This window comes from Geodermatophilus sp. URMC 60 (assembly GCF_053502585.1).
The window spans coordinates 3249621-3364167 of the sequence record NZ_CP199958.1; the positions used below are offsets into that span (position 1 = coordinate 3249621).

Annotated in this window: 101 protein-coding genes, 1 tRNA gene and 7 pseudogenes (2 of these 109 only partly in view); 78 read left to right on the top strand and 31 right to left on the bottom strand. The window is 72.2% G+C overall.

The features are described from left to right. Both scpB and ACWIX3_RS15430 read left to right on the top strand, forming a co-directional pair. On the top strand, positions 1-454 hold the 3' portion of the coding sequence (gene scpB, locus ACWIX3_RS15425) for an SMC-Scp complex subunit ScpB (protein WP_448608230.1). 380 nt of this gene lie to the left of the window's left edge; the window shows 454 of its 834 coding nt (coding positions 381-834); the start codon falls outside the window, past its left edge; its stop codon occupies positions 452-454. Positions 455-704: 250 nt separating this feature from the next. Beyond that, entirely contained in the window at positions 705-1547 is an 843-nt protein-coding gene (locus ACWIX3_RS15430; protein WP_448608231.1) for a pseudouridine synthase, read from the top strand. Here the strand turns inward: ACWIX3_RS15430 and ACWIX3_RS15435 are convergent. Continuing rightward, positions 1544-2728, bottom strand: coding sequence for an ROK family protein (locus ACWIX3_RS15435; protein WP_448608232.1), 1185 nt, complete (start codon positions 2726-2728; stop codon positions 1544-1546). The two genes, ACWIX3_RS15430 and ACWIX3_RS15435, sit on opposite strands and share 4 nt — an antisense overlap. A 67-nt stretch (positions 2729-2795) precedes the next feature. On the opposite strand from ACWIX3_RS15435, the gene xylA reads away from it, so the two are divergent. The 11 genes and pseudogenes from xylA (at position 2796) to ACWIX3_RS15490 (ending at position 15211) form a co-directional block, all read left to right on the top strand. Continuing rightward, on the top strand, positions 2796-3986 hold the full coding sequence (gene xylA / locus ACWIX3_RS15440; RefSeq protein ID WP_448608233.1) for a xylose isomerase: 1191 nt from the start codon (positions 2796-2798) through the stop codon (positions 3984-3986). Further along, positions 3986-5446 carry a xylulokinase gene (locus tag ACWIX3_RS15445; RefSeq protein WP_448608234.1) on the top strand — a complete coding sequence of 487 codons (1461 nt, stop codon included), beginning with the start codon at positions 3986-3988 and terminating at the stop codon, positions 5444-5446. Before xylA ends, ACWIX3_RS15445 begins: the two co-directional genes overlap by 1 nt. 170 nt (positions 5447-5616) lie before the next feature. Then, positions 5617-5979, top strand: a complete 363-nt coding sequence (aroH, locus tag ACWIX3_RS15450; RefSeq protein ID WP_448608235.1) for a chorismate mutase — start codon at positions 5617-5619, stop codon at positions 5977-5979. Positions 5980-6053: 74 nt separating this feature from the next. Beyond that, positions 6054-6788, top strand: coding sequence for a (d)CMP kinase (cmk, locus tag ACWIX3_RS15455; RefSeq protein ID WP_448608236.1), 735 nt, complete (start codon positions 6054-6056; stop codon positions 6786-6788). Positions 6789-6834: 46 nt separating this feature from the next. Further along, positions 6835-8205: pseudogene (gene der / locus ACWIX3_RS15460) on the top strand (ribosome biogenesis GTPase Der); the annotation flags it as partial. 179 nt (positions 8206-8384) lie between these two features. Further along, positions 8385-9809: a cytochrome ubiquinol oxidase subunit I gene (locus ACWIX3_RS15465; RefSeq protein WP_448608237.1), complete on the top strand. Its 1425-nt coding sequence runs from the start codon at positions 8385-8387 to the stop codon at positions 9807-9809. 2 nt (positions 9810-9811) lie between these two features. Next, positions 9812-10846, top strand: coding sequence for a cytochrome d ubiquinol oxidase subunit II (gene cydB, locus ACWIX3_RS15470; protein ID WP_448608238.1), 1035 nt, complete (start codon positions 9812-9814; stop codon positions 10844-10846). 16 nt (positions 10847-10862) lie between these two features. Further along, the gene (gene cydD, locus ACWIX3_RS15475) at positions 10863-12521 is read left to right on the top strand and encodes a thiol reductant ABC exporter subunit CydD (RefSeq protein WP_448608239.1); all 1659 of its coding nucleotides are present in this window, start codon (positions 10863-10865) and stop codon (positions 12519-12521) included. After that, positions 12518-14140 carry a thiol reductant ABC exporter subunit CydC gene (gene cydC, locus ACWIX3_RS15480; protein ID WP_448608240.1) on the top strand — a complete coding sequence of 541 codons (1623 nt, stop codon included), beginning with the start codon at positions 12518-12520 and terminating at the stop codon, positions 14138-14140. Before cydD ends, cydC begins: the two co-directional genes overlap by 4 nt. Positions 14141-14169: 29 nt before the next feature. Then, entirely contained in the window at positions 14170-15060 is an 891-nt protein-coding gene (locus tag ACWIX3_RS15485; protein ID WP_448608241.1) for an alpha/beta fold hydrolase, read from the top strand. 77 nt (positions 15061-15137) lie between these two features. Beyond that, positions 15138-15211 (top strand) — tRNA-Pro (locus ACWIX3_RS15490). A 106-nt stretch (positions 15212-15317) separates the two neighbouring features. Here the strand turns inward: ACWIX3_RS15490 and ACWIX3_RS15495 are convergent. Next, a complete protein-coding gene (locus tag ACWIX3_RS15495) occupies positions 15318-16364 on the bottom strand; it encodes a tyrosine-type recombinase/integrase (protein WP_448608242.1) in 1047 nt (348 codons plus the stop codon). 201 nt (positions 16365-16565) lie between these two features. Beyond that, the gene (locus ACWIX3_RS15500) at positions 16566-16946 is read right to left on the bottom strand and encodes a helix-turn-helix domain-containing protein (RefSeq protein ID WP_448608243.1); all 381 of its coding nucleotides are present in this window, start codon (positions 16944-16946) and stop codon (positions 16566-16568) included. A gap of 1686 nt (positions 16947-18632) precedes the next feature. Here ACWIX3_RS15500 and ACWIX3_RS15505 point away from each other — a divergent pair. The 6 genes from ACWIX3_RS15505 (at position 18633) to ACWIX3_RS15530 (ending at position 25946) form a co-directional block, all read left to right on the top strand. Further along, entirely contained in the window at positions 18633-19058 is a 426-nt protein-coding gene (locus ACWIX3_RS15505) for an SRPBCC family protein (RefSeq protein ID WP_448608244.1), read from the top strand. 1531 nt (positions 19059-20589) lie between these two features. After that, complete coding sequence (locus ACWIX3_RS15510; RefSeq protein ID WP_448608245.1) at positions 20590-22776, top strand: MMPL family transporter; 2187 nt, start codon at positions 20590-20592, stop codon at positions 22774-22776. Positions 22777-22866: 90 nt separating this feature from the next. Beyond that, positions 22867-23130 carry a hypothetical protein gene (locus tag ACWIX3_RS15515; protein WP_448608246.1) on the top strand — a complete coding sequence of 88 codons (264 nt, stop codon included), beginning with the start codon at positions 22867-22869 and terminating at the stop codon, positions 23128-23130. 436 nt (positions 23131-23566) lie between these two features. Continuing rightward, positions 23567-24748: a sensor histidine kinase gene (locus ACWIX3_RS15520; RefSeq protein WP_448608247.1), complete on the top strand. Its 1182-nt coding sequence runs from the start codon at positions 23567-23569 to the stop codon at positions 24746-24748. Beyond that, on the top strand, positions 24745-25407 hold the full coding sequence (locus ACWIX3_RS15525; protein ID WP_448608248.1) for a response regulator: 663 nt from the start codon (positions 24745-24747) through the stop codon (positions 25405-25407). Before ACWIX3_RS15520 ends, ACWIX3_RS15525 begins: the two co-directional genes overlap by 4 nt. An 83-nt stretch (positions 25408-25490) precedes the next feature. Beyond that, complete coding sequence (locus ACWIX3_RS15530; protein ID WP_448608249.1) at positions 25491-25946, top strand: GtrA family protein; 456 nt, start codon at positions 25491-25493, stop codon at positions 25944-25946. A gap of 17 nt (positions 25947-25963) precedes the next feature. Here ACWIX3_RS15530 and ACWIX3_RS15535 read toward each other — a convergent pair whose 3' ends face one another. Beyond that, on the bottom strand, positions 25964-26332 hold the full coding sequence (locus ACWIX3_RS15535; protein WP_448608250.1) for a hypothetical protein: 369 nt from the start codon (positions 26330-26332) through the stop codon (positions 25964-25966). Here ACWIX3_RS15535 and ACWIX3_RS15540 point away from each other — a divergent pair. After that, positions 26328-27050: pseudogene (locus tag ACWIX3_RS15540) on the top strand (IS256 family transposase); the annotation flags it as partial. The gene ACWIX3_RS15535 and the pseudogene ACWIX3_RS15540 sit on opposite strands and share 5 nt — an antisense overlap. 145 nt (positions 27051-27195) lie before the next feature. On the opposite strand, the pseudogene ACWIX3_RS15545 reads toward ACWIX3_RS15540, so the two are convergent. From ACWIX3_RS15545 to ACWIX3_RS15555, 3 genes and pseudogenes are all read right to left on the bottom strand, one after another. Beyond that, a pseudogene (locus tag ACWIX3_RS15545) lies at positions 27196-27690 on the bottom strand (helix-turn-helix domain-containing protein); the annotation flags it as partial. A 106-nt stretch (positions 27691-27796) separates the two neighbouring features. Next, entirely contained in the window at positions 27797-28675 is an 879-nt protein-coding gene (gene ygiD, locus ACWIX3_RS15550; protein WP_448608251.1) for a 4,5-DOPA-extradiol-dioxygenase, read from the bottom strand. A 595-nt stretch (positions 28676-29270) separates the two neighbouring features. Next, a complete protein-coding gene (locus ACWIX3_RS15555) occupies positions 29271-29867 on the bottom strand; it encodes a hypothetical protein (RefSeq protein WP_448608252.1) in 597 nt (198 codons plus the stop codon). 1086 nt (positions 29868-30953) lie between these two features. Between ACWIX3_RS15555 and ACWIX3_RS15560 the strand changes: the two genes are divergently transcribed. The 4 genes from ACWIX3_RS15560 to ACWIX3_RS15575 all read left to right on the top strand — a co-directional run bounded on the left by ACWIX3_RS15560 (position 30954) and on the right by ACWIX3_RS15575 (position 34383). After that, positions 30954-32216, top strand: coding sequence for a diacylglycerol/lipid kinase family protein (locus ACWIX3_RS15560; protein ID WP_448608253.1), 1263 nt, complete (start codon positions 30954-30956; stop codon positions 32214-32216). Between the two features lie 500 nt (positions 32217-32716). Next, positions 32717-33172, top strand: a complete 456-nt coding sequence (locus ACWIX3_RS15565; protein WP_448608254.1) for a GtrA family protein — start codon at positions 32717-32719, stop codon at positions 33170-33172. 95 nt (positions 33173-33267) lie between these two features. Continuing rightward, on the top strand, positions 33268-33726 hold the full coding sequence (locus ACWIX3_RS15570; RefSeq protein WP_448608255.1) for a DUF6069 family protein: 459 nt from the start codon (positions 33268-33270) through the stop codon (positions 33724-33726). A 153-nt stretch (positions 33727-33879) separates the two neighbouring features. Further along, complete coding sequence (locus tag ACWIX3_RS15575; RefSeq protein WP_448608256.1) at positions 33880-34383, top strand: MarR family winged helix-turn-helix transcriptional regulator; 504 nt, start codon at positions 33880-33882, stop codon at positions 34381-34383. Between the two features lie 284 nt (positions 34384-34667). Here ACWIX3_RS15575 and ACWIX3_RS15580 read toward each other — a convergent pair whose 3' ends face one another. The 3 genes from ACWIX3_RS15580 to ACWIX3_RS15590 all read right to left on the bottom strand — a co-directional run bounded on the left by ACWIX3_RS15580 (position 34668) and on the right by ACWIX3_RS15590 (position 38353). After that, positions 34668-35618: an alpha/beta hydrolase gene (locus ACWIX3_RS15580; RefSeq protein ID WP_448608257.1), complete on the bottom strand. Its 951-nt coding sequence runs from the start codon at positions 35616-35618 to the stop codon at positions 34668-34670. Between the two features lie 131 nt (positions 35619-35749). After that, positions 35750-37375, bottom strand: coding sequence for an FAD-binding oxidoreductase (locus tag ACWIX3_RS15585; protein WP_446765962.1), 1626 nt, complete (start codon positions 37373-37375; stop codon positions 35750-35752). Positions 37376-37537: 162 nt separating this feature from the next. Beyond that, positions 37538-38353: an SDR family NAD(P)-dependent oxidoreductase gene (locus ACWIX3_RS15590; protein ID WP_448612475.1), complete on the bottom strand. Its 816-nt coding sequence runs from the start codon at positions 38351-38353 to the stop codon at positions 37538-37540. 283 nt (positions 38354-38636) lie between these two features. Here ACWIX3_RS15590 and ACWIX3_RS15595 point away from each other — a divergent pair, with 283 nt between their 5' ends. From ACWIX3_RS15595 to ACWIX3_RS15615, 5 genes are all read left to right on the top strand, one after another. After that, entirely contained in the window at positions 38637-39848 is a 1212-nt protein-coding gene (locus tag ACWIX3_RS15595) for an FAD-dependent oxidoreductase (protein WP_448608258.1), read from the top strand. A 45-nt stretch (positions 39849-39893) separates the two neighbouring features. Beyond that, positions 39894-40913 carry an alpha/beta fold hydrolase gene (locus tag ACWIX3_RS15600; protein WP_448608259.1) on the top strand — a complete coding sequence of 340 codons (1020 nt, stop codon included), beginning with the start codon at positions 39894-39896 and terminating at the stop codon, positions 40911-40913. Between the two features lie 115 nt (positions 40914-41028). Continuing rightward, on the top strand, positions 41029-42354 hold the full coding sequence (locus ACWIX3_RS15605; protein ID WP_448608260.1) for a cytochrome P450: 1326 nt from the start codon (positions 41029-41031) through the stop codon (positions 42352-42354). 26 nt (positions 42355-42380) lie between these two features. After that, positions 42381-43343 carry a PDR/VanB family oxidoreductase gene (locus ACWIX3_RS15610; RefSeq protein WP_448608261.1) on the top strand — a complete coding sequence of 321 codons (963 nt, stop codon included), beginning with the start codon at positions 42381-42383 and terminating at the stop codon, positions 43341-43343. Between the two features lie 502 nt (positions 43344-43845). Further along, entirely contained in the window at positions 43846-44847 is a 1002-nt protein-coding gene (locus tag ACWIX3_RS15615; RefSeq protein ID WP_448608262.1) for a helix-turn-helix domain-containing protein, read from the top strand. 68 nt (positions 44848-44915) lie between these two features. Here ACWIX3_RS15615 and ACWIX3_RS15620 read toward each other — a convergent pair whose 3' ends face one another. From ACWIX3_RS15620 to ACWIX3_RS15640, 5 genes are read right to left on the bottom strand one after another with little or no spacing between them, the layout of a single operon-like run. Beyond that, positions 44916-45770: an SDR family NAD(P)-dependent oxidoreductase gene (locus ACWIX3_RS15620; RefSeq protein ID WP_448608263.1), complete on the bottom strand. Its 855-nt coding sequence runs from the start codon at positions 45768-45770 to the stop codon at positions 44916-44918. A 22-nt stretch (positions 45771-45792) separates the two neighbouring features. Next, complete coding sequence (locus tag ACWIX3_RS15625) at positions 45793-46647, bottom strand: HpcH/HpaI aldolase/citrate lyase family protein (protein ID WP_448608264.1); 855 nt, start codon at positions 46645-46647, stop codon at positions 45793-45795. Further along, positions 46644-47426, bottom strand: a complete 783-nt coding sequence (locus ACWIX3_RS15630) for an SDR family NAD(P)-dependent oxidoreductase (protein WP_448608265.1) — start codon at positions 47424-47426, stop codon at positions 46644-46646. Before ACWIX3_RS15630 ends, ACWIX3_RS15625 begins: the two co-directional genes overlap by 4 nt. A 12-nt stretch (positions 47427-47438) precedes the next feature. Beyond that, on the bottom strand, positions 47439-48650 hold the full coding sequence (locus ACWIX3_RS15635; RefSeq protein WP_448608266.1) for an FAD-dependent oxidoreductase: 1212 nt from the start codon (positions 48648-48650) through the stop codon (positions 47439-47441). Further along, positions 48647-50029 carry an MmgE/PrpD family protein gene (locus ACWIX3_RS15640; RefSeq protein WP_448608267.1) on the bottom strand — a complete coding sequence of 461 codons (1383 nt, stop codon included), beginning with the start codon at positions 50027-50029 and terminating at the stop codon, positions 48647-48649. Before ACWIX3_RS15640 ends, ACWIX3_RS15635 begins: the two co-directional genes overlap by 4 nt. Positions 50030-50436: 407 nt before the next feature. Between ACWIX3_RS15640 and ACWIX3_RS15645 the strand changes: the two genes are divergently transcribed. From ACWIX3_RS15645 to ACWIX3_RS15665, 5 genes are all read left to right on the top strand, one after another. Next, positions 50437-50850, top strand: a complete 414-nt coding sequence (locus tag ACWIX3_RS15645; protein WP_448608268.1) for a nuclear transport factor 2 family protein — start codon at positions 50437-50439, stop codon at positions 50848-50850. A gap of 64 nt (positions 50851-50914) precedes the next feature. Beyond that, the gene (locus ACWIX3_RS15650) at positions 50915-52240 is read left to right on the top strand and encodes a cytochrome P450 (RefSeq protein ID WP_448608269.1); all 1326 of its coding nucleotides are present in this window, start codon (positions 50915-50917) and stop codon (positions 52238-52240) included. A gap of 42 nt (positions 52241-52282) precedes the next feature. After that, positions 52283-53281 carry an SDR family NAD(P)-dependent oxidoreductase gene (locus ACWIX3_RS15655; RefSeq protein ID WP_448608270.1) on the top strand — a complete coding sequence of 333 codons (999 nt, stop codon included), beginning with the start codon at positions 52283-52285 and terminating at the stop codon, positions 53279-53281. Between the two features lie 249 nt (positions 53282-53530). Continuing rightward, a complete protein-coding gene (locus ACWIX3_RS15660; protein ID WP_448608271.1) occupies positions 53531-55939 on the top strand; it encodes a hydantoinase B/oxoprolinase family protein in 2409 nt (802 codons plus the stop codon). Beyond that, on the top strand, positions 55936-58041 hold the full coding sequence (locus ACWIX3_RS15665; protein WP_448608272.1) for a hydantoinase/oxoprolinase family protein: 2106 nt from the start codon (positions 55936-55938) through the stop codon (positions 58039-58041). Before ACWIX3_RS15660 ends, ACWIX3_RS15665 begins: the two co-directional genes overlap by 4 nt. Before the next feature lie 77 nt (positions 58042-58118). Here the strand turns inward: ACWIX3_RS15665 and ACWIX3_RS15670 are convergent, their stop codons facing one another. Next, positions 58119-58931 carry an IclR family transcriptional regulator domain-containing protein gene (locus tag ACWIX3_RS15670; RefSeq protein WP_448608273.1) on the bottom strand — a complete coding sequence of 271 codons (813 nt, stop codon included), beginning with the start codon at positions 58929-58931 and terminating at the stop codon, positions 58119-58121. A gap of 237 nt (positions 58932-59168) precedes the next feature. Here ACWIX3_RS15670 and ACWIX3_RS15675 point away from each other — a divergent pair, with 237 nt between their 5' ends. The 3 genes from ACWIX3_RS15675 to ACWIX3_RS15685 all read left to right on the top strand — a co-directional run bounded on the left by ACWIX3_RS15675 (position 59169) and on the right by ACWIX3_RS15685 (position 62279). Beyond that, positions 59169-59708 (top strand): MaoC family dehydratase, encoded by a 540-nt coding sequence (locus ACWIX3_RS15675; protein WP_448608274.1) that lies wholly within the window; start codon positions 59169-59171, stop codon positions 59706-59708. A gap of 96 nt (positions 59709-59804) precedes the next feature. After that, positions 59805-61115, top strand: a complete 1311-nt coding sequence (locus tag ACWIX3_RS15680) for a CaiB/BaiF CoA transferase family protein (RefSeq protein ID WP_448608275.1) — start codon at positions 59805-59807, stop codon at positions 61113-61115. A 3-nt stretch (positions 61116-61118) separates the two neighbouring features. After that, positions 61119-62279, top strand: coding sequence for an acyl-CoA dehydrogenase family protein (locus ACWIX3_RS15685; RefSeq protein ID WP_448608276.1), 1161 nt, complete (start codon positions 61119-61121; stop codon positions 62277-62279). Positions 62280-62762: 483 nt separating this feature from the next. On the opposite strand, the gene ACWIX3_RS15690 is transcribed toward ACWIX3_RS15685, so the two are convergent. Beyond that, a complete protein-coding gene (locus tag ACWIX3_RS15690; protein WP_448608277.1) occupies positions 62763-63575 on the bottom strand; it encodes an IclR family transcriptional regulator domain-containing protein in 813 nt (270 codons plus the stop codon). Between the two features lie 658 nt (positions 63576-64233). On the opposite strand from ACWIX3_RS15690, the gene ACWIX3_RS15695 reads away from it, so the two are divergent. The 6 genes from ACWIX3_RS15695 (at position 64234) to ACWIX3_RS15720 (ending at position 71468) form a co-directional block, all read left to right on the top strand. Continuing rightward, a complete protein-coding gene (locus ACWIX3_RS15695) occupies positions 64234-65802 on the top strand; it encodes an FAD-binding oxidoreductase (protein WP_448608278.1) in 1569 nt (522 codons plus the stop codon). Positions 65803-65948: 146 nt separating this feature from the next. After that, complete coding sequence (locus tag ACWIX3_RS15700; RefSeq protein ID WP_448608279.1) at positions 65949-67724, top strand: FAD-dependent oxidoreductase; 1776 nt, start codon at positions 65949-65951, stop codon at positions 67722-67724. Further along, a complete protein-coding gene (locus ACWIX3_RS15705) occupies positions 67721-68659 on the top strand; it encodes an intradiol ring-cleavage dioxygenase (protein ID WP_448608280.1) in 939 nt (312 codons plus the stop codon). The genes ACWIX3_RS15700 and ACWIX3_RS15705 overlap by 4 nt, the downstream gene beginning before the upstream one ends. Next, entirely contained in the window at positions 68656-69732 is a 1077-nt protein-coding gene (locus ACWIX3_RS15710; RefSeq protein ID WP_448608281.1) for a maleylacetate reductase, read from the top strand. The genes ACWIX3_RS15705 and ACWIX3_RS15710 overlap by 4 nt, the downstream gene beginning before the upstream one ends. A gap of 44 nt (positions 69733-69776) precedes the next feature. Next, a complete protein-coding gene (locus ACWIX3_RS15715; RefSeq protein ID WP_448608282.1) occupies positions 69777-70349 on the top strand; it encodes a DoxX family protein in 573 nt (190 codons plus the stop codon). A gap of 174 nt (positions 70350-70523) precedes the next feature. Next, entirely contained in the window at positions 70524-71468 is a 945-nt protein-coding gene (locus ACWIX3_RS15720; RefSeq protein ID WP_448608283.1) for a sulfotransferase domain-containing protein, read from the top strand. Between the two features lie 172 nt (positions 71469-71640). Here ACWIX3_RS15720 and ACWIX3_RS15725 read toward each other — a convergent pair whose 3' ends face one another. Beyond that, positions 71641-72399 (bottom strand): SDR family NAD(P)-dependent oxidoreductase, encoded by a 759-nt coding sequence (locus ACWIX3_RS15725; RefSeq protein ID WP_325749369.1) that lies wholly within the window; start codon positions 72397-72399, stop codon positions 71641-71643. A 30-nt stretch (positions 72400-72429) separates the two neighbouring features. Next, entirely contained in the window at positions 72430-73596 is a 1167-nt protein-coding gene (locus tag ACWIX3_RS15730) for a serine hydrolase domain-containing protein (RefSeq protein WP_448608284.1), read from the bottom strand. 420 nt (positions 73597-74016) lie between these two features. On the opposite strand from ACWIX3_RS15730, the gene ACWIX3_RS15735 reads away from it, so the two are divergent. After that, on the top strand, positions 74017-74475 hold the full coding sequence (locus tag ACWIX3_RS15735; RefSeq protein ID WP_448608285.1) for a hypothetical protein: 459 nt from the start codon (positions 74017-74019) through the stop codon (positions 74473-74475). Between the two features lie 96 nt (positions 74476-74571). On the opposite strand, the gene ACWIX3_RS15740 is transcribed toward ACWIX3_RS15735, so the two are convergent. Next, on the bottom strand, positions 74572-75075 hold the full coding sequence (locus ACWIX3_RS15740) for a MarR family winged helix-turn-helix transcriptional regulator (RefSeq protein WP_448608286.1): 504 nt from the start codon (positions 75073-75075) through the stop codon (positions 74572-74574). Between the two features lie 118 nt (positions 75076-75193). On the opposite strand from ACWIX3_RS15740, the gene ACWIX3_RS15745 reads away from it, so the two are divergent. The 5 genes from ACWIX3_RS15745 to ACWIX3_RS15765 all read left to right on the top strand — a co-directional run bounded on the left by ACWIX3_RS15745 (position 75194) and on the right by ACWIX3_RS15765 (position 78055). After that, a complete protein-coding gene (locus tag ACWIX3_RS15745) occupies positions 75194-75568 on the top strand; it encodes a DoxX family protein (protein WP_446765994.1) in 375 nt (124 codons plus the stop codon). A gap of 112 nt (positions 75569-75680) precedes the next feature. Continuing rightward, positions 75681-76631, top strand: coding sequence for an NADP-dependent oxidoreductase (locus tag ACWIX3_RS15750; RefSeq protein WP_448608287.1), 951 nt, complete (start codon positions 75681-75683; stop codon positions 76629-76631). Positions 76632-76745: 114 nt separating this feature from the next. After that, a complete protein-coding gene (locus tag ACWIX3_RS15755; RefSeq protein ID WP_448612476.1) occupies positions 76746-77240 on the top strand; it encodes a DODA-type extradiol aromatic ring-opening family dioxygenase in 495 nt (164 codons plus the stop codon). A gap of 40 nt (positions 77241-77280) precedes the next feature. Further along, the gene (locus ACWIX3_RS15760) at positions 77281-77580 is read left to right on the top strand and encodes a DUF2218 domain-containing protein (RefSeq protein WP_448608288.1); all 300 of its coding nucleotides are present in this window, start codon (positions 77281-77283) and stop codon (positions 77578-77580) included. 94 nt (positions 77581-77674) lie between these two features. Further along, a complete protein-coding gene (locus ACWIX3_RS15765) occupies positions 77675-78055 on the top strand; it encodes a VOC family protein (RefSeq protein WP_448608289.1) in 381 nt (126 codons plus the stop codon). On the opposite strand, the gene ACWIX3_RS15770 is transcribed toward ACWIX3_RS15765, so the two are convergent. Together ACWIX3_RS15770 and ACWIX3_RS15775 are read right to left on the bottom strand one after the other, a co-directional pair. Continuing rightward, on the bottom strand, positions 78027-79592 hold the full coding sequence (locus ACWIX3_RS15770; protein ID WP_448608290.1) for a glycoside hydrolase family 15 protein: 1566 nt from the start codon (positions 79590-79592) through the stop codon (positions 78027-78029). The two genes, ACWIX3_RS15765 and ACWIX3_RS15770, sit on opposite strands and share 29 nt — an antisense overlap. Continuing rightward, positions 79540-80142, bottom strand: a complete 603-nt coding sequence (locus tag ACWIX3_RS15775; protein ID WP_448608291.1) for a trehalase-like domain-containing protein — start codon at positions 80140-80142, stop codon at positions 79540-79542. The genes ACWIX3_RS15770 and ACWIX3_RS15775 overlap by 53 nt, the downstream gene beginning before the upstream one ends. On the opposite strand from ACWIX3_RS15775, the gene ACWIX3_RS15780 reads away from it, so the two are divergent. The 8 genes from ACWIX3_RS15780 to ACWIX3_RS15815 all read left to right on the top strand — a co-directional run bounded on the left by ACWIX3_RS15780 (position 80096) and on the right by ACWIX3_RS15815 (position 87637). Continuing rightward, complete coding sequence (locus tag ACWIX3_RS15780; RefSeq protein WP_448608292.1) at positions 80096-80998, top strand: DODA-type extradiol aromatic ring-opening family dioxygenase; 903 nt, start codon at positions 80096-80098, stop codon at positions 80996-80998. The two genes, ACWIX3_RS15775 and ACWIX3_RS15780, sit on opposite strands and share 47 nt — an antisense overlap. 41 nt (positions 80999-81039) lie before the next feature. Then, positions 81040-81900, top strand: a complete 861-nt coding sequence (locus ACWIX3_RS15785; RefSeq protein WP_448608293.1) for an SDR family oxidoreductase — start codon at positions 81040-81042, stop codon at positions 81898-81900. Between the two features lie 91 nt (positions 81901-81991). Continuing rightward, complete coding sequence (locus tag ACWIX3_RS15790; RefSeq protein WP_448608294.1) at positions 81992-83155, top strand: sensor histidine kinase; 1164 nt, start codon at positions 81992-81994, stop codon at positions 83153-83155. After that, positions 83152-83850, top strand: a complete 699-nt coding sequence (locus ACWIX3_RS15795; RefSeq protein WP_448608295.1) for a response regulator — start codon at positions 83152-83154, stop codon at positions 83848-83850. The genes ACWIX3_RS15790 and ACWIX3_RS15795 overlap by 4 nt, the downstream gene beginning before the upstream one ends. Before the next feature lie 133 nt (positions 83851-83983). Continuing rightward, the gene (locus ACWIX3_RS15800; protein ID WP_448608296.1) at positions 83984-84925 is read left to right on the top strand and encodes an ABC transporter ATP-binding protein; all 942 of its coding nucleotides are present in this window, start codon (positions 83984-83986) and stop codon (positions 84923-84925) included. Next, positions 84922-85854, top strand: a complete 933-nt coding sequence (locus tag ACWIX3_RS15805; RefSeq protein WP_448608297.1) for a hypothetical protein — start codon at positions 84922-84924, stop codon at positions 85852-85854. Before ACWIX3_RS15800 ends, ACWIX3_RS15805 begins: the two co-directional genes overlap by 4 nt. 301 nt (positions 85855-86155) lie before the next feature. Next, the gene (locus ACWIX3_RS15810; RefSeq protein WP_012948146.1) at positions 86156-86590 is read left to right on the top strand and encodes a DUF6069 family protein; all 435 of its coding nucleotides are present in this window, start codon (positions 86156-86158) and stop codon (positions 86588-86590) included. A 99-nt stretch (positions 86591-86689) separates the two neighbouring features. Beyond that, positions 86690-87637, top strand: coding sequence for a PP2C family protein-serine/threonine phosphatase (locus ACWIX3_RS15815; RefSeq protein ID WP_448608298.1), 948 nt, complete (start codon positions 86690-86692; stop codon positions 87635-87637). Positions 87638-87942: 305 nt separating this feature from the next. Here the strand turns inward: ACWIX3_RS15815 and ACWIX3_RS15820 are convergent. Next, positions 87943-88770: pseudogene (locus tag ACWIX3_RS15820) on the bottom strand (IS5 family transposase). A 259-nt stretch (positions 88771-89029) separates the two neighbouring features. Between ACWIX3_RS15820 and ACWIX3_RS15825 the strand changes: the two are divergent. Then, a pseudogene (locus ACWIX3_RS15825) lies at positions 89030-89170 on the top strand (peptide-methionine (S)-S-oxide reductase); the annotation flags it as partial. 138 nt (positions 89171-89308) lie between these two features. Beyond that, positions 89309-89485, top strand: coding sequence for a hypothetical protein (locus ACWIX3_RS15830; protein ID WP_448608299.1), 177 nt, complete (start codon positions 89309-89311; stop codon positions 89483-89485). On the opposite strand, the pseudogene ACWIX3_RS15835 reads toward ACWIX3_RS15830, so the two are convergent. Beyond that, positions 89482-89892 (bottom strand): annotated as a pseudogene (locus tag ACWIX3_RS15835) (nitroreductase/quinone reductase family protein); the annotation flags it as partial. The gene ACWIX3_RS15830 and the pseudogene ACWIX3_RS15835 overlap by 4 nt on opposite strands. A 467-nt stretch (positions 89893-90359) precedes the next feature. Here ACWIX3_RS15835 and ACWIX3_RS15840 point away from each other — a divergent pair. The 4 genes and pseudogenes from ACWIX3_RS15840 to ACWIX3_RS15855 all read left to right on the top strand — a co-directional run bounded on the left by ACWIX3_RS15840 (position 90360) and on the right by ACWIX3_RS15855 (position 94198). After that, the gene (locus ACWIX3_RS15840) at positions 90360-90866 is read left to right on the top strand and encodes a SixA phosphatase family protein (protein ID WP_448608300.1); all 507 of its coding nucleotides are present in this window, start codon (positions 90360-90362) and stop codon (positions 90864-90866) included. 462 nt (positions 90867-91328) lie between these two features. Then, positions 91329-91469, top strand: a pseudogene (locus ACWIX3_RS15845) (IS3 family transposase); the annotation flags it as partial. A 213-nt stretch (positions 91470-91682) separates the two neighbouring features. Then, complete coding sequence (locus ACWIX3_RS15850) at positions 91683-93332, top strand: flavin-containing monooxygenase (protein WP_448608301.1); 1650 nt, start codon at positions 91683-91685, stop codon at positions 93330-93332. 422 nt (positions 93333-93754) lie between these two features. Then, positions 93755-94198 (top strand): nuclear transport factor 2 family protein, encoded by a 444-nt coding sequence (locus ACWIX3_RS15855; protein WP_448608302.1) that lies wholly within the window; start codon positions 93755-93757, stop codon positions 94196-94198. 456 nt (positions 94199-94654) lie between these two features. Here the strand turns inward: ACWIX3_RS15855 and ACWIX3_RS15860 are convergent, their stop codons facing one another. Beyond that, positions 94655-95011: a tyrosine-type recombinase/integrase gene (locus tag ACWIX3_RS15860; protein ID WP_448612477.1), complete on the bottom strand. Its 357-nt coding sequence runs from the start codon at positions 95009-95011 to the stop codon at positions 94655-94657. A 133-nt stretch (positions 95012-95144) separates the two neighbouring features. On the opposite strand from ACWIX3_RS15860, the gene ACWIX3_RS15865 reads away from it, so the two are divergent. Further along, positions 95145-95540 (top strand): hypothetical protein, encoded by a 396-nt coding sequence (locus tag ACWIX3_RS15865; protein ID WP_448608303.1) that lies wholly within the window; start codon positions 95145-95147, stop codon positions 95538-95540. Positions 95541-95674: 134 nt separating this feature from the next. On the opposite strand, the gene ACWIX3_RS15870 is transcribed toward ACWIX3_RS15865, so the two are convergent. Genes ACWIX3_RS15870 through ACWIX3_RS15880 form a run of 3 tightly spaced genes read right to left on the bottom strand, consistent with a single transcriptional unit; the run spans position 95675 to position 98297 of the window. Next, positions 95675-97069 carry a helix-turn-helix domain-containing protein gene (locus ACWIX3_RS15870; protein WP_448608304.1) on the bottom strand — a complete coding sequence of 465 codons (1395 nt, stop codon included), beginning with the start codon at positions 97067-97069 and terminating at the stop codon, positions 95675-95677. An 11-nt stretch (positions 97070-97080) separates the two neighbouring features. Next, a complete protein-coding gene (locus ACWIX3_RS15875; RefSeq protein ID WP_448608305.1) occupies positions 97081-97542 on the bottom strand; it encodes a CBS domain-containing protein in 462 nt (153 codons plus the stop codon). Further along, positions 97539-98297, bottom strand: coding sequence for an SDR family oxidoreductase (locus ACWIX3_RS15880; RefSeq protein ID WP_448608306.1), 759 nt, complete (start codon positions 98295-98297; stop codon positions 97539-97541). The genes ACWIX3_RS15875 and ACWIX3_RS15880 overlap by 4 nt, the downstream gene beginning before the upstream one ends. 184 nt (positions 98298-98481) lie before the next feature. Here ACWIX3_RS15880 and ACWIX3_RS15885 point away from each other — a divergent pair, with 184 nt between their 5' ends. From ACWIX3_RS15885 to ACWIX3_RS15915, 7 genes are all read left to right on the top strand, one after another. Further along, entirely contained in the window at positions 98482-101325 is a 2844-nt protein-coding gene (locus ACWIX3_RS15885; RefSeq protein ID WP_448608307.1) for an ATP-binding protein, read from the top strand. A gap of 788 nt (positions 101326-102113) precedes the next feature. After that, positions 102114-102845 (top strand): alpha/beta fold hydrolase, encoded by a 732-nt coding sequence (locus ACWIX3_RS15890; protein ID WP_448608308.1) that lies wholly within the window; start codon positions 102114-102116, stop codon positions 102843-102845. 159 nt (positions 102846-103004) lie between these two features. Continuing rightward, on the top strand, positions 103005-103631 hold the full coding sequence (locus tag ACWIX3_RS15895) for a TMEM175 family protein (RefSeq protein ID WP_448608309.1): 627 nt from the start codon (positions 103005-103007) through the stop codon (positions 103629-103631). Between the two features lie 142 nt (positions 103632-103773). Next, positions 103774-103968 (top strand): hypothetical protein, encoded by a 195-nt coding sequence (locus ACWIX3_RS15900; protein WP_448608310.1) that lies wholly within the window; start codon positions 103774-103776, stop codon positions 103966-103968. A 949-nt stretch (positions 103969-104917) separates the two neighbouring features. Continuing rightward, positions 104918-106336 carry an amidase gene (locus ACWIX3_RS15905; protein WP_448608311.1) on the top strand — a complete coding sequence of 473 codons (1419 nt, stop codon included), beginning with the start codon at positions 104918-104920 and terminating at the stop codon, positions 106334-106336. An 89-nt stretch (positions 106337-106425) separates the two neighbouring features. Then, positions 106426-106605 carry a hypothetical protein gene (locus ACWIX3_RS15910; protein ID WP_448608312.1) on the top strand — a complete coding sequence of 60 codons (180 nt, stop codon included), beginning with the start codon at positions 106426-106428 and terminating at the stop codon, positions 106603-106605. A 34-nt stretch (positions 106606-106639) separates the two neighbouring features. Further along, on the top strand, positions 106640-106906 hold the full coding sequence (locus ACWIX3_RS15915; RefSeq protein WP_448612478.1) for an Lsr2 family DNA-binding protein: 267 nt from the start codon (positions 106640-106642) through the stop codon (positions 106904-106906). Positions 106907-107741: 835 nt separating this feature from the next. Here ACWIX3_RS15915 and ACWIX3_RS15920 read toward each other — a convergent pair. After that, positions 107742-108038: a hypothetical protein gene (locus ACWIX3_RS15920; protein ID WP_448608313.1), complete on the bottom strand. Its 297-nt coding sequence runs from the start codon at positions 108036-108038 to the stop codon at positions 107742-107744. Positions 108039-108281: 243 nt separating this feature from the next. Here ACWIX3_RS15920 and ACWIX3_RS15925 point away from each other — a divergent pair, with 243 nt between their 5' ends. The 3 genes from ACWIX3_RS15925 to ACWIX3_RS15935 all read left to right on the top strand — a co-directional run bounded on the left by ACWIX3_RS15925 (position 108282) and on the right by ACWIX3_RS15935 (position 109680). After that, positions 108282-108440, top strand: a complete 159-nt coding sequence (locus tag ACWIX3_RS15925; protein WP_448608314.1) for a hypothetical protein — start codon at positions 108282-108284, stop codon at positions 108438-108440. A gap of 275 nt (positions 108441-108715) precedes the next feature. Continuing rightward, positions 108716-109048 carry a TraR/DksA family transcriptional regulator gene (locus ACWIX3_RS15930; protein ID WP_448608315.1) on the top strand — a complete coding sequence of 111 codons (333 nt, stop codon included), beginning with the start codon at positions 108716-108718 and terminating at the stop codon, positions 109046-109048. 179 nt (positions 109049-109227) lie between these two features. Further along, positions 109228-109680: an STAS domain-containing protein gene (locus tag ACWIX3_RS15935; protein ID WP_448608316.1), complete on the top strand. Its 453-nt coding sequence runs from the start codon at positions 109228-109230 to the stop codon at positions 109678-109680. A 43-nt stretch (positions 109681-109723) separates the two neighbouring features. Here ACWIX3_RS15935 and ACWIX3_RS15940 read toward each other — a convergent pair whose 3' ends face one another. After that, a complete protein-coding gene (locus ACWIX3_RS15940; protein WP_448608317.1) occupies positions 109724-110077 on the bottom strand; it encodes a hypothetical protein in 354 nt (117 codons plus the stop codon). 213 nt (positions 110078-110290) lie between these two features. Here ACWIX3_RS15940 and ACWIX3_RS15945 point away from each other — a divergent pair, with 213 nt between their 5' ends. Together ACWIX3_RS15945 and ACWIX3_RS15950 are read left to right on the top strand one after the other, a co-directional pair. Continuing rightward, positions 110291-111427: a PucR family transcriptional regulator gene (locus tag ACWIX3_RS15945; protein WP_448608318.1), complete on the top strand. Its 1137-nt coding sequence runs from the start codon at positions 110291-110293 to the stop codon at positions 111425-111427. 435 nt (positions 111428-111862) lie between these two features. After that, positions 111863-112198 (top strand): hypothetical protein, encoded by a 336-nt coding sequence (locus ACWIX3_RS15950; RefSeq protein ID WP_448608319.1) that lies wholly within the window; start codon positions 111863-111865, stop codon positions 112196-112198. 661 nt (positions 112199-112859) lie between these two features. Here the strand turns inward: ACWIX3_RS15950 and ACWIX3_RS15955 are convergent. Continuing rightward, on the bottom strand, positions 112860-113063 hold the full coding sequence (locus tag ACWIX3_RS15955) for a zinc-ribbon domain-containing protein (protein WP_448608320.1): 204 nt from the start codon (positions 113061-113063) through the stop codon (positions 112860-112862). A gap of 683 nt (positions 113064-113746) precedes the next feature. Here ACWIX3_RS15955 and ACWIX3_RS15960 point away from each other — a divergent pair. Next, the gene (locus tag ACWIX3_RS15960; protein ID WP_448608321.1) at positions 113747-114067 is read left to right on the top strand and encodes a hypothetical protein; all 321 of its coding nucleotides are present in this window, start codon (positions 113747-113749) and stop codon (positions 114065-114067) included. 74 nt (positions 114068-114141) lie between these two features. Continuing rightward, positions 114142-114547, top strand: the 5' portion of a protein-coding gene (locus tag ACWIX3_RS15965) for a DoxX family protein (protein ID WP_448608322.1). The gene runs 164 nt beyond the window's last position; 406 of the gene's 570 nt are visible here — the first part of the coding sequence; its start codon is at positions 114142-114144; its stop codon lies beyond the right edge, outside the window.

Consider the following 114547-nt stretch of genomic DNA (forward strand, 5'->3'; position numbering starts at 1 on the left):
GGTGCCGCAGGTGCGGACCCTCCTGACCGAGCTCGCCGAGGACTACGACCGCCGTGGCGCCGGCATCACGCTGCGCCGGGTGGGGGAGGGCTGGCGGCTCTACAGCCGCGAGCAGCACGCCGGCGTCGTCGAGCGCTACCTCGTCGACGGGCAGCGCAGCCGGCTCACCCAGGCGGCGCTGGAGACCCTCGCCGTCATCGCCTACCGGCAGCCGGTGACCCGCGCACGGGTGTCGGCGATCCGCGGGGTCGGGGTGGACGGCGTCATGCGCACGCTCGTCTCCCGCGGCCTGGTCTCCGAGGTCGGCACCGACCCCGACAGCGGCGGCGGGCTGTACGCGACCACCCCGCTGTTCCTCGAGCGGCTGGGGCTGGAGAGCCTCGACGAGCTCCCGGAGCTCGGGCCGCTGCTGCCCGAGACGTCGTCCGTGCTGGACGAGCACCCCGACGCCTGAGGAAGGACCCTCTGCCCCGCCACTCGCAGGCTCGCGGCGGGCCCCGGGACGGGGCCGGGCACCGGCAGACCGCCGGCGGACCCGGCAATCCCGGACCCTCGCGCGGGTCCCGGCGTCCTCGCGCCGCTGCGCCGGCGCGAGGACGGCAGGAACGGCGCGGGAGTCGGCCTGAGCGCCTGCCGGGCGACCCTCGGGGCGACGTCCGCCCGCCCGGGGGGACGACGGGACGCCGGGTGGGAGACTGGCGGCGATGGACACCGCCCCGCACGACGACACGACCCCCGGCCCCGGCGAGGGGTGGTCGGAGGACATGGAGCTCGCCCCCGCCCACCCCGGCGACCGCGGCCGCGCCCGCACCGACGCCGCGGCGGAGGGTGAGCGGCTGCAGAAGGTCCTCGCGCGCGCCGGGGTCGGCTCCCGCCGCGTCGTGGAGAACATGGTCGACCAGGGCCGGATCAGCGTGAACGGCAAGACGGTCACCGTGCAGGGCATGCGGGTCGACCCGGAGCGGGACAAGATCGCCGTCGACGGCGTCCGCATCGAGCTGCGCGACGACCGGGTCACCTACGCGCTGAACAAGCCCGCCGGCGTCATCACCGCGATGAGCGACGACCGCAACCGCCCGACCGTCGGCGACATGGTCGGCGACCTGGCGCCCGGTCTGGTGCACGTCGGCCGGCTGGACCAGGACACCGAGGGCCTGCTGCTGGTCACCAACGACGGCGAGCTCGCCCACCGGCTGGCGCACCCGTCCTACGAGGTCAAGAAGACCTACCTGGCGCAGGTGTCGGGCTCGATCCCGCGCGACATGGCTCGCCGGCTGCGCGCCGGGGTGGAGCTCGAGGACGGCCCGGTCAAGGTCGACTCGTTCCGCGTCGTCGACACCCACGCCGGCCAGTCGGTCGTCGAGGTGGTGCTGCACGAGGGCCGCAAGCACATCGTGCGGCGGCTGCTGGCGCACGTCGGGCTGCCGGTGTCCCGGCTGACCCGCACCGCCGTCGGGCCGGTCAAGCTCGAGCGCATGCGCAGCGGGTCGATCCGCCGGCTCAGCCGCGCCGAGGTGGGCGCGCTCGAGGAGGCCGTGGGCCTCTAGGCCAGCCGGCGCACCGGGTCGGCCAGCACGTCGCCCAGCGCCCGCAGCGCCGCACCGGTCGCGCCCGCGGCCGGCGTACCGGGAACGGCCTCGACCACCGGACGGCGCCAGCGCGCCGACAGCACCCGCCGTCCGAGCAGCTCCTCCAGCCGGGGGCGCAGTGGCTCGGCCAGCGCGGCCAGGTGCCCCCCGAGGACGACGGCCGGCAGGTCCAGCACGTTGAGGACGCCGGCCAGCGCCACGCCCAGCGCGCGGGCTGCGGCGTCCAGGGCGCGCCGCACGTCGGCGTCCTCGGCGCGGTCGACGACCTCGGCCGGCGGGGTGTCCAGCGGCAGCCCGGCGGCGGCGAGCAGGGCGTGCCGCCCGGCGTACCGCTCCAGGCACCCGGTGGAGCCGCAACGGCAGGCCGGCCCCTCGGGGTCCACGCAGACGTGCCCCACCTCGCCGGCCCAGCCGGCGCTGCCGGCCACCACCCGCCCGCCGAGGACGGCGGCACCGCCGATGCCGATCTGCCCGGAGACGTAGAGGAAGTCGCGCAGCGGCCCGGGGCGCCCCGGCGCGGTCTCGGCCACGGTCCGCGCGGCCAGGTCGGCCTCGTTGCCGAGCGCCGGGCGCAGCCCGCCGGGCAGGTGCGGGGCCAGCAGGTCGACGGCGGGGACGTCGGACCAGCCGAGGTTCGGCGCGCGCAGGAGCACCTCGCCGTCCACCAGGCCGGACAGCGCCAGCCCGGCACCGGCCAGCCGCAGCTCCCCGGCCGGACCGTCGAGCAGCGCGCCGGTGAGCGCCCCCAGCCGGGCCAGCGTGCGCGCCGGGTCGCTGCCAACCAGGTCGGCGTCCTCGACGTGCTCGGCCACCACCCGGCCGCGCAGGTCGAGCACCCGCGCGGCGAGCAGCCCGGCGTCGACCTGCAGGCCCAGGGCGCCGATCCGGGCGCCGGGGAGCAGCGGGGTCGCGGGGCGGCCACGCCGGGGGAGCGCCAGCCGCTCGCCCTCGTCGAGCAACCCTCCGGCGACCAGCTCGTCGACCAGCCGGGCGGCGGTCGCCCGCGTCGTCCCGGTGCGGACGGCGACGTCCGCCCGCGACAGCGGCCCGTCGGCGGCGCACACGGTGCGCAGCACGAGAGCCAGGTTGGACCTGCGCAGCGTCGACTGCCGCGCACCCGTCTCCTCCGCCGTCCGCACCCCTTGAGGCTAGCGGCGAGCTGCTTTATGTTCTACGGCAGAACAAAACCAGATCGAGGGAGATCGCATGAGCGCGCCGCAGCCCACCAAGGACGACCGGTTCACCTTCGGCCTCTGGACGGTGGGCTGGCAGGCCCGTGACCCGTTCGGCGACGCCACCCGCCCGGCGCTCGACCCGGTCGAGAGCGTGCACCGCCTCGCCGAGCTGGGTGCCGCCGGCGTCACCTTCCACGACGACGACCTCATCCCGTTCGGCAGCGCCGACGCCGAGCGCGCGAAGCACGTCGAGCGGTTCAAGGCGGCGCTGGAGGAGACCGGCCTCGTCGTCCCCATGGCCACGACCAACCTGTTCACCCACCCGGTGTTCAAGGAGGGCGCGCTCACCGCCAACGACCGCGGCGTCCGCCGCTACGCGCTGCGCAAGGTCATGCGGAACATGGACCTCGCCGCCGAGCTGGGCGCGCGGACCTACGTGCTGTGGGGCGGGCGCGAGGGCACCGAGGTCGACTCCGCGAAGGACCTGCGCGCCGCGCTCGACCGCTACCGCGAGGGCATCGACACCCTCGCCCAGTACTCGGAGGACCGCGGCTACGGGCTGCGGTTCGCCCTGGAGCCCAAGCCGAACGAGCCGCGCGGCGACATCTTCCTGCCCACCATCGGGCACGCCCTGGCCTTCATCTCCACCCTGGAGCACGCCGACCTGGTCGGCCTGAACCCCGAGGTCGGCCACGAGCAGATGGCCAACCTCAACTACACGCACGGCATCGCCCAGGCGATCTGGCAGGGCAAGCTCTTCCACATCGACCTCAACGGTCAGCACGGCCCGAAGTTCGACCAGGACCTCGTCTTCGGGCACGGGGACCTGCTGTCCGCCTTCGCCACCGTGGACCTGCTCGAGCACGGTGGCGTCGACGGCGGGCCGGCCTACGACGGGCCGCGGCACTTCGACTACAAGCCGCTGCGCATCGAGGACGCCGACGGCGTGTGGGCCTCGGCGGCGGCGAACATGCGCACCTACCTGCTGCTCAAGGAGCGCGCGGCGGCCTTCCGCGCCGACCCGGAGGTCCAGGAGGCGCTGGCCGCGGCACAGGTGCCCGAGCTGGCGCAGCCGACGCTGGCCGACGGCGAGTCGTACGAGGACCTGCTGGCCGACCGCGCGGCCTTCGAGGACTTCGACGCCGAGGTCGCAGGTGCTCGTCCGGGCGGCCAGGTGCGGCTCTCGCAGTTGGCGGTCGAGCACCTGCTCGGCGCCCGCTGATGCCTCTGGTCGCGGGGGTCGACTCGTCGACCCAGTCGTGCAAGGTGGTGGTCCGCGACGCGGAGAGCGGTCGCCTGGTCCGGGAGGGCCGGGCGCCGCACCCCGACGGCACGGAGGTCGACCCGGCCGCGTGGCGGACGGCGCTGCGAGCGGCCATCGCCGAGGCCGGCGGCCTCGGCGACGTCGCCGCCGTCGCCGTCGGCGGGCAGCAGCACGGGATGGTGTGCCTCGACGAGGACGGCGCGGTGGTCCGCCCGGCGCTGCTGTGGAACGACACCCGCTCGGCGGCAGCCGCGGCCGACCTGGTGGCCGAGCTCGGCGGGCCGGAGGCCGGTGGCCGGGCGTGGGCCGATGCCGTCGGCCTCGTGCCGGTCGCCTCCTTCACGGTCACCAAACTGCGCTGGCTGGCGCAGTCCGAGCCCGGGAACGCCGCCCGCACCGCAGCGGTGTGCCTGCCGCACGACTGGCTGACGTGGGAGCTGGCGGGGCGTCGTGCGGGCGGGTCGGCGGGTGGCCGGCAGGGCCTGGACGCGCTCGTCACCGACCGCGGGGACGCCAGCGGCACCGGCTACTGGTCGCCGATCACCGGCGACTACCGCCTCGACCTGCTCGAGCGGGCCTTCGGGCGCACCCCCGTCGTGCCGCGCGTGCTGGACCCGGCCGAGCCGGCCGGGACGGTCGCCTCCGGCGCCCTCACCGGCGACGGGGGAGCGGTGCTCGGCCCGGGCACGGGGGACAACGCCGCCGCGGCGCTCGGCCTCAACGCCGAGCCCGGCGACGTGGTCGTCTCCATCGGCACCTCGGGGGTGGTCTCCACCGTCTCCACCACACCGATGACCGACCCGACCGGCACCGTCGCCGGGTTCGCCGACGCCACCGGGCACTTCCTCCCGCTGGTCACCACCCTCAACGCCGCCCGCGTGCTCGACGCGACCGCCCGGCTGCTCGGGGTCGACCACGCGGAGCTGTCGCGGCTGGCGCTGTCCGCGCCGGCCGGCGCGGGCGGCCTCGTGCTCGTGCCCTACCTGGAGGGCGAGCGGACGCCGAACCGGCCGTACGCCACCGGGTCCCTGCACGGCCTCACCCTGTCCACCGGCGACCCGGCGCACGTGGCGCGGGCGGCCGTCGAGGGCCTCCTCTGCGGGCTGGCCGACGGGCTCGCGGCCGTGGCCGCCGGGGGGACGCCGGTGCGACGGGTGTTCCTCATCGGCGGCGGTGCTCGCTCCGAGGCGATCCGCAGGATCGCCCCCGCCGTCCTCGGCGTGCCGGTGCTCGTCCCACCCCCGGGGGAGTACGTGGCCGACGGTGCCGCCCGGCAGGCGGCCTGGGTGCTCGCCGGCGGCGACACCCCTCCGGTCTGGCCGAGCGCGACGACCGAGGTCCACGAGGCCGACCCGGTGCCGCAGGTGCGCGAGCGCTACGCGGAGGTCCGCGAGCTCACCGCGCCGCGGCTGCGCTGACCGGCATCGCGCGGCAGCGGGGCAGTGCAGCCGCCGGACCGCCGTTATCCCGAACCGAGCTCGCTGATCCGGGGTGGGCCGGGCGCGGACGGCGGGCTCCGACGGGCGGTCCCTAGACTCGACCGAGGGGCACGGCGATCCGGAGCCCGCACCGATCGAGGAGAGTGGTAGTGGCCGTCCGAGCCATCCGCGGCGCGACACAGGTGGACGCCGACGAGCGGGAGCTGGTCCTCGACGCGACGCGTGAGCTGGTCACCGCGGTCATGGAGCGCAACCAGCTGGAGCACGACGACGTCATCAGCATCCTGTTCACCGCCACCCCCGACCTCGTCTCGGAGTTCCCGGCGCTGGCCGCGCGCGAGCTCGGCTTCGGTGACGTGCCGCTGATGTGCGCCACCGAGATCGGCGTCCCGCACGCGCTGCCCCGGGTGCTGCGGCTGATGGCGCACGTGGAGACCGACCGGCCGCGCGCCGAGGTGCAGCACGTGTACCTGCGCGGGGCCGTGGCGCTGCGACGGGACATCGCCCAGTGAACGAGCTCGCGAGCTCCCGGATGGACGCTGCAGCGTCGCGGATGCGGCCGACGAGCGCCGGCGAGGAGGCTGCCATGAGCGAGGGACGAGCGGACGCCACCGTGCGCGGCGATCGCCCAGTGGGTGCGCACTTCACCGGCCAGGTCGCCCTGGACGGCCCGTCGGGGACGGGCAAGTCCAGCGTCGCGCGGGCCGTCGCCGGCCGGCTGGGCGCCGCCTACCTGGACACCGGCGCGATGTACCGCGCCGCGACGGTCGCCGTCCTCGACGCCGGGGTGGACCCGGAGGACGCCGACGCCGTGGCCGCCGCCGTCGCCGCCGCCCGCATCGAGGTGGGCACGGCGGCCGACACCGAGCTGGTGCAGGTCGACGGCGTGGACGTCGCCGTCCGCATCCGCGGCCCGGAGGTCACCCGCGCGGTGTCGGCGGTCTCGGCGGTGCCCTCGGTGCGCCGCCGGCTGGTCGACCAGCAGCGCGCGCTGGTCTCGGCGGCCGATGCGGTCGTCGTCGAGGGTCGCGACATCGGCACCGTCGTCCTGCCCCAGGCGACGCTGAAGGTGTACCTGACCGCGGCTCCCGAGGCCCGCGCCCAGCGCCGCGCCGCCCAGCTCGGCCTCACCACGCCCGACGAGATCGCCGAGCTCGCCGCCGACCTGCGCCGCCGCGACGAGTACGACAGCAGCCGCGTCGACAGCCCGCTGCGCCCGGCGGAGGACGCCGTGGTCGTCGACAGCACGCACCTCGACCGCGAGGGCGTCGTCGACCGGGTCGTGGAGCTGGCGCTGGAGACGGTGGGGGCGGCGTCGTGAGCGAGCTCGCGAGCTCACGCAGGGACACAGCACCGCCGGTCGTGCGTACGACGAGCGCCAGCGAGAAGGACGGATGACCGAGCAGACCGGGCCGCTGCCGGTCGTCGCGGTCGTCGGCCGGCCCAACGTCGGCAAGTCCACGCTGGTCAACCGGATCCTGGGCCGCCGCGCGGCCGTCGTCCAGGACACCCCGGGCGTCACGCGCGACCGCATCGCCTACGAGGCGCTGTGGAACGGCAAGCGCTTCACCGTCGTCGACACCGGCGGCTGGGACCCCAGGGCCAGCGGCCTCGGTGCCTCGATCACCCGCCAGGCCGAGTACGCGATGAAGACCGCCGACGTCATCGTGCTCGTCGTCGACAGCCAGGTGGGGGCCACCGACACCGACCTGGCCGCCGCGCGGGTCCTGCGCCGCAGCGACCGCCCGGTGATCCTGGTGGCCAACAAGGTGGACGACGAGCGCAGCGAGTCCAACGCCGCCGAGCTGTGGTCGCTGGGCCTCGGCGAGCCGCAGCCGGCCAGCGCGCTGCACGGCCGGGGCAGCGGCGACCTGCTCGACCTGGTGCTCGAGGCGCTGCCCGAGGCCCCGCGCGAGCAGGAGGAGGAGGGCGGCCCGCGCCGGGTGGCGCTGGTCGGCCGGCCCAACGTGGGCAAGTCCAGCCTGCTCAACCGGCTGGCGAGGGACGAGCGGTCCGTCGTCGACTCGGTCGCGGGCACCACCGTCGACCCGGTCGACTCGATCGTCACCCTGGGCGGCGAGGAGTGGCGGTTCGTCGACACCGCGGGGCTGCGGCGGAAGGTCAACACCGCCAGCGGCATGGAGTACTACGCCAGCCTGCGCACCGAGGCCGCCATCCAGGCCGCCGAGGTCGCCGTCGTCCTGCTGGCCGCCGACGAGGTGGTCAGCGAGCAGGACCAGCGGGTCATCACCCAGGTGATCGAGGCCGGCCGCGCGCTGGTCATCGCCTTCAACAAGTGGGACACCCTCGACGAGGACCGGCGTCTGCAGCTGGAGCGCGAGATCGAGCGCGACCTGGCGCGGGTCAGGTGGGCGTCGCGGGTCAACATCTCGGCCAGGACCGGCCGGGGCGTGGACAAGCTCGCCCAGCACCTGCGCGAGGCGCTGGCCTCGTGGGAGATGCGGGTGCCGACGGCGGAGCTGAACACCTACGTCCGGGCACTGGTGCAGGAGACGCCGCCGCCGGCCCGCGGTGGCCGCGCCCCGAAGATCAAGTACGTCACGCAGGCCGACGTCCGCCCGCCGCGGTTCGTCGTCTTCTCGACCGGTTTCCTGGAGGCCGGGTACCGGCGGTTCCTGGAGCGCAAGCTGCGTGAGCGGTTCGGCTTCCACGGAACGCCGATCGAGATCTCGGTGAAGGTCCGCGAGGGCCGGGGGAGCGAGAAGCCGAGGGGCTGACCAGGGATCGGGTGGGTCGGCCCGTCCGCAGGTGGGCGCCTGCTCGGCGTGCCACCCCCTCCGTCGCGTGCGAGTCTGGTGCCCGGACACCCGGACACCCGGACACCCGGACGCCCGCCGCCCTGGCGTCAGCCCCGCGCCTCCTCCCGGTCCCCGGCCTCCGGAGCGAGGTGGTGCGCGTGGACGTCGTGGAGCTCTCGCGGTTCCAGTTCGCCTCGACCAGCATCTTCCACTTCTTCTTCGTCTCGCTCACCGTAGGGCTGGCGTTCCTGATCGCGGTGATGGAGACGATCGCCTTCTTCCGCGAGGACCGGCGCGACGTCTACGGGAAGATGACCAACTTCTTCGGTCACCTCTTCCTCATCAACTTCGCCGTGGGCGTGGTCACCGGGATCGTGCAGGAGTTCCAGTTCGGGATGAACTGGAGCGAGTACTCCAACTTCGTCGGCAACATCTTCGGCGTCCCGCTGGCGCTCGAGGTGCTGATGGCGTTCTTCCTCGAGAGCACCTTCATCGGGCTGTGGTGGTTCGGGAAGGACCGGCTCAAGCCGTGGATGCGGCTGGGCAGCATCTGGCTGGTCGCGATCGGCACGCAGATCAGCGCGTTCTGGATCGTGCTGGCCAACGCCTGGATGCACCACCCGGTCGGCTACGAGGTGGTCGAGGGCCAGGCGCGGCTCACCGACTTCGGGGCCGTCGTCTTCAACTACAAGGCCTGGCTGTACTTCGCGCACGTGCAGGGCAGCGCCTGGGTCGTCGCCGCCTTCTTCGTCCTGGGCATCAGCGCCTTCCACCTGCTGCGCCGGCAGGACACCGACGTCTACTCCCGGTCGCTGCGGCTCGGACTGGTCTTCGCCGCCATCGGCACCGTGTTCTCGGTCGTCAGCGGGCACACCGAGGCCCAGGTCGCGCGCGAGGACCAGCCGATGAAGTTCGCGGCCATGGAGGCCCAGTGGGAGACGTCGGACTCGCCGGCCCCGTGGTCGCTGGTCGCGGTGATCGACCAGGAGGGCCAGCGGAACTCGTTCAACGTGGAGATCCCGTACGTCGGGTCGGTGCTGGCCTACAACAGCCTGGAGGGCCGCTACGAGGGGCTGATCCCGCTCAACGAGGAGTACCAGGAGCTCTACGGGGAGGGCGACTACGTCCCGCCGGTCGCGTGGGTGTACTGGTCCTTCCGCACCATGGTCGCCATCGGCTCGCTGCTGCTGGCGACGGCGTTCCTCGGGCTGTTCCTCTGGTGGCGGCGACGGCAGGGGCTGGACACCACCCGCTGGTTCCTGCGGGCGCTGGTGCTGTTCATCCCGCTGCCCTGGATCGCCAACTTCACCGGCTGGATGGTCACCGAGATGGGTCGCCAGCCGTTCATGGTCTACGGCCTGCTGACCGTCGAGGAGGGGGTGAGCGCCAACACCGCCGGCGAGGTGCTCGCGGGGCTGATCGGGCTGTGGGTGGTCTACCTGGCGCTCATCGGGCTCGACGTCTACCTGTTGTCGGTGACCGCCCGGGCCGGGATCCACCGCCGGCCCGAGGCCCAGCTCGTGGCCGCGCCGGCGCCGGACTACGAGGGTGCAGGGTTCCAGGGGTACGAGAGGAGGGACTGACGGTGGACCTGGTCACGCTGTGGTTCTGGCTCATCGCGCTGGCCTTCACCCTGTACTTCTTCCTGGAGGGCTTCGACTTCGGCGTCGACATCCTGCGGCCGACGCTGGCGCGCACCGAGGCGGAGGAGCGGGCCCTCACCGGCACCATCGGGCCGTTCTGGGACGGCAACGAGGTCTGGGTGATCGCCGCCGCCGGGCTGATGTTCTCCACCTTCCCGGTCTGGTACGGCGCGGTCTTCAGCGGCATGTACCCGCTGTTCGTGCTGATCCTGCTCGCCCTGCTGCTGCGCGGCGTCTCCTTCGAGTACCGCAACCAGGTCGACAGCGAGCGGTGGCGCTCGTTCTGGGACTGGATGTCCTTCGGCGGCAGCGTCGTCCCGTCGTTCCTGTGGGGCGTGATCATGGCCAAGATCATCGAGGGGCTGCCGGTCGGGCGTGAGGGCCGCGTGGAGGGCGGCTTCGCCGAGATGTTCACCCCGTTCTCGATCGTCGGGGGACTGGCGACCCTGCTGCTGTTCACGCTGCACGGCGCGAACTTCCTGCTGCTGCGCCTGCACCGGGACACCGTCCTGTACGTGCGGGCCCGCACGGCGGCGCTGCGGTGGGGGGCGCTGGCGACGGTGGCGATCGTGGCGTTCGTCGTCATGGGTTACGTCACCGAGGACCTGTTCGAGGACTTCGGCGTGCTGCCGTGGGTGTTCCCGGTCGCGGCCTTCCTGACGCTGGCCAGCATCTGGCTGGCGCTGTCGCGCCGCCGGGACACCCTGGCGTTCACCATGAGCGGCCTGACCATCCTGTTCGCCACCGTCACGGTGTTCATCGCCCTGTACACCCGTGGCGAGGTGCTGCCCTCGACGCTCGACCCGGACTTCGGCCTCACGCTGGAGGAGACGGCCAGCCAGCACTACACGCTGGTGCTGATGACGTGGGTCGGCGGGATCTTCCTGCCGCTGATCATCGGCTACCAGATCTGGAACTACTACGTCTTCCGGGAGCGCGTCCGCCCTGACGAGGGCGCCCTCACCCACGGCTACTGATGGCCCACCGCTCCTGATGGCCCACGGTCCCGCTGCACGCCTGCTGACCCTGCCCGGTCCGCGGCGGCTGGTGCTGGTGTGCGGGGTGCTCGGGCTGCTCACCTGGGGGCTGCTGGTCGTGCAGTGGGCGCTGGTCGCGGCCTTCGTGGCGGCGGTCGTCGAGGACGGCGGGACACCGGGCGCACTGGCCGGTCCCCTGGCCGGGGTCCTGGCCGCCTGGGGCGCCCGCGCCGCCGTGGCCGGCGTGCGCGACCGGGCGGCGGCACGGGCCTCCGCGCGGGTCCGGCGGACGCTGCGGGCGACGCTGCTGCGCAAGCTCCTCGTCCTCGGCCCCGGCACCGTGGCGGGCGAGCGGGCGGGGGAGCTGGTCACCACCGTCACCGAAGGCGTCGGCAGGCTCGACGGCGTCGTCGGGCGGCTGCTCCCCGGTGCCGTGACAGCGGCTGTCGTCCCCCCGCTGGTGGCTGCGACGGTGCTGGTGCTCGACCCCGCCGCCGGCGCCCTCCTGGTGCTGACCGGCCCGCTGGTGCTGCTGTTCCTGTGGCTGACCGGCACCCTGGCCGCCCGTGCGTCCCGCGCCCAGTGGGAGACGCTGGCCCAGCTCGGCGCCGCGCTGGTCGACACGCTGCGGGTGCTGCCCACGCTCGTCGCCTACGGCCGGGCGCGGAGCAGCGCCCGCTGGCTCACCGACGTCAGCGAGGCCCACCGGCGGAGCACCATGCGGCTGCTGCGGACGGCGTTCCTCAACGGCTTCGTGCTCGAGTTCGGCGCGGTGCTGTGCACGGCCCTGGTCGCGGTGACCGTCGGCGTGCGGTTGTTCGAGGGCGACCTGACCCTGCAGCGCGCGCTGCTCGTGCTGCTCCTGACGCCGGAGTTCTTCGCGCCGCTGCGCGCACTGGGGGCCGACCGGCACGCCAGCCTCGAGGGGGCGCCGGCCGCGGAGCGGGTGTTCGCGCTGCTGGACGCCCCCGAACCGCACCGCGGCACCCGACCGGCGCCGGCGGGGGTCCCGCACGTCGAGCTGTGCGGGGTCACCCTGCGGTACGGCGAGCGGGTCGCCCTCGACGGCGTCGATCTCGACCTGCCGCCGCTGTCGCGGACCGCGCTGGTCGGGCCGAGCGGCGCGGGCAAGAGCAGCCTCGCCCGGCTGCTGCTCGGCTTCGCCGTCCCCGACGAGGGCAGCGTGCTGGTGGACGGCGTCCCCCTGGCCGAACTCGATCCCGACAGCTGGCGGGCCCGGGTCGCCTACGTGCCGGAGCGCCCGTGGCTGCTGCCGGGCAGCGTCGCGGACAACGTGCGGCTCGGGCGACCCGGCGCCAGCGACGCCGACGTGGAGGAGGCGCTGGCCCGGGCGGGGTTGCTCGACGTCGTCCGCCGGCTCCCGCAGGCCGGGGCGACACCGCTGGGCGAGGACGCCGCCCGGCTCTCGGGCGGGGAGCGGCTGCGCCTGGCGCTGGCCCGGGCGTTCGTCGCGGACGCCGCGCTGCTCGTGCTCGACGAGCCCACCGGCCAGCTCGACGAGACCACCGAGGCGGCGGTGCTCGCCGCCCTCGACGACCTCTCGGCCGGGCGCACCGTCGTCACCGTCACCCACCGGACCGCACCGCTGGCGCTGCACGACCGGGTCGTGGTGATCGAGGACGGCGCGGTCCGCGGGGCGGCAGTGCCGCGGTGAGGGAGGTCCTCGCGTCGGCCGGGAGCCCGCGGACGGCGCTCGCCGTCGTCCTGGGGGCGCTCACCGTGCTGTCCGGCGCCGCGCTGCTGGCGACGTCCGGGGCGCTGATCACCGGAGCGGCGCAGCGGCCCTCGACGCTGCTGGTCCTCATGCCGCTCATCACCGGCGTGCGCCTGTTCGGCGTCGCCCGGGCCGCGCTGCGCTACGCCGAGCGGCTGGTCACCCACGACGTCACCCTCCGGGTGGTCGCGCGGGTGCGCGGCCGGCTGCTCGAGCGGCTGACCCCCCTCGCGCCGGCCGCGCTCACCGGCGCCCGGGGCGGCGAGCTGCTGTCGCGGGTGCGCACCGACGTCGACGAGCTGCAGGGCGTCGTCGCCCGCCTCGTGGTGCCCGCGGGGGTCGCCGTGCTCGCCGGCGCGACGGCGGTGGGTCTGACCGCGCTGGTGTCGCCGGCCACCGCCGCCGTCCTGGCCGGGCTGCTGCTCGTCCTCGGCGTCGCGGTGCCCGCCGCCGCGGCCCGCGCGGGGCGGCGGGCGGCGGTGGCCGCGGCGCTGGCGGATGCCGCCGTCGCGGCCGACACGCTCGACCTGGTGCGCGGCCTGGCCGACCACCTGAGCGGCGACGGCGGTGCCACGGCCCTGCGCGCGCTGGACGACTCCCTCCTCCGGCAGGAGGAGGCCGAGCGGGCCGCGGCGCGGCTCACCGCGGTGACCACGGTCTGCCGGGAGGGCGTGCCCGGCCTGGGGCTCGTGGCGGCGCTCTGGCTGGTCGGGGCGGACGTCGCCGCGGGGACGACCGGCCCGCTGCTCCTCGCGGCCTGCGCCCTCGGCGTGCTCGGGGCCTTCGAGGCCGTCGGCGGGCTGGGCGGAGCGTGGAGCGCGGCGGGCGGGATGCGGGCCGCCGCCGAGCGGGTGCGGGCCCTGGGCGAGCTGCGTCCCGCGGTGACCGACCCGGATGCGCCGCGGCCGTTGCCTGCCGGGTCCGCGCTGTGCCTCGAGGGCGTCACCCTGCGGTACCCCGGCGCGGGGGAGGCCGCGGTGGCGGGCCTCGACCTCGCCGTGCCGGACGGCGCCAAGGTGGCGCTGACCGGGCGCAGCGGCGCGGGCAAGAGCAGCGTCCTCGGCCTGGCCCTGCGCGTGCGGGACCCCGACGCCGGGCGGGTCACCCTGGGCGGCACCGACCTGCGCGACCTGGCCCTCGACGGCGTCCGGTCCCGCGTGGCCTGGTCGGCCCAGTCGCCCCAGGTGCTCGGCGGCACCCTGGCCGGCAACCTCCGTCTCGGCCGCCACGATGCTCCCGACGGGGAGCTGGCCGCCGTCCTGGCCGACGTCGGGCTGGACGGCCTCCTCGCCGACCCCGGCCTGCACGGCTGGGTCGGGGAGGCGGGGGAGCGCCTGTCGGCCGGCGAGCGCGCCCGCGTCTCGCTCGCCCGGGCACTGCTCAGCCGGGTCGACGTGCTGCTGCTCGACGAGCCGACCGCCCACCTCGACGCCGCGCTGGCGGCCCGCGTCCTGGACCTGCTCGCCCGCGACGCCCGCGCGGTGCTGCTGGTCACGCACGACGCCGCCGCGCTGGACGCCCGGTGGCGGGTGGTCGACCTCGACGGCCCGCACCGATGAGTCCGGCGCTCGCGGCCGGTCTCACGGTCATGAGCGCACCGCAGACGCACACCCTGGAGACGCAGGGCGCCGTCCTCACCTACGACGTCCGCCCCGGGAGCGGCGACCAGCCGCCGCTGCTGCTCATCGGCTCGCCGATGGCGGCTTCCGGGTTCGCCTCGCTGGCCGACTGCTTCCCCGATCGCACGGTCGTCACGTACGACCCGCGCGGGGCCGAGCGCAGCCGGCGCACCGACGGTGCGGCGGAGTCCACGCCCGAGGAGCACGCCGACGACCTGTCCCGGCTGATCCAGGCACTGGACGCCGGGCCGGTCGACGTGTTCGCCAGCAGCGGGGGAGCGGTCAACGCGCTGGTGCTCGTCGCCCGACACCCCGAGCAGGTGCGCACGCTCGTCGCGCACGAGCCGCCCGCGGTGCAATTGCTGCCCGACCGCGAGCCCGCGCTGGCCGCCAACCAGCGCGTGCACGAGACGTACGTGCGCGCCGGGTACGGCGCCGGGATGGCGGAGTTCATCCGGCTGGTCATGCACACGGGGCCGGTGACCGACGACTACCTCCGGCAGCCGGGGCCGGACCCCGCGACGTTCGGCCTGCCGACCGGGGACGACGGCTCGCGGGACGACGTGCTGCTCGCCCAGAACCTGCTGACCTGCACGTCGTACGAGCACGACGTCGAGGCGCTGCGGCGGGCCTCGACCCGGATCGTGGTGGCGGTCGGCGTCGGCTCGGCGGGGGAGCTCGCGCACCGCGGCGGGAAGGCGCTGGCGGAGCGGCTCGGGACGGCGGTGGTCGAGTTCCCCGGCGACCACGGCAGCTTCCTCGACGCCGGCTACGGCCCGCCTTCGGACGTCGACGCGGTGGCTGACCGGCTGCGCGGGGTGCTGGCCGGCGACCGGGATCCGGTGAGCGCGGGCAGCTGACCACCGGTCGGGGCGCGATCCCGCGTGCGGTAACCTGCTACACGCAAGCGTCCGGGCGGTGTGAGCCGCCCGGCGCTCGGGCTGTAGCGCAGCTTGGTAGCGCACTTGACTGGGGGTCAAGGGGTCGCAGGTTCAAATCCTGTCAGCCCGACAGCGGGAAACCGCAGCTCAGGGGCCGTGTCCGGAGAGATCCGGAACGGCCCCTGACCGCTTCCGGAGGGCGCCTGACCACCATTGTGACCACCGTTAGGTCACCCTCACTCGCCGAAGGCAGCGCCCAGGATGTCCATCGCGCCGCGCGCGACGTCGGGCGCGACGTGTCCGTAGACGTCGCCGGCGATGGCGATCGACGAGTGGCCGAGGATCTCCGAGACGACCTTGAGCGGGACGCCGGAAATGAGCATCACGCTGGCCGCCGAGTGCCGGAGGGTGTGCAGCCCGGCGTGCGGGAGCCCGGCCTTTTCGGCGGCGACCTTGAGTGCTCGCAGGGCGTTGCGTGGGTCGCAGGGCTCGCCGGTCACGGTGGTGAACACGAACCCGGTCTCCTGCCAGACCGAGCCGGCCCGGCGCCGCTCGTCGTCCTGGGTGGCCCGGACGTCCCGGAGCAGTCGCTCGGCCGGTGCGGAGAGCGGGACGAAGCGCTTGGACCTCGCCGTCTTCGGCTCGGTGACCACCAGGCGTCTCTGGACGCGGGCGAGCGTGCCTCGCACACGTAGGAGGCCCTTCTCCAGGTCGACGTCCGCCCACCTAAGTGCCAGTGCCTCACCGCGGCGCAGGCCGGTGTGCACGAGCAACGCGAAGAGCGGCGCGTATCGGGTGCCCTCAGCCGCACGCAGGAGGTCGGCGACCTGGGCAGTGGTCAGGTGGGCGGCCTCCCTGCTGGTCACTTTCGGCCGCCGGATGACCGCCGCCGGGTTGGACGCCAGCGCACCGTCGCGGACGGCGGTGTCCAGCACAGCGCGGAGGATCGTGTACGCCGAGCGGACGGTCGACTCGGCCAGGCCCTTGCCGCGCAGCTCCACCACCCAGCCCTCGACGTGGGACGGCCGGACCCTGTCCAGGGTCAGGCGCCCGATGGGGCTGGGAAGGATGTGCGTCCGAGCGACGCCGGCGTACATGACCTTGGTCGTCTGCTTGCGCTCGGAGGCCTGCAGCGTGGTGTCGATCCAGTGCTGAGCGAAGGCCGCGACCGTCTGTCTGCGGTCCCGGGCGGGCTGCCCGTCCGCCACCCTCCGCCGGATCGCGGCCGCCTTGTCACGCGCCTCCTGGGGGGTGTCGCCGTAGACGGTGTGACGGGTGGCCACTCCGAGGTCGTCGGTGACCCGGACGTTGATCTGCCAGCGCCCGTCCGGTCGGCGTCGCGGCGTGGATCCCTCCCTGTTGCCGCGACGCTTCGCCGAGGACCCGCTCCGCGGCGTCCGTGGACTCACCACCGGCCCCTCTCGCCGTCACCAGGCGACGAGTGTCTGCGGTCGGGCCGACGTGGGCCGTCGTGGATCCACAGGTCAGGGCCGTTCCGGCCGACTGTGGACAACGTCGAAGAGCCTGTCCTGATCCGTGCTGGTTCTTCTGCGTCGAGAGCGCGTCCGGGCCGGCTGAGGCGGTGGGGGAGCCTGCAGGTGCTGCACGTAGCGCTCGAGCTCGGCGCGGGAAATGCGGCAGCTGCGGCCGATGTGCACTGAGCGCAGGTCGCCTGCCTTCATGAGGGCGTAGATCGTGGTGCGGCCAACGCGGAGAGCCTCGGCGGCCTCCTCGGGTGTGAGCAGCAGCGGGTCGCTGGACACGGGCTCCCGAGGTCGATGAGTGTCGCCCATGTGTCGCCCTCCTCGTCGGCCGGCCTCGTGCGCCGGCGTTCGGCGCGGCAGCCCACCTGGAGAAGGCGCCATTTCCGGCCGATTGGTGACACTTCATGGCGGAGTTCCTGTTTTTCTCCGGTTCTCCTGCAGTCCAGGGCCTCGATCACCGAGGGGCGGCGTCCTTCGAGTCCCTCGTCCTCCGGTGGGCTCTGGTGTGTCTCCGGTCTTCCTCCGGTACGTCGAGGGACTCGGGCGGTGACATGTGAGCGTGCGGACCTCGTCGAGCCGGACCCTCCATGCTTGCGCTGCGACCGGTGACCGCCCGATCACCCGGGGCGACATCCGGGCGCACCCGCCAGGTAGGCACGCCGGCCTCCTGGTGCTGCGCCCGTCTGACTGTAATCAGTCGGCGCGGACCGTGGCCGCTGCGCTCGCGGAGGTAGTCGCCGGTCACAACCTGACCACGCTCGCCGGCACGGTCACCGTCGCGCAGCGCGGCCTGCTGCGTATCCGCCGTCTCCAATAGCGGCAGACCTGCGTCCGTTGCGGGGCCACGCGGACGGGGTGCGGCGTCCACCAGCCCAGTGGAGTCGTGAACCGGTGGGGAACTTCGGACACGTCCTCGGTCAGGGCGTCCTGACACTCCTCGGCAAGTCGCCTCCGCGGCAGTGCGACCTGAAACCTGCCACGGGCCTCCGCAGCGCCGCCTCGTCGACCGTCGGCTGCGTAGTCGATCCTCGCCCGCAGCCCCGGTTCCGCTACCCAATTGGGCAAGATCACGAGCTGACACACCTCATGCACCCAGGACTGCGCAATCCGTTGTGACGAGTAGCTGACGACGGAGGGGACAGAGAGGTGCGGTCAGCTGCCGGACGGCATGCCGCGCGGGCGTCAGCGGGGCGCGTTACCGCTCGCGCCGGGATCGGTGCGCTTCCTGGCGGGGCGTGCTGCTCGGCCAGAGTGCCGGCCGTCCAGCAGGGCCGGGAGTCGCGTCGTCAGCGACGGCCAGTGGCGCCGATCGGGGTGACGTCGGACCGGTCGGGTCGTACCGCCGCCCTCATCTACGTCACCCCGTTGGCTTCCCGCTCCACAACTCCTGTCCCGACGTCACCGTCGACGCCCATGCCCTACAGGAGCAGTACGGCAGTTCCGGCTCCGGGCACTCACGGGAGGTCGGGCGCGCCGCTCCAGCGGGCCCGCCGCCGGTAAGACTGCAGGACCGGGTTCAGTGCCCGGCCGAGGGCGGGCAGATCTCGGTCGTAGACGCAGCCGTCGTCCAGTGGACCGGCGAGCTCACTGAGCAACCTCGGCCAGTCCCGGCGGGTCGGCTCGAGGGGGACGCGGACTTCGACCCGCCGCTCGACCACCTGCACCGCCGCCCTGCCGGAGGTCGCGGCGCGGCTCTGTTCCCAGGCTCGATGGCGGCAGGTGGCCGAGCACCACTTCGGGATAGGGCCGCGGCTGCGCGGGGTGATCGGTCCGCCGCACCATCCGCAGTTCGTCGCAGCGGTGCGTCGTTCCGGCCCGTCCGCCGCGGGGGCGGCCCGGTCCGAATGGGGGTGTTCTACCGGGGCGTGCTGCCGTTGCTCGCGGCGTTGCTGCTCGCGTGCCCGCCGTCGGGCCCGGTACTCAGGGGTGCCGGTAGTTCCCATGTCCTCAGTCTGCTGGCGATCCTCCTGTAACCCGTCACCACGAGTTCCCCAGCCCGGCGTGCAAGACGTGTGAGGCACATGATCTTGGTCTATCTCCAGTAGCGACCAGGAGCAGGATGTCCCAGTGGAGCAGAGCGCCAGGATCGACGTCGAGGCCCTGGTCCAGTGGGTCTGGGAGGTGCTGCGCGAGGTCGAGCGGTGGCCGAAGTGGGCGTCGACGGTGACCTCGGTGCGGCGCCTGGACGGCGGGCCGCTCGCCGTTGGGTCCCGGGTCCGGGTGGAGCAGCCCCGGCTCCCGCCGACCGAGTACGTGGTGACCGAGCTCGAGCCGGGCCGCTCGTTCACTTGGGTGGCCACCGGCCTAGGCGTCCGCACCACCGCTCGGCACGTACTCGAGGAACTCGGCTCCGGCGGCACGCGGGTGACGCTGGCGGTGGAGCAGGCCGGGCCCGTGGGCGTGGTGATGGGACGGTTCTACCGCCGCCTCACTGATCGTTACCTGAGCGCCGAGGCCGAGGGGATCAAGGCCAGGAGCGAAGGACGGGTGTGACGTCCGGCCGTGCGCGAGTCGCCACGGCCATGCGACCCGTCAGGTCAGGGGGACCTCGATGCCGGCCTCGCGGAGCGGCCCGATGTGGGCGTCGGGCGCATCCCGACCGTGGCACGCTGACCTGCATAGGTCGAGCGCGGGCGGTGATAAATCCACGGCATGTGACTGCGGGAGCTGCGCTGATCGCCGTCCCTGGAGGCATGAGGTGTGCAGGCTCGCGATCTTGATCGCTACACGTGATGATGAGAACCTTTCCAGTGTCCGGCGACGCCGCCTTACATTGGTGCGGGCGAGCCCGTTGAGGTGTGTGGCGCGGGGTCCTCGGGGCCACTTGATTGCTGCTGCGAGCGCGTGGGTCTGTATCCCTGGCAGAGGACCCTCCGGACGTCCATCGGTCACGGAGCGAGGGGAGGGACCAACTTCAGATGGTGCAAGTGCAGCGCCAGCTCCTTCCTTCGGGCCGGCGCCGGGTTCGCGCGCGCTCTTAGCCGCTTGGCGGTATCAGCCTGTCCGCGCCGCCGCTGTCACTCTGCGCTTTTCAGGCACTGAGCAGGGCGTTTCTTCTGGGCTGGCGTCCGGGGCGCTGACGCGCCGGTGTAGGTCACCTGTTCACGGGTCTGTAAAGGCTCGCGATCTTGAATCGCTGGTCCTGGGGATGAGAATGCTCCGGTCGTCCGGCGACGTCGGAGCACATTGGTGCGGGCGAGCCCGTTGAGGTGTATGGCGCGGGGTCCTCGGGTGCCCCTGATTGCTGCTGCGAGCGCGTGGGTCTGTGTCCTGGCAGAGGGGCCCGGACGCGCAGCCCCGGGGCTAGGAGACCCGGTACGCCGGTACTCCAGGAGGAAACGCCTGAGCTCCCCCGTGCCGAGCCGAGCAGGTCGAGGTCCGCCAGATTCGCGAGGACTGGGGCCTCCGTGTCCTGCGTCGGTTCCTGCCGGCTGTCGGGAGTGGTCACGGGCACGTCGCTCCTCCAGGTTCCGGCGTGTATCGCCGTTAGACGCACCGATCGTGGTCGGATCGATGGGCGGACGACTCGTCCCTGGGGACCGACTCCCTGTGCTGCGACCGCAGTACGTCTTGACCGTGAGTGGTCGAAGCTCGATCGCGACTGAATCAACCATCGTGTGGAGCACCGGCACGGGCAGTCACAACCCGTCACCGGGATCGTGCGAGGACCACGCGCGTCGAGCCTCTGACCCGGCCTGCCGATCCGACAGCTGCCGCGAGCGCGTGGGTGTGGCTCCTGGCGGAGGGCGCTCCACACGACGTACGCGCCGACGAGCGCGTCGAGGCGCTCTACCGCACCTCGCCGAACGTGCCGTACCTGGTGGCCGGCGACCTGGTCTCGCCGGCGGTCTGGGCCGCGCGCTGCACGTGCGCGGTGGCCGCCTGCGGAAGCGTCCCGCGGGCAGGCCGACGGGACGTACTGCGAGCGCAGTACGCGCAATGGGTTCGGCGGGACGACGACCTGAGTGGCCTGGGATCGCAGGCTTGCCGCAGTTGTCGATCTCGGAGTCCTGGAGGACCTGTCATGTCTGCTCTTGCTCGATGGTGTGCGCGACGGCGGTTCGTCGTCCTCGCGTTGTGGTTGCTGGCGCTGGTCGGCCTGGGCGGGGCGGTGGGTGGTCTCGGTACGGCGTTCACCGAGTCGACGAACGTGCCCAGCAGTGAGTCGAGCACCGCCTACGGCCTGCTGGCACAGGCGGGTGCGAACCCCGATGACGGCGACACGACTGCGGGCAACGTGGTCTGGCAGACCGACGGCGGCGATGTCACCGACTCGGCCGTGGCCGCGCAGGTTCAGGAGGTCCTTGCCCAGATCGCAGACGTGCCGGGTGTGGAGTCGGTGGTCAGCCCCTACGACGCGGCCGGCGCCGCCCAGATCAGCAGCGGCGGTGATATCGCCTACGCGTCGCTGACGCTGACCAAGGACGCCGACGTCGAGCAGATCACCCGTCTGGTCGACTCCCTGGACAGTGCGTCGCTGGAGGCGCTGACCGGCGGTGCGGCGTTCGAGCCGGTGATCAGCGCCGGCGGCGCGGCCGAGGGCGCCGGTGTGCTGGCCGCATTGGTGATCCTGCTACTGGTGTTCCGGTCGCTGTGGGCAGCGCTGCTGCCGATCATCACCGGCATAGTCGGGGTCGGCGTCTCCGCGCTGGTGGTGCTGGTGGGCTCCAACGTGGTCGACCTGCCCGCCAACACCCTGACTATGGGGGCCCTGATCGGTCTGGGCGTGGGCATCGACTACGCGCTGTTCATCGTCAACCGGCACCGCAAGGCGCTGCTGTCCGGCGTGCCGCTGCGGGAGTCCATCGCCCAGGCGGTCAACACCTCCGGGCGGGCCGTCCTGTTCGCCGGCGCCACTGTCGTGATCGCCCTGCTGGGACTGACCATCCTCAACATCGGCATCCTCACCGGCATGGCGCTGGGTGCCGCGGTCACCGTGCTGCTCACCGTCGCCGCCGCTCTCACCCTGCTGCCCGCACTGCTGGCCATGCTGGGCACCAAGGTGCTGTCCCGCCGCCACCGCCGCGCGGTGGCCGCTGGGCAGGTGGTCGCCGAGTCGACCGGCGGGCTGTGGAGCCGCTGGGCGATCGCCGTGCAGCGCCGTCCCGTCGTCCTCGGGGCCATCGCGGCCGGCCTGGTCGTCCTGCTGGCCGCGCCGGTGGCCAGCATGCGCTTGGGTTCGGCCGATGACAGCAGCGACCCCACCGATTCGGTGACCTACCAGTACCACCAGGTCATGGCCGACGGCTTCGAAGAGGGCTACGCCGCCCAGCTGCTGCTGGTCGCCGAGACCCCCGATGACGCCTCCCGCGCCGCGTTCACCGATCTGGCCGGGGAGCTGTCCTCGGTCGAGGACGTCACCGCGGTCAGCGCCGCGCCGCTGGCCGCCGGCCAGGACATCGGCGTCATCACCGTGACCCCGTCCTCGACCGCCCAGGCCGAGGAAACCGCCGATCTGGTCAACAGCCTGCGCGAGGACATCGTGCCCGCCGCGGAATCGGGCACCGACCTGCAGGTCTACGTCGGTGGCAGCACCGCCAGCGGCCTCGACTTCTCCGAGGCGCTGACCGACAAGCTGCCGATCTTCCTGGGAATCATCGCCATCCTGGGCTTCGTGCTGCTGGCCATCGCCTTCCGCAGCGTGCTCGTCCCGCTGGTCGGCGCCATCACCAACCTGCTGTCCATCGCCGCCGGCCTGGGCGTGATCACCGCGATCTTCCAGTTCGGCTGGGCCTCGGAGCTGTTCGGCGTGGGCTCGGGCGCACCGATCGAGGGCTTCGTCGCAGTCATCATCGTCGGCATCGTCTTCGGACTGTCGATGGACTACCAGGTGTTCCTGGTCAGCCGGATGCACGAGGAATGGACCCACACCCGCGACAACCGCCGCGCCGTGCGGGTCGGCTTGTCCGAGACCGGCCGGGTCATCGCCACCGCCGCGGCCATCATGGCCTGCGTCTTCGCCGCCTTCGGGTTCACCGGGGAGCGGATCATCGCCGAGCTTGGCGTGGCCATGGGCGCCGCCGTCCTCGTCGATGCCTTCCTGGTCCGGATGGTGCTGGTGCCCGCGGTCATGCACCGCCTCGGCGCCCGCAATTGGTGGTACCCGCGCTGGGCCGAGCGGATCACCCCGCGGGTGTCGATCGAGGGCGAGCCTGCCCCCGCCACCCTGGAGCCCGCGGTCGGCGACCTCGAGCCGGCCGCCCGGCGCTGACGCGGTACAGCTCGAATCCGCCGGCCCGGTCGCACCACGACCGGGCCGGCGGCCCGCCCACTCGCCGACGACGTACCGGATCGGAGTGCCATGTCCGCAGAGCCGACCGCCCAGGAGGGTGGACGGGGGTCAACAAGTGCCCGCCTGCTCCCCGCCGATGGCCTGGCCCGCGACCTGGCCATGGCACACGCCAAGACCCGGGCCGCCGAGTACCTGATCATCCGCGACCCGTCCGCCGCCGGTCGGGCGCTGCGCGACCTCACCCGCCACACCCGCGCCGCGCTGGACGCCCTCACCGGCACACGGCCGCAGGAGGCCGCGCACACGGAGGCGCCGAGCTGCCCGAACTGCTGACCGGCTTCCGGGCCGGAGAGGGCACGCTGCGGATCTCCGTCGCCGAATCCGAACAGCCGCTGGCCCCAGCCGTGGGGTCGGGGCTGCGGGAGCTCGCGCGCGAGATGTCGGAAACGGTGGCCGCGCACCTGCCCGGTGCGGACCTGTCGTTGTCGCTCACATGGTCGCCCGACCACCTGGACGTGCTGGTCGTGAGTGGCCTCGGGCCGGGACAGCCCCCAGGACTCGCCGCCGTCCCGGCGCACCTCTTCGCCCGTACCCGTCCGCTCGGGGCGGCCCTGGCAGGGACGCTGCGTGTGACAGCACCGTCCGCGGGCGGCCTCGTGGCCGCCGTCCGGCTGCCCCTCGGCCGGACACCGGCCGAGAGTGACCACCCGTCGGCGGCTGGAGCGGTCACCTCATCAGGGCGCGGACGGCCGGATGCGAGGATCGCGACGTGACCGGGTCACCCGCCCAGCAGCCGGAGATGCCGCGGCCGCCGTTCTGGATGCGCCGTCCGCGGTTGCTGGAGATCAGCACGCCCGTCGTGATCGGCGGTGCGCTCGCCGCCGGGGCCGGCACGCTGCCGTTTACCGAGCACCCGGGCGGTGGCCTCGTCGCGCTGCTGGTCAGCGCGGCCGGTGTCGTCCTGGGCTACCGCGTTCCCCTGGCCGGACTCGCGCTGCTGGCCGCGGCTCCACTCGTCGCGAACGCCTTCGGCGCGGATCCGATCGTGCAGTGGCAGGTGTCGATGTTCGGGGCGTTCCTGCTGGCCCTGCGCGGACTGTCCGGGCTGCTCACCGGCGTGGTCGTGGGCGTGGCGGACTTCCTGGCCCTGGGGCTCGCCGGCGCGGGCTTTGGGCTCGACAACCCGATCGCCTACGTCGCCGCTGCCACCGCCGTCACCGCCGCAGCGACGGGGAGCGCCATCCGGGGTCAGGTGCAGTACTGGTCGGCGCTCCAGGAGCGCACGCACGAGGCGATCGCCGGACGGGACGCGGCGGTGCAGCGCAGCGTCGTCGAGGAGCGGCTGCGCATCGCCCGGGACCTGCACGACACCCTGGGCCACGAGATCGCCGTGGTGAGCATGCACCTGGGTGCTGCGGAGGTGCAGCTCCCCGACGGCGCCGGCGCCGCCCGGGGCCACCTGGAGGCGGCGCGGGGCAGTGTGAGGTCGATGCTGGCCGAGACGCAGGAGATCCTGGCCGTGTTGCGCACCGACCGGGACGAGGAGACGACAGGTCCGGTGGCGAGCCACCACGACATCCCGGACCTGGTCGACAAGGTCCGGGCTGCGGGTCTGGAGGTGGACGCCGTGGTCGGTGACCTGTCCCGCGAGCTGCCTTCACAGGTGAGCGCGGCCGCCTACCGGATCACCCAGGAGGCGCTCACCAACGCCCAGCGGTACAGCCGCGGACAGGTGTCGTTGACCGTTGAGGTCTCCGGCCCGACCGTCACCGTCGAGACGGCGAACGACGCCGACCCGCCGGCCGCGGACCCGGACCCGGACCGGACGGGGCATGGCCTCATCGGGATGCGGGAGCGGGCGGCGGCCGCAGGCGGGCGCCTCGAGGTGAGCCGCGACTCGGGCCACTTCCGGGTCCGCGCCGAGCTGCCCGCCGAGGGAGCACTGCGGTGATCCGGGTGATGCTCGTGGACGACCAGGAGATGATCCGGGCCGGGTTGCGCTCGATCATCGGCGCCCATCCGGAGCTGGAGGTCGTGGCCGAGGCCGCCGACGGCCTGGCCGTGCTGCAGGACCTGGAGACCGTAGAGGTCGACGTCATCCTCATGGACATCCGGATGCCGGGCATCGACGGCGTCGAGGCCACCCGCCGGATCCGGCTGACCCGGCCTCCGGAACACCTGCGAATCCTGGTGCTGACCACCTTCGACCAGGACGAGAACGTGCTGCAGGCGCTGCGCGCCGGCGCCGATGGCTTTCTGAGCAAGGGCGCCGGCCCGACCGAGCTGACCGGCGCGATCCTGCAGGTGGCCTCGGGTAACCGTGCCCTCTCGCCCGGAGCGGTCAGCGCGGTCGTCGACCACGTCGTCGCCCAGCGGGCCGTCACCGCCGACCCGGCCCTGGCCGCCCGCTTCACCGCGCTCACCCCGCGCGAGCGCGAGGTCGTCGGCGCCATCGTCTCAGGCCTGGACAACGCTCAGATCGCCGAGCAGTTCTTCCTCTCCCCGTTCACCGTCAAGACCCACGCCAACCGGGCGATGACCAAGGTCGGGGCCCGTGACCGCGCCCAGCTGGTCGCGCTCGCCGTCCGCGCGGGCATCGCGCCGCAGTAGGCGCTCACCTACTGCGGTCGCAGTAGGCGCAGTGGGTCCGCCGGGACGACGACCTCCGCCCCGTCGGCGCCGAGGATCGACGTGTGCAGAAGACGACCTCCCGACTGCTGGACCGGCTCCGCCGCGACGACACACGGGCGCAGTTCGCTCGGTTCGTGCTCGTGGGCGGCGTCGCTAACGTCCTCTACGCGGTGCTGTTCGTCCTGCTCGCCGGCCTCGGCAGCCAGCCGGCCAACCTCGCCGGGGCGCTCGCCTCCTCCGCGCTGGCCAACGAGCTGCACCGGCGGCTCACCTTCCACGCCGGCGGTCGGGTGACCTGGATGCGCGCGCAGTGGGAGGGCGGCGGTCTTGCCCTCGCCGGGATGGCGGCCACGTCGGTGGCGCTGGCGCGGGTTGACGCGCTGGCGCCGGGCAGTGGCGCGACGGCAGACCTGGCCGTGGTCGCCGTCGTCACCGGGGCGGTCGGCCTGGTCCGCTTCGCCGCACTGCGCTGGGCCTTCGGCGCCACGACCGGTGCAGTCAGGACCGTCGCCGCGTGAGCGGTCCGCGTCCGGAGTCAGGGCAGCGGCAGGAGCGACAACGCCCGGGTGACCGCGGGCCGCACCTGGGCCCGGTCGGCGGTGGTCACCACCACGCCGAAGGCCATTCGCCAGGCCAGCAGGACGTCGTCCGTCTCGAGTCCCGCGTCCGCCAGACCGGCTCGCTGAGCGCGCGGCAAGGTTGCCTCGACCAGCTCCGCCAGCCGTGCGTGCCCGCGGTATTCCGGGAAGTTCTCCCGAGCGTCGATCACCATCTCCACGAAGGCCGACGTCTCGATGGTCAGCTCGACGAGCCGGGACCACAGTCGACCGAACGCGCCCGAGTCCGGGTCGGCCGCGAGGGTCTCCAGCACGGCGAAGTTGTCCTCGAAGACGGCAAGAGCCACCTACTGCAAGGCGCGGGTCAACCGGCGGGTGGTTTCGCAGGCGGTGGTCATCGTCACCGGGGTGGCCGCCGACGGGCACCGGGAGGTGCTCGGGTTCGCCGTTGGCGATTCGGAGGACGGCGCCTTCTGGACGGCGTTCCTGCGTTCGCTGAAGGCCCGCGGGCTGGCCGGCACCCAGTTGGTCATCTCCGATGCCCACACCGGCCTGAAGGCCGCGATCGGCGCGGTGCTGCTCGGCGCCAGTTGGCAGCGGTGCCGGGTGCACTTCATGCGCAACGTGCTCGCCCGGGTGCCGAAGGGCAACGCCGAGATGGTCGCCGTCATCCGGACGATCTTCGCCCAGCCCGACGCCGAACACGTGCGCGCCCAGCTCGACGTCATCGCCGGCATGCTCGGCCGCCAGTTCCCGCAGGTCGAAGCGATGCTGCGGGACGCCACCGACGATCTGCTGGCCTCCACCGGCTTCCCGGTCGGGCACTGGAAGAAGATCTGGTCGACCAATCCGCTGGAGCGGCTGAACAAGGAGATCAAGCGCCGCACCGACGTCGTGATCGTCTTCCCCAACCCCGAGGCGTTGCTGCGGCTGGCCGGTGCCGTGTTGGTCGAAGCGCACGACGAATGGCAGGTCTGCGACCGCCGCTACCTCTCCGAAGGCTCCATGGCCCTGCTCAACCGACCCGACGAGGAGGTGGCGCAGCCGGCCCTGATCGCGTCATAGTCCAACCAGCAGAACCTCCCCACGGCCGCGAGCTACACCACCGAGCGGGACGTCACCCATCGCAGCGATGGAGTCGACCTCGATCTACTGGAAGGGCGCGTTCTACTGCCTGGAGGAGTTCACGGAGAGTGGCTTCGCGGGCAGCGCGGCCGTGAGCGCGCCAGCCGCCGCCGTCGGGGATGCGGGCCAGCTTCTTGACGTCCATGTGCACCAGCTCTCCGGGCCGGGACCGCTCGTAGCGGACTGCGGTGGTCTTCGAGGCCCGGATGACCTGGCCGGTCATCGGGTCCAGCGCGGCCAGCCGTGGCAGCCCCCGGCGGGCCAGGACGCGGGAGACGGTGCGGGCCGGCACGCCGAGCGCGGCGCCGATCCAGGCCGGGCTCCGGCGCTGCTGGCTGCGGAGCTCGACGATGCGGTCCTCCACCTCGACCGGAGTGCGCCGCGGGCTGGTGTGGGGGCGGCTGGACCGGTCGGCCAACCCGGCCTCTCCCTCGGCTTGGAAGCGGGTGATCCAGGTCCGCACACACTTGCGGGAGATCCCCATCGCCGCGGCGATGTGCGCCGGACGCCAACCGGCCCGGTGCCGGGCAACGATCAACAGCCGGCCATGCACGGTCGTGCGGGCATTAGCGTGGGACACGAGAACCTCCGAGCAGGGACTGGGCCTTCGACAAGCCACACCCCACTCGGAGGTTCCCCTTCGCTCAAGCCAGACCCGACGTCACCAACGTCCTGGCCAGGTACACCTAGATGTTCGAGCCGTCCGCTGGGACACCGGGCGGCAGCTGAGGTGCTCCACCGGCCTCGAAGGCCTGATCGCAGTCCAGCCCGAGCGTGTAGGTGGTCATCGACAGCGATCCGTAGGCGCAGCCGTCCACCAGGATCGCTGCCTCTTCTTCCCCGGCTGCGCCGGCCAGGCCTGCCAGGTACAGGGCAGGGATGAAGTGGTCGGGCGTCGGCACGGCGTTGCCGTAGTCGCCGTGAGCGTCCAGCGTCGCGAACTCGGTCGGCGCGGTGAGCATCCGCTCCTTGGCGTCCTCGTCGAAGCGCTGGGCCCAGTCGAAGCCCTCGTCCTTGAGGTTGCTGTCGGCTCCGCCCAGGTTGTGGACCACGTTGCCGCTGCCCATGATCAACACCCCACGCTCACGCAACGGCGCGAGCTTCACCCCGAGGTCGAGGTGGTACTGCAGGGGCTTGTCGGCGTTGATGCTCAACTGCACGACGGGGATGGACGCGTCAGGGAAGGCGTGCACCAGCACCGACCAGGTGCCGTGGTCGATGCCCCAGCTGTCCACGTCCGCGCCCAGCCAGGTCGGCTCGACGATGTCGGCGACCTCCTCGTGTAGCTCCGGCAGGCCGGGAGCGGGGTACTCGACGTCGAACAGGTCCTGGGGGAACCCGTAGAAGTCGTGGATCGTCCGAGGCCGCGCCATCGTGGTGATGGCGGTCGCGTTTATGTACCAGTGCGCGCTGACCACGAGGATGGCCCGGGGCCGCGGCACTGCTCGACCGAACGCCCGCCACGCCGAGGTGTACCGGTTCACCTCCAACGCGTTCATCGGACTGCCGTGCCCGAAGAACGCCGCGGGCATCAGCCTTGGTGCATGGGCGTCGTCCAGGCTCACGATGACTCCCTCGTCGCAGGTGCCGGACTCGGACCGTACGAACCGTGACCTGCTCCGGCAACATGTGCGGCGCCGTCCCGCGCGTCCCGCTCATCCGCTCACCGCGCTGACGACAGCGGGTATCTCGGCAGCAGCGCGGACCCGGGGGGAGTCCGTCGGAGCCTCGGCGACGGCCCCGATCGACTCCAGGACGAGATTCGGCTGAGCAGAGCGTTCGCGGTGCACGGCGTGAGGACCCGCTCCGGGGAGGGGCTGCCACCGTGTGTTCTGCGGGGGCAGCATGGCCCCGGACGACGAGAGGGCGGGTGTCAGCGCAACGCCGTGGAATCTCGCCCGGAGCGACCTGGATGTCGGCGGGGGGCCGGCGACAGTGGTCCGACCGCGGCGGCGCCGGGTCGGGCAGCGGGCACTCGGCGGGGCCGCGCTCGCGGTCGTCGCCGTGCTGACGACGTCGTGCGGAGGCTCGGACGGCACGGCGGCGTCCGTGTCGTCCGCGGCCGGCACCCGTTCGGCGGCCGCGTCGTGGCCGGGGCCGGCTGCCGGGTCAGGAGCCGGAGTCGGCGGTCCGTCGACCACCGCCCGCAGCACCGCTGCGTCACGTCGGCGCGCCAGGGGAGCTGGGCGGGCAGTGGGCCCGTCGTCGACTCCCTGGAAGATCCCGCTTCAACGGGGAACGTCTCGTGAAACCCACGTCGTGACGGTCATGGGTCCGAGCGGCCGCGGTCCGTCGTCGGTCGACGCGCCAGTCGAGGGCGCTGCGGAGGAGGGCGACTGCGGCCCAGGACACTGAGACCGCGAGACCAGCGATCAGCGCCGTGGAGAAGTTCCGGTCGGAGGCACCGAGGACGACGTAGAAGAGTCCCGGCAGGACGGCGGACCCGATGGCCGTGCCGAAGCGCTGGGCGCTCTGCAGGGCCCCTCTCGCAACCCCTGCCATCCCGACCTGCACGTTCCCCAGCGTCATCGTCATGTTCGGCGAGATGACTAAACCGCTGCCGATGCCGGCGACGAGCAGAGTGGGCCCGGCCGCCCAGCCCGCCTGCTCGGATGGCGCCAGCCCGAGGACCACCGCCGTGGCGCTCAGGCCGAGGATGAACGTGCACAGCCCCAGGACGGTGAGCCCTCGGCCGAACCGCTCGACCTGGCGGCCGGCGGCCACTGCCGCCGATGCCGAGCCGAGTGCGAGGGGCATGACGGACAGGCCCGACTGCAGCGGGGTGTAGCCGAGACCGATTGAAGAAGACAGCGAACAGCACCCAGATCCCGCCGAAGCCGACGAAGTACGCCGTCCCCACTGCTGCTCCGGCCGCGAAGCCACGAACCTCGGTGACCAGCCGGGGGTCGAACACCGGTTGGGCACCCCTACCGACGACCCGGCGCTCCCAGGCGACGAAGGTGGCGAGCACGGCCGCGGCAATGGGGAAGAGCCACCACAGCCTGGCCAGGCCGCCGGACTCCGCCTGTACGAGCGGGAACAGCAGTGCGAGCGCGCCCGCTCCCAGCAGCAGCGCGCCGATGCCGTCCAGGTACCCGCGGTTCCCGGACCCTCCCTTCGGCGGAAGATGCGCCACCACGCCTCCTGCAGGTTCAGCCAGCAGACACCCTTGGGGATGAACACCTGCTCCAGGCGCGGATGCCCGGCCAGCCACGCGCGGGTGGCCAGGCTGTGATGACTGGATAGGGGACACGGACATCTGTCCTCGCACGTCGCAGCCACCCGCCCTGACCACCATGTGGCGCCGTCCAGGTCGTCCGGCGGTTGCACCTTCTTCGTCGCGTGCGGGGCTCGGTTGCGGACCGAGGTCCGGCTGCTCCGCGCGCATGGCGTGCAGCAGCCACTTCTCGCCGGGGCCTACGGCAGGGGAGCCTGCGTACGACAGTTCCGCTGACGTGGTCGACCACCCGGGACCAGGGAGGAGCCGCCCAGGTCATCCGGCGAATCGCCTCTGACGGGGCCACTTGCCCGTCTGACCGCACATGCAGGCAGGCCCGAGAGGACAGGAGCGTGGTCAGGGACGATGCGACGAGTCGAGTGGACGGAGAGCCGCCTGATGAGCGCAGCCGGACCGACCAGGGCCGCTCCCCCAGCTGGGTACAGCAGTGACATCCCGTTGGGATCCGTGCGCACTCCGCTGGCGTCACTGTGAGACCGGTTCGGAAAGCAGCGCGGCAGGTCCGTGCGCCGGTCCTCCACGGCCGGCTTGGGCCGTCGACTCCATGGTGGCTGGTCTCGGCCTTGCTGGCGGCCACAGGTAGGCGCCGGGGCCGCCGAGCGGCGATGCGCGGCGTGGCCTCGGTGGTCGCCACGGACGCGTTGCTCCGGCGGTCCGGCTCGGACGCCGAGCGCCGGCCACGCCGGTTCGGCATGGCACTGCTCTCGCATACCCGGACCGTCGCCGGTCCCCCGTCCCGGCATGCTGCCGCGGCTGCCGCCTTCGTGGTCGGGGTCGGGATGACCGAGCCGGTGCTCGGGCTGCCGATGACCGGCCTCGCGGTGACCCTCCTGCGGCGCCGGCTGCGTGCCAGCGACGTGGGCGAGGTTGTCGCGGGTGGCGCACTGGGCGGCGCGGTCGCCATGACCGGCAGCCGACTCTTCCCCTCCCGGACACCCAGCCCCGTCCGCACGGTCCGGCCTCGCCCGGCGCCGCAGCCGCCCCGTCCGGAGGGCGCTGGTGTCGTCATCGTCGTGAACCCACGTTCCGGCAGCGGCCGTGGCGGCCGGCTGGGCGAGGCCGTGCGCAGTGCGCTGCCTGCTGCAGACATCGTGACGCTGCAGCCGGATGCCGACGTGCCCAGCGCGTTCCGTGAGGCCGCTCGACGCGCCGAGGTGCTCGGTGTCTGCGGCGGGGACGGCACCGTGGGCGCCGCGGCGCAGGTCGCCATCGAGGCGGCCCTGCCCCTTCTGGTGCTTCCCGGCGGCACGTTCAACCACTTCGCCGCCGATCTCGGGATCGACCGGATGGCCGACGCGCTGGCAGCGCTGCGCCGCGGCACGGCGGTCCGGATTGACGTCGGCCTGGCTGGTGAGCGGCTGTTCCTCAACACGTCCAGCCTGGGCAGCTACCCCGCGTTCGTTGCCATCCGGGAACGCTGGGAGGGTCGGGTCGGCAAGCCCGCGGCCGCGGTCATCGCACTGTGGTTCGCCGTTCGGCAGCAACGACCGCTGCGGCTGGTGGTCGACGGGCACGAGCACGACGTGGCCATGATGTTCATTGGCAACGGCCGGTACCAGCCGCAGGGGTTCGCGCCCAGCTGGCGTCCCCGACTCGACGACGGGCGGCTGGACCTGCGCATGGTCACCGTGGCCGGCCGCGCGCCGCTGCTGCGGCTGGCCCTGTCCATCCTCACCGGCCGACTCGGCCGCAGCCGCCTCTACATCGAGGACGACCCGGTCGATGTACACATCACCCGACCGGATGGCCCGGGCCTGCTGGCCAGCGACGGCGAGATCACCCTCGGCCCTGCCGAGATGGACTACAAGAAGCTGGCCCGTAGCCTGATCGTCTACCAGTTGTCGGTCGGCGCACTCTTCGAGCGCTGAGCCGCCCGCCGCGTCCACGCGCGCCATCGCGCCACCTCCCGACGTCCCATCCAGCCGGTTGCCGAGCGCCCCGCAGCCGTGAACCCCTGCTCACCGGTGGTGCGCCGGAACTGCACACTGACGGCCGGCACGCGGGGGCCCAGACGCTGACTCGGGTGGGTGACCGGGTGGGCTGCCTGGTGGGCGCGGGGCAGCGCTGCTGACCGTGTTCCCGCGCTCGGACGAGCCGGGCACGCTCCTCAGTCAGGCGGGGCGTGCGGTGCAGTGTCGATGAGCGCGACCGAACGAGTGCGGTGGAACTCCTCGCGGAGCACGCTGTCGTCGGCTCGCCTCCTCGTGACGCGGTCCCTCGTCAACGCGGTTCCTCGTCGACACAGCCCCTCATCGACATGGCCCGAGGGCAGATGGGCGTAGCACCGACCTGCAGTTGCTTGACGTAGCAAGTAATTCCCTTGTACATTCACTTGCACAATCAAGTCACCGCTCGAGGAGTAACTTCGATGGACGTCGTCCGCAGGAGCCGATCGCTCGTGGACCGGCTGCGCAGCGACGAGGGGCCGGCCCAGTTCACCCGGTTCGTCGTCGTCGGCGGCCTCTCCAGCGCGGTGTACGCGCTCCTCTTCCTGGCCCTGACCGGGTTCGGCGACCAGCTGGCCATGGTCGCAGGATCGGTCGCCTCCTCCGTGCTGGCCAACGAGTTGCACCGCCGGCTGACCTTCCACGCCGGCGAGCGGGTGACTTGGCAGGCTGCGCAGGCGGAGGGCGGCGCGCTCGTCGTCGCCGGGATGGTCCTGACCGGCCTCGCGCTGTACGGGTGGGACGCCGTGGCCGGTCCGGGCAGTGCGCTCACCGACCTGGCGGTCATCGCCACCGTCACCGCAGCGATCGGGCTCGTCCGGTTCGCCGCACTGCGCTGGCTGTTCCGGCCGTCCGCCCCGGCCCTGGCCCTGGCCTGAGCCCGCCGCCACTCCTGACGCACCGCCACTCCTGACCCACCGCCGGACGCGATCCCGATGTCCGGGTCCGCCCATCCCTGTTCGAGGAGCACGCCATGACCAGCAGCCCCGCCGTCACCACGCCCAGCGCCCCAGAGTCGACCGCACCCTCCGGGCCTCAGCACCCGCTCGCCGCTGCGATCGGGGTGGCCGCGGTCGGCTCCGCGGTCGTCAACTCCGTGATCGCCGCCATCGCCCGCGGTCCGCTCGACGCCTCGCCGGAGTTCCAGCCGCTCACCGCGCCGGTCTTCCTGATGTGGACGGTCGTCGGCACCGTGGTCGGGGCGCTGGGGTGGCGGCTCATCACGCGGCGCAGTGCCCGCCCGGCGCGGCTGCTGCGCTGGCTGGTCCCCGCGGTGGTCGTGGTGTCCCTCGTCCCGGACCTCGTGCTGCTCGCCGCCGACTCCATGCCGGGCACCAGCGTTCCCGCCGTGCTCGCCCTGATGGCCATGCACGTCGCCACCGCAGCGGTCGCCGTCCCCACCTACCGGCGGTTCCTGCCCGCCACCGACTGATCTCCCGCGGCGGCCGGGTGGGCCCGGCAGGCCTGCCCGCAGCCGCAGTAGACCCCGAAGCAGTCAGCGCTCGATCATGCTCGTGGGCGGTCGTCGACCGCACCGCCGGATCGGTGGCCGAGAGGTCTGCGCCTTCACGTGAGAAGAGGTGCCGTGGAAGCGGTCGAGGAGCCGCGGTGGCTGGCCGCGGAGGAGCAGCAGACCTGGCTGGCCGTCGTCGCGATGGTCACCTGGCTGCCCGACGCGATCGACGCCCAGCTGCAGCACGACGCGGGCATCGGCCACTTCGAGTACCAGGTGATGGCGATGCTGTCCATGTCCCCGCAGCGCACCCGGCGGATGAAGGAAGTCGCCGCCCTGGCCAACGGCTCACTGACCCGGCTGTCCCGGACCGTCGACCGGCTGGACAAGCACGGCTGGGTCACCCGCCGACCCGACCCCGAGGACGGCCGCTCCACCCTGGCCGTGCTCACCGACGCCGGCTGGGACAAGCTGGTCGCCAACGCCCCCGGCCACGTCGCCGAGGTCCGCCGCTTGGTCCTCGACCCGCTGACCAGGGCACAGGTGCGTCAGCTGGACGAGATCGCCACCCGAATCCGGCAGGTCGCCCAGCCCGGCGGCTGTCGCCCCACCCTGCCGGTACCGGGCACTCCCTGACCCGGCCGGGCTCGACGAGCGACTGGCGTGGGGGATGCTCCCCGACAGGTGCCGGGCGGCGAGTTGCCGGTGCTGGCCCGACCCGGGGGTCGTCCTCACACCGCAACGGACGGCCTGGATGTCTTTGTTCTCTCGCCTCGGCGCGAGGGTCGACGAGCTCGCCCTCGAGGTGGCGGCGAGGGACGCCCGTCCGGGCGGTCGCACGACGCGGCGACGGTGGCGGGCGATCAGCCGTCCGTCCGCCACCGAGCGCCAGCGTCCCAGGACGTCTGTGCGCCGGCCGCTCAGGCGAGGTTCTCGGTCAGGTGGACCCGCATGAGCTCCGCGAGCTCTCTCACGGCGGGCTCGTCCTGCTTCTTCGAGCTCTGCGGGAAGCCGTGGTCGACACCGCTGGCGCAGTGGTACGTCACGGGCACGCCCTTGGCGCGGGTCTTGTCGACGAAGCGCTCGTCCTGCGGACGTACCGAGTCCTGCTCCGCAGTGACCACCAGCAGCGGAGGGAGTGCGGCGATCCCCTCGTCGTTCCGCAACGGGGAGGCCAGGGGCTCCGCGCGGCGCGAGGCGTCGGCGAAGTAGTAGTTCCGCACCATGCGGACCAGGCGCGGGCTCACGAACGGGGTGTGGGCCTTGCCGGCAGACGGCGGGAGCGGCGAGGTGTACTGCTCGGGCGGGACGGTCTGGTCGACGGCGGGCACGATGAGGACGCCCGCGCGAAGCGCTGGGTCACCACTGCGCCGGGCCAGCTCGAGTGCGCCGAGGGCGAGGTTGCCGCCGGCGCTGACACCGCTGATCGAGACCCGTTCGCCGTCCCAGCCCATGGCGGTCCCGGAGCTCTGCACCCACCGGAGGACGTCGTAGCACTCCTCGTGGGCCTGCGGGTAGCGCGCCTCGGGCCAGGTGGAGTAGTCGACGTTGACCACCGTGGCGCCGACCTCGCCGGCGATGCCGCGGACCAGGTGGTCGTCCTGTCGCGGCGCCCCGACCAGGAAGGCGCCGCCGTGGAGGTGGACGTGCGCCGGCGGGACCGTGCCGCCGGCGGCGAGGGGGGCGTCCGCGGCCGCCCGGGTGACGAAGCACCGCACGTCACCGTGCCGGGTCGGCACCATGACGGTCTCCGGCGCGGCGACGTCGCGACTCGTCAGAGAGATGGAGGGGGCCCTGACCAGCCGGGTGGCGACCGTGGAGAGGAAGCGAGCCTGGAGTGCGTCGGTGACCTTGGTCAGGGGAGAGCTCATGGCGACGTGCCTCTCGGTCGGGTGTGGTGGGGGGCGTCCCCGGTCCCGGGCACCCGGGGCGGAGGCCGAACGGCCGGCCGCCCCGGCGATGACCGACGTCACCACCGGAACGGCCGGCCAGCGCGAGCGGTTCAGGCGTCCGTGCGCAGGCGCATGGACGCCGGCCAGATGCCGTGCCGACCGGGGGCGAGGATGCCGTTGGGGTCGACCGCGTCCTTGATCTTCTCAACGAAGCGGCGGTAGGCGTGGTCGTTGAAGGCGAACTGGTCGGACGCGAGGTCCATGAAGTCGAGGTGTGCCCGGTACTCACCCATGCCGCGCTTGCCCGCTTCCCGGACCATGAGCTTGCAGGCGTCGTACGCCCGTCGGGTCTGGGCCTCGTCCGACGCATCGAAGATCATCATGACGACGTTGACCATGGAACGAGCGCTGACGTTGAACATGGCCACCTGGTAGTCCAGGCCGGCCTCGCGCTCGATGAGGTCGCGCAGGAAGCGGTTGGCCTCCACGCCGTCCTCGCTGGTGAGCGCGACAACGGGGGAGAAGGAGATGTGCCCGCCGTTGTCGCTGCCGCCGTACCAGCCCACGACGTTGTAGATGTCCATGTTCGGCACGCCGCCGACGATGCGCTCGGCGTAGTGCTTCCGGTCCGCGACGTCGGCGAACTCGATGAGCTCACCGGTCACCTCGACCCCGGGGATCTGCTCGAAGGCGGCCTTCACCTTCGCGAAGTTGTACTCCACCACCACCCGGTCGCCCCACAGCGAGCCGCGGCCGGACCAGCGCCCGATCCCCGTCTCCTCGGCGATGCGGTCGATCGTCGCGTCGTCCAGCGGTGCCCCGGAGTCGGTCCACTCGCTGCGGCGGGTCAGCACCGACGCCAGGAGCAGGGTGTTGCGGATGGAGGGGATGCCCTGGATCGTGCCGTCGAGGCGCAGCCGCCGGAGGGTGTCCAGCAGCGGGCCGAGGGCCTCCTCGCGGTCCGCCTTCACGAACCACGGGTGCATCACCTGCGGCTTCGGGTGGAGCCAGACGCCCATCCGGGTCACGATGCCGTAGTTCGACTGGATGAACAGCGGGTCGAGGACCGGCCCGAGACCACGCTTGTAGAGGTGCCAGGTCTTGTTGTCCTCCATCGCCCCCATGCCGGTCCGCAGCAGCGAACCATCGGCGAGGACGACCTCCATCCCGCACGGCGCACCGAAGTCCTGACCCTGCGGCCCGTACGTGATGCCGTTGTCCATGGAGTTGCCGACCACGCTGCCCCAGCCGAGGTCCGCGATCGAGGCGAACAGCTGGTGGCCCCCTGCGTCGAGGGCGTCGTAGAGGTCGAACCACCGGACGCCGGGCTCGACGACCGCGTAGGCCAGGTCCTCGTTGATCTCCAAGACCTTGTTCATCTCGCGCAGGCTGATCACGGCCGAGCCGCGGACGCGCGGAGCAGGACCCCCGTATCCGTTGTTGCGGCCCTGGCTGTGCGTGTAGAGGGGGATGCGGTGCTCGTTGGCCGCCCGGACCACCGCCTGCACCTCCTCGGTGCTCGTCGGCAGGACGGCGACCGAAGCCGTGTAGTCGTCCCAGTCGGCGTAGGCGTAGGGGTCGCGGTACTCCCGCAGTTCCGCCTCGCCGGTGAGCACCCGCTCGGGCGGGAGCACGTCGGCGAGCTGGGCGAGGAAACGGTCGAACTGCTCAGGCTCGACGCCCGGCGGCAGGTGGCGGGCCGGCGTGGCGCCCTGAGGGGCGAGATCGGTCGACATCGGTGTTCTCCTGGGAGCGGGGCAGCAGCGTCGCCGTCGACGACCATGAACCCGTCGTCGGCCAAGTGGTGCGCTCACCGAGCGCAAGTGCGCTCACCGTACGGCGGCTCCTGGTGTCGGTCAACGCCGGCGGCCACACCGACGGCGACTCCGGTGGAGGACTCAGCCGCGGGCAGCGGCGGCCGCGGCGAACGCATCCGCGATCGCCTGGTGCCGACCGGCCACCATCGGCCAGCCTTCCGGGTGGGTGACGATGTAGAGATCGCCTGCAGCGACGCCGTCGATCACGATGCGGCCCACGTCGTCGGGTTCGAGCCACGTCATCCCGAGGTCGGGACCCGCCGCGAGGTCGACATCGGCCAGCGCTCCGCCGGTCGCGTCCCCCGGGCGGTTGCGCGTGCTGTTGGAGATCGCGGTCCGGACGGTCCCCGGCACCAGCACCGAGGCGCCGACCGCGGAGCCCTCGGCTGCCAGTTCCATCGCCAGGGTCTCGGTGAGGGCGACGATCCCGTACTTGGAGACGTTGTAGGCGCCCAGGCCGGGCCCGGGCACGAGGCCGCCGATCGAGGCGGTGTTCACGATGTGCCCGCCCTCCGCGTTCGCCTTCAGCAGGGGCAGGAACACGTGGACGCCGTGGATGACGCCCCACAGGTTGACCTGGAGCATCCACTGCCAGTCGGACAACTGCAGGTCCGCGATGGGCGCCATCGGCCCGACCCCCGCGTTGTTCACGACGACGTGGACGGCGCCGTGCTCGGCGATGATCGCGTCGGCCAGCGCCTGCACGCTGGCCGGGTCGCGGACGTCGGTCCGCACGCCCAGCGCACCGATCTCGGATGCCGCACGCTGGAGGGCGGCCTCCTCGATGTCGGCGATCACCACCTGCATCCCGGCGGCGCGGAACTGCCGGGCGATCCCCAGCCCGATGCCGGAGGCGCCCCCGGTCACGACCGCGACCTTCTCCTCGAGGTCCCTCATGCCGCTCAACGGTCGTCTCCTGTCTGAGAGGTCGAACAGTCGCCTGACCACTGTTCGGTCAGCGCTCGATTGTTCGCTGAACGTAGGAGTCGCCACTCCGGCCCGTCAACCGGGGTCTGCCAGCCCCACCTCGCCGGCCCGTCCACGTGTCCTGCGTCACTTCCCGCCAGCGACTTGTCCAATTCCGCCACCGGGCCGGCGCAGGCGCGACGGCGGGAGAGAGTCGTCCCGCAGTCCGGTCCCGCCCTCGCGTGACCGATCCGAGGAAGTGGGAGGTGCGGTCGTGCAGCAGCCGCAGGTGATCGTCGTGGGAGCGGGGCCGATCGGCCTCGTCACGGCGCTGGGACTGGCCCGGCGCGGTGTCGCCGTCACGGTGCTCGAGCGGGAACAGGCCATCGTCCGCTCGCCGCGCGCGATGGTCTACCACAACGGCGTCCTCCCTGGCCTCGCCGAGCTCGGCCTCCTCGACGACGTCGAGGCGGCCGGGGTCCGGGTGGCCGACCTGGCCTTCTGGGACTACGCGAACCAGGAGGCGATCCGGTTCGACCTGGGGAACTTCGAGGGGCACGAGCCGTTCGCCTACAACGTGCACCTCGGCCAGGACCGGCTGGCCGACATCGCGCTGGACCACCTGGGCCGGCACGCGGACTCCCGGGTGGTGTTCGGCGCGCTGGTGACCGGGTTCACCCAGAACGACACCGGCATCGAGGTCACCGCATTCGTCGAGGGCCGTCTGACGACGTACCGGGCCGACTACGTCATCGGCACCGAGGGGGCCGCGAGCCCGATGCGGACGATGGCGGGCCTGGGCTTCGAGGGGACGACGTGGCCGGAGCGGTTCATCGCCGTGAACGTGCGCTACGACTTCGCCAGCCTCGGGTACGCCGGCTCGAACATGGTGGTCGACCCCGTGATGGGCGGCATCATCGCCAGGATCGACACGGACGACCTGTGGCGGATCACCTTCCACGAGGACAGTGGCCTGCCGGCCGAGACCGTCCCCGCCCGGATCGCAGAGTTCTTCGCGAAGCTGCTGCCGGCCGGCGCCGACTACGAGATGGTCCAGTACTCGCCGTACACGATGCACCAACGGGCCGCCCGCAGCTTCCGTCACGGGCGGCTGCTCCTCGCCGGGGACGCCGCCCACATCACCAACCCGATCGGCGGCCTGGGGCTGACGAGCGGGTTGTTCGACTCGTACGTGCTGTCCGAGGCCCTGGCCGCGGTGCTTGCCGGGACCGTCGAGGACACGGTGCTCGACGAGTACGCCGCCCAGCGGCGACAGGTGTTCCTCGACTACGCATCCCCCCGCGCGAGCGACTTCAAGACCCTGGTCTTCAACTCCACGGACAGGGACCGGCTGGACCAGACGCTGGGGACGCTGCGCGCAGCGGCAGCCGACCCGGCGATCGCCCTGCAGGCGCTCCGGGTCAGCCAGCCGTGCCAGACGCCCTCGCTGGTCGACCGGCCCGCCGCGGCGACCAGCGGGCGATGAGATGACCCGGCCCGTGCCAGTAACAGAGACGAGAGGCGACCGATCATGACCCCGCCCCAGCGCACGGTGACGCGCGACGGCTTCTGGATCCCGGGGGAGCCCCGTCAGACGCCGATGGGCACGGCCAGCTTCGGGCCGATGTACGTCGAGCGGCTCGCGCCCGATACGACGACCCAGCCCTACCCGGTCCTCCTCGTCCACGGTGGGGGCGGTCAGGCCACCGACTACCTGGCCACGCCGGACGGCCGCCCGGGGTGGGCCCAGCAGCTGGTGGAGGAGGGGTTCACCGTCTACGTGGTGGACCGGCCCGGTCACGGTCGCTCGCCGCATGACCCGGCGGTGTTCGGTCCCACGATCCCCGCACTGACGGCGGAGATGTTCTTGTCGATCTTCGCCCCGGATGCCCACGCGGACACGCACACCCAGTGGCCGGTCGGCCGCACTCCGGACGACCCCGGGGTGCAGCAGGTCACCGCCTCCTTCGGCCCGATGCTGGCCGACTGGGCCATGATGCACGAGGTCGAGCAGCAGCGGCTGGCGACGCTGCTGGACCAGATCGGGCCGGCGATCGTCGTCTGCCACTCGGCCGGCGGCCCGGCCGGGTACCTGGCGGCGGACGCCCGTCCGGCCCTCGTGAAGGCACTGGTCGCGATCGAGACCGTCGGCCCGCCCTTCGCTCCCCACCCGTCGGGTGCCACGCTGTCGTGGGGACTGGCCAGCGCGCCGCTGACCTACGACCCGCCGGCCGCCGACCCCGCGGAGCTCCAGCTCGTGACCGAGGACGTGGCGGGGGGACCTCCGCGCACGCTGCAGGCCGAGCCGGCCCGCCGGCTCTCCTCCCTGGCGCAGGTGCCGATCGGTGTGGTGACGTCGCCGAACTCCGTTTTCCGCCAGTTCGACGACCACCTCCTCGCCTTCCTCCAGCAGGCCGGTTGTCAGGCCGACTCGGTGCGGCTGGAGGACCACGGTGTGCTGGGCAACGGGCACGGCATGATGCTCGAGCTCAACAACCGTGAGGTCCTCCAGGTCGTCCTCGACTGGCTCGAGAAGCGCGTGTCGTCATGACCGGCCGCTCCGCGGCACCGGTCGACGACGTCGCATCCGCCCACGTGTCGGAGTCCTGACGAGCCGGGCCGACTGCCAGCTCTCGTACAGCAGCCGAGCCAGGAGTGAGCAAGTGATGGAGACCTCGAACGCACCAGCGACGGAGCCGTCGCTGACGATCACCCACGACGGCCCTGGGGGCTGTCCGGTCCTGCACGGCTTCGAGCCCCTCGAGCCCGCGCAGATCGCCGACCCGACCGCCGTGACGGCGTTCTCCCGACGCGAGGTGCCGGTCTTCTTCAGCCCTGCGCTGGGGGCGTACATCGTCACCAGCTACGCGCACGCGGTGAAGGTCGTCACGGACTGGAAGGCGTTCGGCCGGGCCCCGTTCATCGACAGGGAGATGCCCGAGGAGCTCCGGGACGTGCTGCCCGAGGGGTTCGTGACCGCCGCCATCACGAACTGGAACGACCCGGCGAACCACACGCGGTTGCGCAAGCTGGCGCAGGTCCCGTTCGTCCGTCAGAACGCCCGGGACGCCGCGGAGCTGTGCCGCCGCGTCGCCGACGAGACCATCGAGGAGTTCCGGTCCGCCGGCGAGGCGGACCTCATCCCCGCGTTCGCCCGCAAGGTCCCGATGCGCTTGATCCTGGCGATCCTCGGCCTCGATCGGGCCCGTGAGCACGACCTCCACCGGTGGGTGGTCGGCGTCATGCGCATGATGGGCGACCCGACCGTCACCGACGCCGACATGGTCGCGATGGGCCGGGACCAGGCGGACTTCCGCCGCTTCACCCTGGACGCGATCGCGGAGCGGCGACGGAACCCGCGGGGCGAGGGGGACTTCCTCACCGACCTCATCACGGCGACGGGTGACGACGGCGAACCGAGCCTCTCCGACGACGAGATCTTCGCCGCCGTACTGCTGTCGATCATCGCGGGCGGCGACACCACCGTGAACCTCATCGCGCAACTGGTCACGCGGATGCTCGACCGCGACGGCGCACTCTGGCGCGAGGCGGACGCCGACCGCACGCTGATCGACGGCATGATCGAGGAAGAACTCCGGTACGACCACGTCGGGCGCCTCGTCTACCGAACGTGCAACGTGACGACCGAGATCGGTGGCGTCGCCATCCCGGCGGGCGCGGTCGTCGCAGTCCACCTGTGGTCCACCGGCCGCGACGAGGCCGTGTTCGAGTCCGCGGAGGTGTTCGACCCGCGCCGTCCGGACGTCGCCAGGCACCTCGGTTTCGGCCGGGGCGCCTACTCCTGCATGGGCTCGGCTCTGGCGAGGGTCGAGACCCGCCAGGCCATCGAGGCCCTGCTGGACGGGCTGCCGAACGCCCGGAAAAGGCCCGGCCACGAGGTCAGGCGCGTCTTCTCCACGGCGATCCAGAGTGTGCTCGACGGTCTCGTCGTCGCGTGGGACGTGGCCGAGCGGGCCGGTACGACGGCGTAGCGGGCTAGCTGGCCAGGAGGGCTGCAATGCACAACACACACGACGAGGTCGACCTGCGCCTCCAGGTCGGGCTGCGCCGGACCCTCGCCGAGGGCGTCGTCGTCCTCGACCTCCGGGAGCCGGACGGCGGGGAGCTGCCGGCATGGTCGCCGGGGGCGCACATCGACCTGCGGCTGCCCGGCGGTCTCACCCGCCAGTACTCACTGTGCGGCGACCCCGCCGACCGCTCGGTGTGGCGGATCGGCGTCCTGCGCGAGCCGGTGAGCCGCGGGGGCTCCGAGCACGTCCACCAGGCCCTGCACGAGGGGGCGACCGTCGAGGTCCGGGGACCCCGCAACCACTTCGAGCTGCTGCCGAGTCCGCGGTACCTGTTCATCGCCGGCGGCATCGGCATCACGCCCATCCTGCCCATGCTCACCGCTGCTGAGCGAGCCGGGGCGGTGTGGGAGCTGCACTACGGAGGGCGTAGCCGCCGCTCGATGGCCTTCCTCGACTCGCTCGAGGAGGCCACTGGCAACCAGGTGTCCCTGCACCCACAGGACGAGGTGGGGCTCATCGACCTCGAGAGCATCCTCGGCAGCCCCCGGCCGGACACGCTCGTCTACTGCTGCGGGCCCGAGCCGCTGCTGACCGCCGTCGAGCAGCACTGCTCTGCGTGGCCCACGGGAGCGCTCCACGTCGAGCGGTTCGCGCCGAAGGACGTCGGTGCGCCGGTGCTCGCTGGCGCGTTCGAGGTCGAGCTGGCGCGGTCGGGGATGACGCTGACCGTGCCGCCGGAGCGATCGATCCTCGACGTGGTCGAGGAGGCCGGTGTGGGCGTGCTCTCGTCCTGCCAGGAGGGGACGTGCGGCACCTGCGAGACCCCGGTCCTCGACGGCGCGGTCGACCACCGGGACTCGCTGCTGACCCCGGCCGAGCAGGCGGCCGACGACACCATGTTTATCTGCGTGTCCCGGGCGGCCGGCCCTCGGCTGGTCCTCGACCTCTGAGCTCCGGAGCCCGGCGGGACCACCGGACCGCTCCCGCCCGCGACGGGTCGGCCGGCGGCCCACTCGACACACCGCCGTGCCCTGTCCCGTCACCGTCCAGGTCAGACGGCCACACGAGCGGCGGCGTCCCGGTGACCCGGCGGGCCCCCGAGCGACAGCGCACGGGGAGGCATGGAGGCATGGGCGTCGTGGCCGCTGACGCCGGGGGACGGTCCGCGCCGTGGTCGAAGGCGGACCCGACGGGCCGCTCGGCGATCGGGCGTCCTCGGGGACTCCGTCGACCGGCCCGGCTGCGGTTGACGTCACAGCCCCGGCCGAGCTAGCTTTTGGTCGCTGAACGCACATCGGTGCTCTCTGCGTACGCGTTTGGCCTTGCCGTGATGGTTCGAGTCCCAGCCAACGGAGGCGGTCTTGTCCTGTTCGTCGCCCGCACGCAACGAAGGGGCCGGCCAGCTCCGGTACCTCACCGTCGGGGTCGCCCGCCTGGACGAGGGGCAGACCCATGACCGCGGTTGAGGCGCTGCCCGGGGACCGCCTGGCAGCTCGCCGGGCACCGCGGGCGTCGTTCACCACCCTCGGTGTGCCCGCGTCGCGTCGCCTGGAGTTGTGGGAGGAACACAACGCGCGCGCTCTCGTGGCGATGACCTGCCGGACGTTCACGGACGAGGGCCTCGAGGCCAGTGAGTGGAACGTGCAGACGCGTGGCCTGCGGCTGGCGCGGATCACGGCGGGAGCCCACGTGGTCGAGCGGACGCTGCGGGAGATCCGGCGCCGCCCGGCAGGAGCGATGCTGCTCACCGTGGTGGTGTCGGGGGAGATCTGCATCTACGACGGCAACGGCGTGGTCACGCTGCGGCCGGAGCAGGCAGTCCTCACCGACACCGACGTCCCGTCCATGCGCGGGTACTCGAAGGGCGAGCAACTGCTGCTGACGATCCCGAAACCCCTCTACCGGGACGTCGTGCACGCCGGGGTGCCACCGGCGCGCCGGGTCTTCGACCTCTCCGTGCGCGCGAGCGGTCATGCCGCCGGTTCCGCTCTCGTGCGGTTGATGCAGGAGGCGCTGCACAGGACGAACCCCACGGACCTCCGCGGCCTCGAGGACGACGCCCTCCGTCTCCTCGGCCGAATGGTCATCGGGCCGCGCGCCGGCGACCCGGAGTCTCAGTTCGAGGCAGCAGGCATCTTCATCCGTCAGCACCTGGCGGACCCGACGTTGTCGGCGAGCCGGGTCGCCGCCGCCCTGGGGGTCAGCGAACGGCAGATCTCGCGCATCTTCAGCCGGCACGGGGGAGTGGCTCGCTGGATCACCGACGAGCGTCTCGAGCGGGCCCAGGCCAGCCTGACCTCCCCGGGCCGGCGCTCCGTGGGCCAGGTCGCCCGGGAGTGTGGCTTCGGCTCGCAGTCGTACTTCGCGCGCGTCTTCAAGCAGCGCTTCGGCGTCTCGCCGCGGGACGTGCTCGACGGCGGCGCGTGCGACGGCTGGGAGCGCGCGGCGGGATGAGGGCGCGGCTCGGGCCGGCGACCGCGGATCTGGGGTCAGGGGTCAGGGTAACCGGGGGGAGCGGCGGGTCACTGCGCGCCCGAGGGCTTGCGCCCCGCCAGCGGCTCGCCGGTCTCCATCGCGCGCAGGCGGGCTCGAAGCGCTGCGAGGCTCTCCTCCGGGTGGGTGAGGATGAAGAACCGGTCGTGCAGGATCGCCTCGACGACCTGGTCCGCGGTGACCGAGGGGTCCAGCGCGTTGTCCTCCATCGCGCCACGGATCATGTCCAGGACCCTGCGTCGCTCAGGGGACTCGGAGATGGTGGTCCCCTCCGGCCGGTTCCGCTCGGCGTCGGGCATGCGCGACTTCGTCATGCCGGGCACCAGGAGCGACACCCCGATCGGCTCGCCGGCGCTGCGCAGCTCGATCGCCAGGTTCTCCGACAGGGAGAGGATGGCGAACTTCGAGACCGAGTACGGCCCGAACGTCGGGAGGCCGGTGGCGAACGCCGATGTCGAGGCGGTGTTGACGATGTGCCCCTCGCCCTGCTCCCGCAGCAGCGGCAGGAACGTGCGGCAGCCGTAGAGAACCCCCCAGAAGTTGACCCGCAGCACCCATTCCCAGGTCGCGAGCGGGATGTCCAGGAACGGTGCGCCGCTCTCGACCCCGGCGTTGTTGCAGACGACGTGGACGCCGCCGAAGCGGTCGAGGGTGGCCTGGGCCAGCGCCTCGACGTCCTCGAGTCGGGAGACGTCGGTCCGCACGCCGTGCACCTGCGCGCCGTCCGCGCCCAGGGCGGCGACCGCCTCCTGCAGCGGCTGCTCCTCGATGTCGGCGATCACGACCTTCATCCCCTCGGCGGTGAACCGCTGGGCGAGCGCGAAGCCGATGCCGCTGGCGCCGCCGGTGACGACCGCCACGCGGTTCCGGAGTTCCTTGATCACACCGTTCCTCCTGGTGTCCGGGTCAGCTGCGCGAGAGCGCGACCGTGCGCCGTGCGGCTCGGGCCACGGCCTCGTCGACCATGCGACCGTCCTGGTCGACGTACGCCCCGGAGCCGGCGGCGATCGCCGCGTCGTACGCCGTGAGCAGCGCGGTCGCCCGGGCGACCGCCTCGGGGCTCGGGGTGAAGACCGCGTGGACGGTCGGCAGCTGCGCCGGGTGGATGCAGGCCCGGCCGACGAAGCCCTGACGCGCCGCTCGTTCGGTGGACGCGGCGAAGACCTCCTCGTTCCGCACCACCGTCGACACCGGGGCGACCGGGGGGTGGATGCCGGCCTCGCTGCTCGCGAAGACGACCCAGGACCGTGCCCAGGCCGTCTCGGCCTCGTCCGCCCCGGGCCGGGTGCCGGTGGACGCGCAGAGGTCGTACTCGCCCAGATGGAGCCGGCGGACGCGCGGGAGCGCTGCGATGACGCGAGCGTCCAGCACGGCGCCGGGTGTCTCGAGCAGCGGGCTCAGCCGCCAGTTCAGGCGGCGCCGGTCCAGCTCGGTGGCGAGGGTCTGCAGGTCGGCCACGGTCGCCTTGGCCGGCACCAGCCCGGTCACCCCGGCCGCGCCGGCCAGGGCGTCGAGGTCGGTGAGCCCCTCCGCGCCGGCGTTGACCCGGATCCACAGCTCACGGCTGGTGCCCGCACGCTCGGCTGCGGTCGCGGCCAGCCACTCGGCGACGTCCAGCCGTGCTGACGGCTTCGCGGCCACGGGTACCGCGTCCTCGAGGTCGACGATGACGGCGTCCGCGTCGCTGGCCCAGGCCTTGCCGAGCCGTGTGCCGGCGTTGCCGGGCACGTAGAGGTGGGACCGGGGGAGCGGGGCGTTCACTCGGCCCCGTGCCCGGTCACGGTGTCCCCGGCCGCGGGAAAGGGGCCGACGAGCAGGCGCGTCCCGCCGTGCGAGGTCTGGCCGCCGTCGACGACGATCTCCGCGCCGGTGATCCAGCTGGCGTCGTCACTGAGCAGGAAGGCCACCAGGGGTGCGACGTCGGTGACCTCGCCGACCCGCCCGAGCGGGATCTGCGCCAGTGAGGCGAGCCGGAAGCTCTCCGGGTTCTGCCGCACCAACGGAGTGTCGATGTAGCCGGGGAAGACGGTGTTCACGCGCACCGCGCGGTCGCCCAGCTCGTTCGCGGCCAGTGCGGAGAGGCCGCGGAGCCCCCACTTGCTGACGGTGTACGCCGTCGTGCGCATGCCGGTCAGGCCGGCGACCGAGCTGACGTTGACCACCGAGCCACCGTCGGTCATCAGTGGCACGAGGGCCTGCATGGCCAGCAACGGCGCGGTCAGGTTGACGGCCAGGGCCCGGTCCCACTGGTCGGCCGAGACCTCGAGCAGCCGCTGGCGCGCACCGATGGCGGCGTTGTTCACCAGCCCGTGCACGCGGCCGTGGGTCTCCGCGAGGCTGCCGGCGAGCTCGGCCCAGGTGTGCGGGTCGCTGACGTCGGCCTCCCGGCAGAGCGCCGCGACCGACCTGGCCTCGTCCCCGAGTTCCAGGTCGACCGCGATCGGCACGCCGCCCTCCGCAGCGACCTTGTGCAGCTCCGCCAGCCCCTGGCCCCGGCCGGCGCCGGTGATGACGACGACCTTGTCCTGCAGGGTGGCCACGGCGCGTCCCCCTCAGACCGTCGCGACCGGCTGCACCAGCGGTGCCGTCTCCAGCTGCTTGGTGAACATGAAGTTGGTGCGCTGGGCGTCCTCGTCGGCGGCCATCGCCCGCAACTTCGACAGCTCGGCTTCCAGCCGGACGGGGTCGCTGGTGTGGTAGAGGAGCTGCTTGTTGGCGCTGGCGCGCGGTGAGGCGATCTCCAGGAAGGTGCGCCGACGCTCCTCGGCATAGCGGTCGAGCACCGACTCGTCCGCGGTCCCCTTGACGACCGCGGCGAGGGCGTCGTAGAGGACGAAGGTGTCGAAGAGCCCCGAGGTCAGGCCCAGACCGCCGGTCGGGTTGGTGGCGTGGGCGGCGTCCCCGGCGAGCAGGACCCGTCCCGCGCGCATGCTGGAGGCGGCGCGCTGGTGCATGCGGTAGGGGCGGTAGGCGTCGAGCTCGTAACCCTCGTCGCCCGGCAGCAGCTTCTCGTACCACTGGGGGATGCGGTCGCCCATCTGGTCCTCGGGCGTGTCCGGGTGCTCGGCATAGGTGACCCGCCACAGACCGGTGTTGTCGATCTTGGCGATGATCGCGCCGTAGGTCGGGTCGATCTGCAGCGTGGACCGCGCGTAGCCGTGCGCCTCGAAGTCGTAGCGGACGTTGGTGGCGACGAAGACCTCCGGCCAGGTCATCCCCTCGAACGCCAGCCCCTGGGACTTGCGCACCGTGCTGCTGGCACCGTCGGCTCCGACCAGGTAGGAGGCGCGGAGCTGGTCGGTGCCCTGGGCGCCCTCGGTGGTGACCGTGACGCCGTCGTCGTCCTGGGTGATGCCGGTGACCCTCGTGCCGAACCTGACGGAGGCGTTGTCGAACCTGCCGAGCTCCTGCAGCGCGATGTCGGCGAGCTTGTGCTGGCCCATGTGCAGGTTGTAGGGGTGCGGGACGAGCCCCTCGAGCACGCCGACGCTCAGGTCGATCTTCTCGCCGGTCGCGTAGACGTACCAGGAGTAGTCCTGCTTGGTGAACCCGACCCGCTTGGCGGCCTCCAGCAGGCCCAGCCGCTCGATGCCCTCCAGGACCGACCAGTGGTAGACCATCGCCCGCGGCGCCTGGCCGATGGCCGGCTCGGCGTCGAGCAGCGTGACGCTCAGCCCGGTCCGGGCCAGGCCCAGGGCGTTGAGGACGCCGACCGGACCGGCGCCCACGATGACGACGTCGCTGTGCTGCACGGGGGAACTCACTTTCGCTCGGTCGCCGAGGCGAGGACGTCGAGGTAGGAGACGTCGCCCAGCCCGGCCAGCTGGAGCGTCGACCGCTCGAGGGTCGCCACGTGCTCGGACGGGAGGCCGTACCCGGCGTTCGTGCGGAACTTCGTCAGGACGTCGTCGGTGCTCAAGGGGTTCTCCGCACCGCCTCGCTGGTAGCGGAACTCGTGCTCGAGGACCCGGCCGTTGACCGTCTCGATGCGGACGCCCCCGCTGAAGGAGTCGGGTTTCACGCTGTACTGCCGCAGTTCATAGCCGATCCGCGGCGTGAGCGCGGCCACCTCCGGGTCGGCGATGGCGTCCTCCGTGAAGGAGCCGACGTCGAGCCTGCCGGTGACCAGGCGGGTGGCCAGGCAGTAGGGCAGGCTGAACTTGGCGTCGTAGGCCGTGCGGGGGTGCACCTTGTCGGCGACGGGCTCGCTGACCAGCGCGACTCCGGTCTCGGTGGTGAACCCCACGATCGACGTGACCTCGTCTGCTCGCAGGGGGTTCGCAGCGAGCACCTCGGCCAGCGCGTCGACCGCGGCGTGGGTGTAGTGACAGGCCGGGTAGGGCTTGTAGGCGATCTCGTCGGTGACCCAGTGGTTGCCCAGGTCGCCCACCTGGTTGCCCAGGTCGCTGTCCGCACCGTGCACGTAGGTGGCGTAGTAGCCGCGCGCGCCCTCGAAGACGGTCGCGGGTCCGGTCGCCCCGTGTGCCGCGAGCGCCGCGGCCGTCAGTCCGGAGCGCGCCGCCCAGCCCGCGTGCAGCCGCTTGGTCTCGGACCCGTCGGAGAGGAACTCCAGCAGCCCCGATGCCATGCTCCCGGCGATCCCGAGCGCATTGGCCGTCTGGACGGCGTCCAGGCCACGGGCGCGAGATGCCGCTGCGGTGGCCCCGAAGACGCCGCACACCCCGGTCGGGTGGAAGCCGCGGGCGTGGAACGTGCCGCCCGCCGCGTTGCCGACACGGATCGAGACCTCGTTGCCGGCGACGATCGCAGCCAGCAGGTCGGCACCGGTCGCGCCAGCCACGCGCGCGGCGACGATGGCGGCCGGGACGACGCCGGCGCTGACGTGCACCACCGAGTTGGGGTGGGTGTCGTCGAAGTCCAGCGCGTGGCACAGCGTGCCGGTGACGAACGCGGCGTCGGCCGGAGTGAGGTCCGTGGCACCGATCGCGGTGGCCGTGCCGTGTCCGCCGATCTCGCGCACGGCGCCCAGGGTGTACGACGCCTCCCCGAAGGCGTACGCCGCGACGCCGCAGCCGAGGGCGTCCAGCGCGTGCAGCTGCGCGTGCTGCACGGTGGCCTCGGGGATTTGCTCGATCTTCAGCTGTGCGACGAAGTCGCTGAGTCGCTCGGATTGCGTGCCCACACCGGCTCCGTTCGCTAGCCGCCCAGTTGTGCTGTCAACGTATACCGGGCGCCGGGGCGTTGCAACGGTCGCAGCAGGACCCTGGGCGGCCGTGGGTTCATGGCCCGTCGCCGACCCCCTACGGATGCACCTCCGGTGCGACAGGAGGCGCCCGCTCGACGCGGGAGCAGCGCGCTTCGCGGACCCTTGACCGAGTGGTGTCGAGCACATAACGTGCGCTCAGCGAAGAGTTGTTCCGTGAGCGACCAAAGCGCGCGGGCATCGTGACCGCCCGCAGCGGCCGGGGTCCCCGTCCACAGTGGTGCCGGGGACGTCTCGGGTGCATGCCGTCGGTTCCTGGCCGGATTCGGCTCGTCGAGCGTCGTCGCACCACCCGGACGAGACCACGAGTGAGGAGTACGTCAGTGATGGCCGGTGGCAACGAGGAGACGGTCCGCGCCTTGATCGCGGCCCTCAACCGGAAGGACTGGGACCGCTTCGGCGAGCTGCTGCACCCCGACCTGACCTACGAGCTGCAGAGCTACCACCTGCCCGGTGCCGCCCCGATGGACAAGGCGACCACCCTGGCCGCGCTGCCGGGTCTGGTGGCCACGGTGTTCGACGCCGACAGCCCGCAGTTCGAGGTCACCCACGTGGTGGCCCAGGGCGACTGGGTCGTGGCCGAGGTGCGTGGCAGCGGCAGGTTCCACGAGGGGACGGAGTACGAGAACCGCTACGTGCACGTGTACGAGGTCGTCGACGGGCTGGTCCGGACCGATCGCGAGTACATGGACACCCAGCACATGGCAATGCTGTTCGAACGCGTCATGCCGGCGTCCTGATGAGCCCGGACGACCGGCCGCAGCGACGTCCACCGACCCAGCCGAGCGAGACGAGGAGCGACCGATGACCGACACCCAGGCAGCCGCAGGGGCGAAGCCTGAACTGAGGATCACCCACGACGGCCCCGGCGGTTGCCCGGTGCTGCACGGCTTCGAGCCCCTCGAGCCCGCCCAGATCGCGGACCCGTCCGCGGTGATGGCGTTCTCCCGCCGCGAGGCGCCGGTCTTCTTCAACCCCCAGCTCGGGGCATACATCGTGACCAGGCACGCGGACGTCGCGAAGGTCTTCATGGACCAGGAGACCTTCGCGCAGATCCCCTTCATCAACCGGCCGATGCCCGACGAGCTCCGGGAGCTGCTCCCGGACGGGTTCGCCACCGACGCCATCGCCCCGTTCCAGAACTCGACCACCCACCCGCGGGTGCGGAAGCTCGCGCAGGTGCCGTTCATGCGCCGGAACGCCCTCGGCGCGACCGACCTGTGCCGCCGGGTCGCGGACGAGACCATCGCCGAGTTCCAGGCGTCCGGTGAGGCGGACCTCATCCCCGCCTACGCGCGCAAGATCCCCATGCGGCTGATGCTCTCCATCCTCGGGATCGACAGGGCCCACGAGGACGACCTGCACCGGTGGGTCGCGGAGTGCATGCGGGTGTTCGGCGACCCGACCGTCACCGATGCCGAGCTGGTCGAGCTCGGCCGGGAGCAGGCGGAGTTCCGCCGCTTCGCGCTCGACATGATCGACGACCGGCGCCGGAACCCGAGGGGTCAGGGGGACTTCCTCACCGACCTCATCACCGCGACGGTCGACGGTGAGCAGGCCCTCACCGACACCGAGGTCTTCGGTGTCGTGCTGCTGTCCATCATCGCCGGTGGCGACACCACGGTGAACCTCATCGCGCAGATGGTCATGCGGATGCTCGACGACGGGGGCGCGCTGTGGCGCGAGGCCGATGCCGACCGCACGATGCTCGACACGATGATCGAGGAGGAGCTCCGGCACGACCACGTCGGCCGGATGACCTACCGCCGAGTGGTCACCGACACGGAGCTCGACGGCGTCGCCATCCCGAAGGACTCGCTGCTGGCCGTGCACGTGTGGTCCACCGGGCGCGACGAGTCGGTGTGGGAGCGCGCCGAGGAGTACGACCCGCGCCGTCGCGACGCCCTCAGGCACCTGGGCTTCGGCAAGGGGAGCCACTCCTGCATGGGGGCCATGCTGGCCCGGGTCGAGACCCGGCAGGCCATCGAGGCCCTGCTCGACCAGCTGCCGAACGCCCGGAGGGTCCCGGGGCACGAGGTCCAGCGCATGTGGGGCACAGCGGTCCAGAGCGTCCTCAGCGGGCTGGTGGTCGCGTGGGACGTTCCGGTACCGGCCGGCGCGAACGGCTGACACCGGGCTCGGAACCCGGACCGGACCGGACGAGGAGAAGACGTGAGCGGAGTTCTGCAGGGCAAGGTGGCCATCGTGACCGGGGCCGGGCGCGGCCTGGGGCGGACCCACGCCCTGGCCCTGGCCCGGGCCGGGGCCGCCGTCGTGGTGAACGACATCGGTGTCAGCATGGACGGCGCCGGGCGCGACACCCAGCTCGCCGCGTCCGTCGTGGCGGAGATCGAGGCAGCCGGCGGGCAGGCGGTCCAGGACGCGACCGACGTCTCGGACTGGGACGGGGCCAAGGGCGTCGTGGACACCGCGCTGTCCGCCTTCAGGCGTCTGGACATCGTCGTCAACAACGCGGGCATCAGCCGGTTCGCCCCGATCGACCAGGAGACCGGCGAGGACTGGAACAGGGTCATCGGCATCAACCTGACCGGGACCGCGGCGGTCACGCACTGGGCCGCCGCGCACTGGCGTCAGGCCGGCGCCGAGGCCGGACGGGCCATCGTCAACACCAGCTCCCCGGCCGGGACCAACCCGATGCCCGGTACCCCTGCCTACTGCGTCTCGAAGGCCGGCGTGCTCGCGCTGACCTTCACCTCCGCCGGGGACCTCGCCGAGCTGGGCGTCCGGGTCAACGCGATCGCCCCCATCGCACGGACCCGGCTCACCGAGGCCGTGCCGATATTCGCCGACGTCGTAGCGCCCGTGCACGAGGGCTTCGACCGCATCGCGCCCGAGCACGCGTCGGCGGTGGTCACCTACCTGGCCTCGCCCGCGTGCACCTTCACCGGTCGGGTCTTCGGTGTCGAGGGGGACGACCTGTTCCTGTTCAGCGGCTTCAGCGCCAGCACGCACCTGAACAACGACGGCGAGCAGTGGACGATCGAGAGCCTGTCCGCCGCGCTGTCCGACGTCGACCGGAACGACCGCGGCTACGCCATCGCGCCCTCCACCCGGTACGTCCAGCCCCAGCCCGGGGACGCCGTCCTCGAGGCGCTCGCCGCCGTCGAACGCGGCGAGGCCCTGCCCGCACCCACCCCCGCCAGCGCCTGAGCGCCGCCCCCATGCCGACGAGATCGTCGTGGAGGACCGGCACGAGCGGGGCCTGCTCGCTCCCCACCGCGAGGACGACCGGCTCGTCGGCACGCTGACGGTCGACCGGCCGACGGAGATCACGAAGTACCGCCACTGATCGCCCGGCGGGCGTCGTGGGAGGAGGCCGTGGAGTACGCGGGCTCGTCGGTCCCACGGAGCCTCGACCACACCTCCTGACCGAGCGCGACCTGCGACGAGGACACCGACATGACGGAACTCCTGAGCACCTTCCGCTACGCGACCGACGACGGCGTCGTCCGCAACCCCCAGGTCGACTTCGACCGGCTCGGGGACGGGCCGTGGGACGGGCTCCGCCGGTCCTACATCCCACGCCCCGAGCTGACCATCGATCCCGCGCTCGCACTGCACACCGAGGCGGACCTCGACGTCGACCCGATCACCTACCAGGTGCTCCGGTCGCGGATGTGGCACCAGAACCTCGAGCACGGCGACATCATCCAGCGCACCACCGGGTCGGCTCCGGTCATCTACTCGAAGGACTTCGCCACGGCGTTGCTCACCGAGGACGGCGAGGCGGTGGTCGTGAGCCCGACCATCCAGTTCTTCTCCACCCTGGCCGACCTGGTCGTCAAGTGGACGCTCGAGAACCGCAGCGGGTCGCCCGGCATCGCCGAGGGGGACGTCTTCCTGCAGAACAGCCCGTACGTGGCGGCAGGCCAGCAGCCGGACACCGCGGTCTTCGGCCCGGTGTTCGTCGACGGCAGGCTTTTCGCCTGGGTCTACAACGCCTTGCACATGGGAGACCTCGGGGGAGTGGACCCCGGCGGGTGGGCGGTGCACGCACGAGACATGTACGAGGACGGCGCCGCCACGCCGCCCGTGAAAATTGTGGATGCCGGGACCCTCCGCTCCGACGTCCTGGACCTCTGGGTGCACCACGGTCGGGACCCCGAGACGCTGCGTCTCAACGTCAAGAGCGGGATCGCCGGCGTGCGCGCGATGGTCGCCCGTGTGGCCGGGCTGGTGGAGGAGCGCGGCGCTGCCACGGTCAAGGGCGTGATGCGCAAGATGATCGCGGAGGCCTCCCGTGTGGTCGGCGACCGGCTCGAGAGGATCCCCGACGGGACGTGGTCGCGCCGCCTCTATGTCACGGGGGCGCTCGGCGTCGACCGCGAGAGCCACCAGGAGGTCTTCACCCTCACCAAGCGGGGCCGGCACGTCATCTGCAGCAACGAGGGCACCTCGCCGCAGTCGGGACCAGGGAACTCGACGTACTCGGTACTGCGCTCCGCGGCGGTTTCTGCGCTCGCCGCCGCCCTGGCTTGGGACCAGCAAGGCTGTTTCGCCGGCATCGCGGACCACGTCCTCATGCAGCCGACGTTCGGGACCCGCAACTGCGCCAACCCGCCGGCCGCCACCTCGGCACTGCACAGCGTGTTCGTGACGATGAACCTGGCCGGGCTGTGCGCGAGCTCCATGGTCCTCGCCGCGCCACCGGAGCTCCGTCAGCGCGCGACGGCGTCCGGGGGCCTCTCGGTCGCCATGGCCGACATCGGCTTCGGGCTCAATGCCGACTTCTCCCTGGTGGCGCCGCCGGCCTCGACGCACGGGGCGCTCCTCGCCGGTGCGATCGGCGCCTTCCCCCACAAGGACGGGGTCGACTCGGCAGGGTCCTGGTTCATGCTCGGCACCTCCGCCGGCAACGTGGAGTCCAGCGAGCAGGAGGGCGTGGGCCTGGTCCTGTACCGGCGCGAGGTCCAGGACAGCGGCGGGCCCGGCCGCTGGCGTGGAGGCAACGGGGTCGGCGCGGCGTGGGTGCCGCACCCGCAGTCGTTCATGAGCAATGCGCAGATGGTGTTCGTGGAGCCCAGCGCCAACCTCGCCAGCGGCCTGGCAGGTGGGTACTTCGCGCTCGCCGGCAACTTCTTCCGGACGACGGGGGGCGCCGTCGGTCAGGCGATGGCCGCCGGCCGTCTCCCTGGTGACCGCGAGCAGATCCGGGCCGAGATCGACGCGTTCGAGCGGCTGCACCCCCAGGCCACGCTGATGCCTCTCCCACAGGGTGACGCGGTCCTGATCGAGTACAACGGCGGTGGGGGATACGGCGATCCGCTGCTGCGGGAACCCGAGCGGGTGGCGCGCGATGTCGCCGGAGGGCGCACCAGCGTCGAGGCCGCGCGCCGGTTCTACGGCGTCGTGGTCGACGCGGCCGGCTCGCTCGATACGGCGGCAACCGATCGCCGCAGAGCCGAGATCAGGTCGGAGCGGCTGGCCGGTGCCACGGTGCCGCCGCGCGAGGTGCCGGTGGGCGACGTCGTGCCCGTCCTCACGGGCGCGGCAGGAGGCATCGACCTCTCGTCCGTCGAGGGCGCGTTCTGCTGGACCTGCTCGGACTGTAGGGCCTGGCTCGCACCGGCCGAGGCCCCCTACCTGTCAGGGGCGGCGAGCAGCCAGCGGCCGCCGCACGAGGTGGACGGCCGGATGTACGTGGACCCGGCCCTGTTCGGGGACGACACCATCCTGCTGCGCCAGTACTTCTGCCCCTCGTGCGCCGGGCTCCTCGGTCAGGACTTCTGCCGGGCGGAGGATCCGCCGCGCGACGACGTCCGCATCGACCTCACGACGCTCTCGACCGCCCAGGAGGGTCACGCATGACCGCGACGCAGTCCGCCGACGATCAGGACCTCGTGATCGGCGTCGACATCGGGGGCACCTTCACCGACTGCGCGATCGTCCTCCCCGACGGGACCGCGCGGCCCGGCAAGTCGCCCACGACCCCGGACAACCGCGCGCGTGGGTTCTTCGACTCCATCGAGGACGCCGCGACGGGGCTCGGTCTGTCGCTCGACGACGCGCTCGCCCGGTGCCGGCTCCTGGTCCACGGCACCACGACGGGCACGAACGCCCTCATCGAGCGCCGCGGTGCCAAGGTCGGCCTGATCACCACGTCGGGCCACGGTGACGTCACCCTCATCATGAAGGCCGAAGGCCGGCTGGCCGGCGTCGACGGCGCGCACATCTGGGACCTCCCGCGGAGCGACAAGCCGGAGCCCGTCGTGCCCCGCGCCCTGATCCGGGAGGTGGACGAGCGGATCGACTACCTCGGCGAGGTGGTGGTGCCGCTCAACGAATCCCAGGTCGCCGCCGCCGCCGACGAGCTGGTGGCCGCTGGCGTCGAGGCCATCGCCGTCAGCTTCCTGTGGTCGGTCCGCAACAGCGCCCACGAGGACAGGGCCGTCCAGCTGATCAGCGACCGTCATCCGCAGATCTTCGTCACCGCGGCCAGCTCCGTGTCCTCCTTCGTGGGGGAGTACGAGCGGACCATGACCGGCGTCGTCAATGCCTACATCGGCCCGCTGATGAAGGACTACGTGCAGCGGATCGAGCAGGAGGCCGGGCGGCGCGGCTACACCGGGCGGATCCTCTACGCCCAGTGCGCCGGCGGTGCCATCACCGAGGCCGAGGCGCAGGTCGCGCCGGTGCGCACGGTGCACTCCGGGCCGGTCAGCGGTCTGCTGGGCAGTGCCCACGTGGCGGCGGCCCTCGGGGAGCCGGACCTCATGGTGGCCGACATGGGCGGCACGTCCTTCGACGTCAGCGTCATCCGCGGGCTCACGCCGGACGTCCGCGACGTCTCGCTGCTGGAGCGCTTCGAGGTGTCGCTGCCGATGGTCTACGTCGACACCGTCGGCGCCGGCGGGGGCAGCATCGCCTGGCTCGACGCGGCCGGGGGGCTGCAGGTCGGGCCGCACTCGGCCGGGGCGATGCCGGGGCCGGCGTGCTATGGCAACGGGGGCACCGAGGCGACCGTGACCGATGCCGACGTCGTCCTCGGCGTCATCGACCCCGACAACTTCCTGCACGGGCGGCGCAAGCTCGACGTCGCGGCGGCCGAGCGGGCGGTCGGAGCGCTCGGGGACCGGCTGGGCCTGTCGCTCGAAGAGACCGCGGCGGGCATCAACCAGATCATCGACGCCAAGATGGCCGACCTGCTGCGGCGGATGAGCATCCTCCGCGGTTTCGACCCGCGCGAGTACACGGTCTTCGCCTACGGCGGAGGCGGCCCGGTGCACGTCGGCGCCGTGGCCCGTGAGGTCGGGGTGCGCAAGGTGATCGTGCCGATGCTGCACATGGCGTCCGCTTGGTCGGCCTACGGTGCCACGGTCGCCGACGTCATCCACGTCGTCCAGCGCTGGGAGCAGCACCGGATGCCGGTCGACCCGGACCGCATGAACACGGTCCTGGCCGATCTCGAGGAGCAGGCGCGCGGCATCCTCGCCACCGAGGGCTTCGAGGGCGGCAAGGTGGCGATCGACCGGTCGGTGCGGATGAAGTACACCACCCAGCTGCACACCATCGAGGTGCCCATCTCGGGGGAGCCGCTCGACGAGGTGGCCGTCGAGGGCATCGGGACGGACTTCGCCCGGCTCTACGACGACCTGCACGGTGAGGGCTCCGGTCACCGGGCCGGCGGGGTGAGCCTGACCGGTTTCGTGCTCCGGGCGCGCGGGATCGTGGACCGTCCGGGGATCGCCCGGGCGCCCGGTGCCACCGACGTCGAGCGGACCTCCCGGCCGGTCTACTGGGCCGAGGAGCGGGCCCGCGTGGAGACGCCGGTGCTGCGTGTCTCCGGTGGGCGGCTCGAGGGTCGGCTCGACGGGCCGATGCTGGTCGAGCTGCCGGACACGGTCGTCGTCATCCGCCCGGGGCAGTGGGTCACCTGCGACGAGTACGGCAACCTGGTGCTCAGGGTGTAGCGGGCTGGCGCACGGTGACGGACGGGTGGTCGTCGAGCGGAGCTGCCGGCCCCGTGAGTCCGGTCAGCAGCCGTCGGTCACAGGACGGTCCTACGGGCGTCGGACCGGGAGAGCGCGGCGGAGATCGTCTCGGCGGCCTCGCGCAGCGGGGGGAGGCACTCGCGGCGGAGATGGGTGAGCGTCGTCCGGGCCGCGTTCGAGGAGACGCTGAGGGCAGCGCCAGTCCGGTGGTCGCGCCCGGTGACGGGGACCGAGATGGCGCGCAGGCCGATCTCCAGCTCCTGGTCGACCAGGCAGTAGCCCTGGTCGCGGACCTCGGCGAGCACGGCCCGGAACCGGTCGGGGTCGGTGATCGTGCGCGGCGTGTACTGCCGCAGGGGCCGGCCGGCGAGGTACTCGTCCAGTGCCGCGTCGTCGAGGGCGGCCAGCAGCACCCGGCCGGCGGCCGTGGTGGAGGCCGGGAGGCGACTGCCCACGCCGCCACCGATGGTCATCACCCGCTGCGGGTGGACCCGGGCGACGTAGACGATGTCGGGCAGGTCGAGCGTCGACATGGAGCAGGACTCGTTGAGCCGCTTGACCAGGTCGGCGATGACCGGGCGGGCGATCTCGTCCACGCCGAGGGAGGCGACGTAGTTCCAGCCCAGGTTGAGGACCTTGGGCGTGAGCGAGAACTCCCGGCCGTCGGACTTCAGATAGCCGAGGGAGCGCAGGGTCAGCAGGATCCGCCGGGCCGCCGCGCGGGTCATGCCGGTCAGCTCCGCGACCTCGCTGAGCGTCATCGCCGGATGGGTGCTGTCGAAGCACTCCAGCACGGCCACGGCCCGCTCGAGCTGCTCGAGTCGCTCGCCACCGTCCGGCGCCTGGCGTTGACGGGAGGCAGTGTCCATGGCCAGAGCCTAGCGGCGTGTTCGGTGAGCGAACACGGTTCGGCCGCGGAGTCGTGCGGTGGCCGCCCGCGACAGCGGCGTGCCGCGCGGGTGCCGACCGCGCCACGTCCCGAGCGGGACGGTCCGACCTTGACCCCCCCTTGCTACGGGACTAACCTCAGCGCACGAATGTACGGTCAGCGAACTACGGTGTCCTTGCGCGGACCCGTCGCCGCAGAAGAGGAGAACGGTTCCCGCATGACGCAGCACGCTGACGTGACCCCGACCGTCCGACCCGGGTGGGAGGGACGCTTCTACGAGGACTTCCAGCCGGGGGACGTCTACCAGCACCCGCTGGGGCGCACCGTCTCCGAGGCGGACAACACCTGGTTCACGTTGCTGACCATGAACACCAACCAGTCGCACTTCAACGCCGAGGTCGGCAAGGCGTCGGAGTTCGGCCGCCCGCTCGTCGTCTCCACACTGACCATCGCGATCGCCATCGGGCAGTCGGTCATCGACACCACCCAGAACGCGTTCGCCAACCTGGGGCTCGACGGTCTGGTCCTCACCCATCCCGTGTTCGCCGGCGACACGCTGTTCTCCGAGTCGCTGGTGCTCCAGAAGCGGGAGTCGGGCAGCCGCCCCCGAGCGGGCATCGTCACCATCAAGACGCGCACGCTGAACCAGCACGGCGACGAGGTGCTGTCCTTCCGCCGGACCTTCTACGTCCACAAGAGGGGTGCCGAGGCCGCGCGGAGCGTCTTCCCGCGCGGGAAGAAGCCGCTGACCGCCTGAGCCGGAGCGGTTGTAGCCCACACGCCGCCTGCCGTGGTCGCACCAACCTGTTGTTCGTGAAGCGAAGTCCAGTCGATCGAGAGGAGCGCGGTGGCCGTGACCCGACCGACCGACGCGGAGGAGGCACCCGCGACACGACGCCCGAGGCCGCTCGAGGGCGTGCGCATCGTGTCCCTCGAGCAGTACGGCGCCGGACCGTGGGGGACGCTGCACCTGGCCGACCTGGGCGCCGAGGTCATCAAGATCGAGGACCCGGCGTCCGGCGGGGACGTCGGCCGGTACGTGCCCCCGTACGGCGAGGGCGAGGACTCGCTCTTCTACGAGGCGCTGAACCGCAACAAGTCCAGTGTGTCCCTCGACCTGCGCTCACCCGCCGGGCGTGCCGTCTTCGAGGACCTGGTGCGCGGCAGCGACGCGGTGTTCTCCAACCTCCGCGGTGACGTCCCGGCGAAGATGGGCATCCGGTACGAGGACCTCAAGCACCTGAACCCGGCGATCGTCTGCTGCTCGCTGAGCGGCTTCGGCATGACCGGGCCGCGAGCCGACGGCCCCGGCTACGACTACATGCTGCAGGGTCTGGCGGGGTGGATGGACCTCACCGGTGAGCCCGGGGGGCCGCCGACCAAGACCGGGCTGTCGCTCGTGGACTGGACCGGTGGTTACGTGGCCGCGCTGTCCCTGGTGGTGGGGGTGCACGCGGCCCGGCGGGACGGCGTCGGCCTGGACTGCGACGTCAGCCTCTTCGACACGGCCGTCACGATGCTGAACTACCCCGCGGCGTGGCACCTCAACGCCGGCTACGTCCCCGCGCGGACGCGGCACTCCTCGCACCCGTCGCTGGTCCCCTTCGGGAACTTCCAAGCAGCCGACGGCTGGCTGGTCGTGGCCTGTCCCAAGGAGAAGTTCTGGCGGCTCCTGATCGATGCGCTCGAGCTGCCCGAGGTCGCCGCGGACCCGCGGTTCAGCGACTTCGGCGGGCGGCAGCGGCACCGCGAGGCGCTGCTGCCGCTGCTCGAGGACCGGTTCCGCCAGCGGCCGGTCGACGAGTGGCTCCAGCTGCTCGGCGCGGCCGGCGTCCCGGTCGCCCCGATCAACTCCGTCGCCGACGCCCTGGCCGACGAGCACACCGCTGCCCGCGGTCTGGTGGTGGAGACCGAGCACCCGCGGTTCGGCCGGGTCCGCACGCTGGCCTCACCGGTACGGGTCGGCGACCCGGCCGCCCTCACGTACCGCCGGGGACCTGCCCGCAACGAGGACGCCGACCGCGTCCTGCGTGCCGTCGCCGGCTACGACGAACAGCGGATCCGCGCCCTCGCCTCGGCCGGGGCCTTCGGGGACCTGGACCCCGACCTGGACGGGCGCCCGGCGCCCGCGCACACCCCGACCACCGACGTCCCCGTGGAGTGACAGATGGACTTCGAACTGACCGACGACCAGCAGCAGTTCCGCAGTGTCCTCCGGGACTTCGTCGACAAGGAGGTCATCCCGGTCGCCCGCGAGTACGAGCAGGCCGGGCGGTACCCGACGGAGATCGTCGAGGGGCTGAAGGAGATGGGTCTGTTCGGGATCACCGTCCCGGAGGAGTACGGCGGGCTCGACCTGGACCCGGTGGCCTTCGCGATCGTCTTCGAGGAGCTGGCGCGTGGCTGGATGGGCGTCGCCGGCGTCCTGGGGAGCCACTCGCTGTCCTGCCGGCTGATCGCCATGCACGGGACCGAGGAGCAGAAGAGCAAGTACCTGCCCGATCTCGCGACCGGGAAGCGCCGCACCGGTCTGGGGCTCACCGAGCCGGATGCCGGGACCGACGTCCAGGGGATCAGGACCGTCGCCCGCGAGACCGACGGCGGGTACGTCGTCGACGGCACCAAGACCTGGATCACCAACGCCCGGTTCGCCGATCCGCTGCCGGTGATGGTCAAGACCGACCCCACCGCCACCCCGGCGCACAAGGGCATGAGCGTGCTTCTGGTGGAGCAGGGCACGCCCGGCTACTCGGTGCTCAAGGACATCCCCAAGGTCGGGTACAAGGGGCCGGAGTCCTGCGAGGTGCTCCTCGACGGGGCGCAGGTCCCGGCGGAGAACCTCCTCGGCGGCGTCGAGGGGCGCGGCATGCAGCAGGTGTTGTCCGCCCTGGAGTGGGGGCGGGTCAACATCGCCGCTCGGTCGGTCGGCGTCGCCCAGCGCGCCTATGACGAGGCGCTGCGCTACTCCCAGGAGCGGAAGGCCTTCGGGCAGGAGATCGCCCAGTTCCAGGCCATCCAGCTGAAGCTGGCGCAGATGGCCACCAACGTCCAAGCCGCCCGGTTGATGGCCTACTGGGCGGCCAGCCGGCTGACCCTCGGCCGGGCCGACGGTCCGACCGGGATGGCCAAGATCTTCTGCTCCGACGTCGCGCTCGAGGCGGCCATCGACTCGATGAAGGTGCACGGCGGCTACGGCTACTCCTCCGAGTACGAGATCGAGCGCCTCTACCGCGACGCCCCGCTGATGAGCATCGGGGAGGGCACCAACGACGTGCTGCGCACCGTGGTGGCCAAGTCGCTCCTCAGCGGCACGACCGTCGTCGGCTGACGGCACGCTCGCCTCCGTCGGTCCCTGGTCCACCGGGGATCAACGGGGTCGGGGCCGACCCGGTCCGATCGACGACGTCGGAGTGGAGTGGGCTGCTGTGCTCCCATGCGCACGGGGCTGGGTGGCCTGCCCGAGGACGCCGGCAGGACTGGTGTCCGACCCGGCGGACCCACCACCCCGGTCCTCTCCTCCGGCGGCCCCGGGTGCCCCATCTCGGCTTCGGCAACAGCGTCCACACGGGCGCCGGACACTGGGCGGCACGGATCGCGGTCGGGGGGATCGCGGTGCCGATGCTGTACTGCGCGCTCCCGGGGCTACGGACGGACACCCGCAGGGCCGGTGAACCGGTCCGCATGGCTGTCCCGCGGCCTGACGGACGCGCCGGTGACGGGGGAGGCCGCACGGCGGCTGTGTGGGCACCTGCCTGTTCGTCGGCGGCCGGCGCGTAGCTGTCCGACTCCTGGATGGGTCAGCGTGCCTCGGTCAGATGATGGTGCTGCGTGCGTCGGAGAGGGAGAGCGCGGCGGAGATCTGGGACGCGGCCTCGCGCAGCGGGGGGAGGCACTCACGGCGGAAGTGGGCGGGTGTCATCCGGGCGGCACTCGAGGAGACGCTCACGGCAGCGCTGGTCCGGCCGTCACGGCCGGTGACGGGGACCGAGAGGGCCAGCAGGCCGATCTCCAGCTCCTGGTCGACCAGGCAGTAGCCCTGGTCGCGGACCTCGGCGAGCACGGCCCGGAACCGGTCGGGGTCGGTGATCGTGCGCGGCGTGTACTGCCGCAGGGGCCGGCCGGCGAGGTACTCGTCCAGTGCCGCGTCGTCGAGGGCGGCCAGCAGCACCCGGCCGGCGGCCGTGGTGGAGGCCGGGAGGCGACTGCCCACGCCGCCACCCATGGTCATCACCCGCTGCGGGTGGACCCGGGCGACGTAGACGACGTTGGGCAGGTCGAGCGTCGACATGGAGCAGGACTCGTTGAGCCGCTTGACCAGGTCGGCGAGCACGGGGCGGGCGATCTCGTCCACCCCCAGGGAGGCGAAGTAGTTCCAGCCCAGGTTGAGCACCTTGGGCGTGAGCGAGAACTCCCGGCCGTCGGACTTCAGATAGCCGAGGGAGCGCAGGGTCAGCAGGATCCGCCGGGCCGCCGCGCGGGTCATGCCGGTCAGCTCCGCGACCTCGCTCAGCGTCATCGCGGGGTGGTCGCCGTCGAAGGACTCGAGCACCGCCATCGCGCGTTCGAGCTGCTCGAGACGCTCGCCCCCGTCCGAGGAGCTTCGAGGGGGAGGTGCAGGGTCCATGGCCCGAGCCTAGCAATGCGTTCGGTCAGCGAACAGGAATGCCGTCGACGTCACTCACCCGGAGCGGGGGGCCGGCCACGCCGGCCTGCTCGTGGAGCTGCAGGTGCGCAACACGTCCAGCGCATCGCCGTGACCGGCGTCCGCGTCGGCGATCACCGGGACGCAGCCGAGACGACCCGCCGCACGTCGTCGCTCTCGCTACCGGGGGAGCCCGACGTCGGGTCGCCTGATGAGCAAGGCCGTGGTCCTGAACCCGGTCACGTGCACGGCGTCGAAGCCGGCCTGTTCCACCAGGCGCGCTCAGGGCGTCATGGGTACCGGGCGCGGTGATGGGCTCAGGCGCGGCCAGGAGCTGAGGCAGGCGTGGCCTCCCAGTGGGCCGGGACCCTGCGCTTCGCCAGGCCGTCTCGCCCTCCCTCGTGCATCCGACGCTGAGCGGCGCGGTCCCGCGCACGAGGACCCTCGGCTCCCAAGCCGCCCCGATCATCAGTGAGCGGCCCTCCAGCCCGAGCGAGCGGGTCGGCGCAGCGACCGCCTCGGCTGCCCGACGTCGGCTAGCACATTGCCGCCCACGGACCGGACAGAATCCGCCAGTCAGCACCGACGGCAGCCTCGCGGTGCCAACCTCGACGGCACACCTTCGGAAATGAGGTCAACGATGACTGCGCTCGAGCCTGCCCGGGTCACCTTGCCGACGGAGCTCGTGTCCCGGCTGCAGGAGCTGCTCGGTACCGAGGCCGTCCTGCTCAAGGACGAGCAGGTGCAGGAGTTCCAGGACCCCTACTGGATCCCGGGCGATTCCACGTACCGCGGCTCGGCCGTGGTGCTGCCCGCGAGCACCGAGCAGGTGCAGGCGGTCGTGCGCCTGGCGAACGAGTACGACGTGCCGCTCTCGACGAGCTCACAGGGACGCAACAACGGCTACGGCGGCGCCTCGCCCCGGGTCGGGGGTTCGCTCCAGTTGAGCCTGCGGCGGATGGACCGGGTGCTGGAGATCGACGACGAACTCGCCTATGCCGTGGTGGAGCCCGGCGTCCGCTGGCTCGACCTGCACGAGGCGCTCGAAGCCGGCGGACACCGGCTGCGCCTGTCCGTGCCGGACATCGGCTGGGGCAGCCTGGTCGGCAACTCCCTGGACAACGGCGTCACGTACATGGCCAATGGCCAGGACTTCTCCGCCGCGTGTGGCATGGAGGTCGTGCTGCCCGACGGTGAGCTGCTGCGGACCGGCCTCGGGGCGCAGCCGGGGAACCCGGCGTGGCACGTCTACAAGCGTGGCGTGGGACCGGTGCTTGACCCGCTGTTCATGCAGTCCAACCTGGGCATCGTGACCAAGATGGGCGTCTGGCTCCAGCCGACCCCCGAGGCGTACCAGACCCTCTCGCTCAACATCGAGCACGACACCGATCTGGGCGCTGCGGTCGACGCCGTCCGCGACCTGATGCTGGCCGGCCTCGTGCGTGGCGTTCCCTGCTTCTACGGCGCTCCGTTGAACGGCACCATCATCAAGGACCTGCCGATGCAGCCGGGCACCGCCTGGACCGACGAGCAGCTCGACGACCACGGGCGGGAAACCGGTCTCGGCCGCTGGTCGGTGCGCATCGCACTGTGGGACGACCCTGACGTCATGGCGGTCAAGCGGGCCAAGATCCTCCAGGTCTGGTCACGCATCCCGGGCTCGTCGGTCTACGAGGGTCCTGTCTACACCCCCGATCAGTACGGCGAGATCACCAACCAGACCGAGAAGGTGCAGATCGGCATCCCGCACCTGGACCTGCTGGAGCTGTTCCCGCCCTTCGTCGGGCACGTCGAGGTCTCCCCGGTGGCACCCATGAAGGGCGACGTCATCACCGAGGTGGTCGACATCATCCGGACCACGCTGGTCTCCAACGGCTTCCTGGCGCAGATCGGGATCCTGGCGATCAGCGCCCGGTCTGCGGCGGTGGTGACGGGCATCAACTTCGACAAGACGAACGAGGACATGACGAAGGCCGCCCTGTCGGTGGCTCACAACCTGATCAACGAGCTGGGCGAGCAGGGGTACGTGCCCTACCGCACTCACCTGCACTTCATGGACGACGTCGCCGGCCATCTGTCGTTCAACGACGGCGCCTACCACCGGTTCCTGGGCAAGATCAAGGACGCGGTCGACCCGCGCGGCATCCTCTCGCCGGGCCGCTACGGCGTCTGGGGGAGCCAGGGGATCGAGAGGGGCAACGACCGCTGACCCGTGTCCACGGAGGCAGCTCCGCCTCCGCGGTCCGGAAGGTCCCCGATCGGCTCCCCGCAGGAGCGACAGAAGTCACTGTCTGCAGGCCCGCCCAGCCCCACGGTCGGGACCGGACGGAACTCGAGCGACAAGGAGAGCCACCCATGGCAGACCTCGACACCGACGTCCTCGTCGTCGGCAGTGGACCGGCGGGCTCCGCCGCCGCGCTGGCCCTGGCGACCTACGGCGTGCAGACGACGGTCATCACGAAGTACGGCCGCCTGGCCGACACCCCCCGGGCGCACATCACGAACCAGCGCACGATGGAAGCGCTGCGCGACCTCGGCGTCGAGGAGGAGGTGATGGCCGAGGCCGTACCGCAGGAACTCATGGGCAACCTCGTCTACTGCACCTCGATCGCCGGTGAGGAGCTCGGCCGCCTGCACAGCTGGGGTACGCGGCCCGACCGGTTCGCCGACTACTCCGCGGCCAGCCCCTCGCGCATGTGCGACATGCCGCAGGACCTGATGGAGCCGGTGCTGCTGCACAACGCCCAGTCCCGCGGCGCCAAGGTGCGCTTCGACACCGAGTACCTCTCGATGCAGCAGGACGACGACGGCGTCACGGTGCACGTGCGCGACCGGCTGCGCGGCGACGAGTACGACATCCGCGCCCGGTACGTCATCGGCGCCGACGGTGGGCGCAGTCAAATCGCCGACGACATCGGCCTACCGCTGCAGGGGCAGATGGGCGTCGGCGGCAGCATCAACATCGTCTTCGAGGCCGACCTGTCCCACCTGGTGGCCGACCGCCCGTCGGTCCTGTACTGGGTGCTGCAGCCGGGCGCCGACGTCGGTGGCATCGGGGCCGGCCTGGTGCGCATGGTCCGGCCGTGGCACAAGTGGCTGATCGTGTGGGGCTACGACATCAACGGCCCGGCGCCGGACCTGACCGAGGAGTACGCGCTGTCGATCGTGCGGAAGCTGGTGGGCGACGACTCGGTGAAGGTGTCGATCACGTCCAGCTCGGCGTGGACGGTCAACCACGTGTCCGCCGAGCAGTACTCGGTCGGCCGGGTGTTCTGCGCCGGCGACGCCGTGCACCGGCACCCGCCGTCGAACGGCCTGGGCTCCAACACCTCCATCCAGGACTCCTACAACCTGGCGTGGAAGCTGGCCGCCGTCCTCAAGGGCCAGGCCGGGCCGGGGCTGCTGGACACCTACTCGGCCGAGCGCGCGCCGGTGGGCGGGCAGATCGTCGACCGGGCCAACCAGAGCATCGCGGACACGTCGCGGATCTTCGACGCCCTCGGTCTGCTGAACACCGCCGACCCCGAGCTCATGGTCGCGCACATGGCCGCCCGCAAGGACGCCACGCCGGAGGCGGAGAAGCAGCGGGCCGCGCTGCGCGAGGCGATCGCGTTCAAGGACTACGAGTTCAACTGCCACGGCGTGGAGATGGACCAGCGTTACGAGTCCTCCGCCGTGGTACCCGACGGCACCCCTCCGGAGCAGCCGGTCCGCGACCCGGAGCTGTACTCCCACACCACGTCGCGGCCCGGTGCGAAGCTGCCGCACGCCTGGCTGACCACCGACCACCGGCGCCAGGTCTCCACCCTGGACCTGGGGGGGCACGGCCGGTTCACGGTGTTCACCGGCATCGGCGGCGACAGCTGGACGCGCGCGGCCTCGGTGGTGGGGGAGCGGCTGGGCATCGACGTCGCCGCCGTCGTCATCGGCCCCGGCCGGGAGTACGACGACCTGTACGGCGACTGGGCACGGGTCCGCGGCATCGAGGACGGCGGTGTACTGCTCACCCGCCCGGACAACTACGTCGCCTTCCGGCAGACCGGCGCCGCAACGGAAACCGAGGCCGAGGCGGCGCTGGAGAGCGCCCTGCGGACCGTGCTGGACCGCAACGGCGAGGAGGCACAGGCATGAGCGACCGGGAGCTGTTCAGCGAGGAGCGGTCGGCCGAGGTGGTCGCGGCGAGCTTCGCCGACACCCCGGACCCGCGGCTGCGGCAGGTGATGACCTCCCTGGTCCACCACCTGCACGCCTTCGTCAAGGACGTGGAGCTGAGCGAGGAGGAGTGGGGGTTCGCGATCGACTTCCTGACTCGCACCGGGCACATGAGCAACGAGGTGCGGCAGGAGTTCATCCTGCTCTCCGACGTCCTCGGTGTGTCGATGCTGGTGGAGACGATTAACCACCGGACCGGCGGCACCTCGACCGAGTCGACGGTGCTGGGCCCGTTCCACATGGTCGAGTCCCCGGTACGGGAGCTCGGCGCGGACATCGCGCTCGACGGCAAGGGCACGCCCTGCCTGGTGTCCGGGCAGGTGACCGGTCCGGACGGCGAGCCGCTGGCCGGTGCCGCCGTGGACGTGTGGCAGACCAACGAGGACGGCTTCTACGACGTCCAGCAGCCCGACATCCAGCCGCCGGGCAACCTGCGGGGGATGTTCACCGCCGACGCTGACGGGCGCTTCTGGTTCCGCTCGGTGGTGCCGCGGTACTACCCGATCCCCGACGACGGGCCGGTCGGCCAGCTGCTGTCGTCCACCGGCCGGCACCCCAACCGGCCGGCGCACCTGCACTTCATCGTCGCGGCCCCTGGCTATCGGCCGGTGACCACGCACGTGTTCGTCGCCGATTCCCCGTACCTGGACTCCGATGCGGTGTTCGGCGTCAAGGAGAGCCTGATCCGTGAGGTGGCCGAGGTCGACGACCCGGCCCGGGCCGCGGACCTCGGGCTGCCCAATCCGTTCCGGACGCTCACGTTCGACCTCTCCCTGCTGCGCGCGGACCAGGCGCAGCCGGCTGCCCAGCCGGCGCAGGCGCAGCCGACCGTGGTGCGGGGCGCGCCCTCGTGATCCGGCCCTTCACCTACCAGGCGCTGCCCATGCGCGTGGTGTTCGGCCCCGGCTCCCTGGCCGGGCTGCCGGACGAGGTCGCGGCACTCGGGCTGGCCCGGGTGCTGGTCCTGTGCTCACCCGAGCAGGAGGCGACCGGCAAGGAGGTCGCGGCCGCGCTGGGGGACCGAGCCGCCGGGGTCCTGGCCGAGGCCCGCATGCACGTACCGGTCGAGGTGGCCACCCGGGCCCGGGACCTCGCCCGCGAGCTCGACGCGGACGGCTGCGTCGCCGTCGGCGGCGGGTCGGCGGTCGGGCTGGGCAAGGCGATCGCGCTCGAGCACGGCCTGCCGGTGATCGCGGTGCCGACCACGTACGCCGGCTCGGAGATGACCCCGGTCTGGGGGCTGACCGAGGGCGGGCAGAAGCGCACCGGCCGCGACCTGCGGGTGCTGCCCCGCAGCGTCGTCTACGACCCGGAGCTCACCCTCACGCTGCCCGCCGGTCTGTCGGCCACCAGCGGGATGAATGCGATCGCCCACGCCGTCGAGGGGCTCTACGCCCCCGACGCGACCCCGATCGTGTCGCTGATGGCCGAGGAGGGCACCCGCGCGCTGGCCGCCGCGCTGCCGGCGGTGGTCGCCGACGGCGCCGACCTCGAGGCCCGCGGCGAGGCGCAGTACGGCGCGTGGCTGTGCGGCGCGGTGCTGGCCGCGACGACGATGTCGCTGCACCACAAGCTCTGCCACACCCTCGGCGGCACCCTCGACCTGCCGCACGCCCAGACCCACACCGTGGTGCTACCGCACGCGCTGGCCTACAACCAGCCGGCAGCACCCGACGCGGTGGCCGCGCTGTCCCGCGCGCTCGGCGGCGTCGCCGACCCGGCCCGGGAGCTGTGGGAGCTGGCCGGCCGGCTGGGCGCACCGCGGTCCTTGGCCGAGCTCGGCATGCGGGAGGCGGACATCTCGCGCATCGTGGAGCTCGCGGTCGCCAACCCCTACGCGAACCCGCGGCCGGTGACCCGGAAGGGCGTCACCGCACTGCTCGAGGCGGCCTGGTCCGGCCGGTCGCCCGGCAGCCCCGGCTCCTGACACAGCCGCGGCACGGTCACCCCACTGAGATCCGAGGAGAAGACATGAGCATCGGACGTTTGGGAGCACGCCTCCTGATCGGCGGGCTGTTCATCGGCCACGGCACACAGAAGCTCTTCGGCTGGTTCGGCGGCCCGGGACGCGCCGGCACCGAGGGCATGATGGAGGCGCTGGAGATGCGGCCGGCGAAGGTGCACGCCACGCTCGCCGGGGTCACCGAGACCGCCGGCGGCGCGCTGCTGGCCGCCGGGTTGGCCACGCCGCTCGCGGCGTCCGCGCTCACCGGTGTGATGACCACCGCCATCCGCAAGGTGCACCTGCCCAACGGCCCGTGGAGCGCCAACGGCGGATGGGAGTACAACGCCGTCCTGATCGGTGCGGTGACGGCGCTGGCCGAGACCGGAGCCGGTGACCTCTCCTTGGACAGTGTGCTGGGCATCGAGCGGAGGGGGCCGGCCGTGGCAGTCGCCGCGCTGGCCACCGGGGTGGCCACGTCCTTCCTCACCATGGCGGTCGCGCGCCGCGGCCGTCCGGGCGTCACCTCTGCTGCCGGCCCGTCCGCCGTGCCCGCTCCGCCAGAGGACACCGCGGGGGACCCCACCACGGCCGGGGCCTAGTGCTGCGGCAGATCCCGTTCGCCCAGGAGTGAGCCGGTGCCTAACGGCCATGCAGAAGACGGTGTGGCCACGGCGCGCGAACGGCTACGGCAGGCCATCGGCCGCGGCCGCTCCGTCCGGTTGATCGCCGGCGGTCGGCCCGCCTCGAACCGGCGCGGGCCGCACGGTGAGGTGGTGCCCTCCCCACGAGCGCAGGCCGTGGCTCGCGGCGTCAGCCCTGTCCTGCGGGTGGTCGAGCGCCTCGGACTGTGGGTGCGGCTGCTCTCCGTCCTCGGTCGGTTCGGCCCGCGGCCGGCCGACTTCGGCGAGTACCTGCCCGGGGAGCACGACGTCGTAGTCGCCACCTACGAGAAGAGCGGCACCAACTGGATGCTGCAGATCGTCCACCAGGTCGCGACCGTCGGGCTCGGCCGGTTCGACCACATCCACGACGTGGCGCCGTGGCCGGACGCTCCCGGCGGCCAGACCTCCGTCGCGGTCCCGCTGGAGGAGCCCACCTGGCGCGAGGCTCCCACCGGGTTGCGCCCGGTGAAGACCCACCTGCCTCGTGAGGCGACGCCGTTGACCGACGCCGCGCGCTATGTCGTGGTGATCCGCGACCCCAAGGACGTGGTGGTCTCCAGCTACCACTTCGTCCGCGGCATCGCGCTGGGGCCGCTGATGCCCAGCGTGAGCGCGTGGGTGGAGCTGTTCCTCAGCGAACAGGGGTTTGCCCCCTCCGGCGGGCCGTGGCCGGAGCACGTCGCCGGGTGGTGGGCCGAGCGCCATCGGCCCAACGTCCTGGCCCTGCGCTACGAGGAGCTCGTGGCCGACCTGCCCGGCGGCATCGGCCAGGTCGCGGACCTGATGGGTGTCGACCTCGACCCTCAAGCCTTGGAGCGGGTCAGGTCACACTGCACCTTCGAGGCCATGCGTGCGGTGGGCGAGCGCTTCGACCTCGGCCCGTTCACCCCCCTCGGCTCACAGCAGACCCGCATGGTCCGCCGCGGCGCGGCCGGCGGGTCGGCCGAGTTGCTCACCGCTGAGCAGCGCCGCCGCATCGATGACCACTGCGAGTCGGCGCTGCACCGGCTGGGCTCGGACTTCCCCTACGCGGAGGTCTACCGAGCCGAGTGGTGACCGAGGCCGACCGCTGCAATTCGACGCGGTCCCCGCGCGCGGGGACCCGCCGACCAGGGACGGAAGATGCGACGGGTCCTGCACGCGGCGGCCGGACGACGTGGGGCACCGGGGCGCCGTCGCCGCCCGGGCAGGACCCGGGTGACGACGGCGGCGGACGGGAGACCGCCGGTCAGGCGGTCCCGCCGTTGGGCGAGAGCACCTGGCCGGTGAAGAACGCCGCCTCGTCGCTGGCGAGGAACAGGATGGTGTTGGCCATCTCGTCGGCCGACGCCATTCGCTTCATCGGGGCCAGGTCGATGATCGCCTGGCGGGCCTCGGGCCCGTTCTGCGCGAGCATCGGGGTGTCGGTCGACCCGGGGGCCACGGCGTTCACCCGAATGTTCTCCGCGGCCAGTCGCGCCGCGGCGGCGCGTGTCATCCCGATGACCCCTGCCTTCGATGCCGGGTACGGCAGGATCAACGGGAGGAGAGCGAGGGCACCGACGCTCGAGATCGTCACGATCGAACCACCCTCGGGCCCGTTGCGCCGCATCGCCGGCACCGCTGCGCGCAGCGCGTAGAAGGTCCCGTACAGGTTGACCTCGACCACCTCCGCGAAGTCCGCGTCGCTGATCTCCGTGATGTCACCGCCGAACTCGGTTGTCAGTTGGCTGCTGGGCTGCGCGATGCCGGCCGCGGTCACCAGGACGTCCAGCCGGCCGAATTCCTCGACGGCGGTCGCGACCGCCGCGTCGAGGTCCGCGCTCCGGGTCACGTCGCCTGCCAACGCGATGGCGCCGTCCACACCGTCGAGGGAGTCCTTCAGACGATCGCCGTCGCGGTCGACGGCCACGACGCGTGCGCCCTCGGCGACGAACCGGCGTACCGAGGCCAGCCCGATACCGGATCCACCTCCGGTCACCACGGCGACCTTGTCCTCGAGTCTCATCTCTTTTCCTCCTGCTCGGATCAGGACCGGTCAGTCGGTGAGGGCCGCGAGGACGATGTCGCCGAGGCGCTGGGTCCGGGGTAGGTGGTCGGTGTCCTCCAGGGAGCCGACGGTGATGAGCGTGAAGCAGACGTCCCGCGCCGGGTCCACCCAGAAGCAGGACGTGCCGGCGCCCCAGCCGCCGAAGGTGCCCTTGCTGCCCAGGTTGGGCAGCGGACCGGGCGTGAGAGCGTCACCGCGGACGAAGAACCCCAGCCCGTGGTATGCCGGCCACGCCAGCCAGTTGCGCATCTGGAGCGCGTAGTCCAGCAGGGAGTTGGGCATCTCGCCGGTGTGGTTGCGGGCGGCGAGCTCGATCATGGCGGGGGAGAGCAGCCGGTAGCCGTTCCGGACCCCTCCGCCGCGCAGGAGATCGGCGAACTTGTAGAAGTCCTCGGCCGTCGTGGTGTAGCCCGCACCGGGCATCTGGGAGCCGGGCGCCGTGATGAGGTGGCCCGAGCCCTCGATGCCCTCGATGGTGAACATGCCCGCGGGACGCCGGTAGCGGGCCACCACGGGCGCCAGGTAACGATCGCCCGGTGGCGGCCCGAGGGTCGTGCTGTCCATGCCGAGCGGCCGGAGGACCTCGTCCGCGACGATGGCGTCGAAGGAGCGCTTGCCGGGATCGACCGCCACCAGCATGGACGCCATTACCGCGTGGGCGCCGAGCTTCGAGTAGAGGACGCGCTGCCCGGGCGGGGTCTCGGGTGCGGAGGCGCACACGTAGGCGGTGAAGCGCTCGAGCGAGATCAGGTCTTCGACCGGGAGCATGGGGACGTCGGCGAGCACGCCACCGGTGTGGGTGAGCAGGTGGAACAGCGTGACGGAGCCCTTGCCCCGGGCTCCGAAGTCGGGCAGGACCTCCGCGACCGGCTGGGTGAGCGAGAGCAGTCCCCGCTCGACGAAGCTCAGCACGGTCGCGACCACGAGCTGCTTGCTGATCGAGAAGGGGACCAGCACGTCGTCGGTCCGCAGCGCCCGCTCCTGCGACCGGTCGGCGAAGCCGATCGCCTCGTCCACCACCAGGTGACCCGCTCGGCCGACTGTGATCTGGGCACCGTCGTAGAAGCCGGTGTCGACGTCGTGCTGGATCGACTCGACGAGCCGCTGCAGCCGCTGCGGGTCGAAGCCGACCTCTCCCGGATCCGTCATCTCCATCGGTGACATCCCTCCCAGGGGCTCGGGGACTCGGCAACAACCTGGGCGCCAAGCTCGTACGTCGCACAGAATTTCGCTGAGCGCACAAAGCCTATGTGACGGCGCACCCCTCCACAACAGACCGGCGGGCAGGTCGACTGGCCGCACAACCCACCGGACACGACGTGACCTCGACCGGACACGGGAACCGGGTGAGCGACCGGTACCGACCGGGCGTCCGTGGACGGGCGTGCACGTGGAGCCACGAGCAGCGATCCTGGCGGGGGTCGGGGAGTGGCTGCCGCGGCCAGGAGGAGGGTCTGACGTGTGGGGTCGCCGATCGGTCACCGGGCCGGCCAGGTGAGCAGACCCAGGTTGCCGCGGCGCGCCGGCCGGGCAGGTGGACCGGACGACCTGCCCCGCGAGGACGTCGCGAGCCGCGTGTCCGCCTACGTGTACGGCAACGTCCTGGTGATGGCAGCGTTGATCGCACTGGACCCGGACGGGCTGCGGGGACCCAAGGGCGTGCTCTACCTGTTCGGGGTCGGGATCTCGACGTTCGTCGCGCACACGGTGGGGGAGGCGGTCGGACTGCGGGTCCGGGAGGGCCGATCGCTGGACAGGACTGCCCTCCGGCATGAAATCCGGGCTGCGCTGCCCATCGTGACGGCCGCCGGTGCCCCCATGGCGGTGCTGCTGCTGGCGTGGATGGACCTCCTGGACGCCGACGTGGTGCTCGTGCTGGCGCTCGTGCTGGTCGACGTCCGGTTGGCCCTGCTGGGCTCGGTGGTGGCGTGGGTGTCCGGGGAGCGCAGTTCGACCCGGGTGTTCCTGGCGGGCTTCGTCCTGGCGGTCGTCGCCGCTGCCACGGCCGTGCTCAAGTGGCAGCTGACGCACTGAGCAGCGGTGACCGGGACTGCGGACCGGTGGCCACCGATGGCGGGATGACGGCGGCGCGGACGGTGGCGCCCTACCGGGACGTCGGCACTCGGGGAATCAGGGGGTGTCCGGCGTCGCCAGGGTCGGGAGGCATCCGCCTGGGCTGACGACCTGCCGGATCCGGGTGGCGATCTCGTGCAGCTGGCGGACCTGGGTCCTGGTCAGCGGGTCGAGGACCAGGCGGCGGACCTCGGCGACGTGGCCGGGGGCGGTGGCGACGACCTTGTCCCAGCCGGCGTCGGTCAGCACGGCCAGGGTGGCGCGGCCGTCCTCCGGGTCGGGCCGGCGGATCACCCAGCCGCGCTTGTCCAGCCGATCGACGGTCCGGGACAGCCGGGTCAGCGACCCGTTGGCCAGCGCGGCGACCTCGCTCATCCGCCGGGTGCGCTGCGGGGCCATGGAGAGCATCGCCATCACCTGGTACTCGAAGTGGCTGACGCCGGCGTCGCGCTGCAGCTGGGCGTCGATGGCGTCGGGCAGCCAGGTGAGCACCCCGATCAGCTCGAGCCAGGTCTGCTGCTCCTCCGCGGTCAACCACCGCGGCTCCTCGACCGCTTCCACGACACCTCTCCTCGCTTGATCGAGCAATGCGACACACCGACACAGTTACTTGACGGTGCAAGTACCGGGCGACTACTGTCGCTTGCGTCGTCAAGTAAAGCACGTGAGGAGTCAGAACGTGAACGTCGTCTTGTGGATCGTGGCCGGGCTGCTGGCCGTCGCCTTCCTCGCCGCGGGGCTGATGAAGCTCGCCCAGCCGAAGAAGAAGCTCGCCGACTCCGGCATGGGCTGGACGGAGGACTTCAGCGACGGCGCGGTCAAGGGCATCGGTGCGCTGGAGGTCCTCGGCGCCGTGGGCCTGATCCTGCCCGCCGCGCTGGGCATCGTCCCGGTGCTGGTGCCGATCGCCGCGACCGGCCTGGCCCTGCTCATGCTGGGCGCCGCGGTGACCCACGCCCGCCGCAAGGAGTCGCCGAACATCGTCGTCAACATCGTGCTGCTCGCCCTGGCCGCGTTCGTGGCCTGGGGCCGGTTCGGCCCGTACGCCTTCTGACCCCATCGGCGGCCGACCTCACCGGGTGACCGCCGAGCGCCACCACCACTCGTTCCGGCCTCCCGTGGCCGGAGTGCACCCCATCGCAACCACCTGATACGGAGTCCCCGTCATGCGCGCTCTGCACGTTCCTGCCGCCGGTGAGCAGCCCCAGCTCGGCGAGCTGCCCACCCCCGAGCCCACCGAGGGCACCGTCCTGATCCGGGTGCGGGCCGCCGGCCTGAATCCCATCGACAACGCCGTCGCGGCCGGTTTCCTGACCCAGATGGGCCTGCCGCACGAGTACCCGGTCGTGATCGGCCGCGACGCCGCCGGCGTCGTCGAGGCCGTCGGCGCCGGGGTCGACCACGTCGCCGTCGGCGACGAGGTCCTCGGCCACGTGCTGCTGGCCCCGCCGATCTCGGCCGGCACGCTGGCCGAGTACGCGGTCCTGCCGGCCGCCACGGTCACGCCCAAGCCCGCCGGGCTGGACTTCACCACCGCCGCCGCCCTCCCGCTGGCCGGCGCGGCCGCCGTGCAGTCCATCGACGCGATCGACCCGCAGCCGGGCCAGACCGTCCTGGTCAACGGCGCCTCCGGCGGCGTCGGCTCCTTCGCCGTGCAGCTGCTGGCCGCCCGGGGTGTCACCGTCGTGGCCACCGGCACGCCCGCCGACGCCGACCGGCTCACCGCCCTCGGCGCCGCCCGGGTCATCGACCACACCGCCGGCCCGGTCGCCGAGCAGGTCCGCGCCGCCTACCCCGACGGCGTCGACGCCCTGGTCAGCCTCTACGGCATGGACCCCGCCGGCACCCCCATCTCCGCCGTGCGCACTGGTGGCAAGGTCGCCGGCGTCGCGGCGGTGCCCGACGAGGCCACCCTCGCCGCCGCCGGGCTCACCGGTACCTCCGTCATGGCCACCCCCACCCGGGAGGTCCTCGCCCCGCTCGCCCAGCAGGCCGCGGCCGGGGACCTGAAGGTCGCCGTCGCCGACGTCCTGCCGCTGGAGCAGGCCCCCGAGGGCCTGGGCCGGCTCGCCACCGGCGGCGCCGGCGGCAAGCTCGTCGTCACCGTCGAGGGCTGACACCACCGTCGCCGGCCGGGGTCGACGCAAGAGCGCCGACTCCGCCCGGCGGCGGGCACATCCCCTCCGGCCCGTCATCGGCCGCCCACCCGCGCGACCGGCCTGGCACGGCGCATCGCCGCGACGCTGAGCGACTCCACCCCGCTGCCCCAGCACGTCGACCGCGGTCTGGACCACGCCGCCTTCATCCCGATGGTGGCCATGTACCCGGCCGTCGAGGTGCCTGCCGTCCAGCTGAGCACGCCGAGCCTGGATCCCGAGGCCCTGTTGAGGTTGGGGGAGCGGTTCCGCACCCTGCGTGAGGGCATCCTGGTCATCGGCTCGGGGACCATGACCCACAGCTTCACCGTCTTCCGCCGGCCTGAGCCGGCGGGCCACACCGCCGCCTTCGACGAGTGGGCCACCGACGCCATCGCGCGCAGCGACGTCGACGCCCTGCTCGACTACCGCGCCAAGGGACCGAGCGCGGACATCGCCCACCCGACCGCCGACCACTTCGTGCCCCTGCTGCTCACCCTCGGTGCAGGCACCACGCCCGGCCAGTCGGTGACGACCGCCTTCGACGGAATGTGGATGGGCAACTCGATTCGCTCCGTCCAGGCGGCCTGACCGGACCCCCCGACCGCCGAACCCGATCAGGAGAAAACCGATGACCATCCTCTCCTCGCGCGCCGACGTGCCCACCGACGCCCCGGCCCGCTACGCCAAGCAGCTGGTCTCGCACCTGGGCCGCAAGGCCCCGTTCACCGAGGACGCCGACGGCGCCTGGACGATCACCGTCGGGGAGGCCCGCGGCCGGATCCTCGTCGGCGACGGCGTGCTGACGTTGCGCGTCGAGGCGTCCGACGTCGAGACCCTCGACCGCCTCGAGCACGCCCTGGGCAGCCACCTCGAGCGCTTCGGTGCCCGTGCCGGCCTGACGGTCGCCTGGCGACGCGACGCCGACTGACCGGCACTCCCCGGCCGCGGGGTCCACAGAGCCAGGCGCGCCCACGGCCGCGCTCGGAAGCAACGCAACCACCCACCGAGAAGAGGGCACCGCCTTGAACGTCAACGCCATCACCTGGCACTCCATCACCGTCGAGCCCGAGCAGCTCGAGACCCAGAAGAAGTTCCTCACCGAGACCCTCGGTCTGACCCTGGCGATGGAGATGTACGGCGTCTTCGTGTACGCGCTCCCGGACGGGGGGATGCTGGAGCTCTACACGCCGCAGACCGCCCCGGACTTCGGCTACAACGGCTCCATCGCCTTCGGCTTCCGGGTCGACGACGTCGAGGCGGCCAGCGCAGAGATCGCCGCGGCGGGCGGCGAGCTGCTCGGGGAGATCAACCGGGTGCCCGATCTGGACTACGCCTACCGCCACTTCCGCGGCGTGGACGGCCGCGTCTACGGCCTCAACGAGAGCAAGCCGCAGCCCCGCTGACGCTCAGCCCTGCCGGTCCGCCGCGACCGCGGTGGACCGGCGGGCCGACGGGCCTGCTCCAGGCCGGCGTCAACCCAGGGCCCGATCGAGGTTCACGGCGGTGCTGATGAGCGCCAGGTGGGTGAAGGCCTGGGGGAAGTTGCCCTGCTGACCTCCGGCGACGCCGATCTGCTCGGCGTAGAGGCCGAGGTGGTTGGCGTACGTCAGCATCTTCTCGAACGCCATCCGGGCGTCGTCCAGCCGTCCCGCTGGCCTCGGGGTCGTACCGGTAGACCAGCGAGTCCGACACCAGCTCTCCGCTGAGGGCGTCCAGGGTGGGGAGCCACTTGGGATCGGTCGGCGCGACGAATTTCGCCAGCGGCATCATCAGGACGGCGGCGTCCAGGACGTCATCCTCGTGCTGCACGAACGCCTGACGTCGTGCCGACCAGCCCCGCTTCATGATCCGCCGGTAGATGTCGTCGCGGGTGCGCTCCCACCTGGCCCGGTCGGCGGGCAGGCCGCGACGGTTGGCCATGCGGATGGCCCGCTCGACGGCCACCCGGCACATCAGCCGGGAGTGCAGGACCTTCTTGCGTCCGCCGCGGGTCTCCCAGATGCCCTCGTCGGGCTGGTCCCAGTGGTCGCAGACCCAGTCGACCAGACCGCAGAGGCCCTCCCACGCATCGCCGGAGATGGGCTCCGCCCACTTGTCGTACCGGTACACGGAGTCGATCAGCTCCCCGTAGATGTCGAGCTGGAGCTGCTCGGCCGCGCCGTTGCCGATCCGGACGGGGGACGCGCCCTCGTACCCCTCCAGGTGCGGGAGCTCCTCCTCGGCCAGGTCGGTGCGGCCGTCTGTGCCGTACGTGATCTGCAGGGGGCCGAGGGGGTGGTCGCCTGCCGGTGAGACGTGCTGCGCGAGGAAGTTCATGAACGCGGCTGCCTCGCTGGTGAAGCCCAGCCGCAGGAGCGCGTAGACGCAGAAGGCAGCGTCGCGAATCCACACGAAGGGGTAGTCCCAGTCCCGCTCGCCACCGAGTTGTCCGGGCAGGCTGGTCGTGGGCGCGGCCACGATGGCGCCCGTCGGTGCATAGGTCAGCAACTTCAGCGTCAACGCCGACCGGTGGACCATCTCGCGCCACCGGCCGCGGTAGCGCGACGCCGACAGCCAGCGCCGCCAGTACGTGACCGTGGCGTCGAAGAGCTCCTCCGCCTCGGTGCCGGAGCGACCGCGCGGCGCGGTATCCCCGTCGACGCGGTCGAGGGCGAACACCGCCGACTCGCGCTCGACCAGGATGAACTCCGCTTCGACATCGCGCCCGTCGCAGCGGAGGGGAACCGTGGCGGTCAGCGACAGCGACAGGTCCGTCGAGCCGAAGAGGACGCCACCGTCGCGCTCGTCGACGGTGTGCGTCCGGCGGCCGTAGTCGAAGCGGGGGGACATCCGGGCGCGGAACGGCATGGTCCCGCGGACGCAGAGCACCCGCCGGACCAACCGGTGGTCAGCCGTCTCCGTGGCCGGGCCGACGGGCATGAAGTCCTGGACCTCGCCCACGGCGTCGCCGGTGCAGAAGCGGGTCAGCAGGACGTTGGTGTGCGGGACGTAGAACCGCCGGGGTGCGCGCCGGCGAGGCGGTGGCCAGCTCGAAGGAGCCTCCGCGGTCGGCGTCGAGGATCGCCCCGAACACGCTCGGCGAGTCGAACGACGGGTAGCAGTACCAGTCGTTGGTGCCGTTGGTGCCGACCAGCGCCACGGTGTGCAGATCGCCGATCAGTCCGTGCTCGGCGACGGGGAGGTACCGCGGCTGGGGGCCGGGCTCCGCTCGATCGTCCTCAGCCGGGTCGCCGGTCACGAGTGCCCTCCGTGCCGGTCTGGCCGGGGTGGTACGCGAGCTGACGTGAGGGCGAGAACTATCGCAGGGTCGTGCTCGACCGGCCCGGTGACGGTCGTCGGCGACGCGTGGAGTGGATGCGCTCACATGTTCGGCGAAATACTTGCTGTGGCAAGTGAGTTGCGGCAGAGTGTCAGTTGCCTCGACAACCAACTGGGAGTCCACCATGACCACGCTCGGTCCCGCTACGACCGCCGCTGCGGACGCCCGCATCCCGGCCGACCACCTCTTCGCCCGGCACCTGCGCCGCGTCGCCGCGCTCGAGCCGCACCGGTCGTGGACGCCGGAGGACGGCGCGCTGCCGAGCCTCTACCTGTCCCACGGTGGTGGCCCGATGCCGTTCTGGCGGCCCGAGTGGCTGAACCCGCTGCACGACTGGGCCCGCGCGCTGCCCAAGCCGAAGGCGATCTTGGTGGTCTCCGCGCACTGGGAGTCCGCGCCGCTGTCGGTCAGCGCTCCCCGGCCCACCGAGCTGGTCTACGACTTCGGCGGCTTCGACCCGCTGTACTACACGTTCCGCTACGACACCCCCGACGCCAGCGAGCTCGCCCGCGACGTGGTCGGCCTCATGCCGGACACCGAGCACGTGCACCAGCACGCCAGCCGCGGCCTGGACCACGGCTCCTGGGTGCCGTTGAAGATCATGTACCCGGAGGCCGACGTCCCGGTGCTGCAGCTGTCACTGCCCACCGAGGACCCCGACCGGCTGCTGGCCATCGGTGAGCGGCTGCGCCCGCTGCGCGAGGAGGGCGTGCTGGTGGTCGGCTCGGGCCACATGACCCACGGCCTGCCGTTCATCACCCGGGGGATGCTCGAGGGGACCGAGGTGCCGGCCTGGTCGACCGACTTCGACGGCTGGGCCGCCGACGCGCTGGCCCGTGGCGACGTCGCCGAGTTGTCCCGGTACCGCAGCGCCGCGCCGGGCCTGCCCTACGCCCACCCGACCGTGGAGCACTTCACCCCGCTGTTCGTCGCCCTCGGCGCGGCCACCGACCCCACCGCCCCGGTGATCACCACCCTGGACGGCTACAGCTTCGGCCTCTCCCGGCGCTCTTTCCAGGCCGCCTGAGCCTGCGACCCGGACCGACCTCACCAAGGAGAACCACCCGCATGTCCATCGTCGTCACCGGCGCCACCGGCCACCTCGGCCGACTGGTCGTCGAAGCCCTCCTCGCCCGCGGCGTGCCCGCCGACCAGATCGTCGCCACCGGCCGCCGCGTCGAGGCGCTCGCCGACCTGCAGGACCGCGGCGTCACCGTCCGCCGCGCCGACTACACCGACCCCGACTCCCTGCGCGCCGCGTTCGCCGGCGCCGAGAAGGTGCTGCTCGTCTCGAGCAGCGAGGTCGGCCAGCGGCTGCCGCAGCACCGCAACGTGATCTCGGCGGCGAAGGACGCGGGTGTGCGCCTGATCGCCTACACCAGCTTCCCCCACGCCGACACCTCGACCCTGCCGCTGGCAGCCGAGCACCTCGCCACCGAGCAGGTCCTGGTCGAGTCCGGGGTGCCGCACGTCGTCCTGCGCAACGGTTGGTACATCGAGAACTACACGGGCCAGCTGGCCACCTACCTCGAGCACGGCATCGTCGGCTCCGCCGGCACCGGCAAGGTCAGCGCGGCTCCCCGCGCCGACTTCGCGGAGGCGGCCGCCGCCGTCCTGACCCAGGACGGTCACGACGGCGCTGTGTACGAGCTCGGCGGCGAGGCGTTCACCATGCCCGAGTTGGCCGCGACCGTCTCCGCGGTCACGGGCCGGCAGGTCGCCTACACCGATGTGCCGGTCGAGCAGTACGCCCAGATCCTCGTCGGTGCCGGGCTACCCGAGCCGGCCGCGGCACTGTTCGCGGACTTCGACCGGGCCGTGGCCGACGGGGAACACCACGTCGAGGGCAACGACCTCGAGAAGCTCCTCGGTCGCGCACCGACCCCGCTCGCCGACGCCGTCGCCGCGGCAGCCGCTCGCCAGCAGTGACCACGGGCCTCACCTCCTCCGGGGAGGTGAGGGCTCGTCCGTCCGGCGCACGTCCGCGCCTGCAATCGCTGGGTCGACCGGAGGAGGAGCCGTGGCAGGGGGACGGCTCTGGTCGGCGGCGCACCCGCGGCTCGCGGATGCGTGTCTGGCGGCGCTGCTGGTCCTTCTCGTCCTCCCGACCCTCGTCATCCGGAATCCCGAGTTCCCGGGAAGCCCGGACGGCTGGTCCCTGGCCGTGTTCGCCCTCGCCGCGGCAGCTCTGGTCTTCCGGCGGGAGCAGCCGCTGCGGGTCTGGGCGTTCGCGACGGTGGCGGGGGTCGCCGGCGTGCTGCAGAGCGACGGGAGCATCGTCCTGGCTGCCACCACCTGCGTCGCGCTCTACACGGTCGGCAGCCGACTACCCCTGCGCAGCGTGGTCCTAGCGAGCGTCGTCTCGGGTGTTGCCTACACCCTCGCCGCGGTCGTGGCCGAGGGCGACTGGCTCGACGACCGTGGGGTCCCTGGCCTGCAGACCTTCGCGTGGTCGGCCGCCGCCTCGGCTGTCGGGGTCGCGGTGCGCAGTCACCGGGCCACGTTGGCGGCGGCGGAGGCCCGCGCCCTGCAGGCCGAGCTGACGCGGGAGGAGGAGGCCGAGCGCCGGGTCAGCGACGAGCGGCTGCGCATCGCCCGCGAGCTCCACGACGTCGTGGCCCACCACATCTCGGTCGTCAACGTGCAGGCCGGGGTGGCGCGCCATCTTCTGGACGCCGACCCCGACCAGGCGCGAGCGGCGCTCGACCTGGTGCGGAACGCCAGCAAGACCGTGCTGTCGGAGATGTCCACGGTCGTGGGTCTGCTGCGCACCGCGGGGGAGGAGGCGCCGACCGATCCGACGCCGGGCATGGCCCGGGTCGGCGAGCTCGCGGACTCCATCCGCCAGGCCGGGCTGGACCTGACCTGGACCGTCAGCGGCGAGCTCGAGGGGCTCCCCGCGATCCACGACCTGACCGCGTACCGGGTCGTCCAGGAGGCGCTGACCAACGCCCTGAGGTACGGCACCGGCGCGGCCACGATGGTCGTGGACAGCCGACCGGAGGGTGTGAGCATCGAGGTGCGCAACGAGGTGAGCAGGAACGGACCGCACCGCTCCGGGGGCGGGCACGGTCTGATCGGCATGCGGGAACGCGTCGACGCCGTCCGCGGGCGGCTGGCGGCCGGACCGGAGCCGGACGGCGCCTATCGGGTGTCGGTCCTCATCCCGCGGGACCCGGCATGACCGTCCGCGTGCTGCTCGCCGACGACCAGGTCCTCATCCGATCGGGGTTCGCGGCGCTCGTCAACAGTGCCGACGACCTCGAGGTGGTCGGCGAGGCGGGTGACGGCGCCGAGGCCGTCCGCCAGGCCGGCGCGCTGCGACCGGACGTCGTCCTGATGGACATCCGCATGCCCGGTGTGGACGGACTGACGGCGGCTCGGCAGATCGCCGCGTCATCCGACCTCTCCGAGGTCCGCATCATCGTGCTGACCACCTTCGAGGCCGACGAGTACGTCGTCGAGGCCCTGCGGTCGGGGGCGAGCGGGTTCCTGGGCAAGAGCGTGGAGCCGGACGAGTTGCTCGACGCCATCCGGGTGGTCGCGCGCGGTGACGCGCTGCTGTCCCCGCGGGCCACCCGGAGCCTGATCGCCCGCTTCCTGGCCCAGCCCGGCCGGTCCGGGCCGGACCCCGCCGGACCTGCTCCCGTCGACGCGGCGCTCGACGTCCTCACGGAGCGGGAACGCGAGATGGTCGCGCTGGTGGCGCATGGGCTGAGCAACGAGGACATCGCGGCGCGCTTGCACCTCTCGCCGCTCACGGTCAAGACGCACGTCAACCGGGCCATGAGCAAGCTCCGCGCGCGGGACCGGGCCCAGCTGGTGGTCCTCGCCTACCAGACCGGGCTCGTCCGGGCGGGCGACACGTATCCGCGCTGACGCGTGTGCCGGCCTCGCCTCTACTGCGCTGGCAGTAGGCGGAGGCCGCCGCAAGAGCCTGCGTACGGATGACGACGGGGACCGCTTACCCGATGGATAGTTGCTTGGTCAACCAATAGCCGGGGAGCGACTGATGCTGGAACTGCAGAACCTGACCAAGCGCTACGGGGACGTCGTCGCCGTCGACGACCTCACCTTCGACGTCCGTCCCGGTGTCGTCACCGGGTTCCTCGGGCCGAACGGGGCGGGCAAGTCCACCACCATGCGGATGATCCTCGGCCTGGACCGGCCGACCTCCGGATCGGTCACCGTCAACGGGCGGGACTACCGGACGTCGACGGCGCCGCTGCACGAGATCGGGGCCCTGCTCGACGGCAAGGCGGTGGACAAGGGGCGCTCGGCCCGCAACCACCTGCTGGCCCTGGGGGCCACGGTGGGTGTCGGAGCCCGCCGCGTGGACGAGCTGCTGGACGCGGTCGGTCTGGCCGAGGTCGCGCGCAAGCCGGCGGGTTCCTTCTCCCTGGGCATGGGGCAGCGGCTGGGCATCGCCTCGGCGCTGCTGGCCGACCCGTCCATCGTGATGCTCGACGAGCCGGTGAACGGGCTGGACCCCGACGGCATCCTGTGGGCGCGCAGCTTCCTGCGGTCCTTGGCCGAGGAGGGGCGAACGGTGTTCCTGTCCTCGCACCTGATGAGCGAGATGGAGCTGACCGCCGACCACCTGATCGTCGTCGGCCGGGGCCGGCTGATCCGGGACGTGTCGATGGCGGAGTTCATCGCCTCGGCGTGGAGCGACAAGGTCAGGGTCGTCTCGCCGGACGCCACGGCACTGGCCGGCCTGCTGGCCGCGCCCGGGGTCACCGTGACGTCGTCCTCGCCGACGGAGCTGGAGATCGAGGGCGTGCCCGCCTCGGAGATCGGTGACCTCGCCGCGCGCCACGGTCTGCCGCTCCACGAGCTCGTCCCGCTGCACCCCTCCCTGGAGGAGGCCTTCATGGAACTCACGAAGGAGTCCGTGCAGTACCACGGCCGCACCGACGGCGCGCTCCTCACCACCGCGGCGGCAGCCCGGTGACCGCCACGCTGCCCGACGACACCCCTCCCGCCACGACCCGCGAGAAGGCGGACCCCACGATGACCACCTCCACCTCACCGGCCACGACCACCGCTCACACCGCGTCCTCGGCCCACCGGCACCGCGCGACCACGGCGCCCGCGTACCGGATCACCCTGGCGCGCGTCATCCGCGCCGAGTGGATCAAACTGCGCACCCTGCGCTCGACCTGGGCCATGCTGACCGCGGTGCTGCTGACCATCGTCGGGATCGGCGCCATCGCCGCCGCGAGCGCGACCGGTGCGGTCGAGGGCCCGCGCGACGGCGGCGGACCGGGCGGCGGCGATCCGCTCTCCACCGTGCTCAGCGGCTCGATGCTCGCCGTCGTCCTCGTCGGCGTCCTCGGTGTCCTGTTCGGCGCCCGGGAGTACTCCTCCGGCCTCATCCGCAGCTATCTCGCCGCGGTACCCGCGCGCCTGCCCGTGCTCGGGGCCAAGGTGGTCGCCTTTCTGCTGGCCGTCGTCCCGGTCGTCCTCGCGGGCGTCTTCGTGGCCTTCGCGGTGGGCATGGCCGTGCTCGACGCGGGCGGCGTCGCCACCGTCTCGTGGAGCGATCCGGGGACCGCGCGGGTCGTGCTGGGCACGGCCGGCTACGTCGTGGGCATGGGCCTGATCGGCCTGGCTCTCGGCGTGCTCCTGCGGAGCACCGCAGGAGCCATCAGTGCCCTGCTGGCCGGAGTCCTGGTCCTGCCGACGCTCGCCGGCGCACTCCTGCCCGAGGCCTGGGACGGGTTGCTGAAGTACCTGCCGTCCAACGCCGCGTCGGCGTTCACGTCCACCGTTCCGACCGAGTCGCTGCTCGGCGCCGGCACGGGGGTACTGGTCTTCGCCGGCTGGATCGTCGTGGCCGTCGCCGGGGCCGCCGTCGCCTTGTCGCGCCGCGACGCCTGACCCGTTCCCGGTCGGTGTCGCTCCGTCATCACCGGGCGACACCGACCGGTCGTCATCGAGCCCACCATCAGGAGTTTCCGGAGATCTCTCCGGGCGCTTGACGCGGCAAGCTTCGGTCGGCTACCTTCACTTGCACGAGCAAGTAATCGCCTGCGTCACCAAGGCGATGGCTGGGGTCGCTGGCGCACTCGGACGCCTGACGACTGACCGGGTCCCGACGCAGTTCCCGCCCGTCCCGTGATCACCGGGGCGACACCGGCCGCCCGCCACCTGATCCACCACCCGACCTGGAGAAACTGCCATGACCACCACCTCGGCCCGGGACACCCGCGCGGTGTCCTGGAAGTCCACCGCCGTCGCCGCCGCCATCGGCGCCGTCGGGGGGCTCGTCATCAACAGCCTGATAGCCCTGCTCGCGAAGGCTCTCTTCGACATCCCGGACGAGTTCCAGCCGCTCACCCTGCCGGTGTACGGGTTCCTGACCGTCGTCGGCGCGATCGTCGGCGCCATCGCCTGGCACCTCGTCGTCTCGCGCAGCCGCAACGCCTCGCGGGTGCTGCGTGTGCTCGTTCCCACGGTGCTCGTGCTCTCGCTGATCCCGGACGTCATGCTGCTCGTCAACGAGTCGCAGCCCGGGACCACGACTGCCGGCGTGGTTGCGCTGATGCTCATGCACGTCGGTGTCGCCGCGGCGGCCGTGCCGGCCTTCCGCCGGTTCATCCCGCCCCAGTCCTGACGCACTCCAGCCCAGCGCTCGTCCGCTCAGCCTGGGCTGACCGGCGCCCCGGTCACGCACCGCGTGGGGCCGGGGCGCCCGTCGTCCCCTGACGCGGCCGTGCCCCTCTGGCGGTGGGTGCGAGGCTCGCCGCCCTACACCGAGCGCGACCGCGAGCTGGTGAGCGCGCTGATGACCCGCGCCGGCCTGGTGGTCGAGGCCGCGCGGGCATCGTTCTTCGACCGCACGGTGTCCGAGACCATGCAGCGGGCGCTGCTGCCCACGCTGCTGCCGCAGCCCGACCACCTGCAGCTGGCCTCCCGCTACCAGCCGGCCGAGAACACGCAGCTGGTCGGCGGGGACTGGTACGACGCCTACCTCGACGCCACCGGCACCACCAGCCTGGTCGTCGGCGACGTGGCCGGCCACGACATCGCAGCGGCGGTCACGATGGGCCAGCTGCGCACCGAGCTGCGCATGGCCGGCCTCGACGGGACCGCCGGCCCGGCGAGAGTGCTCACCACCGTCGACGTCGCCTGCGACACCTTCGGCCAGCACGTGTTCGCCACCGCCCTGGTCGCCCGCGTGGAACGCTTCCCCCCCCCGGACCGGCCCGCGCGGGACCGCGCCCTGACCTGGAGCTCGGCCGGGCACCCCCCACCGGTGCTGCTGCACGCCGACGGCACCGTCGCCGTCCTCACCGACCGGGTCGGGCTCCCGCTCGGCGTCGATCCCTCCCGGCCCCGTCCCGAGCACCGCCACGTGCTGCCGGTGAACTCCACCCTGCTGCTCTACACCGACGGGCTGCTCGAGCAGCTCGACGTCCCGGCCGCCGCCACCGTGCGGCCCGGCGGCTCCGGCACGCGCGACCTGGACACGGGCCTGGCGCGCCTGACCGACCTGCTGGCCGGCAGCGCCGGCCTCGACCTCGAGGACCTCTGCGACCTGATCATGACCACGCTGCTCCCACCGGCGGGAGCCGCCGACGACGTCGCCCTGCTCGCCATCCGCCCGTACGCCGAGGACCAGCCGCGCCCGCCGCAGGCCGGCCCCAACGTCGTGCCCTGACCACCACGCGTCCCCCGGCTACAGCGACAGGTGAGGGTGATGCTGTGTGCCAGCGTGTGTGCCACCGCGGGGCGTTCACAGGTGTCCGCAGCCATGCGCGGACGTCCGCATCAGCCGTCCGACCTGGCTGTTCGTACGACGACGTACGTCCACGAACCCCGTGCCAGGGAACTGTCAGTTGCATGGTTTGAGTCGGCTCCCCGGTAGGCCAACCGATCATGAACGGCCCCCCGACATGGCGATGGTTGATGACGATCAGGCCGCAAACGCGTGGTGCCACGATGGTCGCCTAAGAAGACGTTGCATTAGTCGACCGGTAGCCGACGGGCGCAGATGAGGATCACGGCCAACCGGGCCAGCGCGGTGATGGTCAGCGCGGTGCGGTCGTAGCGCAGGGCCAGGCGTTTGTAGGACAGCAGCCAGCCCAGCGTCCGCTCGACCACCCAGCGGTGCCGCCCCAGACGCTGGCTGGAGTCGACCCCGATCCGGGCGATGCGCGCGGTGATCCCGCGGCGGCGCAGGTAGCGGCGCACCCGTGGGATGTCGTAGCCCTTGTCGCCGTGCAGCTTGACCGGACGGCGCCGAGGGTGGCCGCGGCCACCCCGCTTGATCGCCGGCATCGAGTCCAGCAGTGGCTCGACGAACAGGCTGTCGTGCCGGTTGGCGGCCGAGACCAGCACGTTGAGCGGCAGGCCGGCGGCGTCGACGAGCAGGTGGTACAAGCTGGGAGGCCTTGCCCCGGTCGGTCGGGTTCGGGCCGGTCAGCGCACCCCCCTTTTCGCCCGGACGCTGACCGAGTCCAGGCTGGCCCGCGACCAGTCCAGTTCACCTTGCTCTCCGAGGCGGTCGAGCACGGTCTGGTGGACGCGATCGAAGACGCCGGCCTCGGACCACTCGCGCATCCGCCGCCAGCAGGTCCAGCCCGAGCCGTAGCCCAGCCGGCGGGTCAGCTTGGCCCAGCCGATGCCGGTGGACAGCACGAAGGCGATGCCCTCGAGCACGTCTCGGTCGCAGACCCGGGGCCGGCCCGTGCGCCCGTGCACCGCCGGGGGCTGCGGTGGGATCAACGGCTCGAACAGCGCCCACGGTTCGTCGCTGATCAGCCGAGGCGGGGAAGACGCCGGCGAGGACATGCCCAGCAACCTGCGCCGGACCGTCGGGACGGAACAAAGCCCGACGACCTACTTCTGCAATGTCTTCTTAGGCCTGGCCGGCCGGCAGTACCGTGAAGTCGGGTACGACCGGGTCGATCGGCGGCGGTATCGCGGGGGGAGTTGGCGCACTCGCTGATCTGACGGGTGGGACTGCTGACTTCGCCTGGCTGTCCGGCTACCTCCCGGTCAAGGCGGCTCCTCCGAGGCCTCGCTGGCCGGCTCCTTTGCCCGGGTCTCGATCGCCGAGGCCCCCGGCTGCTGTTTCTGGGGCGCCCAGGAGCTGCTGCGCAAGCGTCCGGGGGTCATCTCCACCCGCGTCGGATACTCGGGCGGCGACACCCCGAACGCCACCTACCGGAACCACGGCGATCACGCGGAGGCGGTCGAGCTGTTTCCCGGCCACCGGGTGCCGGCCGAGGTGAGGTCTCTCCGACGGATCCCTTGGGCGCCGCGGTGCCGTATCTCCGCGCCCCGTCGGCGCCTCTGTCTGGGTGCAACCCCGTACCAGGAGGACACCATGGACTCGACCACCGATGCCCGCCGGATTACCGTCCCGGTCCCGCGGCCCCTCCCCGACTCCGAGCGCATTCCGTGCCCTGACGCCCAGCCGCCCGACTGGGCCTCCCTCTACCCGCTGGTGCGCTACGCGGCCGACCACCTGCGCGTGCTCGGCAAACGCATCGTCGAGTACTAGTGGCAGACAGCGTGGTGGTCGGTTGATTGTCGAGCTTCGTCAACATGACCGACCTGCTCGACCCTGCCTCCGGAGTCGCCGCGGCGGTCCACCGTATCTCTATCGTCGAGGCGTGAGGCGCATGACGGGGAGCCGGCGACCGTACTGTGCCTGGTAGGCCTGGATGCCGGGACGACCTTCACGAACCGGCGGAACGCCGCCTCGCGGTCTTCGCCCTCCAACTCGGTCACGTGGACCGGGATGGTCGCGATGTCGTCGCCCACGACGGCTTCGATAGTGACGTCGGGGTTCGCGCGCAGGTTCACCACCCCGGCGGGGTCGCGAGGTGCGCCCATTGCAGATCCGACGACGAGCCAGGAATCCCCGTTGCGTAGAGACATGGCCGGAGTGGTCCGTGCGACCCCACTGCACGCACCTCGGTGGTGGGGCTGCCCCCCGGTTCAGTTGACACCTTGCCTGTGAGGCCTCGGCTTCGAGCTCACCGCGTGACCAGTTGTGGTCACGGGGGAGGGCGAACACAGGCCACCACCTGGCCGTACAGGCCCGCGCGGCGTGACCCATTCATGACCCACGCAGGAGAAGACAGGGGTCCTGAAAGGGTTCAAAGGGGCCGTCCGGAGGGTCCTCCAGACCTTCTCCAGGAGGGCTGACAGGCGGGTTGAACTGCAGAAACGCGTGGAGCGGGTGACGGGAATCGAACCCGCATGGCCAGCTTGGAAGGTGTTTTGAGTTCCCACGTGCGGCAGCGGAGCTCGCGTCGACTCGGCATCGCAGCGTCGGGGGACGCCGGACGGCCGTGTCCTGCGCTTGAGGTTCTGACGCGCGGCGTCCTGCATCGGCTGAGCAAGGCGCGGGTGGGTGCCAGACTCGGCCGGTGCGGCCGCGTCGACTCCTGCTGATCCGCCATGCCAGGGCCGCCGGCGGCCCGGTCGACCTGGAGCGGCCACTGACTGCCGAAGGCGTGCAGCAGGCCGCGGCGCTCGGGGCCTGGCTGGAGCAGGCCGGTCTGGTGCCGGACCGGGTGCTGGTGTCCCCGGCCCGCCGCGCGGTACAGACCTGGGAGCAGGTCGGCGCCGCCCTGTCCTCGGCGGTGCAGCCGATCGGTGACGCGCGGATCGGCGAGAACACCGTCGAGGCGCTGCTCGCGGCGGTCCGGGAGACCCCGGAGGACGTGCTGTCGGTGGCCGTCGTCGGGCACAACCCCTCGATCGGTGAGCTGGCGGGCGTCCTCGACGACGGCCGGAGCGATCCGGTGGCGCGACGTGCCCTCGAGTCCGGGTTCCCGGCCGCAGGTGTGGCGGTGTTCGAGTTCGCCGTCCCCTTCGCCGCCGTCGGGCCGGGCGCGGCGACTCTGAGAAACGTCCGGGTGCCCCGCGACTGACGGGTCAGGCCCTCCGTCCGCCCCGGCCCATGCGGCATGAGTGAGCGCCGGGCGGAGGCGATGCGCCGAGGACTCGGCTACCAGCGTGGCGTGCCGCGGTTCCCATGCACTGGGCCGGGACGTCCGGCAGAGCCGCCGGGTCCGCCGTCGGTCCAGCCGGTGTCGTCGAGCGAACCGGTCAACGCCGACCGATCACGTCGCCACGTCCCCCGGCGTGCCGACGCCGGCGCACCGCCTCCCGAGGAGGGGGCGCCCCACCTGTCCGCATCTGCGTACGGGTCCGCCCCCTGGTCTCCCGGTCGGGCAGGGCCGACGCTGATGCAGCAGGCCGTCGCTTCCCAGCGGGGTGCGGCATCGGCGGCCTGCCCGTGTCGTGGCCGGCCCGTGCTGGGCCACGATGACGGCAGCACCGCAGGCCGCACCGGCAGCCCTCGCCCCGGCGTGCGGACGAAACCTCCTGGACGGCGACGCTGGGACACCCGCGACGAACCAGGGCTGGCGAACGTCACCAGGATCGGGCGGACCTACCACCGCCGACGCCGTCAACGCCGACTCGCCCCGGTCGAGTACGAGAGACCGAACCTCGCCGCTGTCGCAGTCTGACCGCCCCACCGGATGAGTCAACTGAAAAGGCGGGCAATCCCCATCTGGTGTGAGTAGCAGCGTCCTTGCGTGACCGCGGCCGACATCGATATGGTCGCCGTCACACGACGCTCTGGCGCCGCCCGGAACTGCGATCGCGGGGGCTTGGAATCGTGACTCTGGCCTGTGCTTCGTGCTCTAAATCCCGAGACGTTCACTCGAGAGGCCCGAACAATGACAGACGTCGAAACCTCAGCCCGCGATGCCGCAGCAAATGATGACAATCCAGCCTATGACGTGATCGTGATCGGCGGTGGCTTCGCTGGAATCCATCAGCTGCGCCACCTTCGGGATAGAGGATTCTCGGTTCTCCTACTCGAAGCTACCGGCGCTTTCGGGGGCGTCTGGAGCCTCAATCGATACCCGGGTGCACGAGTTGACAGCCACGCGACCGTATACCAGTTCACGGACGAGTATCTCTGGAAGGACTGGGACTACTCGCAGATGTTTCCCGGTCACGAAGAGATGCGCCGCTACTTTGAATACGTTGACTCAAAACTGGATCTAAGCAAGGACTGCCGGTTCAACACCAGAGTGGTAGGAGCTGCATTTGATGAGAAGCGACGGGTCTGGACAGTCGAGTCGCAGGATGGGATGACAGCCACGGCGCGGTTCCTGATCTTTGCGACGGGCTCCACCACCGAGCCCTACACGCCGAACATCCCTGGCATGGGAAACTTTCAGGGTGTAATTGCACACACTGCACGGTGGCCCGAGACCCTAGACATGTCCGGAAAGCGCGTCGCAATAATCGGAACGGGCGCCAGTGCCGTCCAAGTGATCCAGGAAGCTGGCCCCGTGGTCCAGCATCTCACGGTGTTCCAGCGCACTCCTAACCTCGCGCTGCCGATGCAGCAACGTAATCTGGACGACGAAGAAAAGGCAGCGCTCAAGCAGACAATGCCCGAGGTGGCCGAGGAGTGCCGAAAGACCTTCGCGGCAATCGATTATGATTTCGACCCTCGCAAAGGCACCGAGACTCCCCCAGAGGAACGGGAAGCGCTTTTCGAGCACCTGTGGAACAAGGGTGGATTCGCCTTCTGGCTTGGAAACTTCTCAGACTATCTTTTCAGGGACGAAACCAACTCAATGGTGTACGAGTTCTGGAAGAAAAAGACCAAGCCGCAGATCGCTGATCCCGTCAAAGCGGAACTATTGGCGCCGGAAATCGCCCCGCACCCGTTCGGAGCCAAGCGACCGGCACTGCATCAGAACTACTACGAAGTGATGAATCAGAACAACGTGGAACTCGTTTCCATCCAAGAGTCACCGATCGTTGGCCTTACTGACGGCGGAATCCGTACAGCCGACGGGGTCGAGTACGGAGACTTTGACATCATCGTGCTAGCGACTGGCTTCGACAACAACACCGGTGCATTGACCTCCATCGATTTACGCAATGCGGACGGCGTCGCCCTGCGCGACAAGTGGAGGCAAGGAGTGGATGCGTACCTCGGGGCTTTTACCAGCGGTTTCCCGAACATCGTTTGTATTTACGGCCCGCAAAGCCCGGCGGCTTTTGCGAACGGCTCCACGAACGCCGAACTCCAAGGCGATGTGGTCGTCGAGTTCCTGGAGTTCCTACGTTCATACAACTACACCCGCTTCGAGTCCACGATTGACGCGGACCGATCCTGGACCGCCCTCATCACGGAAACTGACGACATAGCCTTGTTCAAGAAGGCCAAATCCTGGTATAACGGGAGCAACATCCCGGGCAAGAAACCCCAGCTACTCCAGTACCCCAACGGTCTTCCCGCCTATCTTGGGCACTGGCAAAGGGAGAAGGAGGCCGGCTACAAGTACGGGCTGAGTCTCTCGTAAACCTTCCGCCATATCGTCGCTACGACTTGACGGCGCACGTGACAACGATCACTGCGCATGGGGTGATCGAAAAGTTCCTCGATGTGCCGCAATCGCCATCTGGCCTTGAAATCCTGCCGGAGGGTCAGTCCTCGTGGTCTCGCAGCACGACTCCGTGACAAGGCCGGGATCCAGCCTACCCGCACCCTACCTACTGCGTGGCCGCTGAGCTTGCAGAGTGTGGCAGGTGCCCACCGTGCAGAGCCTCATGATCGCGCCCGTTCTGAGCCTGGGCGAGTTCACGTCACCACCGAGGCTCGGCTGATCTTCAGATATCTGCCGAACGGGCGGTCCTCAACCTGCTCGCGGCCGCAGAATGTGGGTTGAATCGATTTCAAACACTCTCACGAGGATTTCAAACACTCTCACGAGGGAGCGACACCATGGACATGACCGAACTCGAGAAGCGCGTGACACGTCTCGAAGACATCGAGGCGATCAAGCAACTGAAGGTGCGATACGCACACATCTGTGACGACCTGCACAACCCTGAGACGATCAACAGCGTGTTCGCCGAGGACGGCATCTGGGAAAGCCCCGATTTCGGGATGGCCACCGGTCATGCAGAAATCAAGGTGCTGTTCGCCAAGTTCCGGGGGATGTTCTCCTTCTCGCAGCACAACATGATCAACCCGCTCATTGAGGTGAACGGCGACCACGCCACCGGCGTCTGGTACATCTTGGGGCCCTGGAATGCCATGGACGGTGGTTCCAAGTGGTTCTTCCTCCGCTACGACGACGAGTACGTGAAGATCAACGGCGAGTGGAAGTACAAGCACCTTCGGCTCACCACGCGCCTACAGGAGGACCGGTACGTAGCCTCGTAGAGCGTTCCGCCGTAACATTCCCGCGACTCGTGTCTCCTCGAATCCCGGGGGCCAGCCCAGGGTCATTGCAAGTCGCGGGCGGAGGGCTGAGCTGGGCGTTCACGGCGGACACGGACCCTGCGATGGACACATCGTAGTAGTCGAGCGCTCCAGCGCCCGACGCGGGACCGTCGCGAACGGTACATCGGCGAACGGCGACGAACCCCTCGAATGTGACTGGGGACGAGCAGCGCATCAACCGGCGGCCGCGGGATGCTCCTGGCGACGGCCATCCCGGTGAGCCCAGAGCGGTAGTCGATGACCCCTTCATCGCTGCCACGCTCAGTGACGACGGATCCCGACGAGTCGGCCGGGTCTCCTCGCAGGTGGGGACAGCGGTTCTTGACCACCATCTTGGCCGCCTCTCGCATGACTACGGCAACGCGTACAGCAACGCGGGACGAGGGACAGCAACGGTCACCAGCGGAGCGCCTGGTCCATTCGGTCTGCGGCCCCCCGCTGCCGGGCCGGACCGACGTGGTTGTAGATGTCCGCCGTGATCGCGTACGACGAGTGGCCGAGGTGCGCCTGGACGACTTTGGTGTGCGTGCCGGCCGCCAGCAGGAAGCTCGCCACCGAGTGCCGCAGGGTGTGCAGGGTGACGCCGCGGAGGCCGGCTCGCTCCGCGAGGACCTCGAAGCGCCGCAGCACGTTGCGGGGCTCGAGCGGTGTTCCGATCCTGGTGGTGAAGACCAGCCCGTGCACGTGCGAGGCGCCGGCGACCGTGCGCTGTTCCTCCAGTTGCCGGGTCCGGTGCGCTCCGAGCGCCTCGATGGCCGAGCGGGGGGAGTGGCACGGTCCCGCGGGACCTGTCGGTCTCGGGCTCGTCGAGCTGCAGCCCTTGGGACGTCCGGGCGAGGGTCCAGCGGACCCGCAGTATCGCGGCGTCCATGTCGACGTCGGACCAGTGCGGGCCCAGCGCCTTCCCGCGGCGCAGCCCGGTGGCCAGCATCACCCGGAACAGGCTCTCCAGCCGAGGAAACCCGCCCGCGGTCCGCTGCTGATCATCGAGGGCGAGAAAGACCACACGGTTCCCTGGGCGATCGCCAAGGCCGCTTACGAGCGGCAGAGGCGCAACCCGGCCGTGACGGAGATCGTGAAGATGCCGAACCGAGGCCACTCCCTCACCACCGACCACGGCTGGCGCGAGGTCGCCCAGACGGCGCTCGACTTCGTCAGGCGGTCCACGTCGAGCGGTCACGCGACGACGCCATCCGTACCGGAGTCGCGCGATGCCTCGGCGAACTCGGGACTCGTCAGCGGCGAATCCGTGGCTGAGACAGGGCGCGGCTCGGCAGGGTGACTGCCGCATCCTCTCGGCGCAGGGAAGCAGGGAGTCAAGGCCGCGAGAGGAGCGCGCTGATGTCGACGTCGTCCTGAGCGGGGTCGCGCAGCCCAGGTGGGTGACCCTCGTCTCCAGGGACCGCCACCTGCACCTCAGCCGCGTGCCGCCGGGTGCCGCCCCCCGTGTCGATGCCCGAGGCGGAGCGGGGGCCTCGGGGACGGGACGTGCCGGCCTTCCCGGCGGGCACCCGCACCCGACTGTCCCGGGGAGCTCGACGTGGTGCCTCGCCACTCGTCCGCAGCCGCGCGCGCTGCCGCACGAGCCGCCCGTGGCTCGTGCGCGGCGAACTCCGCCTCGGCGTAGAGCCGGAGGAGACCGCGGAGGGCGTAGCGGTCGCCGGGTGCGAGCTGGACGAGGTTCAGGTCGGCGAGTTCGTCGAGCATGTCCTCCGCGCGCCATCGCGGCTCCCCCACCAGCGCAGCGGCGAGACCGGCCGTGAAGGTCGGGTCCTCGATGAGCGCCAACCGCCGGAAGAGTTGCCAGGTGGACGGTCCGAGCTGGTCGACGGACGACCTGATGGCCGCCCGCATCTGCAGGTCCCCGGCGGTCAGCGCGTCCAGGCGGTGCTCCCGCACCGCCAGGCGTTCCACCAGCCCGGCCGCCGTCCACCCGGGTCGGCTGGCCACACGGTTGCCCGCGATGCGCAGCGCCAGGGGGACGTGGTCGCACAGCCGTGCCAACCGGGCCAGGTCCGTGTCCGCGGCCTGCTCGGCCGGGATGATCGCGGCCAGCACCTGCTGGGCGTCCGCGCTCGGCAGCCGGTCCAGCGGGACGCGCCCGGCCTCGTCGAGCCCGGCCAACGACCGTCTGCTGGTGACCAGGACGGCGGTCGGGCCCGTCGTCGGCTGCAGCACCCGGATCTGCGACTCGCCGGCCGCGTCGTCAAGGACCAGCAGGCGTTGGCGATCGGCCAGCAGCTGCCGCACGTATCCCGGGTCCTCACCCGTGCTCCCTCGGCCGAGGAGCGCGCCCAGCACTCGGCCTGCGACGGCTCGCGGCGACGGCGGTTCGTGCGTCACTCCGCCCAAGTCGACGAAGAGCTGGTCCGGGAACGCGCTCCGCAGCCGGGCCGCTGCCCGGACCGCCACGCTGGTCTTGCCGTAGCCCGGGGGACCGGTCACGACCACCAGCGGCGACCGGGCGGCCCGGGAACCGGTCAGCGCCGCCGTGATCGACGCCAGCTCCGCTCCGCGGCCGGTGAAGTCCGCGGTGTCCCGCGGGAGGGGAAGTCGCCAGGACGGCGCGCGCCGGGCGCGGCGACGCCCGTCCCGTGCCGCCTGGACCATTGCCGCACGGTCGGCCTCGGGCAGGTCCAGGGTCCGCGCGATCGCGAGCACGGTCCGGTGTTGGGGGGCCCGTGCGGCTCCCCTCTCGATGTCGCTCAGGGCACGAGCGCTGATCCCCGACGCCTCCGACAGCCCCTCCAAGGTGAGGTCGGCCTCGAGGCGGAGGCGACGGACCACCTGACCGAGGGTTTCGGCGTCCACGGGTCCTCCCGTCAGGGCATGAGCGGGCCGGCGGCCGGCCGGCGTGGGAAGACCGCGGCCCTCTCCGACGCCGGCACCGCCCGGCACACGTCGGCGAGGTCCGCGATCCCGAGCACCCGGTCGCCGCTGCAGACGAGGAGCTGCATGACCCCGTGCGACAGCATGACGCGAGCCGCGTCCCGTGCAGGGAGGTCGGCCTTCACCGTCCGCGGTGGTCCGGTGACGACCTGGTGGACACGGGTGCGCTCCGGATCCCGGCCCTCGCCGACCGCGCGGCTGATGTCGGTGGCGCTGAGGAGGGCGATGGGGTCTCCGGTGCCGCCTGCCGTGACGACGAGCGCGCTGTCTCCTGACCGGTGCAGCAGGTACGCCGCGGCCGCCAGGTGCGCTTCGGCCTCCACCCGGGTGGTCGGCCGCGTCAGCTCGCCGACCGCCGGGCCGGCGGAGATCCTGCCGCTCGATGGGCGTGTCATCGCCGCACGTCCGCGGAACGGCCCAGCCAGTCCTCGAACCGGGTGCCGCCGAGCAGGGCGCCGTCCTCGGGGACGAGCGTGCGCTCTCCCAGCTCCGCGCCGAAGTACCGCGCATGAGGGTCGGCCACCACGGGACGGGGGTCACCGACCGCGCGGAGGGCCTTGTCGACGAACTCGTCGAATCGGTACCGCTGCGGCCCGGCGACCTCGACGTGGTCCTTCGTCGGCGGGCCGACCGCGGTCCGCGCGACGGCAGCCGCCACGTCGTCGGCCGCGATCGGCTGGAAGAGCACCGGGGGCAGGTGGACGGTCCCGTCCACGGTGGCACTGTCGGCGATGCCTGCGGTGAACTCGAAGAACTGTGTCGCGTGGACGATCGACCAGGCGATCGGCGAGGCCTCGATGAGCTCCTCCTGGGCGGCCTTGGCGCGGAAGTACCCGATCTCCGGCGTGCGCCGCGTGCCGACCACGGACAGGGCCACGTGGTGGCCGACGCCGGCGTCGGCCTCGGCGGCCAGGAGGTTGCCGGTCGAGGTGGTGAAGAACGACAGCGCCGCGGCGTCCTCGAAGGAGGGGGAGTTCGACACGTCGACGACCACCGAGGCGCCGACGAGGACGCCGTCGAGTCCCTGACCCGACAGGGTGTCGACGCCCGAGGCCGGGGAGGCGGCGACCGCCTCGTGGCCGTGCTCGGTGAGCTCGGTGACGACCCTGGACCCGATGAGTCCCGTCCCGCCGATGACGACGATCTTCATGGTGTTACCTCCGGAACGCGGTGGCTGCCGTGTTCGGTCGACCCTCGTCCCGGGACCACGGGGACCGCGCCCGTCAGCACCCCCGTGGGGACCCGGGTGCCGGGACCCCCGGGACCCCGGTGTCGCACGGACGGCGGTCCGGCACCTGCTTGCCCGGCTGGTCCGTCGCTGCCAGGCTCGGACCATGGCCATCCGCGGTGGCCGTTCTCCGCTGCTGGGGCGTGGCAGGGAGACCGCTCGTCTGGAGCGCGTGATCGCCGATGTGCGGGCCGGTTCCAGTGCCGTGCTGGTGCTGCGCGGAGCTCCCGGCATCGGCAAGACCGCGCTCCTGGACCACGTCGCGGAGTGGGCCGCGGACTGCCGGGTGGTCCGGGCCTCCGGCGTCCAGTCCGAGATGGAGATCCCCTACGCGGGTCTGCATCAGCTCTGCGCGCCGCTGCTCCGCGCACTGGAGCGGCTGCCGCCCTCTCAGCGGGACGCGCTGCGGGCGGTGTTCGGCCTGCGCGACCTGGCGGTCCCCGATCGGTTCCGGGTCGGGCTGGCCGTCCTGACGTTGCTGTCGGAGGCGGCATCCGATCGGCCGTTGGTGTGCCTCGTCGACGACGCGCAGTGGCTGGACCGTGCCAGCGGCGAGGCCATGGCTTTTGCGGCGCGACGTCTGCACGCCGATCCGGTCGCGATGGTCTTCGCCGTCCGTGAGCCCAGCGAGGAACGCCGGCTCGACGGGTTGCCGGAGCTGACCGTCGAGGGGATCGGGGACGACGACGCCCGGCGGTTGCTGGCCTCCGTCATGCCGGGATGGCTCGATCCGCGGGTGCGGGCCCGGATCATCGCGGAGGCCCGCGGCAACCCGCTCGCTGTGCTGGAGGTCCCCAGGAGCGCCAGCCCGGCCGAACTGGCGGACGGGTTCGCGTCGCCGGCCAGGGGGCACCTCACCAGCCGGATGGAACAGGGCTTCGTCAGCCGGTTCCGGTCGCTGCCCGGCGTGACGCAGCGACTGCTGCTCACGGCGGCCGCCGAGCCGACCGGCGACGCGAGTCTGCTGTGGCGGGCCCTGGCGCGGTTGGGCATCGAGACCGAGGCCGCCGGTCCGGCCGAGGACGACGGGCTGATCGAGATCGGCGCACAGGTGCGGTTCCGTCACCCGCTCGTGCGCTCGGCGATCTACGGGACGGCGTCACTGAAGGAGCGTTCCGTCGTGCACCGCGCCCTGGCCGACGTGACGGATCCGGTACTCGACCCCGACCGGCGTGGCTGGCACCGCGCGTACGCAGCGGCCGGACCCGAGGAGGGCGTCGCCGAGGAGCTGGAGCGCTCAGCTGCCCGGGCGCAGCGCCGCGGCGGGATGGCCGCGGCCGCCGCCTTCCTGGAGCGCGCCACCGAGCTGACGCCTGAACCACGGCGACGGGGGCGGCGGGCGCTGGCCGCGGCCCGCGCTGCGTTCGAGGCGGGTGCCGCGGACCGGGCCACGGAGCTGCTCGCCACGGCCGAGCTGGGCCCGCTCGACGAGCTGGAGCTCGCCGGGACGGAGCGGTTGCGCGCGCAGATCGCCTTCTCCCGTACCCGCGGTGCCGATGCGGTGTTCCCGCTGCTCCGAGCAGCGCGGCGGCTGGAGCGGCTGGACGCCGACCTGGCCCGGGAGACGTATCTGGAGGCCATCACCGCGACGGTGTTCGCCGGCCGTTTCCTGGACCCGGGCCAGAGACGGGCAGTGGCCGAGGCCGCTCGCTCTGCGGTGCCGAGGGGAGGGCCGGCACGTTCACCGGACCTGCTGCTGGATGCTCTGGCGACATGGTTCGCCGAGGGCTTCACCGCGGGGGCACCCGTGATCCGGCGCGCCCTCGACGACTTCTCCCAGGACGACGGGGAGAGCGCCCGGCGCTGGCTGTGGCTGGCCTCCCGAGCTGCACCGGAGGTGTGGGACGACGCGGCGTGGTTCCAGCTGGCCACACGCCAGACGGACCTGGCCCGGCAGTCCGGCTCGCTCGCCCTCCTGGCGGTCGCGGTCAACTCCCTGGCGTACGTGCAGATACACCGGGGGGATCTCGTCACCGCGGCAGCACTGCTCGACGAGGCAGACGTGATCGCGGAGATCACGGACAGCGCGCCCATCGTCCACACCGCACTGGTCCTGGCCGCATGGCGAGGCGACGAGAGCGAAGCGGTCCCGCTGATCGACGCTCTCGGCCACGCCGCGACGAGGAGGGGGGATGGGCGGGCGCTCACCATGGCCGAGTACGCGACGGCGGTGCTCTCGAACGGTCTCGGCCACTACGAGGCGGCGCTGGCCGCGGCGGAGGCGGCATCCGAGCACGATGAACTGATCGTGACGGGGTGGGCGCTGGTCGAGCTGGTCGAGGCCGGAGTCCGCAGCGGCCACCGGGAGCTCGCCGAGGCCGCCTGCAGGCGGCTCGCCGTTCGATCCGGCGCCAGCGACACGGAATGGGCCCGCGGCATCGAGGCACGCTCCCGTGCTGTCCTCAGCGACGGCGACGTGGCCGACGCCCTGTACCGGGAGGGGATCGAGCGGCTGTCGCGCAGCTCCGCCGTCGCGCACCTGGCCAGAGCCCACCTCCTGTACGGGGAGTGGCTGCGGCGTGAGGGACGACGCGTGGATGCCCGTGACCACCTCCGTTCGGCCCACGACTCGTTCATCCGCATGGGAGCGCACGCCTTCGCCGAGCGAGCCGGACGCGAGCTGCTGGCGACCGGCGAGACGGTGCGTGGACGCGCGGAGGGCGGGCGTCCCGAGCTCACCGCCCAGGAGGCACAGGTGGCCCGCCTGGCGCGCGCCGGGCTGACGAACCCGGAGATCGGCGCCCAGCTGTACCTGAGTGCACGCACGGTCGAGTGGCATCTGCGCAAAGTGTTCGTGAAGCTGGGCATCAGCTCCCGCCGGGACCTCCAGCGAGTGTTCCCCGAGTTCCCGCCGCACGGCGTCGGTGCTCGGCCTCGGACCGATCCCGGATCCCGCGCAGCATCCGCCGCATCATCGGGTAGTCCCCGACCTCCATCAGCAGCACCGTGAACAGCACCGACGGGCGGGACCACTCGTAGACGGTCCGCAGGCGGGTGACCAGCCTGGTCCGTCCGCCGGGCAGCGGCCGGAGGCGCCATGCGAACGTGCGGTTCGGCGTCCGCCACAGCAGCCATTCCGGAGCGACGAAGCCGTCGACCCGGAACGCCGTCCGCTCCGAAGGTCTCGGCACCATCGCCAGCCACTGACCGACGTGGATGTCCTGTAGCTCGGGGACGATCACGCGGGCGCTCGGGCGGGCGAAGTTGTCGAGCAGGTCGTCGGCGTAGAAGCCGCCGCGCCTGCAGCCCACCTGGACCAGCCAGGGCCACACATCGTCGGGTGTGGCGGCGATGGTGATGGCGCGGGTGCAGCGGTACTGGGCGCGGGGGAGCAGGTCGTCACCCGGCATCGTCGCCGCGACCTCCTCCTCGGTGGCACCCCAGGTGCGGTGCCAGTGCCGCAGCAGCGGCGCGGCGAGGAAGAGGGGCACGTCCGCGATGACGTCACCGACCTGACGAAGCAGGGCCGCCGCCGTGATCGGGGGTGCCCGGTGACCTGCAGGTGCGGCCGGCGCGATCTGGTCCACCGGCCCGTGACCGGACGTCGTCGTCCTCACGGCTTCCTCCTCCGTCGCGCGATGGGATCGACGTGCCTCCGCCGCGATCGTCGGCCTGCGGTCGGCCGCCGAGAAGGAGGAAGTGCAGTTCTGCGTGGCTTCTTCGTGGTGCCCCGGGGATGGCCCAGCCGACTCTGGACGAGCACCTCCATCCGCCCGACACGAGGAGTCCGGGACCGCCATGTCCACCGAAGAGCCCACCGTCGTCCTCGTCCACGGCGCCTTCGCCGAGTCGGCGAGCTGGAACGGCGTGATCGAGCGGTTGCACGCGCACTCGGTCGAGGTGATCGCCGCCGCCAACCCGTTGCGCAACCTCTCCGGCGATGCCGCCTACCTGCGGGACGTGCTCGCCGGCGTCGGTCGTCCGGTCGTCCTCGTCGGCCACTCCTACGGCGGGATGGTCGTCACCGAGGCCGCGTCCGGCAATGACGCCGTCATGGCGCTGGTCTACGTGGGCGCCTTCTGTCCCGAACCGGGTGAGTCCGCCCTGACCCTGTCCACGATGTTTCCCGGCAGCACCCTGGCCGAGACGCTCGTCGGCACCCCTCTGTCCGACGTCGGCACCGACCTGCGGATCGCACAGGACGCCTTCCCCTCGCAGTTCGCCGCCGACGTCCCGGTCGGCACGGCCGTCGTGATGGCCGCCACGCAGCGTCCCGTCACCGACCGTGCCCTCGGAGAGGGGCTTCCCGCCGCGGTGCCCGCGTGGCGCGAGCGACCGTCGTGGTTCGTGTACGGGGACGCCGACCTGAACATCCCCGCGGCCCTCCAGCGGTTCATGGCCGAACGGGCCGGTGCTCGCGAGGTCCGTGCGATCCCCGGGGGCTCGCACGCGATCTCGGTCTCGCAGCCCGACGAGGTCGCCGCCACGATCCTGGCGGCGCTGGAGGCGGTCACGGCGATCCCGGCGTGACACCCGCGGTGCGGGCAGGGGGACGTGCCGCGGGCACCGCCTCCCCGCACCGGCGCCACGTCGCTCGCCCGGACGGAGAGGGGCGGACTCCCGATGAGGTTCCGAGCCACTGCGACGGCGGCTCCGGCGCGCGATGGACGAACGGCCGAGACCGGACGCGTGGAGGCCTTCAGCGACGGGGTCCTCGCCATCGTCATCACGCTGCTCGTGCTGGAGCTGGATCCGCCGTCGGAACCCGGTGCGATGCTCACCGAGCTGCTCGAGCAGTGGCCCGGCTACCTGGCCTACATGGCCTCGTTCGGGTACATCGCGGTCATCTGGGTCAACCACCATGACCTGTTCACGCGGATCCGGGCCGTCGACACCGGCCTGCTCTGGCGCAACCTCCTGCTCCTGCTGAGCTCGTCGTTCCTGCCCTTTCCCACAGCGGTCCTCAGCACCGCGTTCCAGCACGGGACACGCGCCGACCAGGTCGCCGCCCTCGTCCTCTACTGCGCGTTGGCGGCTGCCATGGGGGCGAGTTGGCTGGCGGTTTTCCAGCACCTGTGTCACCGACCTCGGCTGCTGGCCGCCGGGACGCCGCCCGAGTTCTTCGCCGCCGAACGCGGGCGCTCTCTCGTGGGGATCGCCGCCTACGCGGTCGCCGCAGGCAGCGCCGCCTGGCAGCCACTCCTCGGCCTGGGGATCGCCGCCGCCCTCCCGGTCTTCTACGCCGTGACCAGCCGGGGGTGGAGCAGTCGCCGATCAGCTCCCGGAACGGGCGCGGACGTGCTCGCAGACGACTGAGGAGACCTGTGTCCACGCCGGCTCGATCGCCACGACGACGAGGAACTGCACTCCCGCATGTGTTCCTCGTGGTGGTACAGGGCAGGCGTGCCGACCCTGGACCGCAACCCATCCGCAGACGAGCCCTCCAGGAGGCTCACCGATGGACCTGAGCCGGTTGCTGATCACCCGCCAGCACGTCGTGGACCTGCTGCCGATCATGGGACTGAGCCCGGAGCAGGAAGCGCGATTGCTCGCTCTCCACTATCCGGTCGACTTCACCGAGGCCGCCGCCGCGTTCCAATCCGTCGGTGTTGCCCTGGACACACTCACCGACCGCATGGGTGGGAGCCCCTGAACGATGACAGGCCTGTCGGAACGACGGGCCGCAGACCGGCGACGCCCTGGGCTCAGCACCGGGCGGTGGCCTCCCGTGCGACGGGCGGCGACGCTCTGCGCGGCACGCGAGTAACACCGACGGCCTGCCTCGCCAGTACTTCACCAAGCGCAGGGACTTGGGTGCACGTTCCCTCGCCGACCTACGGCGCTCGGGGAGCGCCCGAACGAGCGACCGCGGAAGCGTCTCGGCTGGCGCAGCCCGGCACAGGTGATGGCGGCCGAACTGGCGTCCTGACCCGGGCATCATTGCGACGACCGCGCGAATCCACAGGCTCACGCCGTGACCCAGTCGTCGTCACGCGGGAGATCGCGTGGGGCGAACGGGTCCCGACCTGGACGTACGGGGCTGCGGGCATGACCCCTTCATGACCACGCAGCGCGAACACGGGTCCTGAAGGGGTTCAAACGGGCTGTTCGAAGGTCCTCCAGAGCGTCTCCAAGAGGCCTGGCAGGCCGGTCGAGCTGCGGAAACGCGTCGAGCGGGTGACGGGAACCGGACCCGCATGGCCAGCTCGGAAGGCCAGCTCGACGTCGCCGTCCGCGACGCCCACGCGAACGCCCTTGATGGCCCGAGGGGCACGGGTGCGGCGCCGCCTTCCCGTTGCTGTGGATCCGGTTCGGATCGATCAGCACGGTGGTGCGCCGTTGCCGGGCCATGACGCGGTCGCTTTCCGCCCACTTCTCGTGCCGGCCGCGGCCGCGGCGAACACCGCGCGCAGCAGCGGGCGGAGCTGGTCGGCATCGGCCAGCCACGGCTGCGGGTCGTCGGGCCCGGCGACCTGTGCGCATCCCTCCACCGTCGCCCACTGCCAGCTGTGCCGGGAGGTCTCCGGCAGGTCGGTGATCCGAGCCTTTCCCGGTGGCCGGGGGAGCAGTACGGTCCGCGCACCGCGACACAGGGAGGCGACATGGCGGACGCGTTGTGGCGCAGGACTGCGGGCGAGCTCGCGGAGTTGATCCGCACCGGCCAGGTCTCCTCCGTGGAGGTCGTGGAGGCGCATCTCGAGCGGATCGAGGCGGTCAACCCCGAGCTCAACGCCGTGGTGCTGGTCCTGGCCGACCAGGCGCTGGAGGCGGCCAAGCTCGCCGATCAGCGGAAGGCCACCGGCGACGGCGAGCTCGGGCCGTTGCACGGGGTGCCGGTGACGATCAAGGAGAACATCGACGTCGCGGGGACTCCCACCACCAACGGCGTGGTCGCGCTGCGGGAGGCGGTGGCGCCGGTGGATGCGCCGCTCGTGGAGCGCCTGCGTGCCGCAGGAGCGGTCGTCATCGGGCGCACGAATCTGCCCGACATGGGCCTGCGGATCTCGACCGACTGCAGCCTGTGGGGTCTGACCCGCAACCCGTGGCACCCGGATCTCACCGCGGGTGGCTCGTCCGGTGGCGAGGCTTCGGCGCTCGCCTCGGGCATGTCCCCGCTCGGCGCCGGCAACGACATCGGCGGGTCGCTGCGCAACCCGGCGCACTGCTGCGGGGTCTCCTCGCTCAAGCCCACGACCGGCCGGGTGCCGCACGCCACCGTGATCCCGCCCGAGGACGGGCCGCTGTCGTTCCAGCTGATGGCCGTCAACGGTCCGATGGCCCGCGACATCGCCGACGTGCGCCTGGGCCTGGGGATCATGAACGGGCCGGACCGGCGTGATCCGGCGTCGGTGCCCGCACCGCTCGCCTTCCCCGACTCCGGTGGCCCGGTGCGGGTGGCGATGCTGCCCGAGCCGCCCGGGGGCAGCACGGACGCCCGCGTGTCCGAGGTCGTCCGGCAGGCCGGCGCGCACCTGGCCGCCGCCGGCTACGAGGTCGCCGAGGTGGCCCCGCCGGACTACGAGACCGCCGTCGAGCTGTGGCACTCGTTCCTCTTCACCGAGCTTCGCGCCCTGCAGCCGGTGCTCTCGCAGGTCATGGGGGAGACCGCGCAACGCTTCCTCACCGCGGTGCTGGACAGCGAGCCGCGCCTGGACCTGGATGCCTACGTCGACACCTTCGTCCGCCGCCGCGGGCTGGCGCGCGCGTGGGGGGATTTCTTCGTGGAGTACCCGGTGATCCTCTCCCCGGTCTGGACCCAGCCGGCCTTCCGGCACGGATGGGACGCCGAGTCCGAGCAGAACGCGGTCGCCACCATCGAGCTGCTCCGGCCGGTCATGCCGGCCAATCTGCTGGGCCTGCCCGCCGCCGCCACTCCCGGCGGTCTGGTCGACGGCATGCCGATCGGCGTGCAGTGCATGGCCGCACCGTTCCGCGATGACCGCGCCCTCGACGCGGCGGAGGTGATCCAAGCTGCAGTCGGCCGCCTCGTGCCCGTCGATCCCTTCGTCAACGGTGGGTGACGGCCAAGTCGTGGAACGGTGGCCGGGTCGGCCTGTTCTGGATCCGGATGCGAGGCGGCGTCCTGCCTCAGGACTCACGACGGCGGGGCGTGGACGGCCGCGAGCAGCAGGTCCCGGCGCGCTGGCCGGTGGTCAGCTGGCGGCCGGCGCTGTGCGTGATCGACCAGGTCAACGCCGCTCTCGGCAGCCGCCCGCGCGACCGCCACGATGAGCAGGCCGACGACCATGACGCCTGCCATGGAACGTGCTGTCCAACGTCCGATCGATGACCTTCGGAGCAGGACGGCCTGATAGAAAATCGATCTGTCGGATGAGAACGCCGCTGAGATGCGGAAGGCGCTCCCTCGGTACATCAACGCAGCGCGAAAGATGTCGGGCAGCGGGCGCCGCAGCGCGCGAGCGTCGAAGGCCGTCCACTCGGGACACGACCCGGCGGCTGTGCGCGCGTGGGCGGCCGGGCAGGGCCTTGAGGTCGACGCCCGCGGACGCACCGAGGCAGATGTCGTGGAGCGGTTCCGGGCGGCCGGCAACCGAGCTCACTGCCTCCGACCGGCGGGTGCCGACGGGTAGGCCGGGGATCACCGCCCCGCGGCCCTCAACGCCGGTCGAACCGGGACCGACGTCGGTCACCGTCGATCCGGGGGCTGTTGGACGTTGCCTCTCCCGTCATCCCACCTCCCAGCGAGTGGAGGGCGGCGCGCGGGACCGCGAGTCCGAGCGTGGAGTGCAAGGCGGACAGCCGGGGGCCCTTCAGCTCCTGTCCCAGTCGAACCAGACCGTGCATCAGCATGTCGTTCACCTTCCTCGTATCAGGCGTTGCCATCCCTGCAGGGCGTCCGTCACCGGTTCGTCGGCGGGTCGCTGGCAGGGAAGGACTGCAATCCCCACTCCTCGACGATGTCGGTGGACGGTCTTGTCGCCTCGCTCGTCCTTGCCCGCCCGCGGATGAATCCGTCGACATCCCTTCTGGTGCGGCTGCGAGCTTCGACTGCGGCTGCCCGGATCTCGATCGTGGCTGCCTGGCGTGATCGGACCTCCGGACTCTCGGAGAGGGTGAGGTGCATTCAGCATTCCTTTCACCGGGGAGTGCCCATTCAGCATGCTCCTGAGTTCCCGCTTCCCCCACGGTGCCGTCCGGTCGATCGGGAGTGGTCACGGTTGCCGACGCTCGGCAACGTGGCCGGACGGTGTCTCGGCAGGGCTCCCTCGGTGGGCATCCCGACCCAACAGCACAGGGAACCGGGGGTGCGCAGTTCCTGCGGTTGGCTGTCCACGGCGACCCCGTGAGCGCTACCGGGACCCGCTCTCACCGGTACTCCTGGCGCCAGCCGGGTTGATCGAGCTCGCGTTGCCGACAGTCGGAGCGAGGCGCCCGAGATGCGGGGTGGTGAACGCTCGGCGAGGATCAGCGGGCGCTGATGGCGGCGCGCGTGCAGTCCCCGGTATCCGGAGCCGTCGGCCGGGAAGCGGCCATTCTGCACCCGCCGTCGCGGCCGTCCGGCATTCCGGTCCTGGGCGGCACCCCGTCGCTCGCCACCGTGGACCGGTAGACGCCGTCCCCGGCATGGCCGCCGGGGAGGTCGCCGGCGGCGGTCGTGCCCTCGACGCCGTCGGCGTCGTGGTCCTCGGCCGACCGGGCGGTGCGGCCGTGTTGCCGGTTGCCGGCAACCTGGGCAGGCGGCAATTGGCCGGTCGCTGCCATGCCCGGGCCCGCCGTGTGCGGGCATGGTGGGGTCAGATCTTCGGAGACGCCGGGACAGTGCACCTGCCGGAGCCCTCGGCCGTCGGCCGCTCCCGGTCCGTGCGCAGGGGTGGAGGGTGCTCGGTGCAGGTGAACGCAGGGCCCCGGCGGAGATCGAGCGTCCGTACTCCCACGAGGCCGCGGAGCCTCGGCCGTTAACCGCCCAGCCGTACGGCGCGTGGTGGCACGACCCTGGTGCCGGCGATGGCAGGCGCGGTCGTCACCGCGGTGGCGCCGGCCGCGGAGACGTCGGTGAGCTGGCTGGGGTGGTGCCACCTGCACCAGCCGGGCGACCGCGTCTCCGAGCTGTCCGGCCCGTACTGGACGACGACGACGAGAGACGACGACGACGAGAAGGGGTGACCCGGATGCGCGCACACACGAGCAGGCCCATCGGTCCGGCCCGTGCAGTCGCGGTCCTCGGGTCCCCCGAGCGCTGTCCGTCGCCGGTCACCGGCGGCGAGCTGCTGGCCCTGGCGATGAGCCTGCGGACGCGTGGCCTGTGCGGGCTGGACGTGCTGCGGCGCAGTCAGGACAGGGCGCCGCCGGCGAGTGTCCGACCCCTTGCGGGTCCTCGGCTCGTCCTCGCGTGGTCCGCCCCGGTGGAGCGCGTCTCTCGTCGCCCCAGGAGAACACCCATGACCCCCGTCAGCACCACTGCCACGACGTCCACGGCTCAGGCCACCGACTGGGCGCCCTTCCGGGCCCTGCTCGAGACCCAGCGCGCCGACTGCGTCCGCCAGCGCGAGCTCGCCCTGGCGGAAACGGTCACGTCGGTGCCCGACCCGGTCGCACTCAGCCGGGCCGCCACCCTGCTGCGCACCATCGAGGAGATCGACGCGGCGCTGGACCGGATCGAGACCGGCTCCTACGGCCGCTGCGCGCACTGCGGATCGGCCATCCCCCTCGAGCGGCTGGAGTTCCGCCCGTTCGCGGCCGGCTGCGTCTCCTGCCAGCAGTCCGCGCGCTGAGCCGGCCGCGGCCGGGCCGCGCATCCCCGGCGGCCCGGCCCCAGGCTTCCACGTCCCGGGGCATCCACCGGTCCGGCCACGGGTCTGACCGCCGCCGGCGCCCCCCTGCGCCTACTCGTCGGCGGCGCGTCCCTTCCCGCCGCCCATGGGCAGGTCCTGTCTCCAAGGAGAGCTGATCCGTGCTTCCCACCCCTGTTCCCCACCCCGGACACCTGCTCTCGGTCACCGCCGTACCCGGGGAGCGTCCCGGCCGCGTGGTCGTCGAGGTCACCGGCGAGGTCGACGGGTACACCGCACCGCTGCTGCAGCTGTGCCTGGACTCCCAGGCCGCCCGACCAAGCCTGCGGGAACTCGTCGTCGACCTCGCGCAGGTCACCTTCCTCGGCGCCGCCGGCGTAACCGTGCTCGTCCAGGCGCACCGGCGGTGCCGGACGCGCGACGCCCGGCTGGTCCTGCGGTGTGCCGGTCGGCGGCGCGTGCTGCGCCCGCTGCAGCTGACCGGACTCGCCGGCCTGGTGGTCATCGACCGGGACGACAGCCGCCCGCTGTCCCGGGAAGGGCGGACGGCGGTCCGCCCGCACCCCACGCCACGGCGGCCCGCGGGAGAGCGTCGGCGGCGGATCTCCCGGTGAGCGGCGTGCGGCCACCGCTGCCGATGCGGGCGCCAGAAGCGGCCTACCGGTTCCGGGAGAGCCTGCCGGCGCTGCCGGCGCCGGTCGTGGTCGCCGGCATCGGCGTGGCCGAGGTCGCCGGTGCGGTCGACCGGGCCGCGGGCGAGCGGGTCGTCCAGGGAACGCTGACGATGAGCAGCAGCACCGCCACGTGGCTGCCCAGCACGGTGGCCGGCGCGACGATCACCACGGCGGGGGTGGTGTTCTCCCCGGCGGCCACCGCCGCCGGCCGGTCGTCCACGCCGCGAGTGTCCCGCCGGCGCGTCGGGCCGAGGCCGGGCAGTACGGGCTGCTCGGCCTCGGCGGCGTGGAACCGCTCGATGTCGTCCCAGATCCGCTGTTCGCGACTGCTGAGCACGGTCCACCCCAGCTGCCCCGACCATGCCCGCCGGGACGCGATCCCGGCCGGGGTCGGCACCGGTCAGCAGGTACATGCTGGCCGTGCCGCCCGTCGGCAACGGGTCGGCCGGACGAGCGTCCGGGCAGGGGAGGGAAGATGATCGACGACCGACCACCCGGGGTCCCTGGGAGGTCCGGCGGGCCGGCAACGGGCGACGAGTGGCTGGCTCCGGTGGCGGCGTCTGCGGCGGCCGCCTGCCAGGCGCCGGTGGAGCTGCTCGGCGGATACCTCCCGATGCTGGCCGACGCCGCCATCAACGGCCGCCGTCCCGATCCGTGGGAGCTCGACGCCGTCCGTGAGCTGGGGCGGCGGGCGGCTGCTCGAGGAGTCGGCGCCCGCGGCGCGGTCGACCTGTACCTGTCCGCGTCCTGGCGCCTGTGGCGGCAGCTGCCGGTGGTCGTGCGCTCAAGCGATCCGGAAAAGGTGCGCCGTGCCGCCGAGGCGGTGCTGCGGGTGCTCGACGACGCCATCGGCGTGCTCGTCGACGGCCATCAGTCCGAGCGGCGGGAGATGGTCCGCCACGAGGAGGCGCTGCGGGCCGAGTTCGTCGACGACCTCCTCCGCGGGGACGCCGACGTCTCGCGGATGGTCGAGCGCGCCGAGCCGTTCGGCATCGACCTCGGCAAGTCGCACCACGTGGTCCTCGCCGCGCTGTGGAGTCCCGACGGTCCCGTGGACCGCGCGGCCATCGCGCTGGAGCGGGTCGTCGTCGACCGGTTCGGCGATCGGGACGTGCTGGTCGCCACGAAGGACGGCCGCGTGGTCGTCGTCGTGCCTGCCTCGACCGCGCCCACCGGAGACCTCGGCCCGGTGATCCATGCCGAGTTCGACCGGATCGACGGCGGCCGGCGCTGGCGGGTGGCGGCCGGGCGCGCCTTCCCCGGCGCCTACGGCGTCGCCCGCTCCTACGAGGAGGCGCGCGAGGCGCTGGTCCTCGCCGATCGGCTCGACCTCGACGCCGACGTGGTCCACGCCCGCGACGTGCTGGTCTACCGGGTGCTGGGCCGGGACCGGGCGGCCATCGTCGACCTGGTGCGCGACGTCCTGGGCCCGCTGCAACACAGCCGCAGCGGCGTCGCGGTCCTCCTGGAAACCCTGCTCGCGTACTTCAACGCCGGGGACGTCGCGACCGAGGCCGCCCGGCGCCTGCGCGTCTCCGTCCGGACCGTGACCTACCGGCTGGCGCGGGTCGCCCAGCTGACCGGGTACAGCGTCTCCCGGCCCGACCAGCGGTTCTCGCTGCACGCGGCCGTGCTCGGGGCCCGACTGCTCGAGTGGCCGGCGCGGCCCCTGCCTGCCGACCCCTGACCGCCAGCCGCGCCCACGGTCGCGCCGTCCCGCTCCCCGGCAGGCGCGGCGCCAGGGGTCCGGCCGCGATCGCACCGGACAGCGTCCGACCCAGCCGCCCGTCCGGGCCGGCACGTCCCCGCGTCCGTTCCCGGCCATGCTGGTCGTGGGGCCATGCAGACCGTGGGGCCATGCAGATCGTGGCGACGCCGTCGCAGCTCACCGGGGCTGTGGTGCCGGTCCGTGGAAGCACGTGTTGCGTCGTCCGCGAGGCACGACTTCCTGACCACCCCGGAGGCCGGTGGCGTCGCTGCGGCGATGCGGCGCGGAGGACGACCGCCCCGTCGTCGGCCGTGGTTGCCGACTCCCGGCAACCACGGACTGCTGAGCCTGACCGGTGCGGCCCTCGTGGACCTGCCTGGTCCCCGTCAGGATGGGACCCGCAGGAGGTGGACGGTGCTCAGTCACGACGAACAGCGAGCCTGGAACGAGATCCGGCGTCGCTACGCGGAGGAAGCCGGGGAGCCCGTTCGTGCGGTCCTCGACCTGACGGTCCGGCGGCCACGCTCTTCCGAGCCGGGAGGCATCCTCGCCGCGGTCGTCGCCGGCAGCGGCATCGCCATTCTGCTGGTCATCTTCGGTGCCCCGCTCGCCGGCCTGGCCATCGCCGTCGCCACCGCACCCCGGTGGCTGCTGTGGCGCTACGGGTCCCTGCTGGACGGCATCGTCAGGCCGCCCACACCCCCATCGGCGACCCGGGACGTCCCCGTCGACGGTGCAGAGCACCCGTAGTCGGAGGACGTCGTGCAGCGCCTCCATCGTCTCCTCCACCGGCGTCTCGTCCGAACCGGTGGATGAGGAGAGGTGGATGTGGTCGGTGACCAGCCGGGTGAGCGAGGCGTCGATCCGCTCCAGGCTCGCCGGCCGCTACAGCCCCTGACCGCCCGGGCCGTCGTGCATCCCCCCGGAGATCTTCGTCGACACGATGAGTCCCTCACGGCGGGCGTACCGCTCGATCGCCCGGCCGACGAACTCTTTCGAACTGCCCAGCCCACCCCCGTCCGGCCCAGACGTGGGTACTCCACGGCACACGCCCTCCCGGGTGCTCGGGACCAGTCTGCCGGTGAGCCCGGCACCAGGTGGTCGGGGCGACCCACCTGCGACCAGCGAGCCCCCGTCAACGTCAGGCAGCAGCCAACGGTGGCCGGCGATCCGGTCACGCCGTGACCTGCTTGGCGATCGTCGACCGACGGTCGTCAACGGCGTCACGATGAATTCGCAGGGTGGCCTGGTGAGCCGGCCGCGGGGCAGACGGGCCGAAGGCCAGCGGCGCGCCAGCGCAGGCAGGATGTCGCCGGGGCAGGGCTGGACGGCCAGAGCGGGCGATGTGCAGGCTCGCACGCGGGGAGGCCCCGGTCCGGGCGGCCGACGACCGGACTCGAGGCGACCGTGCTCAAACCTCGACGGCGGTGCCGCAGATCCCGCAGACCTCGAGCTGCCGGCGTCCCCACCGGGCGATCGGCACGAAGAACACCGTGAACTGCTTGAACTGCCGCACGCGCGCCCACCGCGTGGTGTTGCCGCAGCGCGGGCAGGTGCGGACCTCCCCGGGGCCCAGGTCCTGCTGCTTGGTGCCGAAGCCGAAGAGGAGGAACACGTCGCCAGCCTAGGCAGCGGACCCCGCCGCCGACCGGCGCGCGTGCCCATCTGGCTCCGCCGGGCTCCACCACCCGGGCCCGCTGTTCTGGGGTTCGGCGTGCCGGTAGGAGTCGGGGTGACGGGCATGGCGATCCGGCAGACCACGCCCGTCCCGGAGCGGAAGTGCGTACGTCCGGGGACGCGCCTGCCCCGAGGCGGCGGGGTCCTCGAGCGAGTGGAAGCGGACCCTGCCACTCGCCCGTCAGCTCGGCCGGCGCTCGTCAGGGCGGACGCCCCAGGACCCGCTGTGCACGTCTGGGGTTCGAGGGGTCGCAGGTTCGGATCCCGTCAGCCCGACAGCGGGGAAACCGCACGCCGGCAACGTGGCGTTCGTCGGCATTCTGACGCCTCACCTGCCCTGTTCGATCGCGCGGCGAGATCCTCGGAGGCTCCCTCCCAGCGGCCTTCGGGTCGATACCCGCGAGACGGGTGGCCCGTCCGCCACCGACGGCGGGGGCGTCTCACTCCCCGTGGGGTCCACTACGCTCCAGCGGAGACCTCACGGTGAACTCCGGCACCAGGGACGGCCGTGTGACCAGCGAACTGGGGCTCCCGGACACCAATGGCATCCTCCGGCAGCCGTGGGTGGAGCCCGAGCGGACCAGCACGGGCGCAGCCGACCGTGGTCCGCGGAGCGCCGTCGTGATCGGTCCGTTCACCTACACCGCGCTGCCGATGCGGGTGGTGTTCGGTCCCGGGTCGCTGGCCGACCTGCCCGACGAGGTGGCCGCGCTGGGGCTGACCCGGGTGCTCGTGCTGTGCTCCCCGGAGCAGCAGGACACCGGCGAGCAGGTCGCCACCGCCCTGGGGGAGAAGGCCGCCGGGGTGCTGGCCGAGGCGGACATCCCGCGGATCGCCGCCCTCGCCGTCGCCAACCCCTACGCCAACCCCCGACCGGTGACGAAGGAAGGCGTCACCGCACTGCTCGAGGCGGCCTGGTCCGGCCAGCCGCCCCGTACCTGACACCGAGGCCCCGGCTGCCGGGACACGGCCGGGGCGTGGTCACTGCCTACGACCTGACCCAAGGAGAACGAGACATGAGCGTCGGACGCCTGGGAGCGAGGCTCCTCATCGGCGGGCTGTTCATCGGCCACGGCACGCAGAAGCTGTTCGGCTGGTTCGGCGGGCCGGGACGGGCCGGGACCGAGGGCATGATGGAGTCGCTCGAGATGCGGCCCGCGAAGGTGCACGCCCTGCTGGCCGGGGCCACCGAGACCGCCGGCGGCACGCTGCTGGCCGCCGGGCTGGCCACTCCGCTCGCCGCATCCGCGATCACCGGCGTGATGACCACTGCCATCCGCAAGGTGCACCTGCCCAACGGCCCGTGGGCGGCCAACGGCGGGTGGGAGTACAACGCCGTCCTCATCGGCGCCGTGACGGCGCTGGCCGAGACCGGCCCCGGCGACCTCTCCCTGGACCATGCGCTGGGCATCGAGCGGACGG

Bases quoted from the DNA above. Each gene is read 5' to 3' on its own strand.
- ACWIX3_RS15695 (WP_448608278.1), top strand. From the start codon at position 64,234: ATGACTGCGCTCGAGCCTGCCCGGGTCACCTTGCCGACGGAGCTCGTG.
- ACWIX3_RS15725 (WP_325749369.1), bottom strand. From the start codon at position 72,399: ATGAGACTCGAGGACAAGGTCGCCGTGGTGACCGGAGGTGGATCCGGT.
- ACWIX3_RS15485 (WP_448608241.1), top strand. From the start codon at position 14,170: ATGAGCGCACCGCAGACGCACACCCTGGAGACGCAGGGCGCCGTCCTC.
- ACWIX3_RS15900 (WP_448608310.1), top strand. From the start codon at position 103,774: ATGGACCTGAGCCGGTTGCTGATCACCCGCCAGCACGTCGTGGACCTG.
- ACWIX3_RS15705 (WP_448608280.1), top strand. From the start codon at position 67,721: ATGAGCGACCGGGAGCTGTTCAGCGAGGAGCGGTCGGCCGAGGTGGTC.
- ACWIX3_RS15610 (WP_448608261.1), top strand. From the start codon at position 42,381: ATGCACAACACACACGACGAGGTCGACCTGCGCCTCCAGGTCGGGCTG.
- ACWIX3_RS15730 (WP_448608284.1), bottom strand. From the start codon at position 73,596: ATGGAGATGACGGATCCGGGAGAGGTCGGCTTCGACCCGCAGCGGCTG.
- ACWIX3_RS15830 (WP_448608299.1), top strand. From the start codon at position 89,309: ATGGACTCGACCACCGATGCCCGCCGGATTACCGTCCCGGTCCCGCGG.
- cmk (WP_448608236.1), top strand. From the start codon at position 6,054: ATGAGCGAGGGACGAGCGGACGCCACCGTGCGCGGCGATCGCCCAGTG.
- ACWIX3_RS15585 (WP_446765962.1), bottom strand. From the start codon at position 37,375: ATGTCGACCGATCTCGCCCCTCAGGGCGCCACGCCGGCCCGCCACCTG.
- ACWIX3_RS15565 (WP_448608254.1), top strand. From the start codon at position 32,717: ATGGACGTCGTCCGCAGGAGCCGATCGCTCGTGGACCGGCTGCGCAGC.
- ACWIX3_RS15660 (WP_448608271.1), top strand. From the start codon at position 53,531: ATGACGGAACTCCTGAGCACCTTCCGCTACGCGACCGACGACGGCGTC.
- ACWIX3_RS15775 (WP_448608291.1), bottom strand. From the start codon at position 80,142: ATGCGGGCGTCCGCAGCGGCGGTCGTAGCGGGACCGAGCGTGGTCATG.
- ACWIX3_RS15615 (WP_448608262.1), top strand. From the start codon at position 43,846: ATGACCGCGGTTGAGGCGCTGCCCGGGGACCGCCTGGCAGCTCGCCGG.
- xylA (WP_448608233.1), top strand. From the start codon at position 2,796: ATGAGCGCGCCGCAGCCCACCAAGGACGACCGGTTCACCTTCGGCCTC.
- ACWIX3_RS15925 (WP_448608314.1), top strand. From the start codon at position 108,282: ATGGCAGGCGCGGTCGTCACCGCGGTGGCGCCGGCCGCGGAGACGTCG.
- ACWIX3_RS15795 (WP_448608295.1), top strand. From the start codon at position 83,152: ATGACCGTCCGCGTGCTGCTCGCCGACGACCAGGTCCTCATCCGATCG.
- ACWIX3_RS15675 (WP_448608274.1), top strand. From the start codon at position 59,169: ATGACGCAGCACGCTGACGTGACCCCGACCGTCCGACCCGGGTGGGAG.
- ACWIX3_RS15880 (WP_448608306.1), bottom strand. From the start codon at position 98,297: ATGAAGATCGTCGTCATCGGCGGGACGGGACTCATCGGGTCCAGGGTC.
- ACWIX3_RS15600 (WP_448608259.1), top strand. From the start codon at position 39,894: ATGACCCCGCCCCAGCGCACGGTGACGCGCGACGGCTTCTGGATCCCG.
- ACWIX3_RS15890 (WP_448608308.1), top strand. From the start codon at position 102,114: ATGTCCACCGAAGAGCCCACCGTCGTCCTCGTCCACGGCGCCTTCGCC.
- ACWIX3_RS15605 (WP_448608260.1), top strand. From the start codon at position 41,029: ATGGAGACCTCGAACGCACCAGCGACGGAGCCGTCGCTGACGATCACC.
- ACWIX3_RS15510 (WP_448608245.1), top strand. From the start codon at position 20,590: ATGTCTGCTCTTGCTCGATGGTGTGCGCGACGGCGGTTCGTCGTCCTC.
- ACWIX3_RS15430 (WP_448608231.1), top strand. From the start codon at position 705: ATGGACACCGCCCCGCACGACGACACGACCCCCGGCCCCGGCGAGGGG.
- ACWIX3_RS15780 (WP_448608292.1), top strand. From the start codon at position 80,096: ATGACCACGCTCGGTCCCGCTACGACCGCCGCTGCGGACGCCCGCATC.
- ACWIX3_RS15885 (WP_448608307.1), top strand. From the start codon at position 98,482: ATGGCCATCCGCGGTGGCCGTTCTCCGCTGCTGGGGCGTGGCAGGGAG.
- ACWIX3_RS15715 (WP_448608282.1), top strand. From the start codon at position 69,777: ATGAGCATCGGACGTTTGGGAGCACGCCTCCTGATCGGCGGGCTGTTC.
- ACWIX3_RS15855 (WP_448608302.1), top strand. From the start codon at position 93,755: ATGGACATGACCGAACTCGAGAAGCGCGTGACACGTCTCGAAGACATC.
- cydD (WP_448608239.1), top strand. From the start codon at position 10,863: ATGGCCCACGGTCCCGCTGCACGCCTGCTGACCCTGCCCGGTCCGCGG.
- ACWIX3_RS15810 (WP_012948146.1), top strand. From the start codon at position 86,156: ATGACCACCACCTCGGCCCGGGACACCCGCGCGGTGTCCTGGAAGTCC.
- ACWIX3_RS15515 (WP_448608246.1), top strand. From the start codon at position 22,867: ATGTCCGCAGAGCCGACCGCCCAGGAGGGTGGACGGGGGTCAACAAGT.
- ACWIX3_RS15555 (WP_448608252.1), bottom strand. From the start codon at position 29,867: ATGCCCCTCGCACTCGGCTCGGCATCGGCGGCAGTGGCCGCCGGCCGC.
- ACWIX3_RS15670 (WP_448608273.1), bottom strand. From the start codon at position 58,931: ATGGACACTGCCTCCCGTCAACGCCAGGCGCCGGACGGTGGCGAGCGA.
- ACWIX3_RS15645 (WP_448608268.1), top strand. From the start codon at position 50,437: ATGGCCGGTGGCAACGAGGAGACGGTCCGCGCCTTGATCGCGGCCCTC.
- ACWIX3_RS15700 (WP_448608279.1), top strand. From the start codon at position 65,949: ATGGCAGACCTCGACACCGACGTCCTCGTCGTCGGCAGTGGACCGGCG.
- ACWIX3_RS15905 (WP_448608311.1), top strand. From the start codon at position 104,918: ATGGCGGACGCGTTGTGGCGCAGGACTGCGGGCGAGCTCGCGGAGTTG.
- ACWIX3_RS15800 (WP_448608296.1), top strand. From the start codon at position 83,984: ATGCTGGAACTGCAGAACCTGACCAAGCGCTACGGGGACGTCGTCGCC.
- ACWIX3_RS15920 (WP_448608313.1), bottom strand. From the start codon at position 108,038: ATGGCAGCGACCGGCCAATTGCCGCCTGCCCAGGTTGCCGGCAACCGG.
- ACWIX3_RS15570 (WP_448608255.1), top strand. From the start codon at position 33,268: ATGACCAGCAGCCCCGCCGTCACCACGCCCAGCGCCCCAGAGTCGACC.
- ACWIX3_RS15785 (WP_448608293.1), top strand. From the start codon at position 81,040: ATGTCCATCGTCGTCACCGGCGCCACCGGCCACCTCGGCCGACTGGTC.
- ACWIX3_RS15850 (WP_448608301.1), top strand. From the start codon at position 91,683: ATGACAGACGTCGAAACCTCAGCCCGCGATGCCGCAGCAAATGATGAC.
- ACWIX3_RS15930 (WP_448608315.1), top strand. From the start codon at position 108,716: ATGACCCCCGTCAGCACCACTGCCACGACGTCCACGGCTCAGGCCACC.
- ACWIX3_RS15560 (WP_448608253.1), top strand. From the start codon at position 30,954: ATGCGCGGCGTGGCCTCGGTGGTCGCCACGGACGCGTTGCTCCGGCGG.
- ACWIX3_RS15590 (WP_448612475.1), bottom strand. From the start codon at position 38,353: ATGAGGGACCTCGAGGAGAAGGTCGCGGTCGTGACCGGGGGCGCCTCC.
- ACWIX3_RS15685 (WP_448608276.1), top strand. From the start codon at position 61,119: ATGGACTTCGAACTGACCGACGACCAGCAGCAGTTCCGCAGTGTCCTC.
- ACWIX3_RS15760 (WP_448608288.1), top strand. From the start codon at position 77,281: ATGACCATCCTCTCCTCGCGCGCCGACGTGCCCACCGACGCCCCGGCC.
- ACWIX3_RS15500 (WP_448608243.1), bottom strand. From the start codon at position 16,946: ATGGCGCCTTCTCCAGGTGGGCTGCCGCGCCGAACGCCGGCGCACGAG.
- ACWIX3_RS15750 (WP_448608287.1), top strand. From the start codon at position 75,681: ATGCGCGCTCTGCACGTTCCTGCCGCCGGTGAGCAGCCCCAGCTCGGC.
- ACWIX3_RS15665 (WP_448608272.1), top strand. From the start codon at position 55,936: ATGACCGCGACGCAGTCCGCCGACGATCAGGACCTCGTGATCGGCGTC.
- ACWIX3_RS15445 (WP_448608234.1), top strand. From the start codon at position 3,986: ATGCCTCTGGTCGCGGGGGTCGACTCGTCGACCCAGTCGTGCAAGGTG.
- ACWIX3_RS15650 (WP_448608269.1), top strand. From the start codon at position 50,915: ATGACCGACACCCAGGCAGCCGCAGGGGCGAAGCCTGAACTGAGGATC.
- ACWIX3_RS15875 (WP_448608305.1), bottom strand. From the start codon at position 97,542: ATGACACGCCCATCGAGCGGCAGGATCTCCGCCGGCCCGGCGGTCGGC.
- ACWIX3_RS15690 (WP_448608277.1), bottom strand. From the start codon at position 63,575: ATGGACCCTGCACCTCCCCCTCGAAGCTCCTCGGACGGGGGCGAGCGT.
- ACWIX3_RS15580 (WP_448608257.1), bottom strand. From the start codon at position 35,618: ATGAGCTCTCCCCTGACCAAGGTCACCGACGCACTCCAGGCTCGCTTC.